The following is a 98203-nucleotide window of genomic DNA, read 5'->3' as shown; positions in this document are numbered from 1 at the left end:
GGAAAAGAGTCGTCGTCCCCGCGCAGGCGGGGAAAAGAGTCGTCGTCCCCGCGCAGGCGGGGACCCAATTTTGTATCCGCAGTCCGCAAAATCGGGTTCCCGCCTGCGCGGAAACGACGGGCATTACGTAATATGGGTCGCCATTTAGCGCACGTGCGACCTGCCGTAATCGGTTTCAGCGAATAAAAAGTTGTTCCAAATTCAGCACTTCAGGTAGACTCATGCGGCGTACCGAAAAAATGGAAGCTGAGATGAGTAAACCCATCGAACACGTCGTGGTGGTCGGCGGCGGCTCCGCCGGCTGGCTGACGGCGGCCATCCTGGCCGTCGAACACCCGCGCCTGACCGTCACGCTCGTCGAATCGCCGGGCGTGCCGCCCATCGGCGTCGGCGAAGGCACGTGGCCGTCCATGCGCGAGACCCTGCAGCGCATCGGTGTCTCCGAAGCGGCGTTCTTCCGCGAATGCGACGCCGCCTTCAAGCAGGGTTCGCGCTTCGACCGCTGGGTCGACGGCGGCGACGCGGACATCTATTTCCATCCCTTTTCTCTGCCCCAGGGCTATGGCGAAGCCAATCTGGCGGCGGCCTGGCAGCATGGGCACCGCGACGTGCCGTTCGCCGACCTCGTGAGCTACCAGCCGCACCTGTGCCACCAGGGCCGCGCGCCGAAACAGCCGCAGACGCCGGAATACGCGGGCGTCGCCAACTACGGCTACCATCTGGACGCCGGCAAGTTCGGCGCCTTCCTGCAGAAGCATTGCACGGAAAAGCTGCGCGTGCGCCACGTGCTGGCCCACGTCGTCGACATCATTTCCACGGACGCCGGCGACGCGGCGGGCGACATCCAGGCATTGCGCACGCGCGAGGCCGGCGTCGTGGAAGGCGACCTGTTCGTCGATTGCACGGGCATGGCGTCGCTGCTGCTGGGCCGCCACTACGGCGTCCCGTTCGTGTCGCAGCGCGACGTGCTGTTCAACGACCGCGCGCTCGCCGTGCAGGTGCCCTACCCCGCGCCCGACGCACCGATCGCGTCGCAGACCACCTCCACGGCGCAGTCCTGCGGCTGGATCTGGGACATCGGCCTGCCCGCCCGGCGCGGCATCGGCTACGTGTATTCCAGCGCCCACTGCGCCGACGACGCGGCCGAGCAGACCTTGCGCGCCTACCTGTCCGCCACCGGCATCGAGGGCGACATTCCCGCGCCGCGCAAGATCGCGTTCGACCCCGGCTACCGCGCCCGCTTCTGGGAGCGCAACGTCGTCGCGATCGGCCTGTCCGCCGGGTTCATCGAGCCGCTGGAAGCGTCCGCGCTCGCGCTCGTGGAACTGTCCGCCGCCTGGCTGGCGGACGACCTGCCGGCCACGCGCGCCCAGATGGACACGATCGCCGCCCGCTTCAACGAGGCGTTCACGTACCGGTGGGAGCGCATCATCGACTTCCTCAAGCTTCACTACGTGCTGTCCAGGCGCACGGATTCCGCCTACTGGCTGGATCACCGCACCGCGCGCACGCAGTCGCAGCGCCTGCGCGAACTGCTCGCGCTGTGGCGCACGCGCGCACCGTCGCGGCGCGACTTCCCGCGCATCGAGGAGATATTCCCGTCCGCCAGCTGGCAGTACATCCTGTACGGGATGGGCTTCCGGCCCGAGTTTTCCGGGCGCGCGTCGGACCTGCCGGAGGCCGCCGCCCAGTATTTCCGCGAGGCCGCGCGGCTCACCGCCCGCATGCTGCCGCTGCTGCCCGCGAACCGCGCGATGCTCGACCACATCCGCCAATACGGCATGCCGGCCCCTTAGCCGGCATGCCCCCACAATAACGACAAACGAGAGACTACGAGACCGATGGCCAACCATGCACCCCTGAACAACGTCGACCACAAGAACCTGCGCATCGTCACCACCCGCGGCGCGGCCTATGGCGACGCCGTGATGTCCGCGCTGACCTTCCCGGCCGAATTCCGCGACCTGCAGGCCTGCTACCCGATCGTCTTCGCGCAGGACGGCAACGGCGGCTACGACGCCGTCGCCCTGCTCGGCTTCGAACAGGGCGAGAACCTGTTCCTGGGCCCGGACGGCTGGGACGCGCCGGCGCTCCCGCTCACCGTCGAACGCCAGCCGTTCATGATCGGCCGCGGCGGCGACGACCTCGCCGTCCACATCGACCTGGACAGCCCGCGCGTGCGCGACGGCGGCATCGAGGGCGAGGCGCTGTTCCTCACCTACGGCGGCACGAGCGAATACCTGGAGCGCATCAGCTCCGTGCTGCGCACGATCCACGAAGGCATGGTCGCGTCGCGCGCGTTCGTGGGCGCGCTCGTCGAACTGGAACTGCTCGAATCGTTCGTGCTCGACGTGGAACTGGACGACGGCTCGCAGAACCGCCTGGCCGGCTTCTACACGATCAACGAAGACCGCCTGGCGCAGCTGACGGCCGAGCAGCTCGCGCGCCTGCACCGCGACGGCTACCTGCAGGCGATCTACATGGCGGTGGCGTCGCTGGCCCAGTTCCGCGCCCTGATCCAACGGAAGAACCGCGCCAATGACGGCCGCCGTTAACCACGTGCGCGAAGTGGCGGCGGTCGACGGCAGGCTGCCGGACGAGATGCTGCGCGCCACGCGGCCGTACGTCGTGCGCGGCCTCGCCGCCGGCTGGCCGCTCGTGCGTGCCGGGCGCGAATCGGCGGCCGGCGCGGAGGCGTACGTGCGCGGCTTTTATCGCGACGCGACCGTGAACGCGATGCTCGGCCCGCCGCAGATCGGCGGCCGCTTCTTCTACAACGACGCCATCACCGGCTTCAACTTCCACAACGTGCGCGCGCGGCTCGACCAGGTGCTCGACGAACTGGCGACCCACCGCGCGCGTCCCGATCCGGGCGCGATCTACGTCGGCTCGACGTCGATCGACGGCGCCCTGCCCGGCCTGCGCGCGGAGAACGACGTCGACCTCGGCGGCCGCGACGCGCTGGCCAGCATCTGGATCGGCAACCGCACCGTCGTCGCCACGCATTACGACCTGCCGGACAACCTGGCCGTCGTCGCGGTCGGCGAGCGTCGCTTCACGCTGTTCCCGCCCGACCAGCTGAAAAACCTGTACGTCGGTCCGCTCGACTTCAATCCGGCCGGGCAGGCCATCAGCCTCGTCGACGTGCGCAATCCGGACCTCGAACGCTTTCCGCGCTACGCCGAAGCCATGGCACATGCGGAAGTGGCCGAGATGGGGCCGGGCGACGCGCTGTTCATCCCGTCGATGTGGTGGCACCACGTGGAGGCACTGTCGGCCTTCAACGTGCTCGTGAACTACTGGTGGCGCCAGTCGCCGGACTACATGGACACGCCGACCAATGCGCTGATGCTCGCGATCCTGACGATGCGCGAACTGCCGCCCGAACAGCGCCGCGCGTGGCAGGAGATCTTCCGCCACTACATCTTCGAGCCGGATGCCGAGCACCTCGCGCACCTGCCGGAGAACGCGCGCTATGCGTTGGCGCCGCTCGACGACGACGGCGCACGTGTGCTGCGCGGGCAGCTGCTGCGCCGCATCAACAGGTAAATCAAGCCAGGAGGAGACATGGACAACAACAACCAGCAGGGCCGCGGCCGCCCGATCCGCCGCGTCGTGATCGCGGGCGGCGGCACCGCCGGGTGGATGGCCGCGGCGGCGCTGTCGCGCACCCTCGGCAAGGTCATCGACATCAAGCTCGTCGAGTCGGACGAAATCGGCACCGTGGGCGTGGGCGAGGCGACGATCCCGAGCCTCGTGCACTTCCACCGCCTGCTCGACATCGGCGAACAGGAATTCATGGCCGCCACCCAGGCCACGTTCAAGCTGGGCATCAGCTTCGAAGGCTGGCGCGCGCGCGGCGAAGACTACATCCACTCGTTCGGCATGACCGGCACGGACCACTGGACGGCCGGCTTCCAGCACTTCTGGCTCAAGGGCCGCGAACGCGGCCTGGCGGGCGACTACGGCGACTACTGCCTGGAACTGGTCGCCGCGCAGGAAAAACGCTTCGGCCACCTGCCGAACCAGGGCATCAACTACGCCTACCACCTGGACGCCACACGCTACGCGCGCTACCTGCGGCGCTTTTCCGAACACTTCGGCGCCGAGCGCATCGAGGCCAAGATCACCGGCGTCGACACCGACCCGGCCACGGGCCACATCACGGCACTGGTGCTGGACTCGGGCACGCGCGTCGAGGGCGACCTGTTCATCGACTGCACGGGCTTTCGCGCGCTGCTGCTGGGCCAGACGATGGGCGAAGCCTACGAGGACTGGTCGCAATGGCTGTTCAACGACAGCGCGATCGCCGTGCAGACGGAATCCACCGGTCCGGCCGTCCCGCTGACGCGCTCGATGGCGCACGACTGGGGCTGGCAGTGGCGCATCCCGCTGCAGCACCGCACGGGCAACGGCATCGTGTTCTCGAGCCGCTACATCGACGAGGACACCGCGCGCGCCACGCTGCTCGGCAATATCGAAGGCAAGGCGCTGACCGAGCCGCGCGTGATCCGCTTCAAGCCCGGCCAGCGCAAGCGGGTCTGGATCGGCAACTGCATCGGGCTCGGGCTCGCGGCGGGCTTCCTGGAACCGATCGAGTCGACCAGCATCCACCTGATCCAGCGCGGCATCGTGCGCCTGCTGCAGACGTTCCCGTCGCACGGCATCCAGCAATCCGACATCGACGAGTTCAACGCCCAGAGCGAGGACGACATCCGCACGATCCGCGACTTCATCATCCTGCACTACAAGGTCACGAACCGCCACGACTCGCCGTACTGGCACGACGCGGCGACGATGGCCGTGCCGGACAGCCTGCAGCACCGCATCGACCTGTTCCGCGACGGCGGGCGCGTATTCCGCTACGCGAACGAGCTGTTCGCCGAGAACTCGTGGGTGCAGGTGATGCTGGGCCAGGGCTTGAGCCCGCAGCGCTGGCATCCGAGCGCGGACCTGATGGGCGACGACGAATTGCGCGGCTTCCTGGACGGCATCCGCAGCAACGTGCGCCGCACGGCGTCGCAACTGCCGCCGCACCAGCACTACGTGGAGCGTTACTGCCCGGCGGGCAAGCCGTGAGCGGAGCGGCCGCCTTCGCCGACACCAAGCGGCACTACCCGGTCCTCGACGGCCTGCGCGGCGTCGCGGCGCTGACCGTCGTCGCGTTCCACCTGTGCGAGGCGCATGCGGTCAGCCGCTTCGCCCAGGTCATCAACCACGGCTACCTGGCCGTGGACTTCTTCTTCCTGTTGTCCGGCTTCGTCATCGGCTACGCGTACGACGACCGCTGGCCGGGGATGTCGACGGGCGAATTCTTCAGGCGCCGCCTGATCCGCCTGCATCCGATGATCGTCGTCGCGATGGCCGTCGGCGCGCTCGCGTTCTACTTCCAGGGCGGGCCGTTCTTCCCGATGATCGCGGACACGCCGTTGTGGCGCGTGCTGCTCGTCATGGTGATCGGCATGACCCTGCTGCCCGTGCCGCCGTCGATGGACCTGCGCGGCTGGGGCGAGATGCACCCGCTGAACGGGCCCGCGTGGTCGCTGTTCTTCGAATACGTGGCGAACGTGCTGTACGCGTTCGTGCTGCGGCGCCTGCCGAACCGGATGCTGGCCGTGCTCGCGCTGCTGGCCGGAGCGGTCCTCGTGCACTACCTGCTGGCCGGACCGAACGGCGATGTGATCGGCGGCTGGTCGCTGGAACCGGTGCAGTTCCAGTTGGGGCTCACGCGCCTGATGTATCCATTCTGCGCAGGCCTGCTGTTGTCGCGCGTCGTGCGCCCCGGCCGCGTCGCCCATGGCTTTGCGTGGAGCGCGGCGATCCTGTTCGCCGCATTGGCCCTGCCGCGCGTCGGCGGCCCGGCGACCCTGTGGATGAACGGCCTGTACGAAGCCGCGTGCATCATCGTCGTGTTCCCGGCGGTCGTCTGGCTTGGAGCCAGCACCCGCGCCGGCGCTCGCACGGGCCGCGCGTGCGCCGCGCTGGGCGGGCTGTCGTATCCGCTGTACATCATCCACTACCCGTTCGTGTACACCTACACGGCGTGGGTCAACGAACACCATCTGTCGCTGCGGGACGGCTTGCCCGTCGCGGCGGCGACGTTCTGCGTGTGCGTGGCGCTGGCCTGGTTGCTGCTCAAGTATTACGACGAGCCGGTGCGCGCGTGGCTCACACGGCGCTGGATGGAGCGCAAGCCGGCGCTCGCCGCGCCGGCCGCGAACGGCTGAACGCATGAGCGCCTGCCGTCGGTGGTGCGATGACACGCCGTTCGTCATCGTCCACGCCGGCGGCAGTTGTTTATTCGATCCGGCCTCCGCATTCGCACGGCGGAACAGTGGTTATCTCTTTAACGATCCCATTTGACGAAAGCCTTTCTGATGTCCTTCACCCGACGTTCGATGCTCAAAGCCACGCTCGTGGCGCTGCCGGCGCATTGTGGCGCCCGCGGCCTTGGCCAACTTGCGCCTCCTGTGCTGGGCACTGTTCCAGTTGACGTGGCGAGTGCCTTCCTGGCAAACCAGGTGCGCCTGCTGCCGGGAAGTCCGTTTTACGTTCGGCAGGAGCTGCATCGTAAAGGGGTGCTCGCGTCCTATGATCCCGACAAGTTGCTGTACCCCTACCGCGTGTTGGCCAAGCTTCCCCAAAAAGAAGGCATCGAGAGCGGCTACGACGGCTGGGATAGCGGATTTCTCCGGGGTCACATGACAGGGCATTATTTGTCCGCCGCCTCGCGCATGGCGGCGGCGACGGGAAGCCTCCTGTTTCGCGACCGGGTCAACTACCTCGTGGGAGAACTCGCCAAATGCCAGGAGAGCCTGAATCTGGATGGTTACCTGGCCGGCTTTTCCACGGCCGCGTTTGACCAACTCGAAGGCAAGCCGGGGGTCGATGCCGGAGGCATCGTCGTGCCCTATTACACGGTCCAGAAGGTCATGTCGGGCCTCCTCGACGCCCATGCCTATGTCGGCAACAAGCAGGCACTCGACGTGGCCACCAGGATGGCCAACTACTTCGAGAAACGGCTCGCGGCGCTGGATGCCGCGCAGATCGACAGGATGTTCCGCACGGACGGCGACCGCAATCCAAAGACCGAATTCGGTGCGATGAGTGACGTCCTGACGGAGCTTTTCAAAATCGGCAAAGATCCCCGGCACCTCGAAGCCGCCCGCATGTTCAATCGCGCCTGGTTTGTCGGCCCACTTGCCGAGGGCGAGGACCGGCTGGGCGGCTTGCATGCCAATACGCACATCGCGCAGGCGGTGGGCCTGGCAAACTCCGCGAACGTCGATGGCGACCCGGTGGAACTGAAGGCGTCCGAGAACTTCTGGCGGCTGGTCGTGCACCGGCATTCGTTCGCCAACGGCGGCAACTCATTCAACGAATGGTTCGATAAACCCGGCGTGGAAGTCGGCCCGTCAATTGATGATCAGAAGGTATTGCCCCCGACCACCGCCGAAACGTGTAGCACCCACAACATGCTCAAGCTTACCGCCAGGCTTTTCGAGCGCAACCGGCGTGCGGAGCTTGCTGACTACTACGAGCGCGCGTTGTACAACCACGTGCTGGCGTCGATCGCGCCCGATTCGGGCGCCATGACCTACTTCACGCCGTTCCATGGGGACTTTCGCACCTATCTTGATGGCAGCTTTTGCTGTATGGGCACCGGTATTGAAAACACCGCGCGCTACAACGAAGGCATTTACTTTCACAAGGATGATTCGCTCTGGGTGAACCTGTATATCCCATCCGAGCTCAATTGGCGGGAAAGCGGGATGTTTTTGCGGCAGCAAGGGGATATCACGCGGGGTGACCCGGTGCGCTTGACGGTGGTCAAACCTGGAGCCCACGCCGTCACTCTCAATTTGCGAATCCCCGCGTGGGTCGCCAAACCGGTGACAGTAAGGATCAACGGGAAGCCGCAAGGTGTGGACGCAAAGCCCGCAAGCTATCTCTCGTTAAGGCGGAAATGGAAAGCCGGTGACGTGATCGACCTTGCACTTCCAGCGGGGCTGCGACTGGAGCAAGCCAGAGACGTCTCCTCGATGGTCTCCATATTCCATGGTCCCGTCTTGCTGGCCGGAGAACTTGGCAAGGACAATATGCCTGGTAGCGACGTGGGCGATAAGGATGCCTTCCTGAAGATCGCGGCGGCGCCGGTTCCCGATATCGTCAGCACGTCCAGTAATCCCGCCGATTGGCTCGCTCCACTCCCCGGCGATCCGTCCGCGTTCAAGATCAAGAACGCCGGTCCGGCAAACGGCATTGTCGTTCGGCCGTTATTTGACCTGCATCATCAACGCTATTCCGTTTATTGGAACCTTCGCGAAGACACATTCCGTGACGGCCGATAGTTGGCACATGGGAGAAATGCGAAGACGACCATACCATCGATACCGCCAGTGCGAGCCGCCCCGGGTCTGAACTGCCCCCCAAGAGTTGTGGCCATTGTCAGATTGGCGTGGTGCCATGAGGGGAGCTTGGACAGGTAAGGCACAATCAACGCTCAAACAGCGTTAACGCGAGGTGTGGAAACGGCGCCAGGACGTTTGCAAGCGGGTGCCAAAGTCGTCGCGCCGCTACACACGCGGCGTCTACTGCGGCGCCAGCACGAAGGCCCGGGCCGCGCTGCGATCGTAGACGCTCAGCCGCGACCAGCCGTCGGTGCCCGTGTGGGCCACATACAGCTGCTCGGTGAAACCCGCCAGCGTGCAGGCGTCGAGCAGGCTGTCCACCGTCGGCAACGGATCGGCCGGGGGCGACGGCGGGATTGCCCCGGGCATGGTGGCGATGGAAGCCGCCGCCGTCCCGGCGATGCTGTATTCCGGCGGCGACACCGCGCCACGCTGCACGTAGAACGAGTAGCTGGCAAATCGATTGATCTGCAGCGCCTCGAACGGTACGCCCACCGGCAGGGCCCGCGACGTATAGCGCATCACGCCGCATTCGTCCGCAGCAAGGCTGCCGCCCACGGTGGGCGCGTCGATCCGGGCAAACGCCGGATTGTTATCCACCCGGACGGTCAGCACCATGCGGTTGAGCGCGGCATCGACCAGGCCCAGCGCCGCCGCGTCGAGCGTGGTGATGGTGCCCGTCAGGTCGTAGCTTTCCGGGACGCGCCACTTGATGCCGAGCGCCTCGGGATCGACCATGGCGCCTGCCGCGTCGAACAACTCGACCTTGATTTGCCATAGCCCGCCCTGGTCCGGCCCCGTCGGCACGCCGAACTCGTCGAACAGCACGCCGGGCGCCACCGCCGTGGTCGGGATCACCGCACTTTGCGTGTCGAGCACGGCGTTCGGAATCGACCACTGGCCAACCGGGGGCAGGGCCGGCGGGATTTCGTACAAGTACGGCGTGGTGCCCACCGCCTTGGGTCCGAGCGCGTACTGCTCGAGGATCAGGTCGCCCCCCACCTCGTGCGTATAGTGGCGGTTGATGGCCTCGAGGCTCGGCCTCCATGCCGACTCCGGCTCGCTGACGCGCTTGTAGGACACGCGATAGTAATAGACGCCCAGATCGCTCCGCAGCGAATTGTCGAACTCCAGACGCGGCCGCAGCGTGCCGCCCCAGGGCGAGGTACCGTCCAGCAGCCCGACCTTGGCCGGGTCGTGGCCGGGCGCGCCGGTCATGGTGTCCAGGTTGGCGCCGTGGATGCGCCATACCGACGTATTGCCGATGGCCATGAACAGCACCCAGTTGTTGGGCGCCACGATGGGCGGGCACGGCGGACAGGCGTGCGCCAGCGGATGCGTGGTGGTCAGGATCACTTCGGTGCCGCAGACGTAGTTCCACCAGGTGTTGCAAATGACCGGCGTCGGCGCGTAGATCTCCACCCAGAAGCCGGGCCAGATGCGTTGCCGCGCGGTGAAATAGAGATCGGGCTGGTCGAAGTTGAACACCGAGCGCCAGATCAGCGCGTGGAAGCGGCCGCATTCGTCCGTGGTGACGGTGGCGATCTTCGTTTTGCGCACGGGGAAGCGGAACAGCCAGCACAGGATGGGACGCAGCAGATCGAGATGGGCCAGCACCGCCCGCTCGAACAGCGGACGGTCGGCCCGCGCCGCCAGCACCAGGTCGGCCGGCAGCGCCAGCGTGCCCGCCGGCCGGGTCTCGGCGCTCGCGAGTAACGCCCGCGGCGGCAGCGGTTGCGGATTCAGCGCGACGTCGGTCAGGGCATCGAACGCCTGCGTCCCGAACGGCTCCGGCGGCCTGGGCGGGATGGGCCAATGGATGGGCGGCCAGGGCCCGTCGACGATATCACGCAGGCGGTCGAGGTCGATCTCGGACAGGCCGGCGATGATCAGGGGCCAGGGATCGATCTCGTAGATATCGACCGTGGCGTTGCAGACCGGCAGGTCGAGGACGACGCCGCCCGACACGGTGCGCTTCAATAACGTGCCGTTGACCCTGCAAAATCGGCCCAGCCAGATGCGCCAGATGTCCGGCGTCACCTCGAACAGCACCGGCGGTAGGCGCTGCATGTCCGGGCGCACGGGCACGTGCCGGTCGATGGCGCCGCGGCGCAGCAGCTCGCCGGCTGATATGGATTCCTTGTCCAGCTCCGGGCCGACCATGACGCGCACGAGCTGGCCCTCCTTGCCGATCTTGATGCTCAGTCCGGCATAGCCCTCCTGGTCGAGCGCCTGCATGTCGAGCAGCGCGCCACCCTGGCTGAAGGCGTACGCGACGATGGTGCCCAGCTCGGCGGGACGTTCGGTGACGCGCGCCCGGACTTCCAGTGTCACGCTATGCGGTTGGGTGTTGGATGTGGCCATTGCGGCTCCTCGGTTGCGATGGGAGCTTGAAAGTAGCCCAGCCCGTACACCCCCGGGGCCGATCCGGTCAAACCGCGGCGGAATTGTCCGCAGGAAATTGGTCGCGCGCAAGCCGAGAATAAAACAATCGCAATCTTGCCTGTTCGCGAACGACTTTTTCAAAAGTATAGAAACACTGATACGCGCGTTCCATCAATCGTTGCGACACAGCATCATTTTGAACGTTGCCGCCGGATTCACCGTGACAAGCCCGGGCGCTCGTCGCTAAGATTCAAAACATTTCCAGCGGGCAAATCGGCAAAACCCGATGCCCGCTGCGCGTTCCCGGCCGCACCGCCCGTGCGGGCCGGCGTCTTCGACAATCCAAGGACCGCCCAGCCTCTCATGGCCACTTCCCAGTTTCCGACGCGGCTCGCCTGCGCCCTCGCCGCCGCATTTGCCGTCGCCCCCGACCTGCACGCCCAGACCGGCTTCGACCCCGCCGCCGCCGCCCAGCGCGCCGACGTGCTGCAACGCCAGCAGGACGAACGCATCAAGCGCGACATCGACGCCGCGAAGCCGCGCGAGCGCGTCGAACCCGGCATCGACACGAGCCGCCTGCGCCCGCCGGTCGACGCGTCCGGCGCCGGCCCGCGCTGCCACGACATCGACGTCATCGCCATCCAGGGCGCGCCGGGCCTGTCGGCCGCGGTGCGCGCGGAGATCGGCACGAAGTTCAGCCACCGCTGCCTCGGGGTGTCCGAGGTCGAGGCCATCCTGGGGCTCATCACCAAGGACTACATCGACCGCGGCTACGTCACCACGCGCGCCTACCTGCCGGCCCAGGACCTCGGCAAGAAGCGCCTGGAGATCCTCGTGATCGAAGGCCGCCTCGGCGCCGTCCGGGTCGACGACGGTGCCCGCATCAATCCGTGGAACGTCTTCCCGCCGGCCGGCGGCCTCTTGAACCTGCGCGACATCGAGCAAGGCATCGACCAGGTCAACCGGCTGTCGTCGAACAACGCCACGCTCGACATCCAGCCGGGCCGCGCGCCGGGCGAGAGCACGGTGGTCATCCACAACAAGCCGGCCTTCCCCGTCCACGCCAGCCTGTCCGGCGACAACACCGGCTCCGAAAGCACGGGCCGCAACCAGGCCGGCTTTGCGCTCAGCACCGACGGCATCCTCGGCCTGAACGAACTGCTGCTGGCCACGTACCGCCGCTCGCAGCCGAACGACATGGAACACAAGGGCTCGGAAAGCAAGAGCGTGACCGCGATCGTGCCGTTCCGCTGGACCACGTTCACCGCGACCGGCAGCGATGCCGAATTCGTCAGCACCGTGCAGCTGCCCAGCGGCGACGCATTGAAATTCCAGGGCAAGTCGCGCAACGCATCGCTGCGCGTCGACCAGCTCCTGTACCGCAACCAGGTCGCCCGCGCCGGCGTGTACGGCAACCTGACCGTCAAGGACAGCAAGAACTACCTCGGCGGCGAACTGCTCGGCGTGAGCAGCCGCCGGCTGTCGGTGTTCGACCTGGGCGGCACGGCCAGCACCGCGCTGCTGGGCGGCGCGCTGTCCGTCGATCTCGGCTACTCGCGCGGCCTCGGCCTCGCCGGCGCCCTGCACGACGCGGATGGCCTGGATGCCGCCGCGCCGCGCGCGCAATTCGGCAAGGTCACGCTGAACGCCAACTGGATGCGCCCCTTCAGGATCGGCGGCCTGGATGCGGGCGTCTCGTCCAGCCTGACGGGCCAGTACGCGCGCGACACGCTGTTCGGCACGGAGCAGATGCTGATCGGCGGCCCGTACACGGTGCGCGGCTTCTACAACAACACGCTGTCCGGCGATCACGGCGCGTACCTGCGCAACGAGTTCTTCGTGCGTCCGGTCCTGCCCCTGTTCGGCCAGATGTTCCCGCTGCGCGCCTACGCGGGCCTGGACGTCGGCCATGTCAAGAACCGCGTCGCCGGCAACCCTGACGGCACGCTGTCCGGCGCCGCGCTGGGCCTGAACATCGCGTGGAAGCGGACCTCGCTGGACGTCTCCGCTACGCGCGCCCTGCACGAACCGCACGCATTCCAGCGCGAAGGCACCCAGACCTGGGTGCGCCTGAACATCGAGATCTGAGAGAAGACCATGAACCGCTCGTATCGCCACGTCTGGAGCGCCGCCCGCGGCGCCTACATCGTCGCCGCCGAAACCGCCCGCGGACGCGGCAAGTCCGGCCGCGCCGTCAAGGCCGCCGCCGCCGCCGCCGTGCTGGCCGGCGCCGTTGCCGCGCCGGATGCCGCCTGGGCCCAGGTCAGGACACCCACGTCGGTCGTCCCCGCCGGCGGCAAGACCAATACCTATATCGCGCCGAACGGCGTGCCCGTCGTGAACATCGACACCCCGAACGGGGCCGGCATCTCGCACAACACGTTCAACACCTACAACGTGGACGCGAACGGCCTGGTGCTGAACAACACGCCGTTCAAGCAGAGCGCGGTGGGCCAGTCGCAACTGGCCGGGGGCCTGGTCGGCAACACGAACCTGAAGGACGCGGCCAAGGTCATCCTGAACGAGGTCGTCTCCACCGACCGCTCCACCCTGGCCGGCTACACCGAGGTGTACGGCAACCGCGCCGACGTCATCGTCGTCAACCCGAACGGCCTGACGTGCACGGGCTGCGGCTTCATCAACACCGACCGCGTCACGCTGACGACCGGCGCGCCCGTGTGGGCGGCCGACGGCAACCTGGTCGGCTTTAACGTCAGCCGCGGCGACATCGAGATCAAGGGCGCGGGCCTGAACGCCAGCGCCCAGCAGATCCTCGACCTGGTGACCCGCTCGGTCAAGCTCGACGGCCAGGTCAACGTGGCCGGCAGCGGCGAACTCGGTGTGTTCACCGGCCCGATCCAGTGGCATTACGACGGCCGCAATATCGCCGGCACGGTCGGCGCCAGCGCCGACAAGCCGCAGTACGCGATCGACTCCAGCGCGCTCGGCGGCATGTACGCGGGCCGCATCCGCCTGATCGCCACGGAGGCCGGCGTGGGCGTGCGCATGCTGGGCGACGCCGCCGCCAGCGCCGACGACTTCCGCGTCGACGCGGCGGGCAAGGTCCTCATGCAGGGCCGCGTGTCCGCCGCGCGCGACGTGACGATCGTGCAGACCGGCGCCACGGACGCCGGCCAGGTCGAGATCGGCGGCGCCAACGCCGCCGTGAGCGCCCGGCACGACGTGAACGTGACGGCGGCCGGCGGCGTGCTGCTGAACGAGGCGGCGCTCAAGGCCGGCAACGACCTCGCCATCCAGGCCGCCAGCCTCGCCGACACGTCGACCGCCGGCGCGACGCGCAGCGCCAACGCCGCGCTCGAAGTCAAACTGGCGGGCGCCGCCACGATCGACGGCAGCACCTGGGGCGCGGGCAGCACGTTCGGCCTCGACGCCGACACCATCGCCGCGACCCACGCCACGCTGTACAGCGGCGCGGTCGCCACGGCCGGCGACCGCGCGCTCACGCTCGGCGCCAACGGCGACGTCGCCCTCGACACCTCGACACTGACCGGCACCGACAAGGTGAACGTGCAGTCGCGCGCAAACGCCCTGACCCTCGGCGCCGGCGCGCAGCTGACGGCGGGCGGCGACGCCACGCTGAACGCGGCAACGCGCATCGACAACGCCGGCAGCGTACTGGCCGGGGCCACGCTCGCCATCGACGGCGGCACCGCGTCCGCCCCGCTGCAACTGACCAACAGCGGCCTGCTGCAAGCCCAGGGCGCGCTGAACGTCGGCGCCGCCCAGGCCGCGGCCGTGACCAACACGGCACCGGGCCGCGTGCTCGCCGACCGCGTCGCCGTGCAGGCCACGCTGCTGTCCAACGCCGGCACCGTGCAGGGCACGAATGGCTTGACCATCGACGCCGGCGGCGCCGTCACGAACGCGGCCACCGGCGCCCTGCTCGGCACCGGCGCCGGCAAGGACGTCGCCGTGCAGGCCGCGAGCCTGGACAACGCGGGCACCGTGCAATCGGCCGGCGGCCTGACCGCCACCGTCACCGGCGCCGCGACCAACAGCGGCAAGCTGCTGACGACGGCGACCAGGGACGGCGGCGCGGACGGCACGCTCGCCCTCGCGGCCGGCAGCATCGCCAACACGGGCACGGTCGCCGCCGGCGGCGCCGCCAACCTGACGAGCGCCGGCGCCGTCGTGAACCATGCGCTGGTCCAGGGCGCGTCGCTGACCGTCACGGCCGCCACGACCGTGAACAACGACAGCGCCGACAGCACCCTGCTGGGGCGCGACAGCGCCGTCGTCGACGCGTCCGACGTCGCCAATGCCGGCACCATCCAGGCCGGCACGAACCTGGCCGTGACGGTCGCGGGCGGCATCGCCAACACGAACGCGATCCAGACGCTGGCGTCCGGCGGCAACCTGGCCCTGACCGGCGGCACCGTCACGAACGGCGGCACCGTGCAGGCCGCCGGCACGGCCAGCCTGAAGTCGACGGCCGACACGCTGACCAACAACGGCCAGATCATCGCGGCGGGCGACCTGGGGCTGAACGCCGCGACCGTGCTGCGCAACGCCGACGGCAACAGCATCATGCAGACGCTCGGCGACTTCGGCGCCAAGGCCGGCCAGTTCGTCAACGGCGGCGCCATCAGCGCGGGCAAGAACCTGTCCGTCAACAGCGCCGGCGCGCTCGACACGGGCGGCCTGCTCGAAACGACGGCCGCCGGCGGCAGCCTGGGCCTGCGCGGCGCGTCGATCAGCAACGACGGCACGATCCGCGCGGCCGACGCCGCGGGCCTCGTCGCGACGTCGGCCTCGATCGAGAACGGCAACCAGATCAAGGCCGCCACCGCACTCGACCTGCATGCCGTGCAATCGGTCCGCAACATGGGCGCCAACGCCGTGCTGTCCGGCCGCACGCTGAATGCGACGGCCGCCGGCTTCGACAACAGCGGCACGGCCCAGGGCGATACGAGCGTGACGGTCGACGCCAGCGGTTCCCTCGTGAACAGCCTGGCGCTGCAGACGACGGGTGCCGGCTCGGCCCTGACCCTGCGCGGCGGCACGATCGGCAACAGCGGCACCGTCGCGTCCAGCGGCAGCGCGAGCCTGACCTCCCGCACCGGCGCCATCGTCAACGGCAGCCAGGTCCAGGCCGCGGATACCCTCACGGTCAACACGTCGACGACGCTCGACAACAGCGGCAAGATCATCGGCCAGGCCGGCGTGACGGTCACCGGCGCCGCCGGCTTCGGCATCACCAACAGCGGCCGCATCCAGGCCGGCGCCGCGCTGAACGTGGGCGCGGCATCCGCCGCCGCGACGTGGGCGACCAACAGCGGCACACTGTTCGGCGACACCATCGGCGTGTATGCCGCGAACCTGACGAACCAGGGCCGCATCCAGTCGAACGCCGCCGCCACGCTGAGCGGCGCGAGCATCGTCAACCAGGGCAGCGGCGCCGTCATCCTGCTGGGCATGGACGGCAGCGCCAGCACGATCGCGGGCACGGCGAGCGTGCGCAACGAAGGCGCCATCCACACGGCCGGCGACCTGACCCTGAGCGCGCCGCGGCTCGACAACACGGGCACGGGCGGCATCTCGTCGGAAGCGAACCTGACGACCACGGCCGCCGGCGCGGGCTTCGACAACAGCGGCGCCCTGTACGCGGGTGCAAAGCTGACCGTCAACGCGACGGGCCAGGTCTACAACAACACCATGACCGGCACGATGGACGCCAACGACATCGAGGTCAATGCCGGCACCTTCAACAACTACAATACCGTGATCGCGCTGCGCGACACCACGATCAACACGAGCGACGCCTTCAACAACCTGCCCACGGGCCGGGTGCCGAACGTGATCATCGCCCAGGTCATCGACGGCACGGTCACGACGCCGTACGACTGGGAAGGCAATTGCGCCTTCCTCGACATGGGTTGCGACCACAACGTCACCTGGGCGCAGAACGTCACGTGGATCCAGGGCCTCGACGGCCCGATGCCCACGCAGTTCGGCCAGGTCATCGCGGCACGCACGATCAACCTGAACTACGGCCATGCGGGCCTCAACCAGGCGTCGCTGATCTCGGCGCCGAACGTCAACATCAGCGGCAGCGGCGCGTTCACCAACACCGACCTGCACCTGGAGCAGATCGACTACGACCGCCGCTGGCACATGAGCAAGGTCGGCCACCTGATCGACCCGGACGAGTACTACTACAGCTACCCGACCACGGATTCGCAATACGGCTGCAACGACGGCGGCTGCTTCGGCGGCTCGGCCGGCAGCGCCGACGCGGCGGCCGCCGCCGCGCACCTGATGGAGACGGGCCGCCACGTGATCCAGAAATGGAAGGCCGGCATCTACGCGACCAATCTGACGTTCACCGGCGGCAGCCTGATGAACCTCGGTTCGCCGTACCAGCAGGGCACGCAGGCGCAGTCCGTGGGCGCCGACAGCGCCGTCGCGACGAATCCGCTGGCGGGTACGCCGCTGGGCAGCGCGCTCTCGGCGTTCGTCAAGAAGCTGCCGGCATCGACCAAGGCGCAGAACGTCGCGGCCGCGCCGACGATCCAGTTCCAGGGCCTGAACCTGAACCTGCCGACGAACCCGAACGGCTACTTCGTCACGGCCAGGGACCCGAACTCGCAATACCTCGTCGAGACGAACCCGCTGTTCGGCGCGGGCAGCAATTCGGTCGGCTCGGACTATCTGACGAAACTCCTGAACATCAACCCCGACAAGGAAGTGAAACGCCTGGGCGACGCCAACTACGAGGCCAAGCTCGTGCGCGACCAGCTGATCGCCCAGACCGGCGCCAACGTCCTGAAAGGCATGGACAGCGAAGCGGCGCAGATGCAGGCGCTGATGGACAACGCGTCCGCCGAGGCGGGCAAGCTGGGGCTCGTGTACGGCCAGGCGCTGAGTCCGGACCAGGTCGCGAACCTGACCGAGGACATGGTGTGGATGGTGGAAACCGTCGTGGGCGGCCAGAAGGTCGTCGCGCCGGTCGTCTACCTCGCCAAGTCGACCAAGGACGCCATCGAAGGCGGCGGCCCCGTGATCTCGGCCACCAATATGAAGATCGACGCCGGCACCGTCACGAACACGGGCGGCACCATCGCGGGCGACAAGCTGGACATCACGGCCAAGGGCGACATCACCAACACGGGCGGCAAGATCAAGGGCGGCGACCTGGCGCTCAAGTCGACCGGCGGCAGCATCGTCAACCAGACCGTGGCCGAGACCCACGGCGGCAAGGACTTCGCCCGCACGACCATCGGCACGGCCGCGGGCATCGAAGCGACCGGCAAGCTGAGTCTCGACGCGGCCAAGGACATCACGGTCAAGGGCGCCGACGTCAAGGCCGGCGGCGACGCCAGCCTGGCGGCGGGCGGCAACGTCACGTTCGACACGATCCAGAACACGACCGCCGACAGCCAGATGCACCGCAGCGCCGGCCTGCTGGGCGGCTCGGGCAGCGGCAGCAGCCTCGCCACCACGACCAATATCGGGTCGAACCTGACGAGCGGCGGCAACCTCAAGATCAAGAGCGGCGGCGACACCACCATCGCCGGCTCGCAGGTGAAGGTCGGCGGCGACCTGGCGCTGGACGCCAAGGGCGACGTCAACGTCATCTCGCGCCAGGACACGCGCGAAGCGACGAGCTACTCGGAACACTCGGGGCTCGGCGTCGGCGGCGGCCTGCTCGGCAACACGTCGACGACCACCGACACCTTCCAGGGCCGCAACGTGGCCGCCGGCATCGACGTCAAGGGCAATGCCGACATCAAGAGCGGGGACACGCTCACGCTGCAGGGCTCGAAGCTGAACGTGGGCGGCGGCGCCGACATCCAGGCAGGCCAGGTGCAGGTGCTGGCCGGCCAGGACGTCGACCGCACGACGACCGAGACCAAGACCACGTCGTTCCTGAAACTCGACGGCGCCGGCGGCAATGCGTCGGCGGATGCGGGCGCGTCGGCCGGCAAGGGCGTGGGCAGCAAGGCCGGCGTGGGCATGGGCATGGGCGCGGAAGCGCACGCGGGCGCCAGCGCGTCCGGCAGCGCCGGCGTCACGCTCGCCGAGACCAAGACGACGAATACCTACGACCTCAATGCGCGTGCCGTGGGTTCGGAGATCTCGGTCGGCAAGGACCTCAACGTGAAGGCCGACAAGGACATCACGCTGCAGGGCGCCAAGGTCAACACGGGCGGCAACGCCAGCCTCGACGCGCAGAACGTCAACGTGCTGGCGTCGCAGGACGTGCACGTCTCGAGCAGCAAGACGACGACGACGCAGGTCGGCCTGTACGCGGACTCGAACAACGACGCGTCGGCCAGCGCCGGCGCGCGCACCGGCATGGTCAGCGGCGCGGGCGCGGAAGCGGGTGCCAATTCGGACACCACGATCGACGTGATGCGCACGACGACGACGCAGACCGACAGCCTGGGCATCCACAACAACGGCACGACCATCAACGCGGGCGGCAAGTTGAACGTGAACGCGGCAGACAAATTGTCCGTGCAGGGTTCGGAGCTCGGCGGCGACAAGGGCGTGAACGTGAAGGCCAAGGACATGGCGTTCACCGCCGCGACCGACGTCAACACGACGACCACCACGACGACCAAGACCTCGGCCGGCCTGTACATCAGCGGCGGCGCGAAGGCCGAGGCCAGCGCGTCCACCGGGGTGCTGGGCGGCGGCGGCGCGGCATCCGCGGACGCCAAGGCCGGCATCGGCCTGCAGGCGCGCCATTCCGACTCGACCGACGCGTCGGGCACGACGACGGCGCAGGTGTCGACGATCCGCTCCGGCAACGGCGACATCACCCGCACCGCGACCGGCAACATCACGGACGTCGGCACCAACATCGACGCCGCCGGCAATTTCACCCAGTCGGCCACGACGATCGACAGCAAGGCGGCGGCGAACACCAGCTGGACGTCGAGCAACGCATCGTCGCACGAGGCCCGCATCGGCGTGTACGCGGACGCGGGCGCGAACGCCGGCGCCTCGGGCGCACCGCAAGCCTCGGGTGCCGGCGCCAGCGTCGGCATCGAGGCGCAGTACACCGGCACCCAGTCGTCGTCCAGCTCGAACAGCAGCACGGCCGTGGTATCGAACATCCACGCGGGCGGCAAGGCCACCAGCACCTCGACCGGCGCCACGACGATGGAAGGCACGAACATCAAGGGCGACAACGGCGTCGAGATCGGCGCCGGGTCGCTGGATTACAAGGCGGCGCACAACACGTCCAGCAGCAGCTCGAGCTCGCAGACCATCAACGCCGCGGCAAACATCGGCGTCGGCGTCGGGTCCAAGACCGTCGAGGGCGGCGCCAGCGGCGGCTTCGACAAGGCCAGCGACAGCGCGCACTCGTCGACCGCAGTCACCGGCGGCATCCAGTCCGGCGCGGGCCTCGTCATCAAGACGCAGGGCGACGCGCACTTCGAGGGCACCGACATCGCGGCCAAGGGCGACGCCACGATAGGCGCGGGCGGCAAGCTGACGATGGACGCGGCGCGCAACGAGAGCAGCTCGACCAGCAACTCCAGCTCGTTCCAGGCCGGCATCCAGGTATCGGGCGGCGGCGGTGGCGGCAAGGGCGGCGAATCGGGTGCGGGCCTGACGGCGGGCGGCGGCTTCCAGAACGACACGAGCCAGTCGAGCCAGGCCGTCACCGGCGGCGTCAAATCAGGCGGCAACCTCACGCTGAGCGCGGGCGGCCAGGCCGGCTTCGAAGGCACGCAGTTGAAGGCGGACGGCGCGGCGACGGTGGCCGCGGGCAGCGTCGACTTCAAGGACGCGAAGAGCACGAGCAGCAGCACCAGCTCGGGCTTCGCTGCCAGCATCGGCGTGTCGGGCGGCAGCAAGGAAGGCAAGTCGAGCGGCGCGGGCATGGCCAGCGTCGAAGGCGGCTATTCGAGCGCCAGCACGGCCACGTCCACCCAGGCGACGCTCCAGGCGGGCAACGGCGTCCAGGTGAAGACCGGCGCGGCTGCCGCGGCGGCCGTGGGGAACGCGCCGGTGACCGGCACCGCCGTCAACGTCGCGCCGGACGTGAACGTTGCGGCACCGGCCATCAGGATGGCGGCGCCGGTGTTGCGGGCGGCGCCCAAGGCCAGGCCGCAGGCCGACGCCGGGCCGGCGCCGGTGTCCGCGCCCGGTCCACAAGGCTGATCGTCGACGCCTGACGTGACGACGGCGGCCGGGAAACCGGCCGCCGTTTTTTTATCGGCGCGGCGTCAAGCGTGGCCGATGTGCTCATACAGGATCAGCGCCCCGATCGCGATCAGTACGACGCCGCCCACCACCTCCGCGCGCTTGCCCACCAGTTTGCCGAGACCGCGGCCCACCATCACGCCCAGCGTCACCATGATGAACGTCGAGAGGCCGATGGCGCCGGCCGTCGTGACGATGTTCGCGTCGATGAACGCGAGGCCCACGCCGACGGCCAGCGCATCGATGCTGGTGGCGAATCCGGTCACGGCCAGCAGCCAGAAGGAGTGCGAGGACGGCTTGTCCTCTTCCTCCACGTCCGCGCCCCACAAGCCTTCGCGCATCATGCGCAGGCCGAGGAGGCCGAGCAGGGTGAACGCGATCCAGTGGTCCCACGCTTCGACATACGGCGCGGCGACATGGCCCAGCGCCCAGCCGATGACGGGCGTCGCGCCTTCGATGACGCCGAAGATGGCGCCCGTGCGCAGGGCTTCGCGGAAATGCGGACGTTGCAGCGCGGCCCCCTTGCCGACGGCGACGGCGAATGCGTCGGTGGACATGGCGAGGGCGAGTGCGGCGGTAGCGAGGAAATTCATTACGGTTCCGGTCGGGCAAATGACGATGGCATGCCGGCGCGGCCCGATGAACGCGCAGGCATACCAAAGGTCTTGCCAACCGAAACGGCTGCCCGTACCACGGCGGCCGTGGGCCGTCGAGTATGTTGATACGGGAACTTCCGCGTGGACGGAAGCAGGCTACTCCCCAATGGGATGCCGGCATTCTACTGCAAAACCCCGCCGGATGGCCAGCGTCAGGCCGCCAGGGCCTGGCGGCGATGCAGGTTGGCGTATTTCAGGCCGAAGAACAGGATGAAGCCGTAGCACGCGGCCGGCACGAAGAACGACGGCTGGACGCCGACGCGGTCCGCCAGCATGCCCTGCGCGAACGGCACGATCGCGCCGCCCACGATGGCCATGCACAGGATGCCGGAGCCCTGCCCCGTATGGCGTCCCAGGCCGTGCAGCGCCATGCTGAAGATCGTGGGGAACATGATCGAGTTGCACAGCCCGACGGCGAGGATCGCCCACATCGCGGCACGGCCCTCGCCGAAGATGGCCGCCAGCACGAGCACGATGGCGGCGCACGCATTGAACGCGAGCGCCTTGCCCGGACTGACGACGCGCATGACGCCGAAGCCGATGAAGCGCCCGACCAGCGCGCCGCCCCAGTACACGCTGACCCAGCCGGCCGCCTGCGCCGCCGGCAGCGCGGCGACGCGCTGCTCGCCGAGGAAGCTGACGAGGAAGCTGCCGATGCTGACTTCACCACCCACGTACAGGAAGATGGCCACGGCCCCCAGCACGAGGTGGCGGTAGGCCAGCACCGAGCCGGAAGCGGCCGCCTCCCCTTCCGCGTGGTCGATGCGCGGCAGGCGTGCCAGCGCAAACAGCACGGCCAGGAGCGCGAGCGCCGCCGCCAGCGCGAGATAGGGTCCCTGCACCGTGGCCGCTTCGTGGGCGCGGTGCGCCGCCTGCCCGGCCGCGTCCAGCGCCGCGACCTGGTCCGCCGTGAGGCTGCCGGCGCCGGCCAGGATCAGGGCGCCGCCGACCAGCGGGCCGACCGTGGTGCCGAGCGAGTTGAGGGCCTGCGTGAACGTCAGCCGGCTCGACGCCGTGGCCGCCGGACCGAGGACGGTGACGTACGGGTTCGCGGCGACCTGCAGGATCGTGATGCCGCCCGCCAGCACGAAGAAGGCGAACAGGAACAGGCCGTAGCCGCCGCGCGCGGCCGGATAGAACAGGGCGCAGCCGGCGGCCGCGATCAACAGGCCGGTGACCGCGCCCTTCTGGTAGCCGAGGCGCCGGATCAGCGCGCCGGCCGGCAGCGACACGATGAAATAGGCGCCGAAGAAGCAGAATTGCACGAGCATCGCTTGCAGGTAGTTCAGCGTGTAGATCGCCTTGAGGTGCGGTATCAGCACGTCGTTCAGCGATGTGAGGAGGCCCCACATGAAGAACAGGATCGTGACGATGACGAGCGGGCCCGTGTTCGTCGCGGCGGTGCCGGGTGCGGCCGCCAGCGGCGCCGTGCCGGAGGTGTTCGGTGATACTGCCATGAGGTCTCCTCGTGATGATTATGATTGTCGCGATGCGGCGTCGAGCATGGCGGCCACGCCGCGCAGCGCGGGATACGGCGCCGTGACGAGCCACGTCGGGATGCGCGCCAGCCAGGGCTGCAGGCGGCCCTTGCCTTCGAAACGGGAGCGGAATGCGGACGCATGGAACAGCGGCCCGAGGCGCGGCACGATGCCCCCGCCGATATACATGCCGCCCGTCGCGCCCAAGGTCAGCGCGACGTTGCCCGCCACGCTGCCCAGCACCGCGCAGAACACGTCGACCGTGTCGCGGCAGGCGGCGCTCGTGCCGTCCAGCGCCCGCGCCGTGATGGTGGCGGCGGCCAGCCGTTCGCCCGCCAGCACCCGGTGGATCGCTTCCAGGCCGGGGCCGGACAGCAGCCGTTCGGCCGACACGTGGCCAAATTCTTCCCGCAGCGCCTCGAGGAGCGCCGTCTCCTGGCGCGTCACGGGTGCGAAACTGGCGTGGCCGCCCTCGCCCGCCAGCGCGATCCATTGCGTGCCGCCCGGTCCCGGCGCGGGGACGACGGCCGACACGCCGAGGCCCGTGCCCGGTCCGATCAGGCCGATCGGCCGGCCGGACTGCGCGGCACCGTCCGCGCCGCCGATGCGTTCGCGGCCCGTCTCGTCGAGGTACGGCAAGGCCATCGCCAGCGCCGCGAAATCGTTGACGACGAGGAGCGTGTCCAGTCCCCGCGCCGCGCGCAGCTCGGCGATCGAAAAACGCCAGTGGTGGTTTGTCATGCGCACGAAGTCGCCTTCGACGGGATTGGCGATGGCGATGGCGGCGTGGCGCAGGCCGTCCGTCGCGTGGCCCCGCGCGGCGGCGCCGGCCAGGTAGGCATCCATCGCGGCGCCGATGTGGTCATGGTCGCGGCACGCGAGAACGTCGATGTCGGCGAGGCCGGCGCCAGGGGCCTGCAGCGCGAAACGGGCATTGGTGCCGCCGATATCGGCGAGCAGCCGGTAAGCGCTCATTGCAGTTCCTCGCAGCCGATGGCGTCCCCGGTGGCCGTCACGTCGACGTTGCCGAAAGCGGCCGTGAACGCGCCGCTGCTCGTCACGCTGAACGGCGTGTCCACGCGCGCCGGGTCGGCGCCGTGCGCGCGGAAGCACGCGAGCGGAATCGCGACCGACTGCCGCCCTTTTCCAGCCAGGCGCGTGAACAGCTTCGTCGCGTCGAGCGGCGTGCCGCATGCATTGGGCCCGCACGCCATCGCGATCGTCACCTTGCCCGCGGGCGCGGCCTGCACGACCGTGTCGAAGCGCAGCAGCCCCTTGTCCGCCAGCGCGGCCGGCAACGCGAGCGGCTTGTCGCCATGCGCCTCGAACGTGGCCGGCGCCGTCCACGTGACGAGCTTCGCGTCCTGCTGCGCCCTGATCTGGGCGACGGCGGCAGTGATGCCGGGCAGGCGCGTCGTCGCGTTCAAGTCCGCGCCGAGCGGCTGCACCCTGGTGTCGCTGCGGATACGCAGGGGGAAGCTGGCGCGGTCGGCGTGGCCGTAGACGGGATACGTGTCCGCCGCGCTGCAGCCGCCGGGCGGGTAAGCGGCATCGAGCAGGCCCACGCGCGAACGCTCGCCGCGCTTGAGCCCATAGCCGTAGGCGAACAGCGGCGCGTAGCCGGCGTCGCCGACGTTCAGCGGCGTCTGGCACACGGTCTTCGGCCACGAGAACGACAGCCTGCCCGTGAATTCGTATGGCTTCGCCCCCTTGGCGGCGACGAGCAGGTCGGACACGCCCCTGCCTTCCGTGCCCGGCAGCCAGGCGGCGACGAACGTGTCGGACAGGTTCAGCAGGTCGTTGACCCACAGCGGGCGGCCGGACAGGAACACGGTGACGACGGGCTTGCCCTTGCCATGCACTTTCCGCAGCACCGCGAGATCTTCCGGATAGCGGCTCGAATGGCGCAGCGTCCCCGATGGCACGATGTCGCCGTCGCCTTCCGCGTACGGCCCTTCGCCGATCACCGCGACCACGGCGTCGAACTTGCCCGGGTCGACGTCCGCCGCATCCGCGCTGTACGTGACGTCGGCGCCGGCGGCCTTGAGGCCCGCGAGGATCGTGTCGGCCTTCGGGAAATCCGCGTTCGTGTTCGCCGTGCCCTGCCACGTCAGCGCCCAGCCGCCGGTCTGGTTGGCCATGCTGTCGGCCGCCTTGCCGACGACGAGGATGCGTTGATTGGCGGCCAGCGGCAGCGCCGGGCCCTCGTTCTTGAGCAGCACGAGCGATTCGCGCACGGCGCGGCGGCCCAGGTCTTTCGCCAGCAGCGCGTCGTCCCTGCCGGCCCACGCCGATTGCGACGGCCGCTTGCCGAACACGCCCGCCCGCAGTTTCACCCGCACGATGCGGCTGACGGCGTCGTCGATGCGGGCCAGCGGGATCCGCCCTGCCTCGACGTCCTTGACCGTATTGGCGATGAACGCTTTCCAGTCGTTCGGCACCATCACCATGTCGACGCCGGCGTTGATGGCCTGGGCGCAGGCATCGTTGCGGCAGCCCGGCACTTCGCCGATGCCGTTCCAGTCGGTGACGACGAAGCCGTCGAAGCCCATCTTGTCCTTGAGGATGTCGGTCAGCATCGCGTGGCTGCCGTGCACCTTGCCGTAATCGTGGCCCGCCGCGACGTCATTCCAGCTGTTGAACGAGGCCATGACGGTCTGCGCGCCGGCCTCGATGCCGGCGTAGTAGCCCTGCGCGTGGATGTTCATCATGTCGCGCTCGCTGACCTTCGCGACGCCGGTGTTGACGCCGAATTCCGTGCCGCCGTCCGCCATGTAGTGCTTGATGCTGGCGATGACGTTGGCGTCGCCCTTGAGCGCCCCCTGCAGCCCCGTCACGTATGGCCCGGCGAGGCGGTGCACGAGTTGCGGGTCTTCCGAAAAGCTCTCGTAGGTGCGCCCCCAGCGGTCGTCGCGCACGACGGCGACCGTCGGCCCGAACACCCACGCGATGCCGGTCGCGCGCACCGCCTTGCCCGTCGCCGCGCCGATTTCACGCACGAGTTCCGGATCGCGCGCGGCGCCGAGGCCGATATTGTGCGGGAACATCGTGGCGCCGTAGACGTTGTTGTGGCCATGGACGGCGTCGGTGCCCCAGATCATCGGGACCTTGACCGCCATGTCGGTCGCCATCGACGCATCGTAAAACGCGTCGGCGAGTTTCAGCCAGTCGGCCGCGTGCGCGTGCTTGTCGTTGTGCGGCCAGCTGCCGCCGCCGTTCAGCACGGAGCCGAGGTAGTACGTGCGCACGTCGTCCGGCGTCACGCTCTTGATTTCCGCCTGCGTCATCTGGCCGATCTTCTGTGCGAGCGTCATCTTGCCGACGATTTCGCGCACGCGCGCCTCGAGCGCGGCGTCCGGGGCGATGGCGCTCGTCAGGCGCGGCCAGGCATCCAGCTGCGGTGCCGCGGGCGCGGCGGCGGCGCAGGCGGCGGCCAGCGCCAGCGCGGACGCCACGGCCAGGCGCATGGTGCGGTTGATGTTCATGCGGGTGTCTCCAGGGGTTATGTCGTTATGGGTGGCAAGCGGTTTGGAAAGGTTTCCAATCGCATGCGTGGATATTGAATGGAAACGTCCGCGCTGTCAATCGCACGCTGACGCTTTTCGCTCGGCCAGTGACGAGTGAACGAAGTGAGACATGGGATTTTTGCGCTACGAAGCCCCGCGAGGGGGCTTGTCAGGTCAACAGCTTGCCCCAGCGTGGGGTTCGCCAGTCTTCAAGTTGAAACCGAGAGAACAGATGTAACCTTCTTTCGGCGTGTAGGAACACCAAACCTCGCCTCTGCTCCGCAATCGCTCGCCATCCTGCAGGCTGCAGCTGACATCGGCATCCGGGCCGCCAAGTCCGTCGAATATCTCTTTGGCGGCCTCCCCTTTGATCGCAATCGCAAGCTTCTTGTCGGACTTCGTAGGGGGGCCACGGTCGCCGGGCTCACCCGAGTAGACGAGATAGGTGGCATCCTTCAACGCCTTGTTCTTACCAGTCCACTTGCTTCTATTTTCTGCATGCGCGGTAGAGAACGAAATCAGGACAACAACGAGAACACAAAGTTTCATTTCTGCCCCGGCTTTATACCGACATGAAAGTGGTCGTCATGACGTGGCCAGTGTCTGACACCGGGAATACGATTGTCGTTGAATAGCACTTGCTTCACTAAGGGGTAAGAGAAGAAGATTGCTATGAGTTTTGCCGTCGCTTCGCCATCATACTCACTTTGCAGCCAAGTCACCGGACGATGAGCGCCATCTGTCCTCAGCGGTCTTACGTCGACCTGTAAGCCGTCTTTATGCGAATGGTGCTCGTCTGTGGATTGGCCATCAGCCATACAGATATTCCCGATGCCAAACTGACGTTTTTCGATAGCTGCCCACTCCCGCTCTACCCAAAGCAACAGGCTGATCATGGCCGGGTGAGCATACTGATAGACACCGCCTGCAGGGGTGCCATAAATGTAGTAGCCGGAGTCTTCGGGATGTTGGGGCAACATGAAATAGCCCCTTGAGTCTTTGGGTTGAACTTCAATCATGTTCGCCCCTTACACGCATTTATTGCAGGCCAAGTCCCAGCCACCGGCAGTGTTGCCGCTGGCGCCGCCGCCGATCTTTTGTTGAGTGTATTTCCACTTCACTTTCGAAAAGCGAAGACCAAAGGAATCCTGCAGGATGGTCCCTTCGTGGACCACCTGGTCCATGTTCGCGATGATGATATTCTCGAGTTCGACCTCGTAGTACTTGATGGGCTTACCGTCCCCGTCTGCTCGCATGAATTCGAGCTTGGCCTTGGGGAGCGTCTTCCCCATGGAGCACGTCTGCATGAGCATGGGAGAAGCCAGGTCTGCAAGCTTCGTGAGAGCGATCGTCTTGTGTTCGCACCGTTCCGCAGTATGGCCACCAGCAGTCGACGCCGTCGCGCTCTTCGGCTGATTGACGCCCCACTGAGCCGATATGACCTCGATCCAACCTTGGTGGCCGGCGTCCATCGATTCGCCTTTGATGCCATCGATTTGCAGATATACGTCAATGGACATGGCAATTCTCCATTCAGTGGAAAATGCCCAGTCTGACACTATAGGCAAACTCCCTGGTTAGGCAGAATCAAGACTCCAGATGCACGACGACAGCGTGAGCCGATCCCTAATCAATGGCAGCTCGCAGGAACGCGCGATACCACTTCGCACTGTCCTTCAAGGTGCGCCGCTGCGTGGCGTAATCCACGTGCACGAGGCCGAAACGGCGCAGATAGCCTTCCGCCCACTCGAAGTTATCCAGCAGGCTCCAGGCGAAATAACCTTTCACCGGCACGCCGTCGGCGACGGCCTGGCGCAGCGCGGCCAGGTGGCGCATCAGGTAGCGGCGCCGTTCCACGTCGCGGACCTCGCCGTCGCCCGCGACCACGTCGTCGTAGCACGACCCGTTCTCCGTCACGTACAGCGGGCCGGGACGGTATTCGCGGTCGATGCGCGCGAGGAGTTCCGACAAGCCCTGCGGCGCCACCGGCCAGCCCATCGCCGTGGTCTCCCCCTGCGCGGGCAGGATGCGCACACCGAGCGGGCCGTGGTCCGGGTCGTCCGCGACCGTCTCCGGGAAGTAGTAATTCACGCCGAGGAAATTGGTCGGCACGGCGATCGCCTCCAGGTCGCCCGGCAGCACGACGGGCGCCGCCGCTCCCACTTGCGCCAGGGTCGCCTCGGGATAACCGCGGCCGTACAGCGGGTCGAGGAACCAGCGGTAGCGCAGCCCGTCGTGCCGTTCCATCGCGGCGACGTCGCGCGGCGTGGCGCTGGCGGGACGCAGCGGGTGCAGGCTCAGTGAAATGCCGACCTGCGCATCCGGCACGTTGGCGCGGATGACGGGCACCGCCTTCCCGTGCGACAGCAGCACGTGATGCGCCACCTGCAGTGCCGTGCCGAGATCCTTGAGGCCCGGCGCATGCCAGCCTTCGTAGTTGCCGATGATGGCCGTGCACCACGGTTCGTTATGCGTGATCCAGTGCCGCACGCGGTCGCCGAGGCGGCGCGTCATCGCGTCGGCCAGTTCGAGGAAGGCGTCGACCGTCCCGCGGTCCGCCCAGCCGCCGCGGTCCTGCAGCCATTGCGGCAGGTCCCAGTGGTACAGCGTGGCCCACGGCTGCAGGCCCCGTTCCAGCATGCCGTCGACGAGGCGCGAATAAAAGTCCAGCCCCTTCTCGTTCGGCTTGCCGCCCGTCCCGTCGAAGATGCGCGGCCACGCGATCGAGAAGCGGTAGGCGTTCAGGCCCAGGTCGCGGCCGATGTCCAGGTCTTCCGGCCAGCGATGGTAGTGGTCGCAGGCGACGGCGCCGGACGAGCCGTCGCGGATCTTGCCGGGCGCGGCGGCGAAGCGGTCCCAGATCGATTCGACCCTGCCGTCGACGGCACCCGCGCCCTCGATCTGGTAGGACGAGGTGGCGCAGCCCCACAGGAAATCGCTGCCGAAATCGGCGCGCTGCGGCGCGTGCGGCTCGGGGCCGGCGGCGCCCGGGAAATGATCGTTGGTGGTCATGGTAGTCGGTCTGTCATGGTTGTGATTGGAAAGCTTTCCAGATGCGCCGCAAAAAAAAGCGCGCATGCGGCCGCGCGCCCGGGTCGCGGCGGCGCCGTCAGGCGGCCTTGCGTCTCCCGCCCGGCGCGGTCGCGAGCGACGCGCGCAACGTGACGCTGACGGGGAACTCGCGCGTGACGGGCCGGCGCATGTCGTAGCACAGGTTGAGCAAGGCGTTGATGCCGTTCTGCGTCATCTCGCGCCACGGCATGTGCACCGACGTCAGGCGCGGCGCGGAGAACGCGGCGCTGGGCGTGTCGTCGTAACCCAGCACGGACAGGTCGTGTGGCACGCGGATGCCCGCCTCCTGGAAGTACGACAGCGCGCCCACGGCCATCTCGTCGTTGGCGCAGAACAGCGCCGTGCAGCCGTAGCCGGAATCGAGCAGCTGTTTGGCCGCGGCCCAGCCGCCGGCCGGCGAAAAGTCGCTCTCGAGGCGCCAGATCTTCGCGGGGTCGATGCCGTGCTCGCGCAGCTCGCTCATGAAACCGTCGATGCGGGCGCGGTTGTCCTCCAGCTGGCGCGGGCCTTCGACGACGGCGATCTTGCGGTGTTTCTGGTCCAGCAGCGCGCGCGCGGCGAGGCGCCCGCCCAGCGCGTGGTCGACGGTGAAGCACTGGTCCGGCATAGATTCGAAGCTGTGGTTCAGCGCGACGAGCTGGCCGGACTTGGCGCCCAGCGCGGCCACGTCCTCTTCCTGCAGGGCGCTCGTCATCACGACGAGGCCGTCGCAGCCGCGCTCGACGAGGAATTCGATGCCCTCGACGGCCTGGCGCCGTTCGTCGCCGAGGCCCACGCCGAACGCCAGCACCATGTGCACGCCGGCCGCGCGCAGTTCCGTGTCGATGATCTGCAGGATGGGCGTGTAGAACGTCCCGCTGAGCACGGGGATATACACGCCGACCATGCGGCTCGTCCCGGACAGCAGCGCGCGCGCCGCGTGCGACGGCCGGAAGCCCAGCTCGTCGATCGCCTGCTTCACGCGTGCCAGCGTCGCCGGCGATACCGATCCCTTCCCGCTCACCACGCGCGACGCGGTGCCGAGGCCAACGCCGGCCAGCTTCGCTACGTCCTTGATAGTCGCCACAAACTCTTCCTCAATGCTTACGTTTCGCCAGGGCCGCCGGGGCGGCGCGGCGTAAGGATACTGTATTTGCGCCGTTCACAGGCGATTTCCCGTCCGCGCATCGAACAGCGACACCCGCGCCGCGTCGATGTCGAACGCGACCCGTTCGCCCGGCGCGAAGCGGCGCGCGTCATGCACGATGCTGGCCAGCAGCGCCTTCCCGCAGCGCAGCCACACGACCTGGTGATTGCCCATCGGTTCGACGAGCGTCACGTCGCCCCGCAGTGCGCCGTCCGCGCGGATCTCGACGTGTTCCGGGCGTACGCCCAGGACGGCCGGCTGCGCGGCCGGACACCCCGCGTCGTGCGCCGGCACGAGGTCGAAACCGTCGGCGCCGAAGCGTCCGGCGGCGTCCAGCGCGCCGTCCACGAACGCCATCGCCGGCGCGCCCAGGAAGCCCGCCACGAAGCGGTTCGCGGGCCGCTCGTACACGTCCAGCGGCGTGCCGACCTGCTGGATCGCCCCCTTCTCCATCACGACGATGCGGCTGGCGAGCGTCATCGCCTCCACCTGGTCGTGCGTCACGTAGATCATCGTCGAGCCCAGGGTCTGGTGCAGCAGTTTCAACTCGCGGCGCAACTCCGCGCGCAGCTTGGCGTCCAGGTTCGACAGCGGCTCGTCGAACAGGAACACCTGGGCCTCGCGTACGAGCGCGCGCCCGATCGCCACGCGCTGGCGCTGGCCGCCCGACAGCTGCGCGGGCTTGCGGCCGAGCAGCGCGTCCAGCTGCAGCATGGCGGCGGCGCGGTCCACGCGGCGCCGGATCTCGGCCTTGGGCGTGCCGGCGATGCGCAGGCCGAACGACATATTATCCTCGACCGTCATCGTCGGGTACAGCGCGTACGACTGGAACACCATGCCGATCCCGCGCTCGCTCGGATCGCAGTCCGTCATGTCGCGCCCGCCGATCTCGATGGCCCCCGATTCGCTGTCGACCAGGCCCGCGATGCTGTGCAGCAGCGTGGACTTGCCGCAGCCGGAAGGGCCGAGCAGGACGAGGAATTCGCCCGGTTCGACATGCAGGTCGAGGTCGCGGATGATGGGCTTGCCGCCCAGGACGATGTTCAGTTTGCGCAGCGAGACGTTGGCCATCCCTTATCCTTTCACGCTACCTTCGGCGATGCCGCGCACGAACCAGCGGCCCGAGAAAAAGTACAGCGCGAGCGGCACGAGCGCCGTCAGGATCGTCGCCGCCATGTTCACGTTGTACTGCCGGGTGCCGGTCGTGGTGTTGATCACGTTGTTCAGCTGGACCATCATCGGCATGTTGTCGCGTCCCGCGAACACGAGGCCGAGGATGTAGTCGTTCCACACGCCCGTCACCTGCATGATCGCGGCGACGACGATGACGGGCAGCGACATCGGCAGCATCACCTGCGCGAAGATGCGCCAGAAACCGCCGCCGTCGATGCGCGCCGCCTGGAACAGCTCGTGCGGCACGTTGCAGTAGTAATTCCGGAACAGCAGCGTCAGGACGGGCATGCCGAACACGAGGTGCACGAGCACGATCGCGGGCAGCGAGCCGAAGATGCCGGCCAGCGCCATCACACGCACGAGCGGATAGATCATCACCTGCACCGGGACGAAGGCGCCGGCCATCAGGATGCCGAACAGGACGTTGGCCCCGCGCGGACGCCAGAACGACAGCGCGTAGCCGTTGACGGCGCCGAGCAGGATCGGAAGGACGGTACTCGGCACGGTGATCGCGACCGAATTCCAGAAGCCGGCGCGCACGCCCGCGCACGCCGCGCCCGTGCACACGCCGCCCCAGGCGAGGCGCCACGGCTCGAACGTGAACGCGTGCGGCAGCGCGAAGATGCCGCCCTGGCGGATCTCGTCCATCGTCTTCAGCGACGTCACGATCATCACGTACAGCGGCAGCAGGAAGAACAGCGCGGCGCCCAGCAGGAACACGTACAGGCCGATGCGCGCGGGCGTGAGGCGGCGCCGCGCGCGCCGCAGCGGCTTGCGGTGCGCGGCGGCGGCCGGCGTGGTGGCCAGCGGCGGGACGATCGTCTGGGGATTCATGCGGTCTCCTTGCGGCTGCGGGCATAGGCATACGGCGCGAGCAGCGCCAGCACCGGAACGAGCAGCACGATCGCGCCGGCCGAAGCCAGGCCCACGTTCGAGCGCAGGAACAGGTGGTCCATGATGAATTTGGCCGGGACCTCGCTGGCGATGCCGGGACCGCCCTGCGTCATCGCGACGACGGCGTCGTACAGCTTCGCGACGGCCGTCGCGAGCAGCAGCAGGACGGTGGCGACGGTCGGCCACAGCATCGGCAGGATGATCTGGGCATACACGCGCCAGGCGGGGATGCCGTCCAGCCGCGCCGCCTTCCGGATCTCGGGGTCGATGCCGCGCAGCCCGGCCAGCATCAGCGCCATCACGAGGCCGGACGCCTGCCACACGGTGGCGATGACGACCGTGTAGATCGCATAGTCCTGCGACACGATCCAGTCGAACCGGACGTGCCCGAACCCGAGCGCGCGGATCGCGCCGTCGATGCCGTCGCCCGGGCTCAGGAGCCATTGCCACACGAGGCCAGTCGCCACGAACGACATCGCGTACGGGTACAGGAACACGGTGCGGAACACGCCCTCGCCTTTGACGTTCTGGTCGATGAACACGGCCAGCAGGAAGCCGATGACGAGGCTCGCCAGCACGAACAGCGCGCCGTACGCGGCCAGGTTGTGCAGCGACAGCATCCAGCGCTCGTTGTCGAACAGGCGGTGGTATTGCGCGAGGCCGATGAAGTGCCCGGACGGGAAGGTGCGCGAGCCGGTCAGCGACAGATAGAACGTCCACAGGCCGGCGCCCAGGTAGCCGAGTGCGGCCACGACGGCCATCGGCAGCAGCGCCGCGTACGGTGTGGCCCGGGTGAGGGAACGTCGCGCCATGTCAGTAGCGCAGCGCCGAAGCGATGCTGTTCTGGGCCCGGTCGACGGGCATGTTCGTGTTCCAGTAGGCGGTCAGCACGTCCTGCAGCGCGCCGTTCTGGTCGGGCGTCAGGTACACCTCGGCGACGCCGACCGGCCGGCGCGGATCGCGCAGGATCGCCATGCCCTTGCGCGCGCACTCGTCGAACTGGCTGTCGTCGGCGTCCAGCCGCACCGGGATCGACCCTTTCAGCCTGTTGAACGCGAGCTGCACGGCGGGCTTCTCGACGACGCTCGCCAGCAGCTTCTGGGCGCGCAGCGTGGCCGCATCGTCCGTTTTCGGGAACACGAAGACGTCACCCTGGATCAGGTAGGGACTGTCGCGGCCCAATCCCGGCACGCACCCGAACTCGCGACCCGGCGCCTGCCCGGCCGCGATGAATTCGCCCTTGGCCCAGTCGCCCATGATCTGCATGCCGGCCTTCCCGCCGATCACGAGCGCCGTCGCGTCGTTCCAGTTGCGGCCCGGCGACGCCGGATCGACATAGCCCTGCAGGCGCTTGAATGCGACCAGCACCTGGCGGAACGCGGACGAATGGATGGCGGCCTGGTCGCGGTCGCGGATCACTTTCAGGTACAGGTCGCGGCCGCCCAGGTTCGACAGCACCATCGAAAACAGCAGGATCTCCTGCCACGCCTGGCCGCCGTGCGCGAGCGGAATCAAGCCGGCCGCCTTGAGTTTGTCGAGGTCCGCGAACAGCTCGTCCATGCTGGCCGGCTCGCGCCCGATGCCGGCCTTCGCGAACGCGGCTTTCGAATACCAGATCCACGTCTGCATGTGGATGTTGATCGGCACGGCGTACCAGTGGCCGCGCACCTTGATCACGTCGACGATGGGTGCCGGCAGGACCTGGTCCCAATGGTCGCGGCGCGCGATGTCGTCGACGGGATTGAGCATGTCTTCCTCGATGATGTCGAGGAACTGCTTGGAGGTGTTGAACTGGGCCGCGGTGGGCGGATTGCCGCCGATGATGCGGTTGATGGTGACGGCGCGCGCCTGGTCGCCGCCGGCGATCGCGGTGTCGACCCAGGTGCCGCCGGCCGCGCGATAGGCCTGCTCGACCTGCTTCACGGCGGCCGATTCGCCGCCGGACGTCCACCAGTGGATCACGTCCGCCCTGGGACCGGCGTGTGCCGCCGCCGCGAATGCGCACAACGACGCGCCGAGCAGCCACCTGCGGGTTCCGTACATGCTGTCTCCGTTATGGCGTCCTGGCGGGGCCGGCGCCTGTTTTATGCGATCATGGCGTTCGCGTGGAAACGTTCCCATGACCGTTGCCCGACTATAGCACCGGGCGAAAATCGCTGTCAAACACAAGATGCCGGCATTGTCCTACAGGCGGCGCGGGCCGGCGAGCGGATTCTCGATAAAACAACGCGGGGCGCGGTCAGGCCGGGCCTTTCCGCGGCCGCAGCGCTTCCGCCAGCATCCCGAACAAGGTCCGCGCCGCGGGCGCCATGCTGTGATCGCGCTTGGTGATCAGGCCCAGCGTCCGGTGAATGGCCGGGTTCACGAGCGGCACGCCGACGATCGTGTCCGGCCGTCCCGGCAGCACGGACAGCCCGGGCACCGCGGCCACGCCCATGCCCGCTTCGACGAGGGCCAGCACGCCGGAGACGTGGTTCACTTCGCACAGGATGACCGGATGCTTCTCGACGCCGGCCAGCGCGGCATCGATGACGCTGCGGTTGCCGCTCGACTTGGCGACCGAGATATAGCGCTCGCCGACCGTGTCCTTCCAGCTCAGCGTCTTGCGGCGCGCCAGCGGGTGGTCGCGGCGCATGGCCAGCACATAGCTTTCCACATAAATTGGTTCGAACACGATCTCCGGGTTTTCCGCGCCGGTGAAGTTGATGCCGAAGTCGGCTTCGCCGTTCAGCACGAGATTCAGCACGTCCTGCGCGCTCTCGTCGTGGACGCGCACGCGGATGCGCGGAAAGCGCTCGCTGAAATCCTTCAGCACCTCCGGCAGGAAGTGCCAGACGGCGGACGGCACGCAGGCGAGCGTCACCGATCCCGTCCGGTGCGCCGCGAGGTCGGCGACGCCCAGCACCGCGTCTTCCAGGCCGTCCAGCGCCGTGCGCACGTTGACGAGGAAGGCTTGCCCCACATTGGTCAGCCGGACTCGCCGGGTCGTGCGCTCGAACAGGACGACGCCCAGCGCCTCCTCCAGCTTGTCGATGCGGCGGCTCAGCGCCGATTGCGACAGGAACAGGTCGGCGGCGGCCTGGCGGAAGCTGGCGCGCTCCGCCACGGCGACGAACGCCTGCAAGTCGTGCAAGTCGTAATTGATGCGCATGGTGCATGAATACGCTGGAAAATTGCAATTATCAAATTATGCCATTTGGTGGATGATTCATCCACTCAGCCATCCCAGCCTCGCCAAGAAGGCAACCACCAAGGAGACACCGTGCGCCATCCCTGCGCCTTTACCATCCTGCTCGCGTCGAGCGGAACCTGCCTTGCCCAGTCGGGCGTCGACCTGTACGGCATCGTCGACGTCGGCGTGCGCAGCGCGTCCGGCCTCGCCGCCAGCAACGCACCCGCCCCGTCGGGCCATGCGGCCTTCGTGAACAGCGGCATCGACAACACCAGCCGCTGGGGCATCAAGGGCCAGGAATCGTTGGGGGGCGGCGTGAAGGCATTGTTCCGCCTCGAAGGCGGCATCAATGCCGACACGGGCGCCCAGGCCAAGGGCGACCGCCTGTTCGACCGCCTGGCCTGGGCCGGCCTCGCCACCCCGTACGGCACGGTGGCCGCGGGCCGCCAGCCGAACCTCCTGTCCGACGCCCTCGTCCCCGTCGATCCGCTCGGCAAACGCTATGCAGGCATCAACCCGAACATCAACGTCGCGGGCTTGAGCAATACCGCGTTCGGCACGCACGCATTCGGGCGCCAGTACGGTCCGAGCGGCTACGCGGACAACTTCTACCGGCTGGACAACACGGTCAAGTACACCGCCGACGTCGGCCCCTGGCAGGCGCGCGCCGCGTATTCGGCCGGCGAAGTGCCGGGCGACGCGGCCGCGGCCTCGAGCCACGGCGTCGCGCTGGCTTACCAGCGTCCGGCCTGGGTCGTCTCCGGCGCGACGATGCAGTTCCGCAGCCGCGACGGCCTGCCGCTCGATGCCTGGACGGCCGGCGCGGCGGTGCGGGCCGCTGCCTGGCAGTTCAAGGCCAACATCGCGCGCAACGACGCCGCGACGGGCCCGGGCAAGACGGTCGTCCAGCGCGTGCGGTCCGCGGGCGTGAGCCGCCAGGCGGCGCGCGACGTCCTCGTCACCACGGCCTGGTACAGCGTGCGGCGCGCCGCCACGGGCCTGCGCGACGACGGCTTCGACCGCGCCTTCCTGTTCATCGAAAAGATGCTGGCGCCGCGCACCACCGCCTATGCCGAAGCGGACTACACGGTCTGGCGCGGCGACGCCGCGGGGCTCACCGCAGCGCGGCCCAACGACCGCCACGGCACCGGCCTCACGCTGGGCCTCATGCAAAAATTTTAACGGAGACGAGAGAACGCCATGCGACCACATCACCTGAAACACAAGACCCTGGCGGCGCTCGCCGCCCTCGCGCTGGGCGCGTCGGCCCACGCCGCGGACGTGCACGTCGTCAGCTCGGGCGGCTTCGCCCAGGCCTACAAGGACCTGGCTGGCCCATACGAACGCGCCAGCGGCGACCATCTGGTGGCCGCCTGGGGTCCGTCGATGGGCACCACGAAGAACGCGATCCCCGCGCGCCTCGCGCGGGGCGAACCGATCGACGTCGTCATCATGGTGGGCGACGCGCTCGACAAGCTGATGGCCGAAGGGCGCCTCGAACCGGGCAGCAAGGTCGTCCTCGCCAACTCGCCGATCGCGTGCGCCGTCCGCCACGGCGCCGCGCAGCCGGACATCGGCACCGTCGACGGCCTGCGCCAGGCCTTCCTGCACGCGTCCCGCGTCGCCTATTCCGACAGCGCGAGCGGCGAATACATCAAGCGGCAACTGCTGGACAAGCTCGGCATCCGGCAGCAGATGGAGGGCAAGGCAGCGCAGATTCCCGCCACGCCTGTGGGCGAGATCATCGCCCGCGGCGAGGCCGATTTCGGATGCCAGCAGAAGAGCGAACTGAAACCCGTGCAGGGCATCGACATCGTCGGCCTGATGCCGCAGGAAATGCAGCTCAACACGCAGTTCGCCGGCGCCGTCGTGCGCGGCGCCGGCCATCCGGAGGCCGCGCGCGCGCTGCTGCGCTTCCTCGCCGCGCCTGCCAACGCGCGCGCCATCGAGGCGACCGGGCTGGAACCGGTCGCCGCCCCGCACTGAACCTATTTCGCCAGAGGTCACCATGTCCACTCACTCCACCGCCACGGCCGCCCACGTCACAGCCGCCGCGGCCGCGCCGGCGCGCGCGCCGTCCCGGCTCGGCACCGTCATCAAGGTCACGAGCGGGAATTTCATCGAGATGTATGATTTTTTCCTGTTCGGCTTCTACGCGCACCAGATCGCCCGGGCGTTCTTCCCGGCGACGAGCGAGTACGCGGCGCTGATGATGACCTTCGCCACCTTCGGCGCGGGGTTCTTCATGCGTCCCCTGGGCGCCATCTTCCTGGGCAGCTACGTCGACCGCATCGGCCGGCGCAAGGGCCTCGTGCTGACGCTCGCGATCATGGCGTCGGGGACGGCGCTGATCGCGTTCGTACCGGGCTATGCCACCATCGGCATGCTGGCGCCGGTGCTCGTGCTGGTCGGCCGCCTGCTGCAGGGCTTCTCGGCGGGCGTGGAACTGGGCGGCGTCTCCGTCTACCTGTCCGAGATGGCGACGCCCGGCAACAAGGGCTTCTACGTCAGCTGGCAATCGGCCAGCCAGCAGGTCGCCGTCATCTGCTCCGCCGCGCTGGGCTACGCCCTCAACCAGGCCATGGCGAAGGAGGTCATCGCCGACTGGGGCTGGCGCATCCCGTTCTTCATCGGCTGTTCGATCATCCCCGTGGTGTTCTACATCCGCCGCTCGCTGCAGGAGACCGAGGCCTACCTGGCGCAGAAGACGCATCCGACGTTCCGCCAGATGATGCGCACGATGGCCCTGAACTGGCCGCTCGTCACGGTCGGCGCCATGCTCGTCGTGATGACGACGGTCGCGTTCTACCTGATCACCGTGTACACGCCCACGTTCGGCAAGAGCGTGCTCAAACTGAGCACCGCGGACAGCCTGCTCGTGACGCTGTGCGTCGGGGTGTCGAATTTCATCTGGCTGCCCGTCATGGGCGCCCTCTCGGACCGCATCGGCCGCTGGCCCGTGATGGCCGTGTGCTCGGCGCTGGCGGCGGTGACGGCCTATCCCGCGCTGGCGTGGCTGATCGCCAACCCGAGCTTCGGCCACATGGTGCTGGTCGAGCTGTGGTTGTCGTTCCTGTACGGCAGCTACAACGGCGCGACCATCGTCGCGCTGACGGAAATCATTCCGGTCCAGGTGCGCACGACCGGGTTCTCGCTGGCGTACAGCCTCGCGACGGCGCTGTTCGGCGGCATGACGCCGCTGGTCTCCACGTGGCTGATCGAAGCCACCGGCGACAAGGCGGCCCCCGGCTACTGGATGGCCTGCGCGGGCGCGATCAGCCTCGTGGCCACGTTCCTCGTGTACCGCGGCATCGTCAAGGAGCGCGTCGCCGTCCGCGCCTGACGGCTTGCCGCGGCGGCCCGCTTTCCGTATGATGCGGGCCCGACCTCGCCACGACGACGCCCGGTGACCACCACCTCACACCCCTCTCCCGCGCCGGCGGAACAGCCGGACGCACGCGCACGCAAAGCCGCCGACGTACGCGGCGTCACATCGATCGCCGCCATGCGCGACGCCATCCGTGACGCGTCACGCACACTGGCGCCGCCCGCCGCCGTCGCGCGCTTCAAGACCCTGGACCGCGCCGCATTCCAGGCGCAGGCGGCACGCGGCCTGCCGTTCATGATCACGGGCGTGGTGGGCCGCTGGCCCCTGTGCGCCGTCACGCCGGACATGCTGCGCGACCGTTTCGGCGACGTCCCCGTGCGGGCCCGCACGGGCGACTACATCAACACGGCGTTCGCGCCCGACCGCGCGATGCGGGACATGTCGATGCGCGCCTACCTGGATCTCGTGGCGGCCGGCACGGACGCGCTGCCGCCGTACGTCGGCAACCTGGAAATCAATGAATTGAACGGGATGTGCCACTGGCCCGGCTATTTCGGCAAGATGGGACCACCGCGCTTCTGGCTCGGCCCCGCCGGCACGGTCACGCCCCTGCATTGCGATTACGACGACAACATCTTCGCGCAGGTGTGGGGCACCAAGCGGATCTTCCTCGCGCCGCCGCACCACGACGAATTCCTGTACCCGCGCGAGGCGAACCCGGTGCTGGTCGGCTCGCCCTTCGACCCGGAGCATCCGGATTTCGAACGCTTTCCGCTCGCCCGCCAGGCGACGCTCATCGAGTGCATCGTCACTCCCGGCGACATGCTGTACGTGCCGGCCGGGTGGTATCACCAGGTGCGCGCGCTGACGTTTTCGCTGTCCGCCAACCGCTGGGCCAGGGCAATGCCGCTCGCATTGCAGGGCGATCCCGCGCTGCGGCGGGCGGCGCCCTGACCAGCCGTCAAGCCTTCTTGTTGCGGCGGCGCGTCGCGCCCAGCAGGCCCAGGCCGCCGAACACCAGTGCCAGGCTGGCCGGCTCGGGAACGGCCACCGTCGGCGTGTACGTATAGGTGACTTTCGCCACGCCCGATGCCGCCGTGTTGAATTGCGTGATCAGGTTACCCGAGCCCGTGCCGCTGGAATTGCCGACGGCGTTCAGGCCCAGATCGATCATGCCGCCGCCCAGTGCCGAGAACAGCGCGAAATCGCTGGCGCTGCTGGAAACGAAGAAGTCCGAGCCAGTCGCCGACACGCTGCCGGTGGTGCCGCCCGAGGTGCCGTCGAAGTTGACCGCGTTATCGAAGGCGCTGAAATCGAAGGTCTGGCTGAACACCGGGTTCGTCACCACCAGCGTGCTGTTGTCGGGACGGGTCAGGCCCAGCAGGGAGCCCAGCGTCAGTTTCACGGTGGACGCCGACGAATCCAGGCTTTCGGCGTTGCCGATGCCCTGCACGACGCCGCTCAGGTCGAAACGGATCGACGTCAGCGTGCCCAGGCTCGTGTCGAATTTGGAAAACGACAGGGCATCGGTCCAGTTGGTCGTGGTCAGCGCCTTGCTGTCGGTATAGCTGACCGTGGCCGCCTGCGCGGCGGCGAGCGGGAGAAAAGCGGCGGCGATCGCCAGCGCTGCAAATGTCTTTTTCATCATTCCTGGTCGTCTTTCTTGTCAAGTTGAAAACAGTTGGTACAACTTAATATTATAACCAGAATATTGAAATAATTTCATATATGCATGTTTTATTTAACACAATAACGCTATCATGGCTGTAACCTGTAACCAACTGCCGTCTCCGTCAGCAGGTGCCGCGGCTGCGCCGGATCGTCCTCGAGTTTCTGGCGCAGGTGCCCCATGTAGATGCGCACGTAATGGCCGTTGTCCGCGTTCGACGGCCCCCACACCTCGCGCAGCAGCTGCGGCGCGGTGACGACGCGGCCCAGGTTGGCGAGCAGCACCGACAGCAGCTTGTATTCCGTCGGCGTCAGGTGGACCGGCTGGCCGTCGCGCTGGACCGTGCGCTTGTGCAGGTCGACCTCCACCCGGCCGAACGCGATCCGCGCCGACGTCTCGCCGCCGGCCTTGTGCTGCCGGCGCAGCGCCGCGCGCACACGCGCGAGCAGTTCGCCGATGCCGAACGGCTTCGTCAGATAGTCGTCCGCGCCGGCGTCCAGCGCGGTGATCTTGTCCGCTTCGTCGATGCGCGCGGACAGGACGATGATCGGCACGGGACTCCAGCCGCGCACGTCGCGGATCAGTTGCAGGCCGTCGCCGTCGGGCAGGCCGAGGTCGAGGATGATGAGGTCCGGCGTGCGCGTGCCGGCGTCGATCAGGCCCCGCTTGAGGGTCTCGGACTGGTGCACGATCCAGCCCTCGCCTTCCAGGGCCATGCGCACGAAACGGCGGATCTGCGGCTCGTCCTCGACGATGAGGGCGACGGGTGCGGCGGGTTCAATGCTCATGCTTGTCGGTGTCGGTGTCGGTGTCGTGGGGTTCGAGGTCGGCCTCCGGGAGCGGCGGCGGCTCGCCCAGGGCCAACGAGAATTCGAAGCAGGCGCCGGCATCCGGCTGGTTCCAGGCCTGCATGGCGCCGCCGTGGGCTTCGACGATCGCGCGGCAGATCGCCAGCCCGAGGCCGACCCCGGCGATCGGGGATTCCTGCCGGCCGCGCACGAATTTTTCGAACAGCGCGTCCTCGCGTCCGGCCGGCAGGCCCGGGCCGTCGTCGCACACGGCGACCAGCAGCCGGCCGTCCTCCGCGCGCGCGGCGATCGTCACGCGGGCGCCGGGCGGCGTGTACTTGCCCGCGTTTTCCAGCAGGTTGCACAGCACGCGTTCGAGCAGGGTGGCGTCGAAACGCACGAGCGGCAGGCCGCGCGGGATGCGCGTCTCGACCGTGCGTCCGTCCAGCTGCCAGCGGCAGGCGCGCAGGGCGCTGCCGATCGTCTCCTCGACCACCTGCCACTGCAGGTTGAGTGTCACGCCGCCGCTCTGGATGCGCGCCATGTCGAGCAGGTTGGCGACGAGGGTGCTCATGCGCCGCGCCTCGTCGCGCAGGGCATGCGCCAGTTCCATCTGCGCGGCGGCGAGCGGTGGACGGGACAAGGTCAGCGATTCGGACAGGCCGACGAGCCCCGTCAGCGGCGTGCGCAGGTCGTGCGACAGCGCCGCCAGCAGCGAATTGCGCAGGCGCTCGCCCTCCATGCGCACGACGGCGTCCTGCGCCACGTCGACGTAGTGCACCCGTTCCAGCGCGATGGCGGCCAGCGCCGCGAATGCATCGAGCAGTTCGCGCCGCTCCGGCACGAGCAGCGCCGCGACGTCGGGCACGCGCACGGCCAGCACGCCGCGCGAACGCATCGGCGCCAGCAGCGGCAGGTACAGGAATGGATTGCTGGGCAGCGTGGCCGTCCCCGCGCCGGCCGGCGCCGCGTGGTCGAACGCCCACTGCGCGGCCGCCATGTCCAGTACGCTCAGCACCGGCGCCTTCGCTTCCGCGTCGGCACCCGGTTCGGGCCAGAGCAGGCGGCCGGCATCGTCCGGCAGCAGGATCGCGGCGCCGGCGTCGAAGCTGCGCGCGAGGAAGCGGCGGGTGATCTCGAACACCTGCTCCGTCTGCAGCGCGACGGACAGCGCGCGCGCGAATTCGTACAGCGCGCGGGTGCGGGCCTCGCGTCCGATGGCGGCCTGCGCCTGTTCGCGCAGGTCCGACGTCAGGCGCGCCGTGATCCAGCCGACGGCCAGCATCACGCCCAGCGCGACGGTGTATTTGAATTCGCTGACGTCGTAGCGGTGGCGCGGCGCCGCGAGCACCAGCGCGCAAAAGCCGACCAGCGTCGCCGCGATCGCGGGACCGCGCCCGAGCCTGATCGCGACGAGCACCACCGTCAGCAGGAACAGCATGCCGACGTTGGCGACGTCCAGCAGCGGCAGCAGCGGCAGCGCCACGAGCGCCGTGCCCAGGCTGGCGCCGACGGCGGCCAGGTAGCGGCGCGGCGCGGGCGGCGTGTCCGCGGGCGCATCCGGCGCGTGGCCGGCGGCTGGGGCGGCGCGATCCGATGGCGGCGCCGCGACCTCGACCAGATCCAGCCCCGGCGCCGCCCGTGCCAGCCGGCGCGCGAACGGCGTGTGCCACCACGCGGACGCGCGCTCGCGCGCCAGCACGACCGTGGCGCAGCCGTGGCGGCGCGCATAGCCGGCGACGACCGCCGCCGCATCGTGCCCTTCCAGCACGGCCGTGACCGCGCCCCGGGCCTGCGCGGCGCGCAGTAGTTCGAGCGTGCGCAGGCGCGCCGCTTCGCCGCGGCGGCGCGTCTGCGCGTTCTCGACGAGCACGGCGTGCCACGGCGCCTGGGCGAGCGCCGCCAGGCGGGCGGCAAAGGCGACGGTGCGCTCGTCGCAGGCATCCGCGCGCAGCACGGCGACCGCCGCGCCGCAGCCTGAAGATGACGTCGATTCGTAACTCTGCATGCGTGGATGGTAAGCGATCGCCCGTAAAAGCGGCATAAAAATCGGCCGCGTTTACGCGATGTTTACACGTGCCCGCCCACCCTTTACGACAATTTTCGGCGCGCCGGCCTATCGTGACAGCCTTGTTCCATCAACCGCACCCACCCATGGCATCCACTCTCTCGAACCTGCGCACCGCCCTGCTCGGCCGGCCCCTCGACCCGCTGCGCCAGGACACCCGCCATTCCCTCACCCTCGCCGCCTTTCTCGCCTGGGTCGGCCTCGGCGCCGACGGCCTGTCGTCGTCGGCCTACGGTCCGGAAGAAGCCTTCAAGGCGCTGGGCGGGCACGCCCATTTCGGCCTGTATCTCGCCCTCGCGACGGCGGCCACCGTCTTCGTCATCGCGTTCGCCTACAACCAGGTGATCGAACTGTTCCCGACCGGCGGCGGCGGCTACCGCATCGCCTCCGTCCTGCTCGGACCGCACGCCGGCCTCGTCTCCGGGGCCGCGCTCGTCGTCGACTACGTGCTCACGGTCGCGATCTCGATCGCGAGCGGCGTCGACGCCCTGTTCTCGCTGCTGCCCCTCGCGTTCCAGGGCTGGAAGCTGGGCACGGAGCTCGGCCTCGTCGTGCTGCTGCTGTGGCTGAACCTGCGCGGCGTGAAGGAATCGATCCGGGTGCTGCTGCCGATCTTCCTCGGCTTCGTCGCCACGCATGCGCTCCTGATCGTGTACGGCATCGGCGTGCAGGCCGCCCACATCCCCGCCCTGCTGCCCGACACGCTGCACGAGACGACGGCCCTCGCCGGCCAGACCTCGTGGATCTTCACGCTCGCCCTGCTGCTGAAAGCGTATTCGCTGGGCGGCGGCACCTACACCGGCATCGAGGCCGTGTCGAACAACGTGAACGCGCTGGCCGAGCCGCGCGTGCGCACGGGCCGCATGACGATGCTGTACATGGCGTGCAGCCTGGCCTTCACGGCGGGCGGCATCATCTTCCTGTACCTGCTGTGGAATGCGGCGCCGCGGGCCGGCCAGACGCTGAACGCGGTCGCCTTCCGCGCCATCCTGCAGCATGCCGGGCTCGATGGCCCGGTGCTCGGCGTGATGCTGGCCGCGACGCTCGCCTGCGAAGCGGGCCTGCTGCTGGTCGCCGCGAACACCGGTTTCCTGGGCGGTCCCGCGGTGCTGGCGAACATGGCGCAGGATTCGTGGGTGCCGCACCAGTTCCGCTATCTCTCCAGCCGCCTCGTCACGCAGAACGGCGTGCTGCTGCTCGGCCTTGCCGCCGCCCTCGTGCTGCTGGCCAGCGGCGGCCGCGTGGACCTGCTCGTCGTCCTGTACAGCATCAACGTGTTCCTCACGTTCAGCATGTCGCTGCTGGGCCTGTGCCGCTACTGGCTGCGCCACCGCGGCGACGCCGGCTGGCTGCGCCGCCTGCTGCTGTCGCTGTGCGGCCTTGCCGTCACCGCGAGCATCCTCGTCGTGACCATCGTCGAAAAATTCATGGAAGGCGGCTGGGTCACGATCCTGCTGACCGGTCTCGTCGTCGCCCTGTGCCTCGCGGTGCGCGCCCACTATGCGGACACGCGCAAGCGCCTCGACGACGTCGACCGCGTGTTCGCCGCCCAGCCGCCGGGCCAGTGCACGGACACGCCGGCGCCGCAACCGGACGCGCCGACGGCCGTGTTCATCGTCGGCAGCTCGCGCGGCGGCGGCCTGCATGCGCTGTTGTGGGTGCAGCGCATGTTTCCCGGCCATTTCAAGAACGTCGTGTTCGTGTCCGCCCGCACCGTCGACGCGCATGCCTACGGGGGCGACGGCGCGATCGACATCCTCAAGACGAAGGCGCACGCCACGCTGGACGATTTCGTGGGCTTCTGCCGCAGCCACGGCATTCCCGCCACGTCGCGCCTCGGGTTCGGCACGGATGCCGTCGCGACCCTGACGGACATGTGCCGCGACCTCGCCGGCGAATTCCCGCACGCCGTGTTCTTCACGAGCCGCCTGGTGTTCCAGCGCGATAACCTGTTCACGCGGCTGCTGCACAACCAGGCGGCCCTCACCATCCAGCGCCGCCTGCATTTCGACGGCCTGCAGATGATCATCCTGCCGATGAAGGTCTAGCACCCGCGTGCCGCAACGATCAATATCCGTAAACACGTCGGCTAACTGGGCAGGACGCGCGGAACTACAATTAGCGGCGCAAATCCAACTAAATTTTCAATTGTAGCTCGCTGTTGTACTGCTCATTGACCGCGATATAGCCACAACGCTGGGTAACGCTGACCCGGCATTTCGCACCGAAGACCTGGGCGAATACGAGAGCAGTCGCGCTGACACCACGTGACAGCGATGCCCAGAGGCAAAAATTGATGTTGCGCGAATGATAAATTCTCTATAATAAACGAACATTCATCAGGGAATTGCCATTATGCTATACAAATCCGCCGCGGCAGCAGCTCGCCGGGCAGATGCTACGTCGGCCACGTCGACCTTGTTTGTCGGTGACTGCGTGGATCTCATCAAAAAGATTCCGTCCTCTTCTGTCGCATTGACGATTACGTCCCCTCCATACGCTATGGATAAAGAGTACGAATCGGGAAACACACTTGACGATTTTGTGGCCGCGCACGAGGCTCTCGTGCCAGAACTCGTTCGCATCACAAAAGACGGCGGCAGCATCTGTTGGCAGGTTGGATACCACGTTAAAGACGGAATAGTTACTCCGCTGGACTTTTTAGTCTATGAAGCGTTTAGAAAATTCCCTGAATTAGTTTTGCGCAACCGAATAATCTGGACATTTGGTCATGGGCTTCACTGCGCCAATAGATTTAGTGGTAGACATGAAACAATTCTTTGGTTCTCAAAGGGCGACAAGTTTTCGTTTAATCTTGACGATGTGAGGATTCCACAAAAATACCCTGGAAAACGAGCGAACCGCGGCCCTAGAAAAGGTGAATATAGCGGAAATCCAAAGGGTAAAAATCCGTCGGACGTTTGGGATATTCCAAATGTTAAATCTAATCATGTCGAGAAACTCGATCACCCGTGCCAGTTCCCGGTGGGACTTGCACAACGAATGATAAAAGCACTAACGACCCCCGGAGATCTTATTTTTGACCCATTTTCGGGCGTAGCATCTTCAGGGGTTGCTGCGCTCGTAGAAAATCGCCGCTACATTGGTGCTGAGCTAAATCCGAAATATGCCGAGATAGCCGAGACAAGACTAAAAGAAGCTGTTGCAGGAAGCGTTAAACTTCGTCCAGATGTTCCGGTGTACGTACCCACCGCGGGCGAAGCGGTGGCCAAGCGCCCCGCACATTTCGCTGCTCCTTTGACTGAATAATATTAACGGAACAAGCTTAAATGGAATCGAAGCCAATTAAAAAGAAACGTATTATTCGGAAAATCGCGACAAAGCAGAAGGCACCCCTGACAGCCGAGCAAATTCACGCAAAAGAGAAACGTTTTCACGCTCGATCCTATACAAGCTTGTTTAAAGGCTTGGGCTTTAGTTCGATACATTGCGATGGAAAAGAGTTCAATTTCAAGGGAAGAACCGGAGAAATTGATGGCCTATTCATTTACGAAAACGTCATTCTAATTGTCGAATTTACTGTCGGAAAATCCAGCTCCGCACATCTTCTTAAGAAAAAACCTCTTTACGATTTAATCAACGACGATTTGCCGGCATTTCTCGATTTCGCGAAACAAAAATTCAACGGATTTGCGGCCGCGTTAAATCCCATTTATCCAGATGCCGCGTACGTTTCGCGCATAATTTATGCTAGCAAATCTGATCCTTCCGATGAACTCATTCAGTTACTTCCCGAGGTCACATTTAGCTACGGCGCTGTCGCCAAGTATTTCCAGGCACTCGTTCGGACTGTCGAGCGTTCCGCGCGTATCGAATTTTTTAAATATTTGAAATTGGATTTCAATCAGGTTGGCGAAGCCTCGATAACGAACAGCACATCCCCACTGACATATGAGGGATTTTTGCTACCAGACGGAAACAGCAGTTATCCAAAAAATTTTAAAATCGTCTCATTTTACGCAGATCCAGAGAGATTGATCAACCGCGCATATGTACTTAGACGAGATGGATGGCGAGACGGCGCGCATCTATATCAACGGATTCTGTTGGCTAAAAAAATTCGTCAAATGCGCCGATATTTGGTGGAAGAAAAACGGGTTTTTGTTAACAACATTATCGTAACATTGCCCTCAGACACTGTGCTTAATGAAGTCGGCACTAACGGAACCAATATAAAGCCTCAAGAACTCACACGAGTCAAAGAAGTTAAAGTTCAAATACCCGACGGATTCGATACAATTGGACTCGTGGATGGGCAACATCGCGTTTTTTGCTACCATGAGGGTAGCGACAAATACGAGGATCAAATTAAAGTTTTGCGTAAGAAGCAAAATCTCATGGTAACGGGAATTGTTTATCCGTCGGGTTATACCGAAGCGAACCGACGGAGCTTCGAAGCGAAATTATTCTTAGAGATCAATGACAACCAAGCCCGCGCGCGCTCGTCCCTAAAACACGATATTGAGGTCATTATACGTCCTGCATCAGGCATTGCGATATCCAAACGTGTGATTCAAGAGCTATCAAAACATGGTCCTTTGCGAGGGATGTTGCAGACAAATTATTTTGATTCGCCGAACAAAATCAAGACCTCATCAATTGTAGCGTACGGCCTGCGTCCGATTGTGAAACTCGACGGCAACGACAGTTTTTTTTCGCGCTGGAACAACGCAGAAAAACTTAAGCTGAAAGATAAGCAAGCACATTCGCGGCAGGATCTTATTGAGGAGTATGTTCAGTTTTGCACGTCGGCGCTGAACGATTTTATTCTTGCCGTTAAATTGAAGTATGGCTCAGCCGGCTGGGATTTGGATGAAAAGACCCGCTCGCCTTTACTATCACCCACTGCTCTAAACGGCTTAATAGTGTGCCTTAGAAAAATTATCGAGAACGGGCACGAATTGTCACGTGCCGCGCACGATAAGAAACTCCAATCAGTTACCTCATTCGATTTTGCGCAATTCAAGTCCAGTCAATGGCAAAGACTAGGGACTGCCTTCTATGAGAACCACTATTGAGAGTTGCGAACTTAATTCTTTAACTACATCTACACATATTTGCCTAAGCCGCCGGCGCAGGAATGTGTCGCATCAAAGCGGACTGATACGTTATCGCGTACACTATTGCCGCTCGGCGTAGCTACTTAGCCATACAAAGTTGTCCTCGTATAAAAGGTGGTTTGCTTAACATGCCGTAACAGCGCTTTTCGGAAACGTCGTCAATTAATTTCGTTAGCAGTTTGCGCTCGTTTTAAAGGCAAATGTATATTAGGCGTAGAGCGGTACCTTTTCTACTAGATCCAGCTTGAGGTCTAGCCGAACAGCTTGATCGCCGTCTTCGCAACGAGGTCGCCCTGGAAGCGCGCGCCGTCCAGTTCATTCTTGCTGGGCTGGCGCTGGCCCTGGCCGCCCGCGATCGTGCTGGCGCCGTAGGGGCTGCAGCCCGTGACCTCGTCCAGCGTCATCTGGCCCGCGAAGCTGTACGGCAGGCCCACGACCACCATCCCGAAGTGCAGCAGGTTGGTCACGATCGAGAACAGGGTCGTCTCCTGGCCGCCGTGCTGGGTCGCCGTCGACGTGAACGCGGCGCCGACCTTGCCGTTCAACGCGCCCTTCGCCCACAGCCCGCCCGTCTGGTCGAGGAACGCCGCCATCTGCGACGGCATGCGGCCGTAGCGCGTGGGCGCGCCGATCACGATGGCGTCGTAGCCGGGCAGCTCGTCCACCGTCGCGACGGGCGCGGGTTGATCCAGCTTGAAGTGGCCGTTGCGGGCGACGTCGTCGGGCACCGTCTCCGCCACCCGTTTGACGTCGACGGCCGCCCCCGCCGCGCGGGCGCCTTCCGCCAGCGCGTGCGCCATCTGTTCGATGTGTCCATACGTCGAGTAATACAGCACCAGTACCTTGGCCATGCTCTCTCCTTGTCGTCCGCCACCGCGCCGCCAGCCGGCGCCCCGCCGTCGCTTGCCCATCCGGCAACGACCGGGACATGCTACCCCATCGGAGCCCGTCGTGGCGGGCGCGAACCTAGAGGTGCAGACGCCAGTCCGGCCGGGATCGATCGCCTGAGCGCACAGCATGAGACCAGAAACATGTGTATTTCATATCGTTTATTCAAATGGTCGGCCAAAATAGGTTAGTGCCCATAGCGCCAATAAATAAACGCTAATTAACGATTGTATGCCTGATAACGTTCTCACCCAGTCGGACGCCTTTAGAGTGAATTCGCTGGGTTGAATTCGAACTATCCAGCTTCCGACATTGATATCGCGCCAACCGAAGTGAAATGCGGACAAAATGCTGAAATAAAAACCGTAGCGGAGCGCCTTGAATCCGGTCAGGAACAAGCGGGACTTTTCGTCGAGCGGTTTTGGTGCCATACCGGATTTCGCGGGACGTCGCGCGCGACGTTGTACGCGCGCCGCAGTCCCTGAGCCAGGCTGAGCGCGGTCCAATAGCCGATCGGCGTCCCAGATCTTCCATATTCCTCCGCGTCTTCGCCGTCTGGTCAGGTATATCAGCAATCTCCTGAAACAGCGCCCCATTTTTTTTCGTCCGATTCTGGAGCGCCTGTATTTTCTTATTCTTAGTGCTGCCGCATAAGGAAGCGTGAACAATGCAATTCCGACGAACAGTAACGTGACGGGCCGCCCCGGATACATGCCGTATTTTGATGTCGCGTCGAAAAGAATGATATTGAATAACCTCTCGATTATGTTTGCCCGCTCTGTCTCGCCCCTTCGAATGGCATAAGTCAATTCGCGTTCAGCGTCCCGGTTGCCCGCTTTCTTGAAGCCATCCCGCAAGTCGACCAACGAGTGCGGAGATTCTCTGAACTTCAATCCGGCCAATCCGCTGGCAGTCGCGATTTGAGGAATATTGGGAACAGAACCGGGGGCGAAATCAAAATATGCCCCGTCCAGATTGGCGCCCTGAAAATTTGCATCCGTCACGTCCGAATTCATGATAGCCGCACCGATCAGATCCGCCGATACAAATTGTGTCATCGCCAGCTTCGCCCGAAATAAAAAAGCGCCATTTAAAATGGCTCCATTTAAAATCGACCCGGTCAAATCCGTGCCTCGAAGTTTTGCCCGGGTCAAATTGGCGCCATCAAGTCGAACCCCGCCGAGATCCAGGTCCGACAGATCCGCTTCACAAAGATTCATGTCCTCGATGATATTTATGTTTTTGGGACTGAATATTTGAGTCATGTACTTGTCGGTCAGCGCCTGTGCTGGATCGTTGATCCAAGTCAGATGTTTGGCCAGTATCCGCGACATCTCTTGCGCCGTTGGGCGCTTCCCACCTTTGTATCTTCCTGAACATTCGGCTGAGGTCGGATCGAAGGCGAGCCCGTATAATGGAAACCAGCACAAAATAATCGCGGCGAAAAATCGGGATGTATTCATGACGGGTGAAAACGGCTGCATCAAGCTTAGTGGCGGCAATCGCTGATCGGATCGCCGGATGGCGGGTTCGGCGAATCCGTTGCCTGATCAGGTGTTCGCCAGCCGGCCGGACACGCGCTCACGCGCACGCGTGTTCGCCCTGCAGGCGGTAAGGCGACGCGCGCGCCCAGTCGAGCAGCTCGCCGGCCGGCATCGGCGCGGCCACGTAGAAGCCCTGCGCCTCGTCGCAGCCCAGCGTAAGCAGCGCATCCCAGATGCGCGCGTTGCTGACGCCCTCGGCCACGACGCCCATCCCGAGGTCGTGCGCCAGGTGCACGGTCGACTTGACGATGGACGCGGCGCGCCCGTCCTCGATCATCTGCATCGTGAAGCCGTGGTCGATCTTGATGACGTCCACGGGCAGGCGGCTCAGGTAGCTCAGCGACGAGTAGCCCGTGCCGAAGTCGTCGACGTACAGGCGGAAGCCCATGCCGGACAGGCGTTCCAGTTCGGCGATGCTCTCGGCCGGATTCTGCATCAGGCTGCTCTCCGTCATCTCCAGCCCGATCAGGCCCGCGCACGAGCCGTGCCGCTCGAGCAGCTCGCGCAGGTGTTCGGACAGCGACAGCGCCGCGATGTCGCGCGCGGACAGGTTGACGGCGATCGGCAGGCGCACGCCCTGCGCGCGCCATGCCTCGCACTGGGCGATGCTGGACTCCAGCATGTGCCGGGTGAGCACGTGGATCAGGTCCGTCGCCTCGATCAGCGGCATGAAGGTCTCCGGCCCGATGCAGCCCTTGTCCGGATGGACCCAGCGCACGAGGGCTTCGGCGCCGACGATGTCGCGCGATGCCATCGTCACCTTGGGCTGGCAGAACAGCTGGATCTGGCCGGACTCGATGGCGGCGCGGAAGTCGCCGATCAGGGACAGGCGGTCGGGCGTGTGCGGGTCGTCCTCGGCCACGTACACGGCCACGTTGCGCGCCATGCCGGCGGCCTGGTACAGCGCGATGTCCGCCTTGCGCAGCAGCGTGTGGTAGTCCAGCCCCTGCAGCGGCGCGAGCGCGATGCCGATGCGCGCGCCGATCTCGTACGAGATGCCGGCGACGGCGAACGGCGCCTCGAGCGCGCGCAGCAGGTGCTGCGCCCAGCGCCGCGCCTCGTCCTCGTCGGCGCCGTCGAGCACGATCGGGAAGCGCGAATCGCAGCGCGCCACGACGCCGGCCTGGCCGACGACGGCAGCCAGCCGGTCCGCCACGAGCGCCAGCAGCACGTCGCCGTACATGTGCGTGAGCGCGTAGTTGACGTCGCGGAAGCGCACGAGGTCGACGATCAGGCAGGCCAGCCGCGCCGGGCTCCGCCCCCGTCCGGCGCCGCGGCGCAACTGGGCCAGCCGGTCCTCGACCTCGCGCTCGAACAGGTTCATGTTGGGCAGGGCCGTCACCGTGTCGTAATAGGCCAGGCGCCGCACGTTGTCCTCGGCGCGGCGGCGCTCCGTGACGTCCTGCACGAGGCCCAGCATCTTGACGGCGCGCCCCACCGCGTCGTACTTCACCTCGGCGACCGAATGCAGCCAGCGGACCTCGCCGTCCGGCCGGACGAGGCGGAATTCGATGTCGTACTTGTAGTCCGGATCGTGCAGCGCCCGTTCGCGCGCCCGCTCGGCCAGCGCGCGGTCGTCCGGGTGGATGCGCGCATAGATCTCCGCCGTCGACACGGGCGCGTCCTCCGGCCTGAAGCCGAGGATGCGGTAGCCTTCCGGCGACGACGTCACGTGCGAATCGCTGGCCGCGTCCCAGATCCAGTTGCCGATCATGGCGAGCGCCTGGGCGCGGTGCAGCTCCTTCTGGGTCGCGCGCAGTTCGCCCTCCGCCTCGACGTGGCGCGTGACGTCCTGCAGCACGACCAGCACGGCGTCGCGCCCGCCGTATTCGATGGCGCAGCGCTGCAGGATCGCATGATGGTTTTCGCCATCGGCGCCGGCGATGCGACGCGCGTGCGAATGCAGATGGCACGTCGAGGGACCGAGGTCGTCGGGTTCCTGTCCGCCGCGCGCGTACAGGTCGGGCAGGCGCAGGGCCAGCAGCTGGCCGCGCGTGTAGCCGAGCAGGTCGAGGATGGCGTCGTTGACGTCGAGGATTTCCTGCGACACCGGGTCGCAGACCAGCATCGACAACTGGGTCCCTTCGAACAGGGGCCGGCACCATGCGCTCGCATCCGCGCGCGGGGACTCTGCAGCCATGGCTTTCCCTTTCCGTGCAATGAAGGACCACCTTCGAGTATAGCGCAAACATTGATAACAAAATGTTATCAATAACCTGTCAATATAGACAGGTATCCCGCTTTTCGGCCATCCTCCAGAATGGCCGACCCCGGCTTTTCCCTTCCTTCCCATGGAGACCAGAGACCACATGACCAACACCGTACGCTGGGGCATCCTCGGCACCGGCAGGATCGCCCGCGATTTCGCGACGGCCCTGCGCGACACGCCCGGCGCGACCATCGCCGCCGTCGCCTCGCGCGAACGCGCGACGGCCGTCGAATTCGCCGACGAATTCCACATTCCGCTGCGCCTGGCCGGCTACGACGGCCTGGCCGCATGCGCCGACGTCGATCTCGTCTACATCGGCACCCCGCACGCGATGCATGCCGAGAACGCACTCGCCATGCTGGCCGGCGGCAAGGGGGTGCTGTGCGAAAAACCGTTCGCGCTGAACCGCGCCCAGGCCGAACAGGTCGTGGCCCTGGCGCGCAGCCGCCGCGTCTTCCTCATGGAGGCGATGTGGACGCGCTTCATGCCCGCCCTCGACGAGGTCAAACGCATCCTGGCGTCCGGCGTGCTGGGCGAGGTATCGCAGGCCAGCGCCGATTTCGGCTTCGCGGCCACGGGCGGCCCGGACGCGCGCCTGTTCAACCCGGCCCTCGGCGGCGGCGCCCTGCTCGACGTGGGCATCTATCCGCTCTCGATCACGGCCTGCCTGCTGGGCGCCGTGGAAGCCGTGCGCGCCCAGGCCGAGCTGGGGCCCACCGGCGTCGACCTGCAGACCGTGTTCACGCTGCGCCACGCGGGCGGCGCGCTGTCCACGTGCGCGTGTTCGCTGAAGGCGCGCACGCCGGGCCTGCTCACCTTGTCCGGCCGCCACGGCCAGCTGCGCCTCGACGCGCCGTTCCACCGGCCGCCGACGATCACCCTGATGCTGGCCGACGAGGCGCCGCGCGTGATTCCCACACCCTACCTGGGCAACGGCTACGTGCACGAAGCGATCGAGGCGCAGCGCTGCTGGAACGCGGGCCTGATCGAAAGTCCCGCCATCACGCACGAGCAGACCCTGCACCTGATGGGCGTGCTGGACGAGATCCGCAGGCAGACCGGCGTGACGTATCCGGGCGACTGACCTTGTGGACAGGTCGCGCATCCGGCGGTTGACATGCGTTCGCGGCGGCGGCATACTCGCCGCTGTTAGCGCTATCACCCGAGCGGACGAAGAGCCGCCATTCACCTGACCGGAGACGCAGATGGCCTGTCCGACCGCTTTCCCTGATCCCGCCGCAACCACCGGAGCGGCCCGATGACGGCCGCCCTCCCGCGCACCGCCGCCGGACCCGACGCCGGCACGGCGCACGCCCCGCTGCCCTGGCGCGAAAAACTGGCCTACGGCGTGGCCGACATGGGGTTCAATTTTTACTGGACCAACGTCGCCACCTTCCTGCTGATCTACTACACGGACACGTTCGGGATCTCGGCCGCCGCCGCGGCCACCATGATGTCTGCCATTAAAATCGTCAACGCGTTCACCGACCCGCTGATCGGCGCCGCGGCCGACCGCACGGACACCCGCTTCGGCAAGTTCCGCCCCTGGCTCGTGTGGATGTGCGTGCCGCTGGCCGGCGCCGCCGTCCTCACCTACACGACGCCCGGCCTCGCGGGCGACGCGAAACTCGCATGGGCGTACGGTACGTATCTGTTGATGATGGTGTGCTACACGTGCGTGAACATCCCGTACAACGCGCTGTCCGGCGTGATGTCGGCCGACCCGCAGCAGCGCTCCACGATCAACGGCCTGCGCTTCATCTTCGCCTTCGCCGGCAGCACGCTCGTGACGGCCGCCACGCCGGACATGGTGCGCTGGCTCGGCGCCGGCGACGACCGGCGCGGCTGGCAGCTGACGATGCTGGTGTGGGCCGTCGCCGCGTCGCTGCTGTTCGTATTCACCTTCTTCAACACGCGCGAACGCATCGCACCGCCGCCCGGGCAAAGGAACGCCGTGTGGCGCGACGTGCGCGACCTGGCGGGCAACCGCCCGTGGATGGTGCTGTTCTTCCTGGCGCTGATCATCATGGTCACGATCACGCTGCGCACCGCCAGCGCCGCCTATTACTTCAAATACGTCGTCGGCCGCCCGGAACTGATGCGCACCTTCGTCCCCACGTACATGGTGGCGGCCGCGGTCGGCGCCGCGCTCACGCCGCTGCTCACGCGCCTGGTCGACAAGAAGACGCTCATGATCGTGCTGATGAGCGCGACCGCCGCGCTGTCCGCCGCGTTCTATGTCGTTCCGCCGGACCAGGTGGGGCTGATGTTCGTGCTGCAGGGCGCGCTCGGCCTCGTGCTCGGGCCGAAATCGCCGCTCGCGTTCTCGATGTATGCCGACACGGCCGACTACAACGAATGGCGCACGGGCCGCCGCGCGACGGCCATGACCTTTGCCGCCGCCACGTTTTCGCAAAAGCTCGGCACCGCGGTCGCCGTCGGCGTCATCGGGTCCGTGTTCACGGCGCTGGGCTACGTCCCGAACGCGGTGCAGGCCAGCGGCTCGCGCGAAGGCATCGTCTGGCTCATGTCCTTCATCCCGGCCGCGTTTGCCGTCGCCGCCGTGGCCGTCATGTGCTTCTATAACCTGAACGGCAGGCAGCTGGCGCGCATCCAGGCCGAACTCGACGCGCGCAAGACCGCCTCCTGAAAATCACGACAAGGAAACACCATGCTGCAACCGACCGAGAACGGCGCGCGCTACGAGCTCGCCAGCCCGACCGCCATGCCGAACGCCGGCGGCTTCCTGTGGAACCGGCGGATGATGATCCAGATAACCTGCCGCGGCTACGCCACCGCCCAGTTCATGCAGCCGGAACCGGCCAAGTATTCGCATGCGCCGAATCTCGAAGCGAAGACCTTCATGCAGCCGGAGCAGGCGTATTACGCGCACCATCCGGGCCGCTTCTTCTACGTGAAGGACGAGGACACGGGTGAGATCTTCTCGGCGCCGCACGAACCCGTGCGCGCGGCGCCCGACCGCTTCGCATTCTCCGTCGGCCGCGACGACCTCGCGTGGACCGTGGAAAAGCTGGGCATCCGCGTCGACCTGCGCCTCGGCCTGCCGGTCGACGACGTGGCCGAGCTGTGGACCCTGAGCGTCACCAACGTGAGCGGCCGTCCGCGCAAGGTCAGCGTGTATCCCTACTTCACGATCGGCTACATGTCGTGGATGAACCAGTCGGCCGAGTACCGCCCGGACCTGCAGGCCATCGTGGCCAGCAGCGTCACGCCGTACCAGAAGCTGCAGGACTATTTCAAGAACAAGGATTTCAAGGACAAGACGTATTTGCTGTGCGAGACGGCGCCGGACGCGTGGGAAGCGAACCAGGGCCGGTTCGAGGGCGAAGGCGGCCTGCACGCACCGGACGCGCTCTCCGCCGAGCGCCTGCCGGGCGGCGATGCGCGCTACGAAACGCCGGTGGCCGCCGTGCAGTACCGCCTCGCGCTGGGCGCCGGCGAGAGCGCCACGCGCCGCTTCGTGTTCGGCCCCGCGCGCGACGACGCCGAGATCGCCGCCATGCGCGCGCGCTACCTGAGCGCGCAGGGGTTCGCCGCCGCCGCGCGCGCGTACGCCGCGTACGCGGACCAGGGCGCGGGCTGTGTCACCGTCGAGACGCCCGATGCGGCGTTCGACAACTTCGTGAACCACTGGCTCGCGCGCCAGGTGTTCTATCACGGCGACGTGAACCGCCTGAGCACGGACCCGCAGACCCGCAACTACCTGCAGGACAACATGGGGATGGCGTTCATCAAGCCGGCCGTCGCCCGCGCCGCGTTCCTGCACGCGCTGTCGCAGCAGGCGCCGAACGGCGCGATGCCGGACGGGATCCTGCTGTTCGAAGGCGCCGAGCTCAAATACATCAACCAGGTGCCGCACACGGACCATTGCGTGTGGCTGCCCGTCTGCCTGCAGGCCTATCTCGACGAGACGGGCGACTACGCAGTCCTCGACGAACCCGTCGCAGGCGCCGACGGCGTGACGCTCACCGCCGCCGAGCGCATCTCGCTGGCGATGGACTGGCTGCTGCACAAGCGCGACCACCGCGGCCTGTCGTACATCGAACAGGGCGACTGGTGCGATCCGATGAACATGGTGGGCTACAAGGGACGCGGCGTGTCCGGCTGGCTGACGGTGGCCGCGGCATACGCGCTGAACCTGTGGGCCGACGTGTGCGCGGCGCGCGGCGACGACTGGCGCACGGAGCACTTCCGCGCCGGCGCCCGCGACATGAACACGGCCGCCAACCTGCACCTGTGGGACGGCGCCTGGTACGCGCGCGGCATCACGGACGATGACGTCGTCTTCGGCACGCGCCTTGACGCCGAAGGCCGCATCTACCTGAATCCGCAGAGCTGGGCCTTCCTCAGCGGCGCCCCGGACGCGCGCCAGCGCGGCGCGATGCTCGCCGAAATCGACGGCCAGCTCGACACCCCGTACGGCGTCCAGATGTTCGCGCCGCCGTACAGCGCGATGCGCGAAGACGTCGGACGCGTCACGCAGAAACATCCGGGATCGGCCGAGAACGGCGCGGTCTACAACCACGCGTCCGTGTTCTACATCTACAGCCTGTACACGATCGCCGAACCGGACCGCGCCTGGGACGCACTGCGCAAGATGATCCCGGGCCCGGGCGCGGACGACTATCTGCAGCGCGGCCAACTGCCCGTGTTCATCCCGAATTATTATCGCGGCGCGTGGCAGGAATACCCGCGTACGGCCGGCCGTTCCAGCCAGCTGTTCAACACGGGCACCGTCTCGTGGGTCTACCGTTGCATCGTGGAAGGGCTGTGCGGCCTGAAGGGCGATGCGGCGGGCCTGGTCGTGAATCCGCAATTGCCGTCGCACTGGCCGTCCATGCGCGTGCGCCGGGTGTTCCGCGGCGCCACGTTCGACGTCAGCGTGACGCGCGGGCCGGTCGAGCGCACGACTGTCGTGTGCGACGGGGTGGTGCTGGCGGAGGCGCGCGTCGCGGGTATCGAGGCTGGGCGGGTTTATCGGCTCGACGTTACGGTGCCTTGAGGTCGCGGTGCGCGGGCGAATACTGTCGGATGACTTGGTTCATGAAAACTGCGACTACTTAGTGAAAAACCAGTGTCACAGTGAGTGAAAAATTGCTGACCTCGGGCCATTCGTTGCAGCCTAAGCAGCACTACCGTACACTGGTCGGACTTCCGTTATCGGCCAAGAGCGGACATGCCACCATGGGCTTGATTGGCAACTTAGTAGCAACGCCAGGAGGTTTTCAGACTTGTCAGGCAATCGGAGAACAATTATGGATGACTTACCTGAACCGATTAGGTCGGTCTTACGAGATTATTGTCATGTTGAGTGGTTCGAAATTGCTGAGCTCGCCGACGAGGTGCTCAATCAACGACAGCAGTTCGATACAGCACTACTGAAAAGCCAGCTCGAGTCTTTCATCAAGTCGCCAAATGGATTGCGTGATGCTGTGAACAAGCTCACTCTAAACGAGTTAACGTCGGACGAGGAAGTGCAGCTGTGGGGCAAAGAAATTTACGAACTCGTATTTCCGTCAGACTACCAGCAAACGGAACCCTACGATCAATCCATCGGTAGGTTGCAACGTACGCTACGGGTCGGTCCCTGCCGGTCGTGACAGGACGTGACTTTTCCACTTTGGCAACGTGCTATGCTGGTTCCAACGGCCGAGATCGGCCAAAGACGGACGTATTCACGAGACAACGGATTTGAATGAAGGGTTATGTGCTCGCTGTATCCAATGGACCGGTTATGGTCGCGTCTGCTTCAATTGAGGCGATGATTGAGAACTGCGAAGAATACTTTGCGGTCGTTCTTGACGGCGACGACGAACTCACGACATTGATGGGCGTGCCGGGATTGACGTTGCCGGCTGAGACTTCGTTATCGCCAAACTAGGACTTTTCTTCCATGATCGATTATTGCAAGCAACGGCTACCACAACGGACCCAAGATGACTTCTACGACTTCTATAACGAATGGCTGCGTAGGTCAGGACCTGAACCAAGTATGGATAAATATGGGCGACTCCTTTTTCTTCAAGGCCGTGCAGATGCCATGGCTGGTTTAGTTCTTTTGATGAGGCTTCGGTCGCGACAAACTGAGATAATGCAGTAAAACGCGATATCCTTCATATATACGACTAAACCCATAATTAATTCTTCTAGGACATGGCTAATCTTTGGCGCCTCAAACAGAATCTGGTTGTTGACAATGACGTCAAATGGCCTGCCGTTCTCAATGCTCGATTCGAGCTTACTCCGTTAGATTTCTACAGAAGAGATGCCGATACGCCAATCAAGACTTCTATATTTGGACCAACAAAAATGGAATACGATGGAAGACTTGGTCGGGTAGTTGCGAAAGAGACAGGGCTAGCGCCGCCGCTTGAGCACGAAGTCAACTTGTCAAACGGCTTCTTGAAAATTCACGGAAATAATGTTGAAGTTGAAATTACGGTCGACAACCTCGATCATGCTGCTGCCTCAATTGATTGGTTAATTCGAGTCTTCTCCGAGTTTCTTTCGGTTGAATTGAAAACATATTGCGATCTTCATGATATTAACGGAACGATTGATCAGAAGCCATTTTCTCTCATCTATACGCCCGACGGCATGAGCGTCTCGTTGTTTAACACCGATCCTTTCGAGCGATTTAAAAATATTGATAGGGCATTTTCTTTGGTTGATCCAAACAGCCCATCGTATATGCGGTTCGTTACCTGCAGCTCATACTTTCATCAGGCGTTAAGGCTAATGTCACCATATCAGGTGAACTTTGCCCCGGACATCACACTGCCAGAGGTCTTGTTGAATTTGGCAAAATGTATTGAATTATTGTTTCCATCATCTAACCGTGACGATTTGCGGAAAAAGCTGTTAATGTTGGGATATAGCAAAGAGCAGATCGAGTCACAACTTATTTCTATAATAGTTGTAAGAAACGAGATAGATGTTGGGCATCCTCTAAGTGGCTTGGTTAATCAAGAAGAGATTACTGCTCTTCGAGTGTTCACGCAGAGAGCTATTGAAAACGTTCAGGCGATGCTAAAAAAAACTGCAGCAAATATTAGGAATAATACACAGTTTCTTGCTCCGCTAACCAACTCAGGGGCGAGTAGCCGAAGCAAACTCATCGAAAAACTAACAAGGCATCTTGAGACCCCTTCTTTAAGCGAAGGTTGATAAAGTCGAGCTCTAGTTATGCATGAGGCTAAGATTTGTTCTGAATGCCGCCATCCCGATACTCGTCGAGTATTGTCACTGAATAAGTTCGTGTGTCTTATAATCGAAGGTCCACTCTGGGTCGGCAGCGGCCTGTCGTGACAGTCGAAGATTTTTTTCAGCTCGGCAACCTGCTATGCTGGCTCTACCGGCCGAGATCGGCCAGAAGCGGCCGTTCTAATCCCTGAGCCAACGATGACTATCAGCCTGCCAGACGATCTGAAATACTTCATTGCCGAGCACGGATTGTTCGAAGGGTTAACCCGTAACGACAGTCCTGGCTATGTTGAACTTTGGCCCATTGAGGGCATCCCTCAAGAAAACAAAGCAATTGAGATGGACGTATGCGCGCCCGGTTTCCTCGCCTTTGCAGGAAATGGTAGTGGCGAAGTCCTCGCGTTTGATGCAGTCGGTGCCGTCTACATGATCCCGTTGATAGGCATGGAAGCCGAGTCGGCCATCAAGATTGCTGACTCATTCACCGAGTTTGCCGAAACGTTCGAACTGAACGCCGAATGACTGCAATGGGTCGACAGTTGCCTGTCGTGACGGTCCGAGTGTTTGTCGGCTTGGCAACATGATATGCTGGCTTTATCGGCTGATTCGGGCAACACCGGACCTAAGATGAATACAAATAGATCTGCATGGTTCGACGAAATTGGCTGCGAAGGCGGCCCCGTCATCGTTGCAAACCTCGAGGATTTCTTGCAGTGGCGTGGTAGCGAACCGTTCAATCCATTGAGCGCAACAGAACTGCACTATTGGTGGCCATTCACCGCCGAGTTGCCACAAGAATGGCAGCCCAACGGACCATCTGGACACCAGTCCCTTTCTTGTCCCACCCCGGTCCAGACCCGTGAATCGCTGATGACCCTTCTAACTGAGCGCTGGCCGGGAACAAAGGTGGACCGTAGCTATGGCACTTGGCGTGCGATCCGTCCACGGGAGAAGTGGCCGACCTCGGTGCGACACCGACTCGCGTCGAGAAAGTCACTATCCGCGTCAACGGCGGCTTGAAGGCATCGTCGAGCGCAAGAAGGCGTTCGAAGTCGCCTATCCCGCTTTTAAATGAAAGAGAGATGAACACGACTACAAGGTTGATTGCATCACTCGTCCTCGCCGGGGCCGCCCTCGCCATCCCGTCCGCCTTTGCGGGCACGCCCCCGACGAAAGCGCAAAGTGTCACGCTGACGCCGATCGCCAAGAGCGCGGCACGATACGAAGGCACGCTGTCGAACAAGCACATCCTGATGGTGCTGTCACAGGAGGGAGCGAATTTCGAAGGCGCCTATGCGTACGTGAAGCAGGGTTCGCAAGAACGGCCGCGCTGGATCGACCTGTTCGGAAGCGCCAAGAAAGACGGCGTCGTGTCGCTGGTCGAAAAAGTCAACGGCAAGGTGACAGGCTCATTCAGCGGCAAGATCGCCGGCAATGGCTTCTCCGGCACGTGGCAATCGCCTGCCGGCCGGCGCCTCGACTTCTCTGCGTCCGCCGTCCCGGCGACGGGCGATCTGGCCATCGTCGCCCATATCGAGACAAGCGGACTCGACGCGAAACTGAAACGGATCGATATCTACAGGGACAAGAAACTGGCGCAATCGTTTCCGGCCGACGCCGATATCTTCACCTCACTTGAGGGCCTTCACTACGATGACCGCGACGTAAATTTCGACGGTTATCCCGACCTGGCCGTTCCGATCGAGAATGGCGAGCAACTTCACTGGCTGTTCGACCCGGCGCGCAACCGCTATCTGAAGGCGCCAGCGTCATTACAAGGGATTAACGTGACGAGTACGCAGTACAGCACTGACGAGGTGTACGAAGAGTGGAGCTCGGGCATGAACATCTACAAATATGTGGGCGGAAAATATTGTCTGACGCAGGAGAATATCGTGTCGGGCGAGGCCGGGGACGACAAGATCAGCGAGAAGACCTACCCGGTGTCCCACTGCAAAGGCAAGAGATAGTGATGGCGCGCCGGGACACCGTGCGGGGCCGCTCGGTCGGCTTGAAGTGTTTTTGGTCCGTACGGTCGAATCGTTGCGGACACGGTCGTCCGGCGCAGGCGGGAACGGACTGCGGCGATCGTGCAGGTGTTACCCCGCGTGCGCCTGCGAGGCGGGCGCACAATGCCTGGCACGAAACCGCGGCGGCCGTGTCATCGGCGCCATGCTCACCGGTGCGACGATGGCGCGTCGCCTGACGTACGCATTGCGCGCGGTCGGGATTGAGGTTCCGATATCCACGGGTGCGACCATGAAGAACCTCGGCTTCATACGCGTCGGCGATAAGACCGAGTGCGGCGCCACCGTGGTCGAAGGCGAGAGACGGCCCTCAGCCACGGGCGCGCCTACACGTTCAAGGGTGCCCGCGTCGACTGCCGCAAACATTTCGTGATCGCCGACGGTGTCGTATGCGCGGTCCTCACAGGTGGGCGGCCACGCGTCGTGCACGGCATGAAGACGAGTGGCGGATGCGTCTGCGAGTCCACCTTGACCGATGTCGACGGCATCGGGAGCGACGTCGTCTAATACGGCCGCGTGTGCGGTCCGGCTGCCGCGCAAGTCGCGCGTCAATACTCCCCCGCACGTGGTCCTGGTGTGTCGCTGCCGGGTGCGTGCCTCGGCGAACCCGAGGCGGCGCAGCGCCGGCGACGGAATGGCAGCCGTGCGTGCCCGGGCGACGGCCGGGCTGGAGGACTAGCCTCGGCCGCACGGCGTCGCTGCAGGACGTGAGGCGCCGGCCTGGCGCTGCGCGACATGCACGGCCACGGCGCGCGCACTCTCCTCTGCTTGGATGAATGGCGTTGCGTGCCACGCGCGTTGCGTAGGCCTTGCCGTCGACGGTTTTCGCCGATTGCAAGCGCGGGTGGCAGTGGTCGCCGAGTTCGTCGTCACTCGCACGGCATGGCGCCGGGTATCGCGCCCAGATTGCCGATCGCGACGATCGTCTCGGCTGGCGGGATCGTTATGCCGGACAGGTCGACGAGCGGCAAGATCATCTTGTACGTCATCGGCGTGCGGTTGCCTGCCCCGTCCATTGATGCACAGCCCAGTGCGCACGAAGCGTATCCAGTTGTCGGCCTGTGGATAGGTGTACGGTCCCGCGCGACGAACAGGCAGTCGTGCTCGTGATCGATCGCGCGTCGCGTGGCCACACCGCCGCGTTTTCTCGGCGTTCGTGTCTGGTTGAGCGAACCCTTCTGCGATTCCAGGCGATAGGTCTCGTCCGCTTCGACGATGGCCGCCAACATTGCCGGCCGGTCGCGCATCGCGCCGGGCACGAATCGATGGCGCCATCTGAAGCTGGTCGTCCGGTGCACGCCGATGACGCGTGCAGCGTCGCGCACCGTCTGCGATCCGAGAATGGATTGCAGGTATGGTAGTCAGCACTCTTTCTTTCGAAGACGGGCGAGCGGCGTGCCAGTCAACGCGTTATAGCTGCGTCCGCAAGCGAGGCAACGAAAACGCTGCAGGCCGCTCGCCTGGCCGCAGCGGTGGACGCGGCCACAACCGCAGCGCGGACATGGGCGGCCTCCGGCGGCCTGTTCGATCAGGGCGATACATTCGGCCGGATGCGCGAGGCCGGCGATCCATTCGCGCAGCCGGACCAAGTCGGCAGCGGAGAGCGGCACTGCCGACAACAGAGCGAACACTTCGTCGAAAGGTAGGCCGCGCAGCGTCACTCCTCATGAGCTAACTCGACGATGTGTGTGAAATCTGCAACCAGATTCAGTTCACGCATTTAACGCGAACACAGCCCCAAAAAAAAGAGCCGGGAGCACATCTGCGCCCGGCCCTAAGAGGAGATTTTTAGAAGAGTGCGCAGCCCCCCGCGCACCCCGCACCGCTTATCCGCACCTTCAGGCCGATCGGCTGATAGCGCTAACAAGCAATACCGTCAGTGTAACGTTTCCACAGAAAATGTAAAGCGCAACCAGATGATTATTTGTTCGCCGACGGGGGCGGATCAGGTACTCTCGCGCTCGCGCAACGTAAAGCCCAGGTCGATGCGGCGTTCGCGCGGTTCGCGCCCGCCGATCACGTCCAGCAGCAGCGACGCGGCCTCGTAGCCGATGCGGTAACGCGGGGTGTCGATGGTCGTCAGCGACGGCACCATCCACGCGGACGCCGGCAGGTCGTTGAAGCCGGCGATGGCCACGTCCTGCGGCACGCGGATGTCGTGGCGCTGGCAGTAATAGATGGCGCCGTGCGCGAGGTCGTCGTTGCAGAAGAACACGGCGTCGCAATCGGGCAACGTGTCCAGCGCCTGGCGCATCAGTTCGGCGCCCAGCGCGATCGTGGACGGGTCCGGCACCATGATTTCCAGCCGCGGGTCCGCGAGCCCGGCCGCCTGCATCGCCTGCCGGTAGCCGTCGGCGCGGCGCAGCGTCCGCTCGTCCAGCTGGGCGCCCACGAACGCGATGCGCTTGTAGCCGCGTTCGAGCAGGTGGCGCGTGATGGCATTGCCGGCGTCGTGCTGCGAAAAACCCACCGACAACTCGCCCGGCCCTTCGGCCAGGTCCATCATCGACACGACCGGCATCCGCGATCCGGCCAGCATGCGCTCGACCTGCGGGCTGTGCGTGAGGCCGGACAGCAGGATGCCGTCCGGGTCCGATTGCAGATAGGTGCGCAGCAGCTTTTCTTCCTCGGCATCGGAATAGCGGGTGTTGCCGATCAGGAGCTGGTATTGCCCATGCTCGATGGCGTCGTGAATGCCGTCCAGCACGGCCGTGAACACGACGTTCGACAGCGACGGCACGAGCGCCACGATCACGCGCGACTGCGACGACGCGAGCGCGCGCGCGGCCCGGTTGGGCACATAACCCAGTTCGGCCACGGCCTGCTCGACCTTGGTCCGCGTCGCCTCGGACACCAGTTGCGGCTGGCTCAGCGCGCGCGATGCCGTCATCGTCGATACACCCGCGTGCGCCGCCACCTCTTCCAGCGTCGTCCGCCCCGTTCCCCTGACCTTACCTGTACTGCTTCTGCTCATTGTCTTTTTTGTATTTACTGGCCGCGACGCGTGCCGACCATGGATTCCGCCATGGATTGGACATTTTGTCAATGTTTGACACGCAATCGTTCCCCATTTGGCGACGTATCGTGGCTTTAAACACCATGATCCCGACCAGTTCTGTCCGACAGGTCCTACAGCCTCCTGACGCATATTCCGATTGCCGGCTCCGTCAGTCGGCCTACCATGGGGGTTCACATACCGATCAAGGAGGCGATTATGCCGAGCAACCAGGACGACAAAAGCAAGGGTATGAAAGGCACGGGCGAGGCGGGCAACCAGCAGTCGGCCGGCCAGAGCAAGTCCCGGCGCAGCCAGGGCAACCAGCAGAATTCCGACCTGGCCAGCGGACCGGGCGACAACGCGCAACGCGGCGACTGGGGCACCCAGCAGAGCGCCAAGCCCGACCAGGGCAATCAATCGCAGTCCGACCTGGGCAGCGGGCCAGGAGACAATTCCCGCAACCAGGGCCGGCAAAGCGGGAACCTGAACCAGAACCAGCAAAGCGATAACCAGCGCGGCAACCTGCAGAGCGGCGGCCAGGGCAGCCGGTCGGGCAGGAACCAGCTGGACCGCGACGATCTCGATTCCGACGACTCGCTGCAGCGCTGACGCGCCTTCCTCTTCCACTTCATCCGGCCCGCCCCGCGGTGGGCCGACCGTGGCGAACGTAATGTAACATCGCGGCCGAACGGCCGGGACGGTGCAACGCCGTCCCCGCGGCCCGCATCCGTCATTGTCAACAATATTGCGACGCGCAACCCCGCTCCCAGGCGCTATACTCGCAGGCACAATCATAATCCTCCGTACGGGAACGCGACGATCCCGCCTGCGCGCGCCTCGCACCACAAGCACAGCATGAGAATCAGCAAAGAGAAAGCCGCCGACAACCGCACCGCGCTGATCCGCGCGGCGAGCAAGCTGTTCCGCGAACGCGGCATCGACGGCGTCGGCGTGGCGGAGATCAGCAAGGAGGCGGGTCTCACGCACGGCGCCCTGTATGCGCATTTCCGCTCGAAGGAAGAGCTGGCGCTGGAAGCGCTGTCGTATGGCCTCGACCAGGCCAATTCGCGCATGTATTCGGCGACGTCGGACGGCATGCCCGACCTGTCGCGCTTCCTCGACCGCTACCTGGCGCTGGAGTCGCGCGACGACTACGGCAACCGCTGCGCGATGGCGGCGTCGGCCAGCGAGATCGGGCGCCAGGACAAGGCGATCAGCGCCCGTTTCGCGGAAGGCTATATGGTGATGGTGCGCGCGTTCGAGCGCCAGATCGCGGAGAACGAGCCGGGCAGCGATGCGCTCGGGCGCGCCATGGTCGTCGTGGCCACCATGATCGGCAGCCTGGCCGTGGCGCGCGGCGCCGCCAGGGGCAATCCGGCCGTGTCCGAACAGGTGCTGCAGGCGGCCCGCCGCCAGCTCGACGAGCTGATGCTCGCGCCCGCCCCCGCGCGCGCGGACGACCGGCCCGCGGCCTGATCGTCCGGCGCCGGCAACGGCGCGCCTCTACTTCGTGACGCCGATGGGCGTGCGGTGGCCGCCCTTGAACGTGTACAGCGTGAGCACGCCGTCGCGGATGTCGCCGTGCGCGTCGAACGCGATGGTGCCGGTGACGCCGGGGTAGCGCACCTTCGCCAGCTCGGGCAGGTACTTCGCGGGCGCGCTCGAACCCGCCTTGTCCATCGCGGCCGCGACCGCCATCACGGCATCGTACGAATACGGCGCGATGATCTGGACGTCGATGCCGTAGCGCTTCCGGTAATCGGCGCGGAACTTGTCCATGCCGGCCTTGCCCTTGTCTTCGACGCCGCCCGCTTCCGCGCACACGACCTGGCCGTCGGTCATCGTATTCCCCGACAGCGGCTGCATCGCATCCGAACAGATGCCGTCGCCGCCCATCATGCGCGCGTGGATGCCCAGTTGCTTCATCTGGCGCAGCATCGGACCGGCCACCGCGTTCATGCCGCCGAAGAACACGAGGTCCGGATTGCTGGCCCGGATGCGCGTCAGGATGGCGGCGAAGTCCGTCGCCTTGTCGTTGGTGAACTCGCGCGCGACGGGCGTGACGCCCTGCCGGCGCAGGCTGTTGGTGAATTCCGAGACGAGACCCTGGCCATACGCGGTGCGGTCGTCGATGACGGCGATGCGTTTCGCCGCCATCGTCCCGACGGCGTAGCGGCCCAGCGCGCGGCCCAGCTGGACGTCGTTGGCGACGACGCGGAACGCCGTGTTGTACCCCAGCTGCGTGTACTTCGGATTCGTGGCGGAGGGCGAGATCTGCGGGATGCCCGCGTCGTTGTAGATCTTCGCGGCGGGGATCGTCGTGCCCGACGTCTCGTGGCCGATCACGGCATTCACTTTCGCGTCCGCCAGCTTCTGCGCGGCGGCCGTCGCCGCCTTCGGGTCGCCGCCGTCGTCTTCCGGCACGAGCACCCATCTGACCTTCCTGCCGGCGATCGTCGCGCCGCGCGCGTTCAGTGCGTCGATCGCCATGCGCGCGCCGTTCTCGCTGTCCTTGCCGAAATGGGCGACCGGACCCGTGATCGCGGCCGCATGGCCGATCTTCACGGTTTCCTGGGCCGTGGCCAGGCCGGCCGCGGACAACGCCAACATCAACAACGCTTGCTTCTTCATTCCATCCTCATCTAAAACAGTGATTCTTTATATCAAATCGCTAGGGTAGCGTGGATGAGCCGAATTCACAAGTCTTGCGATGAAACGCAAAGTTTCAGGCACAATGGGGTTTTGGTTCCAGAAGTCCACGATGACCGCCGACTCCCCGTCACCGCTGCCCAGACTGGGCGCCGCCGTCCTGCTGCGCGCCCTGTTCAAGCACCCGCGCCGCTTCCACGGCGTGCCGACGCCCCGCACGACCTACGTCCTCGACCGCATCGACCCGCACCAGTTGCGGCGCTACCGCCAGGCCCTCGGCTTTCGCGACGAAGGCATTCCCCTCACCTATTACTACCTGCTGGCCCAGCGCGCCCACGTGGCGACGATGCTCGACGACGCGTTCCCGTTCCGCCTGCCCGGCACGGTGCACACGGAAAACACGCTGCGGGCGCTGGCCGAGCCGCGCCACGACGTGCCGCTGGTGCTGTCGACCACCGTGACCATCCGCCCGCCGACCGAGAACGGCGCCGTCGTCGCCGAGCTGGACACCGTGGCCCGCCAGCTCGACACGGCCATTTTCAGCTGCCGCAGCACCTACCTCGTCGTGCGCGGCCAGCAGGCGCAGCGGCGCGGCCGCCAGGAGGCGAAGGACCTGCCCATACTGACCGGCTGGCGCCTGCCGCGCAGTACGGGCCGTGCCTACGCGCGCATCTCGGGCGACTGGAATCCGATCCATCTGTGGACGTGGTCGGCGCGCCTGATGGGCATGAAGCGGCCGATTATCCACGGCATGCACACCCTGGCGCGCGCCTGCGCCGAGCTCGAGCAGGCATGCGGGCGGCGCGTCCTGGCGCTGGAGGGACGCTTCCGCGCGCCGGCGCCGCTCGGCAGCGAACTGGTGCTGGGCGCCGACCTGGCGGCCGGCAGCTTTGCCGTGGGCGGCGGCGGCCGCGTCGTGGCCGAGGGCAGCTTCCGCACCGTTTGAATTTGATCCAGATCAAAGAATTTACAGCGTATATTCGCCATCCTGAGCCGACCACCAGACGCTCGGGAGAACGCCATGTATGACCGCATCCTCGTGCCCACCGACGGCTCCGACGTCTCCGCCGCCGCCGAACAGGCCGCCATTGCCTTCGCGCGCGCCAACGGCAGCGAGATCGTCGCCCTCGCCGTCGGCCAGCCGCAACCACCCATCGCCAGCGCGGAAGCGGCGATGGCCATCGATCCCGGCCTCGACGACGAGGTGCTGCTGACCCGCGCCACCGGGCACGCGCGCCGGGTGGCGGCCGCCGCGGCCGCCGCGGGCGTGCGCTGCAGCGAGGTGGCCATGCTCGACTACGCGCCGGCCGACGCGATCCTCGCCACCGCCGAGAGCCGCAACTGCGACCTCATCTTCATGGGTTCGCACGGCCGGCGCGGATTGTCGCGCCTGCTGGCCGGGAGCGTGACGCAAAAGGTCTTGGCCGACGCCACCGTGCCCGTGCTCGTGATGCGCCCCCGGCCCGCGCACAAGGCGTAAGCCATGTACCGGCGCATCCTCGTCCCCGTCGACGGCACCGAGCGGGCCGCGGCGGCCCTCGGCGCGGCGCTCGGCCTGGCGCACCTGGCCGGCGGCACCATCATCGGCGTGCACGTGGCGGGCGAAACGCCGCTGCTCGCGACGGGCGACGTGGGCGGGCCGTTCTACGACGCATGGCGCAACGAGGCCGACCGCCTCGGGCGCGACGCCCTCGCCTACGTCGTCCGGCGCGCCACCGAAGCGGGCATACCGTGCGAGACCGTGCTGGCCCCGCCCGGCCCCGCGTGGGACGGCATCATCGCGACGGCGCGCGAGCGCGCATGCGACCTGATCGTGATGGCCTCGCACGGCCGCCACGGCCTGGCCGCGCAACTGCTGGGCAGCGAGACGCAACGGGTGCTGACCCATTGCGACATTCCGGTCCTCGTGGTGCGCTGAATCGGGCCGCCGCAGCCGGTTTTTCCGCCGAACCTGCCGCGGTACGTGTTCAGGCGGCCGATCCGCCGAGGCGGCGCAGGTGGTCGCGCCACATCGCGACCCGCTCCGCAGACAGCGTGTGGGCCCGTCCGATCAGCGTCGTGCGCACGGGCCGGATGCCCGCCCGGCCGAGGATCTGGCGCCGCATCATCCGGACCCCGTAGCCGCCGTACCGCCACCGGTACACGACCGCGGGCATGCCCATGCTGACGACGAGCCGCGCGCTGCGTCCGCCCAGCAGGCCGGCGCCGAACGGCTGCTGCGGATCGTCCATGAAGACGCCCGGCCGCGTGACGTGTTCCATGAAGCCGCGCATCAGCGCCGGCATGTCGCCCATCCACAGCGGATAGACGAACACGAGGTGGTCCGCGTGCTGGATCGCATCCTGGACGGCGGCCAGCTGCGGCGGCGGCGAGCCATGCCACCATTCGGACGGGCTGGTGAGCAGCGGAAAACTCATCCGCGCCGGTTCGACGACGTCGACCTCATGGCCGGCGGCCAGCGCGCCCTCCACGTACGACTGGGCCAGCGCGTGGCACAGGTGGGGACGGTGGCAATCCGGATGACCCTGGATCAATAGGATGCGCGCCCCCATCAGTGACCGCCGTACTCTCGTTCGGGTTGTACCACGCTCATTTCTCGCTTTCGCTATGTATTCTGTCAACTAGGCTAACTGAACACAACGATGCTACGTTGCGAGATATCAAACGTCAGGGATTTTTTCGTGCTACCGGAAGTCTAAGAATATTTCGACTTTCGGGCGCCCGACGGCGCGGGGAGAACAGGATGGCCACGACAAGCGTCACGCCGGCCCGCCCGCGCGCGCTCTGCGCCGCCCTGCGGCACGGACGCAAGATGCTGTGCCGGCGCATCGCGGACATGGCGGCGGGTCCCGACGACATGCTCGGCCGCGGCTTCGCGGCCCTCGTCGCGGCCGTCGAAGCGGCCTTCCGTCACGAAGAACTGATCATGGAAACGCTGGGCTACGTCCACCTGCACGAGCACCGCGAGGAGAACGCCGTCGTCCTGTCGGCCCTGCACCGCGTGCTGCCGGATGTCGAACGGGGCGACCACATGCTGGGCCGCCAGGTGCTGGCCGCGCTGGACGAGGTCCTCGCGCTGCACCGGCTCAGCGGCGACCTGGCGCTGACGGTAGCCACCCGGGCGCCGGCCGCGCGGGCCCGGGGCCGGGCGGCGCAGGCCACGTCGCACGTCGCGGCGCACCGCCCGCACACCCGCTGAACGGCGCGCCCGCCGGCTGGGCGGGAACGGCCGCACACGCTACACTGGCAGGATGAAGATTGCCGTCCTGTCCCGGCACCGGCGCCTGCTGGTCCTGTGCGCCTGCTCGACCGCCGTTCACCTCGCGCTGCTGGCGTTCGTCGCCGCGCACGGCGCGGGGCCGTCCGACGCCGCGCCCGCCGACGCCGGCCTGAGCGTGCGGCTGATGCCGCCCGGCGCGGCCGTGCCGGCGCGGCCGGCGGCACCGGTTCCCGTCGCGCGGGCGTCCGCGCCCAGGCACGCGCCCAGGCACGCGCCCGCGGCGCCGCCGGTCCGGCATCCGGCGCCGGGCACCGTGCCCGCCGTGGCGGCGGTGCCATCGCCGCCGGCCGTCGCCGCCCCCGCCCCCGTTGCCGCCGGCACGCCACTGATGCAGATGCCGGGCCGCTACCACGTCCGCCTGCCCGGGCCCGCCCTGCTCACCTACGACGTCGTACGCCAGCCCGCGGGCGCCGCCGCGGCACCGGCCGGCACCGCGCACCTGTCGTGGCGCACGGACGGCGACCGCTATCTGCTCGATCTGGACGGCCCGCTCGGTCGCCTGCACAGCGAAGGCGCGAGCGGCGACGCGGGCATCGCGCCGCGCCGCGCCCGCGAGGACACGGACGCCGGTCCGCTCGTCACGGACTTCGATGGGGACGGCCACCGCGTGCTGTTCCGTGCGGCCGGCACGGAAAGCCCGGACAACGTCGGCATCCAGGATCGCGCATCGCTGCTGATGCAACTGGCCGGCATCGGCCTGGCCGCGCCGGACCAGCTGACGGAATCGGTCGACATCGTCGTGGCGGGCGCGCGCGACCTGCGCATCGCGCGCTTTCGGGTACTCGGCCAGGAAGACGTCGCCACGGCCACGGGGACGCTCAACGCCTGGCACCTGGCCGAGCTGGCGGCACCCGGCGTGGCGCGGCTGGACGTCTGGCTGGCGCCGGAACGGGGCTGGCTGCCCGTGCGTCTGCGCATCGACGACGGCAGCGCCAGCGTCACGCAGACGCTGCGCGCCGTCGGGCCGGCGCCGGCCGCGCCCTGACTACTCGCGCACGCGGCGCCAGCCGGCCTTGCGCGCATCCTGCGCGGCGGCGGCCGGCAGGTCGAACGGCGTGTTCTTGCCGTCCGCCGTCGTCGCGATCAGCTTCAGCGCGCCGCTCGGCAGGCGCACGATGATGAAGCCCACGGCGGCCGAACTGTTCGACAGCGTGCGGCCGACGATGGCGTTGTTGTCGCTGTCGACGAGCAGCGGCTGCGCCGTGCACACGTCGAGCTGGTACAGGTTGCTCGTGCCGCCGACGGAGCAGGCCGAGGACGACGTCGGCAGGTTGGACACGACGTTCAGCGTGCCGGAGACGACCTTGGGATCGAGGTTCACGCGCTCGCCGCGGTTCTGGTCGAGATCCATGTACCAGCCGGCCTGCGTGCCCCAGCTGACGGCCGTGCCGCCGATCGCATACGTCTCGGTACCGCCGGCCGTGCTCTTGGTCAGGCGCATCTGCGCCATCTTCGCGGCCGTGCGCCAGTCGGTGGCGGCGATGCCCGTGCCGGAATCCTTCAGCACGTAGACGCTCTGCGTGTCCGTGGTCGCGATGTCGGACAGGTCGAGCAGGCGCCCCGTGCCGTACACCACCATCGTGCGCGCGGCCGTGCCGCCGACCTGGCACAGCGTGATCTCGGGGCGCGTCGTCACCGGCTGGGCCGCACCGGCATCGGCCATCTGCACGACGACCGGCGCGCCGCCCGCCGCGTAATCGAAGCGGAACATCCGGCCCTGGTTGTCGCCGCCGTAGACGTAGGTCACGAGCGGATCGGTCAGCGGATTGGCCGTGATCGCCGTGATGCGTGCGAAGCCGGAAGGCGTTGTCGTGTCGCCGTCGCCGGTGCTCGTCTTGTCCAGCACCTGGCCGGTCGCGACGTCGACGACGTACAGATAACCGGCCCCGCTGCCGCCGCTCACGCCGTCCGTGCCGGGCACGTTGTTGTAGCCGGACGTGAGGAACACGACCCAGTGCTCGGCGCCGCCGCCGTCCTTCCACGTGCCGAACTGCGGGTTGCCGAACGTGAGGCCGATGTCGGCGTCGAAGGCGGTGCCGCTGCACACGGCCGCGTCGGCGCACAGTTCCCACAATGCGTGCGGGTGCGCGGGGTCCGTCACATCCAGCGCATAGTAGCCGCGCCCGCCCGCGTTGAGGCCCGCCACGAGCACGGCGCGCCACGTGCCGCCGATCTTGACGTCGGCCACCTCGGGCGCGCCGTCGGTCGTGAACTGGTGGTTCGTGCCATACGTCGTGCTGGCCTGCAGGTACAGCTTCTTCATCGTGATGCGCGGCGCGTAAGCCCACAATTCCGTGCCGGCCGCCGCGTCGAACGCGTGCAGCATGCCGTCGTTGGCCGCCACGAACACGGTCGGACGGCGCGCGGCGTTCGCCGCCTTGTAATCGGCGTACCCGGCGATCGAATAGCCCTTGCGCGGATCGCGCAGGTAGGCCGGTTTCGACGACGCGATATCGCCCAGCACGATCGGGATCGTCGTCGTGAGGCCGGGCGGATTGTGGTCGGTGCGCGTGTAGGCGCGCAGGATCGTGCCGTCGGCGTACTGCTGCTGGCCGCGCAGCCAGTCGACGATGGTGGCGCCCGCATTGACGCTGGCGCGGTCCGTGGACGACAGGCTGGCGCACTGGGCGAGCGCCGCGCATTTGTTGTCGAACCAGGCCTTCTCGGTCGCCGTCAGGTTCGCGTAGGTGAACGCCTTGAGGCCCCCGTTCGCCACGTCGGCCATCCAGATCGTACGCGTGTCGCTGCTGTCGCCGACGAGGCGGCCGACCGTGTCGGACGACGTCCACGCCGCCGTGGTCGAGACGGCGCCCGTGACGGGATCGATCTTGCGGTCCGCCAGTTCGCCGTACCAGCGCACCGTCGTGAACGTGGACGAGAAGATGTCGTTGTCCTGCTGCGAGATGTTCGGCGTGGACGTCGCCGCCGCGGACGCCGCGCCGATGCGCACCTGGATCGACGACAGCGCCGAGCCGAGGCCCTGCACGACCTGGGTCGGGTCGGACGCGCTGAAGTAGTGGCCGTGGCCATTGACGGCGGCGTGCCACAGGTCGTCCACGCGCGACTGGTATGCGGCGGAGCCGCTGGAGTCGCCCGTCTTCGGGTCCGGCCACACGTAGGCGCCGTTGCCGTTCCACGGGCAGCCGCTGGTCGCGCCGGAGATCAGCTTGTAGAAGTCGCCGCCCGGCACGGGGGCCGAATCGTATTTCTCTTCGTAGTTCATGACGCCGTCCACGCCCAGGCCGAGCGCGTACGTGTTCATGTGCAGGCGCGTGTTCTCGCCCGTCTGCGCCGGCACGAGGCCGGGCTTCGTCCAGTCCTCGATCGACGAACGCAGCGACGACGTCGCCGTGTTCGAGCCGCCGTTGTACCAGTACAGCGCGACGTCGGCCAGCGAGTTGTAGGTCTGCGCGCTCGGGTCGTAGCACCCGCTGCCGCGCGTGCAGAACCGCGCCGCGCTCTCGACGTTGTCGTTGTTGACGACGGTGGACGCGGCGCCGCCGTTCCAGTAGCCGTCCGTCGTGATGAACGTGAAGTTCTGCTGGCACGGGTACTGCACCACTTCCGAACCGGCGTCCGCCACGTACGGGCTCTGGTTCGCGTACATCTTGCCGATCGCGTACAGGGCCTGGCGCAGCGGCGTCGAGTTGCTGCCGTCCATAGCGTAGAGCGTCGTGTACCAGTTGGTGCGCGCCGTGCCCGTGAATTGCTGGGGCGGCGTCATCGCGCCTTCCGCCGCCGCCGTCGACAGCGAGACGATCCCCACGTTGTAGTTCGACGTGAGCGACTGGAACGCCAGGCCGACGGCCGTCTTCATCATCTGGTTGCGCGTCTTGTAGTACGCATACCAGTTGGCGAAATTCGTCATCTCCTCGTCGTACGTGCACGTGCTGCCCGCGCAATCGGTGCGGCCGGCAGCCTTGGGATAGCTCGTCACGGCCGGGACGATGTCCGTGCGCACGAACACGGCGGCGCCGCTGCCCAGCGGCGTGGTCGTCACCGGAATCGCGTCGTACACGGCCGGCACCGGCGCCGACGCGGCCGTGGTCGCGAAGCCGATGCTGCCGCCGTTGTTGGTGAGCGTGCCCATCGTGATCGCGGCACCGCCCGCGGCGGCACCGCTGTCGACGACGCAGATCGTGTTGACGCTCTTCGCCGCGCACACCTGCGAGACCGCGTTGCCGCCGAGGTAGGCGGCGATGTTGCCCTGGCTGCCGATGTCGCTGGCGATGCTGGACGCGACCGACGTGTTGCTCGCGCCCTTGCCGAAGGTCCGATCGGACGAGATCAAGGTCGTGCCGCCCAGCTTCGTGCCGGCGGCGAGCACCGTGCGGCTGCTCGAGAACTTGCTGTTGCTGGCCGTGCCCGACACCGTGATCAGCGCGGTGGCCGGTTGCGCGGCGATCGCGACGGCCGCCGGCGCGTCCACGGTGATCGCCCAGCCGGAGCGGCTGCTGTCCGTCAGGACCGAGCAGACGCCGATCGATTTGCTGCTCGTGCCGGCGGCACAGTCGATCGGGACGACGGCCACCACGTTGTCGGTGCCGAGCGTGATGCCATAGGTCGAGCAGGCCGGCACGCCGTAGCCGGAAGCGGGCGTGCGCACGCAGGCCAGGTACTGGTTCGTCAGGCCGGTCTTCGCGATGATCGAGGCCGCGAGCGCGGTCGCCACCGTCGCCTGCTTGCCGACCGTGTTGGTGCCGGTCGTCGCCGTCACCGCGTTGTTCGTGATGACGACTGCGCCGCCCGATTCGGCGACGGACACGCCGTTGAGCGTGATCGCGCCGGCGGACGCCGACGTGCCGATCGTGATGGTGCCGTACGCCGCGACCACGCCGCCGTTCGGATTCGAGAAGCGCGGGTACTTGAAACTGCCGACGTATTTCGACTGGCAGTTCGTCAGTGCCGTGCTGTCGCACCAGCGCACCCGGGCCGGGAACGGATAGCCGGCCGGCGCCGGCGCGCCCACGGCGGTCGTCACGCACGTCGTCAGCGCGGCCGTGGTGCAGTACTCGGCGACGTTGATCGTGTAGTAGTACGGGTTCGTCGTGTACGCCTGCGGCGTGTAGCGCACGTCGTTCGGATAGGTGTAGGTCGCCGAGTTGTACACGCAGTTGGCATAGCTCGTGTCGCACCAGCGCAGGTCCGGAAAACCGGTGGCCAGGTTCGTGCTGGTGGCGCTGCTGCCCAGCATGTCGCGCTTGTTCACGTTGAAGCCATCCGTCGCCACCACCGTCCAGCCGGTCGTCGCGCTGCGCGTCATCGACGTGTACGACGTGCCGTCCGCGCGCACGGGAGGCGTGTAGCGCACGCCCGGATTGTAGTACTGGCGGTTGAAATCCGCGCTGCTGAACGGCGGATGCCCGACCGTGCAACCGCGCGTCCCGCTCGACATCGCTGCCCGCGAGCGGCACGTCGAGCTGTCGTCGATGTAGTCCGGCGTGAACGTGCTGGCCATCGAGCCCGAGTTATCGTACAGGAGCATCAGGTTCGGCTTCACGTTGCCCGTGCCGTCGACGTTGAGCAGCGGGAGCTGGGCGATGCTGGTCACGGCCGCGCCGGCGGCGCCGGCCAGCATCAGGGCGGCGAGGCCCAATAGAGCGAGGAGTTTTTTCATGGTGGACAGGTCATGCGCCGATCAGGACGATCATCTGGTTGGTCACGTTGGCACCCCGGCCGCCCGTGATGCGCGCCGTGATCACGTAGTGCAGCTGCGGCGTCCCGGCGTACGACGGCGCATCGGACGCGAGGCTGTCGCCCGCCGCCACCGTGGTGCCCAGCGTGGCCGCGTTGGCGGCCGTCTGCATGCAGCGGTTCGCGCCGCCGTACGTGCCCGCCGACGCGCACAGGCGGTGGATGACGTATTCGATCTGCGTGCCGTCGTCGCCGTCGATCGTCCGGCTGCCCGTCCAGAACCCGGCGTCGCGCGGCTGGCTGGCCGCGTCCCATGTGGCGACGTAGCCGTTCGCCGTATCGTCCTGGTTCAGCGCCGCCTTGTTGGTCTGTGCCGTCTGGCTCAACCAGGCGAAGGCCGTGTGCAAACCGAGGTCGGCTTCGCCGCTCAAGGTCGTGTCGTACGCCAGATTGGCGGTCGTGAGCGCCGTCGAATGCACGGACTTGAGCAGGTAGACGCTCCCCAGCAGCATCACGGCCAGGATGATCAGGATGACGGGCAGCGCCATGCCGCCCGTCCGCGCACGTTGTCGGCTCATCATGGATTCGGCCTCCAGCCCGCGTTGCGCAAGGTGACCACCGTCTCGAACGCGCGGTAGCGGTAGCAGCGCCAGTCGACCGGATCGCCGGTCACCGCCACGTTCACGGTCGTCGGCACGGCGGCGACGCCGACCGGCGCGGCGTCCGCGAACACCACCGGTTGCGCCGTCGTCGTGGTGCACGCCGCGCCGGCCGCCGGGCGTTCCACGGCCTTGCTGCGGGCGACGACGGCCAGGCGCACGGCCGCGATGTGCTGCCAGTCGGCGGCGTCACCCGCCGTGCCCGAGCCGTCCGCGTCGATCATCGCGGCCGACCACTGGTTCACCTGCAGACCGTTCTGCGGCTGGAACGCGCTGCCGGTGCGGGTGTCGAAGCCGTACTGCGCCTTGATGGAGACGATATCCTCGGCCACGGTCGATGGCTGCGCCGACGCGTCGTCCGGGCCGGTCGCCTGCAGCTGCAGATAGCCGTCCGCCACCGACCACGAACGGAACGCGAGGCTGCCGACGGGGCCGAGGTCGAACACGCGCGCCGCGTAGCCCTTGAAGGTTGCGGTCGGCGTGCCGCCGTTGAAGCGCATGCCGGCATCCGCCGCCACCGTCACGCGGGTGGCGGTGGGGTCGCTGTCCGAACGCTGCACCAGCAGGCAGTCGCCGCCCGGCTGTTCCGGCGCGACGACGAGCACGTCGCCCTGGTTGAAGCCGTAGACGATGCGGTCGACGTCGAACTGCGTGGCGCCCGCGGCGGCATCGCTCGTCAGGCGCAGCGTGGGCGTGCCGCCGATCGAGGTGCCGGCATAAAACGTGACGCGGTCCGGGTTCGCGCCGTGCGCTTCGATCACGACGGGCGCCAGCGGCGTCACGTCCGTGGTGCCGCGCGTGGCGGGTGCGAGCTGATAGCCCTTGGTGTCGCTGAACTGGGTATTGCAGCCGGCGATGATCGGGTCGTTCAGGCCATAGCCGGCGCTGCGCGCATCGTTACCGAGCGAGAACAGCGCGACCATCCCGTTCTGCATTTCGTCCGACCCGCCCAGCGCGGAGCGGCGCGTCTGCTCGGCGCCGCCGACCATGCGCAGCGCGAACAGCAGCGCGAGCAGGCCGATGACGACGCTGACCATCAGCTCGACGAGCGAGAAGCCGTGCCGGCGGCTGGCGGGCGTGCGGATCATGTCGCCGCCGCCAGGTACGCCACGACCCGGTGCGCGTTCTGCGCGGCGCCGGCCTTGCGGGTCCAGGAAATCGCGATCTCCACGCGGGTGCGCGCCGTCGCCGGCGTGACGGTCACGAGGATCTGCGCGTTCGGGATGCGTCCACGGGTCTCGTCGTACCACGGTTGCAGCCGCGCGGCCGGCGACCCATCCGCCGCCAGCGCGTACGCGCTCGCGTTCGGGAGGTCGACGGCCATCATGCCCAGCAGCTTGTCGGCCGCGATGGTGGCCTCGGCGCGCATGCCGGCGTCGGCCAGCGCACTCGTCGACCGCGCCTGCAGGCCGATCGCGCCCAGCAGGCCGATGGCCAGCAGCAGCGCGGCCACGATGGCTTCGATCAGGGCCATGCCCCGCTGGCGGCGCGCGATCACGGCGGACACCCGCGCACGTCGTGCGCCGCCGCGGACGGATCGCAGATGGTGGCGATGCCCGCCAGCGTCAACACGACGGCCAGCGGCGCGAAGGCGTTCGCGCGCGTGAGCGCGGGCGCGAGGCCGATCCGCGCGAGGCGCGGCGCGACGCTCGTGTCGACCCAGCCCAGCGGCGTGAAATACACCTCGGTGGCGCCGGACGGGTTCACGGCCAGCGCCAGGTCGCCCTCGCCCGGCATCGCTTCGGCGCTGCGGCCGATGGAGCGGAACACCTGGTCGGGATCGGGATCGCCGTCGGCGGCCGTCGTCGCGGTGGACCAGGTGCCGGTGTCGCCGTTGCAGGGGATGCCGGACGTCGGAAAACAGATGTCGACGCGCCAGTCCATCTTGCCGTTGACGGCGTTCTCGGTCAGCACCAGGCGGCTGTGGCTGTTGTGCGCGATCGCGGTGTTGCGCGCGAGCGTGAAGGCGTCCTGGTAGAACACGGCGGCCGCCAGCGCCTTGCGGCCCAGCAGCCAGTTCGACATCGACGGCAGGCCGACGGAGAGGACAATGCACATGATCGCGACGACGACGACGGCCTCGATCAAGGTGAAGCCGCGCGCCTGGCGCGGCCGCGTCATTGCACGCACTGCGCGCCCTTGCGGTCGATCCAGCACGACGTGCTCGTGCCCCACCCGGTCGGCGCCGCAGTGGTGGCGCGGTTGCCGTTCTGGTCGATCGTGTAGACGAAGCCCGCCACCGGACCGGCTCCCGTCGCCGTCACCTTGTACGCGGACGCCGTGGCGCCGCTCAGCGCGAACGTGAAATTGGCGCTGTTCGCCGGCAGCCGGTCGAAGCCGTCGTACGTGTGCGGGCTGCTGGTGTTCCAGTAATCCTCGGCGGCCGTGGACACGCTGCCCAGTCCCGAAAAGGCTTCGGTCAGGCGCGCGCGCGTCACGTAGTCGCGGTAGACCGGCACCGCGATGGCGCTGAGGATGCCGACGATCGCCACGACGACGAGGATCTCGATCAACGTGAAGCCGCGTTCGAGCCGGGTAGACAGGAAGCGAGTTTCCATATACTTTGGGTTAAAAGTTTCCGCTCGACAATATTAGCGCAACCGTGCGTCTTGTGGCCGGAAAAATGTGCCAAACCAGGCTTTTTTACACAAAAACGTGGCGACGGGCACCACGCACCGCGCCAAAATTGCCAAACTTTTACAAGGATTTGTCGGTTTTACAAGCGCTCGATGGCGCGCATTCCTGTTGCCGATTGCGAAACTTTCGCGTTATGTTTCTGGTTTGACCGCGCACCGCCGACGATCCGGCGCGCCATCGCATGCACGGGGCGATCCCCCGGCACCACACTGGAGACACCATGCGTTCCCTTGCCATCGCCGCGCTGTGCGCGTGCACCTTCGCCCACGCGGCCAGCCGCACGGACAATGTCGACGTCTTCATCGGCACCGGCGGCGACGGCCACACGTTCCCGGGCGCGACGCGGCCGTTCGGCATGGTGCAACTGAGCCCGGACACCCAGGTGCGCCACTTCCGCCAGAGCTATCCGTGGGCGGCCGGCTACCGCTACGAGGACGATTCCATTCTCGGCTTCTCGCACACGCATTTCTCCGGCGCGGGCCATTCGGACCTGGGCGACGTCCTCCTGATGCCGACGAGCGGCGACGTCAAGCTGGAGCCGGGTTATCCCGAGCGCCCGTTCAGCGGCTACCGCTCGCGCTTCTCGCACAAGGACGAACATGCGGAGCCGGGCTATTACGCCGTCCGGCTGCTCGACAACGACGTCGACGTGGAACTGACGGCCAGCGAGCGCGTGGGCCTGCACCGCTACCGCTTCAGGCCGGGCGCGGACGCGCACGTGATCCTCGACCTGCGCTCGAGCATCTACGACTGGTCCGGCAAGAACCTGTGGTCGCGCCTGCGCCTGCGCGGCAACGACACCGTCACCGGCATGCGCGAAACGCGCGGCTGGGCGCCGGGCCGGCAGCTGTACTTCGCCATCCGGTTCTCGCGGCCCATCGTCGGCCACCAGTTGCTGAACCGCGAGGAAGGCGTCGAATACAAGGGCTTCGCAGCGCCGGGCAAGACGCCGGCCGACAAGGTCCTCGTGGAAGGCAAGGCGCTGGAGGGCACGTTCGACTTCGGGCAGCCCGCCGACGCCACGGTGCTCGTCAAGGTGGCCGTGTCCGCCGTCAGCGAAGACGGGGCGCTGGCGAATCTCGCCGAGATGCCGGGCTGGGACTTCGACGCCGAGCGCCGGCACGCGCACGACGCGTGGGAACAGGCGCTGGCCGCCGTCGACGTCGATGCGCCGCCCGCCATGAAGCGGATGGTGTACACCGGCCTGTATCACGCCATGCTGGCCCCGAGCCTGTTCATGGACACGGACGGCAAGTACCGCGGGCCCGACAACCAGGTGCACGAAGCGCAGGGCTTCCGTTTCCACTCCACGTTCTCCTTGTGGGACACCTACCGCGCGCTGCATCCGCTGCTGACGCTGATCCAGCCGGAGCGGCGCAACGTGGACTTCGTGCGCTCGCTGATCGAATCGCAGAAGGCCAGCCCGTACGGTATCCTGCCCGTGTGGCAGTTCGCCGGCCAGGAGACGTGGTGCATGATCGGCTACCACGCGGTGCCCGTGATCGCGGACGCGTACATGAAGGGCTTGAAGGGATTCGACGCCGACGAAGCGCTGCGCGCGATGACGTCCAGCGCGGAGTACGGCCCGTACGGCGGCCTGCGGTACTACATGAAGCTGGGCTACGTGCCGATCGACCTGGAACCGGAAGCGGCGTCGAAGACCGTCGAATATGCGTTCGACGACTGGACCATCGCGCGCATGGCGGAAAAGATGGGCCGCCGCGACGTCGCCGACCGCTACTACAAGCGCGCGCAGAACTGGCGCAACGTGTTCGATCCGGTGACCGGCTTCGTGCGCGCGAAAAAATCGGACGGCCAGTTCCGCACGCCGTTCGATCCGGTGCGCTCCAACTTCGGCAGCGACTATACCGAGGGCAGCGCGTGGCAGTATTCCTGGTATATGCCGCACGATAACGCGGGCCTCGTGCAGATGCTCGGCGGGGACGCGGGCCTGATCGGCAAGATCGACCAGGTGTTCGACGCGAAGATCGATCCGGCCGTGTACGCGCACATGGAAGACATCTCCGGCCTGATCGGCCACTACGCCCACGGCAACGAGCCGTCGCACCACGTGGCCTATCTGTACAACTATGCGGGCGCGCCGTGGAAGACGCAGGCGCGCCTCGCGCAGATCGTCGCCAGCCAGTACCATGACACGCCGGACGGCCTCGCGGGCAACGACGACCTGGGCCAGATGTCGGCCTGGCTCGCGTTCACGGCGCTTGGCTTTTATCCGGTGGCGCCCGGCAGCAACGAGTACGTGATCGGGCGGCCGTTCGTCGACCGCGCGGTCCTGAATCTGCCGAACGGCAAGCGGTTCACCGTGCGGACCGAGGGGCTGGCGGACGCGAATCCGTATGTGGGCAGCGTGACCCTGAACGGCAGGCCGCTTGCGCGCAGCGTGCTGCGGCACGCGGACATCATGGCGGGCGGGGAACTCGTGTTCCGCATGCAGGCCACGCCGAACAAGGCATGGGGCAAGGCGCCGTCGGCGCGGCCCTACACCCAAACCCCGTATTGATTCCATCGCATACGTTCGGTGGGCACGGGGTGCCCACCCTACGGCCGGCTTACGTAGGGTGGGCACCCCGGGCCCGCCGATTGCCCGCGTTATCGGCGGCGCACGCTGGCGACGACGACGCCCGCCAGGATGACCGCGAACCCGGCCGCGTGATACAGGTGCGGCGGCTCCTTCAGCAACGGCCACGCGGCCAGCGTGGCGAACAGCGGAATCAGGTACACGGTCAGGCTCGCGCGCGCCGGGCCGGCGGCGGCCACGAGGCGGTCGAAGAAAAAGTAGGCGCCCAGGCTCGGCACGACGGCGAGGAAGGCCAGCGCGGCGTACAGGCGGCCGTCGCCGAAATCGGGCACGGTGCCAGTCGCCGCCTCGAATGCCGCGAACGGCGCCAGCACGAGCGCGCCGCCGCCGATCAGCGCGGCCAGCTTCACGGCGGCGGGCAGCGGCGGCAGCGGCAGGCGCTTGTTGAAGACGGTGTAGAACGACCAGCCGCAGGCGGCCAGCACGACCCACAGGTCGCCGCGGCCGAATTCCAGCTGGCCCAGCGCCGTCACGTCGCCCTTCGCCAGCACGACCAGCACGCCGAGGATCGCGAGGAACAGGCCGCCGGCCTGGCGGCGCGACAGCGGCGCCTTCCACACGAGCGTCTCGATCATCGTCACGAGCGCCGGGCAGGCGGCAAAGATGATGCCGACGTTCGCGGCGCTCGTGTGGCGCGCGCCCACGTATTGCGGGGCGGTCGCGAGGCCCATGCCCAGGCCGGCCAGCAGCAGGATGCGCCGCCAGTTCGCACGCAGCGTGTGACGCAGCGCCCAGAGGCGCGGACCGCACGACGGCATCAGGATCACGAAGGCCAGCATCCAGCGCCCGAAAGCGAGGAAGACGGGCGGGATGCCCGCGCCCTGGGCCCAGCGGGCGACGACGAGGTTGGCCGCGAACAGCGCGGGGGTGATCAACATGAGCGGCAGTTCGGCTGCGAAGGGATCTCCCCGGTAGCCGGCGCCCGCCCGTGACACTGCATTCGACACGTGGACTCCTGAACGAAAAGCGGCTGGCGCAGCCACGCCCGGGTCGGGAATGCTGCACCGCAAGAAAAGCTGGTAAGCGAGCAGCAATGGTAAGGGAGCACGCGCAGAATGTGCTTCTATTCGATAGCGATAACACCGCCATATTCAGAAGGATCGTCTAGGATTCCATTAAAATGGCGATAAAATCTCCATGTCTATACAGAAACCACGAAGGAAGCACTGCAATGAAAGACGGCCAGCTGGACGAAACCGACCGCCAGATCCTGCGCACGCTCAGCCGCGACGGGCGCATCAGCAACCAGAAACTGGCGGAGACGGTGCATTTGACGCCGACGCCGTGCTGGCACCGCGTCAAGACGCTGGAGGATGCGGGCTATATCACGGGCTATGTCGCGATGCTGGACCAGCGCGCGCTGGGCATGCCGGACACGGTGATCATCGAAGTGACGGTCGACCGCCACGACGACGAGATCTTCACGGCATTCCAGGACGCGCTGGCCGACCTGCCGGAAGTGATGGAGGCGTATCTGCTGTCGGGGGAATACGACTACCTGATCAAGGTGGCCGTATCGGGGACGGAAGGCTATGAGCGCTTCCTGCGCCAGAAACTCTATAAGCTGCCCGGGGTGACGCGCACGCGCTCGACGTTCACGCTGCGCTGCCTGAAACGCGCGCCGTCCGTCACCCCGTGACGTAGGGACGCGCGCCCGCCGTACGTTATTTCTTGCCCTTCAACTCGGTCAGTTCGGCCCGCAGCTTGCTGCGCTCCGCCGTCGATTTGTCGAGCTTCGCGCGCATGTCGTCCAGTTCGGCCGACAGGCTGTCGCGTGCGGTCGTGGCGCCGACCAGTTCCATCTCGGCGCGCAGGCGCGCGTCCGATTCGGCCGCCATGTCGGCCACCTTGCGCTCCAGTTCCTGGCGCAGCTGGGTCAACTGCTGTTCCTTGCCGTCGATCGCCAGCTGGTCCTTCGCCTTGCTGACGAGGGCGTCCATCGCGACCTGGCGCGCGTTCTTCAGTTCCGCGTTCAGGCGTTCGATGGTTTCGTCGCGCTCGGCGATGGCTTCTTCCGACGCGGCCGTGGCGCTGGCCATGTCCTCGCGCAGCGCATCGCGTTCGCCTTCGAGCGACTCGCCGGCCCGGCGCAGGGCTTCGATATCGGCCTCGTTGCGCGCCAGCGCTTCGCGGTCGCCGGCGCCGCTCTGTTCCGCGAATTTCAGCGCCCAGTCGGCGAGGCCGGCCAGCAGTTCCGGCGGCAGCTCGGCCTTCGGCGGCGCGGCCGGCTTGACGTTGGCCGCACGCCACGCGGCCAGGTGCTTGAAGATGGCGTTCGGCGACCCTTCGCCGAGGAAGTCCTGCACCGCTTCGATGGTGACCGCCTCGCCATCTTCCTGCAAACTCTCGGCTGCGCGCGCAACGTCGTCGAATGTGACTTCTTGGCCTGCCATAAGGTCTTGACTCCTGCTTCGTTGGATTTCGGAGTGCGTATGATACTTCCCGTAGAGAAATTCCGCAGGCTTCCCCGGCGCAAGTGTTGCGCCCGCGACGCGTCGCCGGCGATTTTATTTCACAAATGCTTACTTCACTGCCCGGACATTGCCGAGGCGGCAAGGGATCAGCCCGTCTGCGCGACCGGCTGCGGCACCGGCCGGATCTGATTGCGCCCGCCTTCCTTCGCCTCGTACAGCATGGCATCGGCGCGCAGGAACAGTTCGTTCTCGCTGCGGTATGCCGGAAACGCGGCCAGGCCGCCGCTGAACGAAAAGTGGCGCACGTCGCCCGGCTTGACTTCGAACGCGGCGGCGCCGAACGCCTGGCGCATCGCATCCAGCCGGCGCCAGCCCTGCTCCAGCGTGCAATCCCAGAACACGACGACGAATTCCTCGCCGCCGAACCGGCTCAGCAAATCGGCCTCGTCCATGCGCGCCGCCAGCGTCAGCGACAGGCGCTTGATGACGATGTCGCCGAAATAATGGCCCCAGGTATCGTTGATCGTCTTGAACTTGTCGATGTCGATCACGCCCAGGCACAGCGGCTTGCCTTCCAGCAGGGCGCGGCAGATGAGGGACTGGGTCTTCTGCTGCAGGCCGATCTTGTTCAGCAGGCCGGTCGCGCGGTCCTTGCCGATCAGGTCGCGGCTGATGCGGATCTTGTCGGCGCGGTTGAGCAACTGGCGGGCCAGCAGGTCGGGATCGTCCATCGCGAGCAGCGCGTCGAATCCGCTGTCGAGCGCGCGCCGGGCCTGGACCGGATCGGCCCGGCGTTGCAGCAGCGTGATCTCGCGCACGGGGTCGGCTTCGATATTGCGCTTGAGCACCCGCACGACGGCTTCCGTCCGTTCGTATTCCTCGTCCGTGATGAGGACGATGTCGGGCCGCAGGTCCTTCACGCGCAGGTGCAGCGTCTGGGGATCGGCGTGGTAGACGACGTCGAGGCGCTGCGCGCGCAGCGCGGCCTCGTCCCACCCCGGCGGCGCGCCCAGCATGGTCACGCGCACGACGTCGGCGCGCTTCTGCTGCACGAACAGGTTGAACAGCTTGTCGACGAGGACGTCGTTGGCGATCGGTTTTTCCGCATACGCGAGGCAGTTGCTGTCGACGAGGCGCTGCTGCAACGCGAACCGGCCGCCCTGGCGCTCGCTCTGCAGGTACACGTAGCGGCGGTCGCCCGGCAGGCGCTGCAACAGCTCGCCCAACAGCAGGGTCTTGCGTGCCGCCAGCATGTCGGACTGCATGTTGTACAGCGCATCGAGGTCGATCAGGTACAGGCTGTCGCCGGCGTCGCGCTCGACGGCCGCCACGAAATCGCTGAGTTCGTGGAAAAAGCAGATGTCGAAGTCGTATTTATGGGCGTGCAGGCGCAGTTCGTCACAATTGTCCTTGATGAAAAAGCGGTGTGACAAGAACAACACATGATTCTTGTATAACGAAATGTCCCCTGCCATGTGTTACACGCCTTCAAGATGGTTGAAGCGGAATGCGTAGCGCCAACCTCCAGTATGCCTTCGTTTACGCCATGCATAAGTACAAACACCGGTTTTTTTGGCGCTGCAGGCCCGATTTTGCGTGTTATCAGGAAAATACGTTGTGTAGCAACAAAATCAAGCCCGGCGACCGGCCAGGCTGCCGAGCTTGTCCGGATTGCGGACCACATAGATCGCGGCGATACGCCCGTCCTCGACCTGGATCGACGTGACCGCATCGGGCACACCATTGCGCCAGGTCAACACGCCCGGCATGCCGTTGACCGTGACGATGTCGTGCCGGGTGTCGATGTCCGACCATTTGCGCTCGATGCCGGCGACGAGGCGGCCGACCCGGTCCGCGCCGAACACCTGCTTGACCGCCGTCTTGGCCTTGCCGCCGCCGTCGCCCGTGTACGTGGCGTCCGCCGCCAGCAGCGCCTGGACCCGGGCCGGATCGGCCGAGCGCGACGCCTGCACGAAGCGGCCCAGCAATTCAAGGTGCAACTCGCGGTTGACGGCGAACCGCGGACGCTCCGCGCGCACGCGCTCGCGCGCCCGCTGCAGCACCTTGCGGCAGGCTGCTTCGGTCTTGCCGACCATCGCCGCGACTTCGGCATAATCGAAGTCGAACACCTGGTGCAGCAGGAACACGGCGCGCTCCTCCGGCGCCAGCCGTTCGAGCATCAGCATGAAGGCCGTCGACAGGTCGCCGGCCGCTTCCAGCGCGCTTTCGGGCGACTCGACCGTCTGTTCCAGCAGCGGCTCCGGCAGCCATGGCCCGACATAATGTTCGCGCTCCGTGATCGCGCCGCGCAGGCGGTCGATCGACAGCCGTGTGACGACGGTGACGAGCCAGGCCTCCGGCGTGTGCGCGGCGACGCCGCCGCCGTTCTGCCAGCGCAGCCAGGCTTCCTGGACGATGTCCTCGGCGTCGGCGCGGATGCCGAGCATGCGGTAGGCGATCCCGAACAGGCGCGGGCGCAGGCGGACGAAGGTGGCGGTCGCCGGGGCGGCGACGGCGGGGGCAGGTGCGGTCGAGGTATCCATATCCATTAGACGGACGGGTGGCCCGTCTTGTGACAGGCCGTCCATGGATTGTAAGCCCGGGCGGCGCCTGCGCTACCTGGCAGGATGAACGTCTTGCGGGGGTGCCGTCAGGTCGACCCGCACGCGGCATCCGACGGCGTGCGGGCATGCGACTTTCCCGGCCGCACCCGCATCGGTGCGCGCGGCGCGTCGAGGCGCACCGGGGTCAGCGTGCCGGCATAGGGCGCCATGTCGGGGTCGATCTCGACCGGCCCGCCCGCGCGCGCCGCGCCCGCGAGGAACGCGCCGATGGCGATGCGGACGATCATCCGGTTGCCCGGCTCCGCCTTCAGGCTCATCTTCTTATTGAAGTAGAGAAATGTACACGACACCCCTGCAGCCGTGGTGATGTCGACTTTCTTCGGCAGGGAAAACCCGTAACGGCCCGTCGCCCACAGCTTGACGACACAGGTTCCGTGCTCCGATGACGAAAAAGTAAAGTTCATGCGGCAATGCTAAACGCCGCAAGACATCTGTACGTTTCAAATTTGTGCCAAACCGTAACGGCTGGAACATCTCTTTCCGCATCACATCTTCATTTCGACATTCAGGCCGACGCGCGTGGCGCCCCGCTGCCAGCTGGCCTGGCGCGACAATCCGCCCGCATCCTCGTACGCACTTTCGGACGTGCCGTCCATGCCGAGGATGTTGTTGAGCGTCAGCCGCAGTTGCACATGGGGGTCGAGCTTCCACGCGGCATACGCGTCGACGTCGCGCCGCGTCTGCTGGCGGCGGCTCTGCGCCTCCGACACGCGCACCCAGCCGCCCTGCTGGTACGCCATGCTGGCGCCGAAGCTGAGCCGGTCGCGCCGGTAGTCGAGGCCGACGTTCGCCGACATCGGCGTCTGCGCATCGAGGCGGTTGGCGGGGCCGGGCACGACCGCGACCTCCGACCAGTTGCGGGTCACGGCGGCGCGCATGTCGAAGCCGGCCGCCGCCGGGCTCACCATGCGCAGCGGCAGCTTGACCTCCGCCTCCAGCGAATGCACGCGCGCGTCGCCGTCGTTCAGCGGGCGGTAGATCCAGCGGCCGTCGGGATCGAGGTCCAGGCGCGTGCGGATATAGTCGCTGATGAGGCGCTGGCTGCCGCTCACGGACACCATCGCGCCCTCGGGCCAGTACTGCTCGAATGCGACGTCGACGCCGTTCGCCAGCTCCGGCCTCAAGTCCGGATTGCCGCTGGAATCGGGGCTGAAGCGCGTGTTCAGCGCCGCCAGGTAGCGGCGCGCGGTCAGCTGGTCGACGGTGGGCGCCTTGTACGTGCGCGTGAGCGCGAGGCGCACCTGGCGCCCGCTCTTGTCGGGGAATTTGTACAGCGTCTGGGCAACGGGGCTCAGCACGTGGCTGCGCGACGCCGCCGCCGCCATGCCGGTCGCCGCGCTGTCCGTGCGCACGCCTTCCCAGCGGCCGCCCAGGTACATCGACAACTGCTTCGTGACGCTCCACTCGTCCTGCACGAACGCGGCCAGCCGCGTGACTTCCGGCTGGTAGCCTTCGACGACGTGCGTCGCGGGCGCATCGTCCTGGCGGTCGCGCCGGTCGCGCGTGTCGTCGTTGCGCTGGCGGCTCGCGTCGACGCCGGTCGCCAGCGCGTGGCCGTCGAACAGCGACCGGGTGAACTTGCCGCGCAACGACGTGCGGCGCGGACGGACGACGGTGTCCCAGTCGCGCGCCAGGTGGTGGGCCCGGCCGGCGGAAAAATAATCGGTGACGTTGTCGTTGTCGTCGCGGCTGCGCTCGCCCGCCAGGGTCAGCTCGAGCTTGCCGCCGCCGACCTTCGCGATCCAGCCGATTTCCCCGCGCATCATCCACTGGTCGCCCGACGTCTGGCCCGGCATGTCGATCCAGTCCGGGTCGCCGAACGCGCCCACGAGGACATCGTTGTGCGACACGCCCGACCACGCGTGGCTGCTGGCCTGCAGGCCGGCCGACAGATTCAGTTCGTTCGTGTCGTCGATCTTCCAGTTCAGGCGCGGGAACAGCACGATGCCGCGGTAGGCGCCGCCGCCGCGGTAGTTCGACAGGCGCGCCTGCGCGAGCTGGCCGTCCGGCTGCGTCATGCGGTCCGAGCCGCGCGAATAAAAATCGTTGTGGCCGCCGAACGCCGTCCCGTTCACGAAGTACGACAGGTTGCCCACCTTCTCGCCCCAGGTGCCGCCGACCGTGCCGCTGCGCTGCAGTGTCGACCGCGTCGCGTTCAGGCGCAGGTCGCGCTGCGGCTTGCTGACGACCTTGCGCAGCACGATGTTGATGGTGCCGGCGATCGCCTGCATCGAATACTCGGCGCTCGCCGCGCGGATCACTTCGATGCGCTCGATCTGGTCCGGCGTGAGCGCATCCAGCGAAAAGCCAGGCGGCGGGCGGTCGCCGTTCACCAGGATCTGCGTATAGCCCGCGCCCAGGCCGCGCATGCGGATCGTCTTGCCGGTGACCGTGACGCCCGGCGCGCGTTTCAGCACGTCGAAGATGTTGTCGTCGCCGTATTTGCGGATCTCTTCGGCGGACAGCACCGTCTTGCTGGCCGTGTCGTCGCGGCGCGGATCGTAGTCGGCGGCAGCGCCCTTCACTTCCACGCGCTGGAGGGTCTTGTCCCCGACCTTGTCCTTGCCCTTGTCCGGACGCGCGGCCCTGGCGTCGCCCTGCGGCGTCATTTGTGCGAACCCGGCGGCGGGGCCGAGCAACACGGCGGCGAGGGCGAGGCGGAGGGCTGTCGGATGCATGTCGAAGTGGTGGATGATTGCGTCAATACGCAGGGCGGTGGCAGCGGATGCGCAGGTTGGTTCGATAAACTTATCAATTATGCGGAACCATGGCGGTGCTCGTCAAACATGGGAGTGAGGCGCACGACGCGCGCGCACTCTTGATTTAGCGAAATATCCGTTCCGCCAAGATATAATCGGGCAGCCATGCTCCTGCGCCGCCTCTATCCGTTGCTGCTCGCCCTGATGCTGTTCGCGGCAGGCGGTCCCGCGTCCGCCGGCACCACGTACACGTTCGGCGGCGGCACCGTCCCCGGCTGCCCCCTGTCGGGCGCGATCTATACCTGCGCCAGCCTGCCGCTGACGGCCTGGGACGACGACATGGTGATCGCCAGCGGCTATACCGTGAAGATCACGTCGGACGTCAATTTCGGCTACAACCACAGCCTCAAGATGAGCGGCAGCGCGGTACTGTCCAGCACGGGCGACCTGAACATCGGCGGTATCGCACCCAACAACCTGAACATCACGGGCGGCACGCTCATCGCGGGCGGCACGTTCAGCGTCGGTGCCCAGAACCAGACGCTGACGGCCGACATCCGGGCCGTCAGCGCGGACCTCGGCACGGGTTCCACGCTCAACCTCACCGGCAGCGTCACGGCGACGGGCACCGTCAACGTCGCCTCCCACGCCACGATCAACGGCGCCATCAGCGGCGCGACGATCACCACCAACTCGCCCGTCACGCTGAAGGGCGACGTCGTCGCCACCCGGTCGTTCACGCTCGCGTCGGGCAGCACGGTCAAGGGCAACGTGACGGCGCCCATCGTCAGCCTGTTCGCGTCGAGTTCCACGGTCACCGGCAACATCACGGCCACGACGTCGTTGCAGCTAGGCTCTTCGGTTGCCGTGACGGGCGACGTCGACGCCGGCACGCTGACGCTCGATTCGTCCGACGCCATCATCAACGGCAACGCGACCATCGACAGCGGCGTATTCAACTGGCACGGCCGGGTCACGCAGACCGTCTACTGCCGGGGTGGCACCGCCAACGGCAAGTGCGACTGCATCACGAACAACAGCGGCTACAACGTGAACACGGCAAACGGCCCGCACTGCCAGGGCAACGCGGTCGCGCTGGACCACTATCTGATCGCGTACGAACCGACGGGCAGCGTGTGCGCGCCGTCGACCGTGACGATCACCGCATGCGCCAACGCCGCCTGCTCCGCGACGTACGGCGGCGGCGCCAACGTCACCCTCGCGCCGACGGGCCAGGCTGTGTCGATTCCCGCGTCCGGCGTCGCCTCGGCGGCCGTGACGTGGACGCAGGCCGGCACCAACACGCTCGGGGTGACCGGCGCGCCGACGGCGTGCATCCGCAACGGCGACACCGCGCCGGGCGCCGATTGCAAGGTCACCGTGGCCAGTTCGGCGTACACGATGACGACGAACGGCGCGGCGTTCTATGCGGAAGCGACGGCGCCGCACACGACGCCGACGCTCACCCTCGCGGCCGTGCGCTACGACGCCAGATCGAACGCCTGCGTGCCGCTGTTTAACAACACGACGCGCAACGTCAACTTCAAGTGCTACTACGCCAACCCCACGGGCGGCACGGTGCCCGTGCGCCTGAACGGCAAGGCGCTCAACGACGGCACGGTCGCCACCTGCGACAACGCCGGACTGACGCTGGCGCTGTCCTTCGATGCGAACGGCAAGGCGGCGCTGCCCATGCAGTACGCGGACGCCGGCGCCGTGACGGTGGAGGCGACCGACACCGGCAGCGGCAGTCCGGGCAAGGCGAGCGTCACGGCGACGTTCGTCCCCGCGAAGTTCAAGATCGCGCTGCCGGGTGCGCCCTACGTGGCGGCCCAGTCATTCGCCACGACGGTCACGGCCCAGAACGACGCCAACGGCACGACGGGCAATTTCGGCAAGGAGTCGCCGGCCCAGACGGTCAAACTGTCCGCCGCGGCCTGCCGGCCGAACAATAACAACGGCCTGCTCGCCACCACGCCGGCACTCAAGAACGGCGTGGTGACCTTCCAGACGCAGTGGAGCGAGGTGGGCAACATCGATCTCGTGGCGAGCCTCGACGGCGGCAATTATCTCGGCAGCGGCATGGCGCCGGGCGCCTCGTCGACCAATGTGGCGACGAGCGGCTGCACCGGCGCCGCCGGCCCGTTCAACCCCGCCTACTTCACGTTCGGCATCGATCCGGCCTGGAAGCGCACCGCGACCATCGCCGGCGGCACGACGCCACAGTACTATTCGGGCGAACCCGCGATCAAGCTGACGGTCACGGCACGCAACCTGCAGAACGGCGTCACCCAGAACTACGCCGGCACCGTCGCGCACGACCTCGTCTTCACCGCGATCGACCCCGCGGGCGGCGCGCTCACGGGCGCCGCCGGCAAATTCAGCCGCTCGACGGGTTATCCGGCCAGCGACCTGACCGGCACCGCGCAGGTCCGCCCCCAGGACTTCGGCGCCAACGGCGACGCGCCCGGCACGGCCACGTGGACCGGCAGCTTCACGTTCGCGACTTCGCCGAGCGCGCAGACGCGCCTGCGCGTGCGCGCGACCGAAGTCTCGTCGCTGCCGTACCCGGCCAGTTCGGCGACGATTCCGGCCACGGTCACGACCGGCGTCGAGCCCACGCTGGTGATCCGCAGCGGCCGCGTGCGCATGCCGAACCGCTTCGGCGGTACCGCCATGCCGCTCAAGATTCCCGTCTCGCTCGAATACTACACGGGCCAGACCTGGGTGCTGAACGCCGAAGACTCGACCACTATCATCCCACCCGGCGCGGTGTCGGTGGGTATGGGCGTGGGCACGATCGCGACCGGGCTCACGGGATTCGCGAACGGCAGCGCCACACTCACCCTGACGCCGTCCGCGGGGTCCAACCGCGGCAGCATCCCGTTCGCGCTGAACCTGGGCAAGGACAGCGCCAACACGTCGTGCTACGCCGACAAGCCGGCGATGACGGCCAGCACGGGCGCGGTCGTACCCTTCCTGCGCAGCGTCGATTCGTCGTGCGCCGCATTGGGCGCAGTCGACCCCTCCGCGATAGCCACCTTCGGCGTCTACGCGCCCGAGACCAAGCGCATCATCCACATGCGCGAGGTGTTCCGGTGAACGGCCGCGCGCGCGCATCCGGCTTCACGATGGTCGAACTGGTCGTCGTGATGATCCTCATCGGCGTGCTGGCCGCCATCGGCATCCCGCGCCTGCTGGCCGACAAGAACATGGAGGCCGCCGTGTTCGGCGACCAGGTCGTCAGCGGGCTGCGGCGCGCGCAAAAGATCGCGACCGGGCACCGCCGCGTCGTGTGCGCGAGCGTCGGGCCCAAGGCCGTGATCCTGCGCCTGAACGCGTGCGGCAGCGCCGGCCTCGCGCTGGCCGGCCTGGACGACGGCGACTTCGCGACGACCGACAGCGTCCTGACCGTCACGACGGCGACCCTGTTCTTCCAGCCGGACGGGCGCATCACGACCGACGCCGCGGGCACGACGGCCGTCGCCGCCGGCACCATCGCCGTCACCGGCAACATGAACGGCCAACCCACCGCTTTCCGCACCATCCACGTGGAAGGAACGACCGGCTATGTCGAATAGATTCACGCGCCGCGCCGGCGTCACGCTGATCGAACTGATCGTCGCCCTCGTCATCGTGGGCGTGGCGCTGGCGGGCATGGTCGCCGTGTACACGGCCACGACGCGCTCCAGCGTCGACCCCGTGATCGTCCAGCAGATGCAGGCGATCGCCGACAACATGATGGAAGAGATCCTGATGAAACCATTCGCGCCACCGGAAGGGTCCACGGTGACGGCGGCGTCGGGCCGGGTCAATTACGACCAGGTGAGCAACTACGACGGCTACGGCCAGGGCCTCACCGGAATCCGCGACGTCGAAGGCAACGTCATCCCCGGCCTGGAGCGCTACACGGTCCTCGTCAGCGTCAAGCAAGCCGCGCTGGGCAACATCCCGAGCAAGGACGCGCTGCGCGTCATCGTGACCGTGACCGCTCCCGGGGCCGACCCGAACCTGCCGCAACCCATCGTGCTGACCGGCTGGAGGACCAACCCATCATGACCCGCCAGCGCGGCTTCACCCTCGTCGAACTGATCGTCGTGATGGTCGTCGTCGGCGTCATCGCCGGCGTCATGGTCCTGCAGATCCGGCCGGCGATGCAGTCCTATCTCGCCATCCGCCAGCGCGCCAACCTCACGAGCCAGGCCGACGCGGCGCTGCGGCGCATCGTCGCGGAAGTGCATGCGGCCGTGCCGAATTCGCTGCGCTACACGTGGGCGTCGCAGCAGGCCCAGTGCATCGAATTCGTGCCGACCGAGGACGGCGGGCGGTTCAGGACGGCGGCGGATTACAGCGATCCCGACAAGTTCCCGGCGGGCGCCGGCAACACGATGGTGTCCGACACCGCCACGACCAAGTTCGACGTGCTGACGTCCCTCGGCCCGTCCGTTGCGCAGGGCGACCTGATCGTGGTGGGCAACATCAACCGCGACGACGCCTACGACGCCGCGAAAGTCGGGATCGTCGATTCGGTCGCCGGCCAGACGATGGCCGGCACGCACATGCTGGCCAGGCATACGATCACGCTCAAGGCGGCAATGACCGTTCCGGCCGGCTACGATGGCGGCCGCGTCGTCGTCGTGCCGCACAGCGAACCGGCCGTGACGTACACGTGCATGAATCCCGGCACCGACGCCAACGGGACGGGCACCGGCACGATCTACCGCGTCACCGGCTACACGCCCAGCACCACGCCGTGGAAGATCTGCCCGACGGGGCCCGCGATCCTCGTCACCAAGGTCAGCGACTGCAATATCCTGTATCACGAAAGCGAAGGCGCCACGCAGCAGAGCGGCTACCTGCAGCTGCGCCTCGGGCTCGCGGACGGCGGCGAAGCGGCGCGCCTGACGATGGGCGCCCACGTGGAGAACGCGCCATGACGGCCCGGCGCGCCGGCGGCTTCGCCTACATCGCGGCCATCGTGTTCCTCGTCGTCCTGGCCGGTTTCGCGCTCGCCGCGCTGCGCCTGTCCGAGTCGGCGCAGGTCACCGTCAACCAGGCGCTCCTGGGCGCGCGCGCGAACCAGGCGGCCCGCGCCGGACTTGAATGGGCGTTCTACCAACTGAAGACACCGAACGCCGCCTGCACGGCAGTCACCGCCGCGCCGCCGGACTTCATCGCCGAAACCGGCTACCGGGTCACCCTGGGGTGCGACATGCAGACCTATTTCGAGGGCCAGACACCGGCCGGCACCCCGCTGGAGAAACACATCTTCCAGCTCGACGCCACGGCCTGCAACATCGGCAGCGCGTGCACCCCCACGAATCCCGGCGTCACGAGCCCGGACTTCATCGAGCGCAAGCGCAGTGCCTCGATCTGCGTGACCGTGGACGGCGCCGACTGTTACTGACGAGGACCCCATGTCGCTCACCGCACTCGACGCACTGCTGACGGACGCGCGCTCGCGCCGCATCGAGGGGTGGCGCCGCGGCGCCGTCGAATTCCTGGTGTTCGGGATCAAGGAAGCGCGGGCGTGCCTGTTCGCCGGGCTGTTTTTCGCGAGCGTGCTGCTGGTGCCGCGCGCCGGCCTGTTCGGCGTGCCGCGCTACGACGTGCTGCTCGTGGCGGCGCTGGCGATCCAGGCATGGATGCTCACGAGCGGCCTGGAGACCCGCGACGAACTCAAGGCGATCTGCCTGTTCCACGCGCTCGGCTTCGCGCTGGAGGCGTTCAAGACGTCCGGCGGCGTGCATTCATGGAGTTATCCCGACTTCGCGTACACCAAGGTCATGGGCGTGCCGCTGTTTTCCGGCTTCATGTACGCGGCCGTGGGCAGCTACATCATCCAGGCGTGGCGCCTGCTCGACCTGCGCGTGCGGCATCATCCGCCGTACTGGATGGCCGCGCTGGTGGCGGTGCTGATCTACGTGAATTTTTTCACGCACCACGTGCTCGGCGATGCGCGCTGGTACCTGGCGGCCGTCGCGCTCGGGCTGTACGCGCGCACGACGGTCAGCTTCCGCCCGCTCGACCGCGAGCGCCGCATGCCGTTGCTGCTGGGTTTCGTGCTGACCGGGTTCTTCATCTGGCTGGCGGAGAACCTCGGCACGTTCTGGGGATTGTGGCGCTATCCGAACCAGCTGGGCGCCTGGTCGGCGGTCCACGTCAGCAAGTGGAGTTCGTGGTCGCTACTGGTCATCATGACGTTCACGATCGTGGCCAACCTCAAGCACGTCAAAGCGCGGATACATGTGCCAGAGTCGTGACGCCCTTGGCGAAGGCCATGGCGACGGGCAAGGCGCACAGCACGAGCATCACGCCGATGCGCACGCGGCGCGCACGCTGTTTTTGTTCCGCCAGACGCGAAACGCGGAATCCTGCATCTTTGCTCATGGAAGTCCTTTCATGCGATATGAATTAACCAATCATAATATGGAGTCGGAGAAACCCGCGACACGAATGGATTTCTCGTCGTATCCGATGCTAGCCACGCAACCTAAATTGCGCGTGGGTAAAAGATCAGATTACACCTCCGCGCTATACAAATCCATGAGGTAAGTTCACACAAACGCGAATTCCGCAAAATCGTCTGTTTTTTCCCACGCTCGTACGCGTCAGCGCGCCCCGCCGCAGGCGACGGCGGCACCGTTGGCGGCGTGCTCGCAGATCGTCGCCTGGCCGCCGCACGCGACGGCCAGGCCATCCGCCGACTTGTCGCAATAGCTCGCCTGCCCGCCGCAGGCCACGTCGTTGCCGGTCGCCGATTTGAGGCAGTAGTTGGCCATGCCGCCGCAGGCGACGCGCCGGCCGTCGGCCGACTGTTCGCAGGCCGTGGCCCGGCCGCCGCACGCGACCTGGCGACCGTCGGCGGATTTTTCGCACACACTCGCGCCGCCGCGGGCGTCCGCCGTGCGCGGATGGCTTTCCGTGGCGATCACGCAACCGCCCAGCAGCGCGGCCAGCACGCCGGCGGACAGCGCGGCACGGCAAGCGGTTTTCCAGTATCTCGACATCATCGAACATTCCTCCGGGTAAAACGTGCATCGTAACCCGGCGGCACGTCCTCATTTCTCGCGGATTGTCACAACGCTCAGCTGCGGTCGACGACGAGGGCCAGCTGGCCGTCGCGCAC

At 66.7% G+C, this 98203-nt stretch carries 77 protein-coding genes; 37 read left to right on the top strand and 40 right to left on the bottom strand.

Features of this window, described 5'->3' with window-relative positions; all coding sequences use genetic code 11:
* The first annotated feature begins 251 nt into the window (after nt 1–251).
* From ASC93_RS16845 to ASC93_RS16820, 6 genes are all read left to right on the top strand, one after another.
* The gene (locus ASC93_RS16845) at nt 252–1796 is read left to right on the top strand and encodes a tryptophan halogenase family protein (RefSeq protein WP_056444554.1); all 1545 of its coding nucleotides are present in this window, start codon (nt 252–254) and stop codon (nt 1794–1796) included.
* Between the two features lie 45 nt (nt 1797–1841).
* Nucleotides 1842–2555, top strand: coding sequence for a SapC family protein (locus ASC93_RS16840; RefSeq protein WP_056444551.1), 714 nt, complete (start codon nt 1842–1844; stop codon nt 2553–2555).
* On the top strand, nt 2539–3549 hold the full coding sequence (locus ASC93_RS16835; protein WP_056444548.1) for a cupin-like domain-containing protein: 1011 nt from the start codon (nt 2539–2541) through the stop codon (nt 3547–3549). The genes ASC93_RS16840 and ASC93_RS16835 overlap by 17 nt, the downstream gene beginning before the upstream one ends.
* Nucleotides 3550–3567: 18 nt before the next feature.
* Nucleotides 3568–5079: a tryptophan halogenase family protein gene (locus tag ASC93_RS16830; RefSeq protein WP_056444545.1), complete on the top strand. Its 1512-nt coding sequence runs from the start codon at nt 3568–3570 to the stop codon at nt 5077–5079.
* Nucleotides 5076–6227, top strand: a complete 1152-nt coding sequence (locus tag ASC93_RS16825) for an acyltransferase (protein ID WP_056444542.1) — start codon at nt 5076–5078, stop codon at nt 6225–6227. The genes ASC93_RS16830 and ASC93_RS16825 overlap by 4 nt, the downstream gene beginning before the upstream one ends.
* 150 nt (nt 6228–6377) lie before the next feature.
* Entirely contained in the window at nt 6378–8351 is a 1974-nt protein-coding gene (locus tag ASC93_RS16820) for a beta-L-arabinofuranosidase domain-containing protein (protein ID WP_157201972.1), read from the top strand.
* 240 nt (nt 8352–8591) lie between these two features.
* Here the strand turns inward: ASC93_RS16820 and ASC93_RS16815 are convergent, their stop codons facing one another.
* A complete protein-coding gene (locus ASC93_RS16815; protein WP_056444536.1) occupies nt 8592–10775 on the bottom strand; it encodes a hypothetical protein in 2184 nt (727 codons plus the stop codon).
* A gap of 384 nt (nt 10776–11159) precedes the next feature.
* Here ASC93_RS16815 and ASC93_RS16810 point away from each other — a divergent pair, with 384 nt between their 5' ends.
* Together ASC93_RS16810 and ASC93_RS16805 are read left to right on the top strand one after the other, a co-directional pair.
* Complete coding sequence (locus ASC93_RS16810; protein ID WP_056444533.1) at nt 11160–12884, top strand: ShlB/FhaC/HecB family hemolysin secretion/activation protein; 1725 nt, start codon at nt 11160–11162, stop codon at nt 12882–12884.
* Nucleotides 12885–12893: 9 nt separating this feature from the next.
* Complete coding sequence (locus ASC93_RS16805) at nt 12894–20936, top strand: hemagglutinin repeat-containing protein (protein WP_056444530.1); 8043 nt, start codon at nt 12894–12896, stop codon at nt 20934–20936.
* 65 nt (nt 20937–21001) lie between these two features.
* On the opposite strand, the gene mntP is transcribed toward ASC93_RS16805, so the two are convergent.
* From mntP to ASC93_RS16740, 14 genes are all read right to left on the bottom strand, one after another.
* Nucleotides 21002–21571, bottom strand: a complete 570-nt coding sequence (gene mntP / locus ASC93_RS16800; protein WP_056444527.1) for a manganese efflux pump MntP — start codon at nt 21569–21571, stop codon at nt 21002–21004.
* A gap of 215 nt (nt 21572–21786) precedes the next feature.
* Nucleotides 21787–23091: a sugar MFS transporter gene (locus ASC93_RS16795; protein ID WP_082548108.1), complete on the bottom strand. Its 1305-nt coding sequence runs from the start codon at nt 23089–23091 to the stop codon at nt 21787–21789.
* An 18-nt stretch (nt 23092–23109) separates the two neighbouring features.
* Nucleotides 23110–24087 (bottom strand): glucokinase, encoded by a 978-nt coding sequence (locus tag ASC93_RS16790; RefSeq protein ID WP_056444524.1) that lies wholly within the window; start codon nt 24085–24087, stop codon nt 23110–23112.
* Nucleotides 24084–26597: a glycoside hydrolase family 3 N-terminal domain-containing protein gene (locus ASC93_RS16785; RefSeq protein ID WP_056444521.1), complete on the bottom strand. Its 2514-nt coding sequence runs from the start codon at nt 26595–26597 to the stop codon at nt 24084–24086. The genes ASC93_RS16790 and ASC93_RS16785 overlap by 4 nt, the downstream gene beginning before the upstream one ends.
* Nucleotides 26598–26792: 195 nt before the next feature.
* Nucleotides 26793–27167 (bottom strand): hypothetical protein, encoded by a 375-nt coding sequence (locus tag ASC93_RS16780; RefSeq protein ID WP_157201971.1) that lies wholly within the window; start codon nt 27165–27167, stop codon nt 26793–26795.
* Entirely contained in the window at nt 27164–27637 is a 474-nt protein-coding gene (locus ASC93_RS30885; protein WP_157201970.1) for a penicillin-insensitive murein endopeptidase, read from the bottom strand. The genes ASC93_RS16780 and ASC93_RS30885 overlap by 4 nt, the downstream gene beginning before the upstream one ends.
* 9 nt (nt 27638–27646) lie before the next feature.
* Nucleotides 27647–28138, bottom strand: coding sequence for a type VI secretion system tube protein Hcp (locus tag ASC93_RS16775; protein WP_056444515.1), 492 nt, complete (start codon nt 28136–28138; stop codon nt 27647–27649).
* Nucleotides 28139–28244: 106 nt separating this feature from the next.
* Nucleotides 28245–29630 carry a GH1 family beta-glucosidase gene (locus ASC93_RS16770; RefSeq protein WP_056444512.1) on the bottom strand — a complete coding sequence of 462 codons (1386 nt, stop codon included), beginning with the start codon at nt 29628–29630 and terminating at the stop codon, nt 28245–28247.
* Between the two features lie 97 nt (nt 29631–29727).
* Complete coding sequence (locus ASC93_RS16765) at nt 29728–30756, bottom strand: LacI family DNA-binding transcriptional regulator (protein ID WP_056444509.1); 1029 nt, start codon at nt 30754–30756, stop codon at nt 29728–29730.
* A 75-nt stretch (nt 30757–30831) separates the two neighbouring features.
* Complete coding sequence (locus ASC93_RS16760) at nt 30832–31887, bottom strand: ABC transporter ATP-binding protein (protein ID WP_056444506.1); 1056 nt, start codon at nt 31885–31887, stop codon at nt 30832–30834.
* A gap of 3 nt (nt 31888–31890) precedes the next feature.
* Nucleotides 31891–32823, bottom strand: a complete 933-nt coding sequence (locus ASC93_RS16755; protein ID WP_056444503.1) for a carbohydrate ABC transporter permease — start codon at nt 32821–32823, stop codon at nt 31891–31893.
* A complete protein-coding gene (locus ASC93_RS16750; protein ID WP_056444500.1) occupies nt 32820–33695 on the bottom strand; it encodes a carbohydrate ABC transporter permease in 876 nt (291 codons plus the stop codon). Before ASC93_RS16750 ends, ASC93_RS16755 begins: the two co-directional genes overlap by 4 nt.
* 1 nt (nt 33696) lies before the next feature.
* The gene (locus tag ASC93_RS16745) at nt 33697–34926 is read right to left on the bottom strand and encodes an ABC transporter substrate-binding protein (protein ID WP_056444497.1); all 1230 of its coding nucleotides are present in this window, start codon (nt 34924–34926) and stop codon (nt 33697–33699) included.
* A gap of 196 nt (nt 34927–35122) precedes the next feature.
* Nucleotides 35123–36034 (bottom strand): LysR family transcriptional regulator, encoded by a 912-nt coding sequence (locus ASC93_RS16740; RefSeq protein ID WP_056444494.1) that lies wholly within the window; start codon nt 36032–36034, stop codon nt 35123–35125.
* 111 nt (nt 36035–36145) lie between these two features.
* Between ASC93_RS16740 and ASC93_RS16735 the strand changes: the two genes are divergently transcribed.
* From ASC93_RS16735 to ASC93_RS16720, 4 genes are all read left to right on the top strand, one after another.
* Complete coding sequence (locus ASC93_RS16735) at nt 36146–37237, top strand: porin (RefSeq protein WP_056444491.1); 1092 nt, start codon at nt 36146–36148, stop codon at nt 37235–37237.
* 18 nt (nt 37238–37255) lie between these two features.
* Nucleotides 37256–38041 (top strand): substrate-binding domain-containing protein, encoded by a 786-nt coding sequence (locus tag ASC93_RS16730; RefSeq protein ID WP_056444489.1) that lies wholly within the window; start codon nt 37256–37258, stop codon nt 38039–38041.
* Nucleotides 38042–38063: 22 nt separating this feature from the next.
* Entirely contained in the window at nt 38064–39398 is a 1335-nt protein-coding gene (locus ASC93_RS16725; RefSeq protein ID WP_056444487.1) for an MFS transporter, read from the top strand.
* Between the two features lie 63 nt (nt 39399–39461).
* Nucleotides 39462–40337: a cupin-like domain-containing protein gene (locus tag ASC93_RS16720; RefSeq protein ID WP_056444484.1), complete on the top strand. Its 876-nt coding sequence runs from the start codon at nt 39462–39464 to the stop codon at nt 40335–40337.
* A 7-nt stretch (nt 40338–40344) separates the two neighbouring features.
* Here ASC93_RS16720 and ASC93_RS32190 read toward each other — a convergent pair whose 3' ends face one another.
* The 3 genes from ASC93_RS32190 to ASC93_RS16705 form a co-directional block, all read right to left on the bottom strand.
* Nucleotides 40345–41028 carry a choice-of-anchor E domain-containing protein gene (locus tag ASC93_RS32190; protein WP_229412758.1) on the bottom strand — a complete coding sequence of 228 codons (684 nt, stop codon included), beginning with the start codon at nt 41026–41028 and terminating at the stop codon, nt 40345–40347.
* Between the two features lie 113 nt (nt 41029–41141).
* Entirely contained in the window at nt 41142–41840 is a 699-nt protein-coding gene (gene kdpE / locus ASC93_RS16710; protein WP_056444478.1) for a two-component system response regulator KdpE, read from the bottom strand.
* The gene (locus ASC93_RS16705; protein WP_056444474.1) at nt 41830–43848 is read right to left on the bottom strand and encodes an ATP-binding protein; all 2019 of its coding nucleotides are present in this window, start codon (nt 43846–43848) and stop codon (nt 41830–41832) included. The genes kdpE and ASC93_RS16705 overlap by 11 nt, the downstream gene beginning before the upstream one ends.
* Nucleotides 43849–43994: 146 nt before the next feature.
* On the opposite strand from ASC93_RS16705, the gene ASC93_RS16700 reads away from it, so the two are divergent.
* The 3 genes from ASC93_RS16700 (at nt 43995) to ASC93_RS29995 (ending at nt 48947) form a co-directional block, all read left to right on the top strand.
* Nucleotides 43995–45956 carry an APC family permease gene (locus ASC93_RS16700; protein ID WP_056444471.1) on the top strand — a complete coding sequence of 654 codons (1962 nt, stop codon included), beginning with the start codon at nt 43995–43997 and terminating at the stop codon, nt 45954–45956.
* A 388-nt stretch (nt 45957–46344) separates the two neighbouring features.
* Nucleotides 46345–47178 (top strand): site-specific DNA-methyltransferase, encoded by an 834-nt coding sequence (locus ASC93_RS30000; protein WP_200958350.1) that lies wholly within the window; start codon nt 46345–46347, stop codon nt 47176–47178.
* A gap of 20 nt (nt 47179–47198) precedes the next feature.
* Nucleotides 47199–48947, top strand: coding sequence for a DGQHR domain-containing protein (locus ASC93_RS29995; RefSeq protein WP_082548102.1), 1749 nt, complete (start codon nt 47199–47201; stop codon nt 48945–48947).
* 293 nt (nt 48948–49240) lie between these two features.
* On the opposite strand, the gene wrbA is transcribed toward ASC93_RS29995, so the two are convergent.
* The 3 genes from wrbA to ASC93_RS16685 form a co-directional block, all read right to left on the bottom strand.
* Nucleotides 49241–49840: an NAD(P)H:quinone oxidoreductase gene (gene wrbA / locus ASC93_RS16690; protein ID WP_056444465.1), complete on the bottom strand. Its 600-nt coding sequence runs from the start codon at nt 49838–49840 to the stop codon at nt 49241–49243.
* Between the two features lie 198 nt (nt 49841–50038).
* Nucleotides 50039–51340: a pentapeptide repeat-containing protein gene (locus tag ASC93_RS29990; RefSeq protein WP_162251909.1), complete on the bottom strand. Its 1302-nt coding sequence runs from the start codon at nt 51338–51340 to the stop codon at nt 50039–50041.
* 118 nt (nt 51341–51458) lie between these two features.
* Nucleotides 51459–53561: a bifunctional diguanylate cyclase/phosphodiesterase gene (locus ASC93_RS16685; RefSeq protein WP_162251907.1), complete on the bottom strand. Its 2103-nt coding sequence runs from the start codon at nt 53559–53561 to the stop codon at nt 51459–51461.
* 169 nt (nt 53562–53730) lie between these two features.
* Here ASC93_RS16685 and ASC93_RS16680 point away from each other — a divergent pair, with 169 nt between their 5' ends.
* From ASC93_RS16680 to ASC93_RS16655, 7 genes are all read left to right on the top strand, one after another.
* Nucleotides 53731–54714: a Gfo/Idh/MocA family protein gene (locus ASC93_RS16680; protein ID WP_056444459.1), complete on the top strand. Its 984-nt coding sequence runs from the start codon at nt 53731–53733 to the stop codon at nt 54712–54714.
* A 174-nt stretch (nt 54715–54888) separates the two neighbouring features.
* The gene (locus ASC93_RS16675) at nt 54889–56280 is read left to right on the top strand and encodes an MFS transporter (RefSeq protein WP_056444456.1); all 1392 of its coding nucleotides are present in this window, start codon (nt 54889–54891) and stop codon (nt 56278–56280) included.
* A 21-nt stretch (nt 56281–56301) separates the two neighbouring features.
* Nucleotides 56302–58653, top strand: coding sequence for a glycosyl hydrolase family 65 protein (locus ASC93_RS16670; protein WP_056444453.1), 2352 nt, complete (start codon nt 56302–56304; stop codon nt 58651–58653).
* A 253-nt stretch (nt 58654–58906) separates the two neighbouring features.
* Nucleotides 58907–59251: a hypothetical protein gene (locus tag ASC93_RS16665; RefSeq protein WP_056444449.1), complete on the top strand. Its 345-nt coding sequence runs from the start codon at nt 58907–58909 to the stop codon at nt 59249–59251.
* Between the two features lie 553 nt (nt 59252–59804).
* The gene (locus ASC93_RS30880; RefSeq protein ID WP_157201969.1) at nt 59805–60818 is read left to right on the top strand and encodes a hypothetical protein; all 1014 of its coding nucleotides are present in this window, start codon (nt 59805–59807) and stop codon (nt 60816–60818) included.
* A gap of 234 nt (nt 60819–61052) precedes the next feature.
* Nucleotides 61053–61376 (top strand): SMI1/KNR4 family protein, encoded by a 324-nt coding sequence (locus ASC93_RS16660; protein ID WP_056444446.1) that lies wholly within the window; start codon nt 61053–61055, stop codon nt 61374–61376.
* A 560-nt stretch (nt 61377–61936) separates the two neighbouring features.
* On the top strand, nt 61937–62824 hold the full coding sequence (locus tag ASC93_RS16655) for a hypothetical protein (RefSeq protein ID WP_157201968.1): 888 nt from the start codon (nt 61937–61939) through the stop codon (nt 62822–62824).
* A 926-nt stretch (nt 62825–63750) separates the two neighbouring features.
* Here the strand turns inward: ASC93_RS16655 and ASC93_RS30875 are convergent.
* From ASC93_RS30875 to ASC93_RS16645, 3 genes are all read right to left on the bottom strand, one after another.
* On the bottom strand, nt 63751–64206 hold the full coding sequence (locus tag ASC93_RS30875) for a hypothetical protein (RefSeq protein WP_157201967.1): 456 nt from the start codon (nt 64204–64206) through the stop codon (nt 63751–63753).
* 36 nt (nt 64207–64242) lie between these two features.
* Nucleotides 64243–64542, bottom strand: a complete 300-nt coding sequence (locus ASC93_RS30870; protein WP_157201966.1) for a hypothetical protein — start codon at nt 64540–64542, stop codon at nt 64243–64245.
* A gap of 284 nt (nt 64543–64826) precedes the next feature.
* On the bottom strand, nt 64827–65855 hold the full coding sequence (locus ASC93_RS16645) for a LacI family DNA-binding transcriptional regulator (protein ID WP_056444436.1): 1029 nt from the start codon (nt 65853–65855) through the stop codon (nt 64827–64829).
* A gap of 240 nt (nt 65856–66095) precedes the next feature.
* Here ASC93_RS16645 and ASC93_RS30865 point away from each other — a divergent pair, with 240 nt between their 5' ends.
* Together ASC93_RS30865 and ASC93_RS16635 are read left to right on the top strand one after the other, a co-directional pair.
* Nucleotides 66096–66488 carry a hypothetical protein gene (locus tag ASC93_RS30865; RefSeq protein WP_056444432.1) on the top strand — a complete coding sequence of 131 codons (393 nt, stop codon included), beginning with the start codon at nt 66096–66098 and terminating at the stop codon, nt 66486–66488.
* Nucleotides 66489–66734: 246 nt separating this feature from the next.
* Nucleotides 66735–67355 carry a TetR/AcrR family transcriptional regulator gene (locus tag ASC93_RS16635; protein WP_056444428.1) on the top strand — a complete coding sequence of 207 codons (621 nt, stop codon included), beginning with the start codon at nt 66735–66737 and terminating at the stop codon, nt 67353–67355.
* A 27-nt stretch (nt 67356–67382) separates the two neighbouring features.
* Here ASC93_RS16635 and ASC93_RS16630 read toward each other — a convergent pair whose 3' ends face one another.
* On the bottom strand, nt 67383–68510 hold the full coding sequence (locus tag ASC93_RS16630; RefSeq protein ID WP_056444425.1) for a branched-chain amino acid ABC transporter substrate-binding protein: 1128 nt from the start codon (nt 68508–68510) through the stop codon (nt 67383–67385).
* Nucleotides 68511–68640: 130 nt separating this feature from the next.
* Here ASC93_RS16630 and ASC93_RS16625 point away from each other — a divergent pair, with 130 nt between their 5' ends.
* The 3 genes from ASC93_RS16625 (at nt 68641) to ASC93_RS16615 (ending at nt 70446) form a co-directional block, all read left to right on the top strand.
* Nucleotides 68641–69474 (top strand): MaoC family dehydratase, encoded by an 834-nt coding sequence (locus ASC93_RS16625; protein WP_229412757.1) that lies wholly within the window; start codon nt 68641–68643, stop codon nt 69472–69474.
* Nucleotides 69475–69549: 75 nt separating this feature from the next.
* Entirely contained in the window at nt 69550–70008 is a 459-nt protein-coding gene (locus ASC93_RS16620) for a universal stress protein (protein WP_056444419.1), read from the top strand.
* A gap of 3 nt (nt 70009–70011) precedes the next feature.
* Entirely contained in the window at nt 70012–70446 is a 435-nt protein-coding gene (locus ASC93_RS16615) for a universal stress protein (protein ID WP_056444415.1), read from the top strand.
* A 49-nt stretch (nt 70447–70495) separates the two neighbouring features.
* Here ASC93_RS16615 and ASC93_RS16610 read toward each other — a convergent pair whose 3' ends face one another.
* On the bottom strand, nt 70496–71080 hold the full coding sequence (locus ASC93_RS16610) for an NAD(P)H-dependent oxidoreductase (protein ID WP_056444412.1): 585 nt from the start codon (nt 71078–71080) through the stop codon (nt 70496–70498).
* 191 nt (nt 71081–71271) lie between these two features.
* Here ASC93_RS16610 and ASC93_RS16605 point away from each other — a divergent pair, with 191 nt between their 5' ends.
* Together ASC93_RS16605 and ASC93_RS32535 are read left to right on the top strand one after the other, a co-directional pair.
* Nucleotides 71272–71727, top strand: coding sequence for a hypothetical protein (locus ASC93_RS16605; RefSeq protein WP_056444409.1), 456 nt, complete (start codon nt 71272–71274; stop codon nt 71725–71727).
* Between the two features lie 52 nt (nt 71728–71779).
* Nucleotides 71780–72793: a DUF3108 domain-containing protein gene (locus ASC93_RS32535; protein ID WP_056444406.1), complete on the top strand. Its 1014-nt coding sequence runs from the start codon at nt 71780–71782 to the stop codon at nt 72791–72793.
* On the opposite strand, the gene ASC93_RS16595 is transcribed toward ASC93_RS32535, so the two are convergent.
* The 6 genes from ASC93_RS16595 to ASC93_RS16570 are packed head-to-tail and all read right to left on the bottom strand — an operon-like array spanning nt 72794 to nt 80659.
* A complete protein-coding gene (locus ASC93_RS16595) occupies nt 72794–77425 on the bottom strand; it encodes a pilus assembly protein (protein ID WP_056444403.1) in 4632 nt (1543 codons plus the stop codon).
* Nucleotides 77426–77435: 10 nt separating this feature from the next.
* Nucleotides 77436–78023: a hypothetical protein gene (locus ASC93_RS16590; RefSeq protein WP_056444400.1), complete on the bottom strand. Its 588-nt coding sequence runs from the start codon at nt 78021–78023 to the stop codon at nt 77436–77438.
* Nucleotides 78020–79189, bottom strand: a complete 1170-nt coding sequence (locus tag ASC93_RS16585) for a PilW family protein (RefSeq protein ID WP_056444398.1) — start codon at nt 79187–79189, stop codon at nt 78020–78022. Before ASC93_RS16585 ends, ASC93_RS16590 begins: the two co-directional genes overlap by 4 nt.
* The gene (locus tag ASC93_RS16580; RefSeq protein ID WP_229412756.1) at nt 79186–79608 is read right to left on the bottom strand and encodes a prepilin-type N-terminal cleavage/methylation domain-containing protein; all 423 of its coding nucleotides are present in this window, start codon (nt 79606–79608) and stop codon (nt 79186–79188) included. The genes ASC93_RS16585 and ASC93_RS16580 overlap by 4 nt, the downstream gene beginning before the upstream one ends.
* A complete protein-coding gene (locus ASC93_RS16575) occupies nt 79596–80222 on the bottom strand; it encodes a Tfp pilus assembly protein FimT/FimU (RefSeq protein ID WP_056444395.1) in 627 nt (208 codons plus the stop codon). The genes ASC93_RS16580 and ASC93_RS16575 overlap by 13 nt, the downstream gene beginning before the upstream one ends.
* Nucleotides 80219–80659, bottom strand: coding sequence for a type IV pilin protein (locus tag ASC93_RS16570; RefSeq protein WP_056444392.1), 441 nt, complete (start codon nt 80657–80659; stop codon nt 80219–80221). The genes ASC93_RS16575 and ASC93_RS16570 overlap by 4 nt, the downstream gene beginning before the upstream one ends.
* 299 nt (nt 80660–80958) lie before the next feature.
* Between ASC93_RS16570 and ASC93_RS16565 the strand changes: the two genes are divergently transcribed.
* The gene (locus tag ASC93_RS16565) at nt 80959–83259 is read left to right on the top strand and encodes a GH92 family glycosyl hydrolase (RefSeq protein ID WP_056444389.1); all 2301 of its coding nucleotides are present in this window, start codon (nt 80959–80961) and stop codon (nt 83257–83259) included.
* A gap of 89 nt (nt 83260–83348) precedes the next feature.
* Here ASC93_RS16565 and ASC93_RS16560 read toward each other — a convergent pair whose 3' ends face one another.
* On the bottom strand, nt 83349–84215 hold the full coding sequence (locus tag ASC93_RS16560; protein ID WP_056444386.1) for a DMT family transporter: 867 nt from the start codon (nt 84213–84215) through the stop codon (nt 83349–83351).
* 293 nt (nt 84216–84508) lie between these two features.
* Here ASC93_RS16560 and ASC93_RS16555 point away from each other — a divergent pair, with 293 nt between their 5' ends.
* Nucleotides 84509–84976, top strand: a complete 468-nt coding sequence (locus ASC93_RS16555; protein ID WP_056444383.1) for an Lrp/AsnC family transcriptional regulator — start codon at nt 84509–84511, stop codon at nt 84974–84976.
* A gap of 25 nt (nt 84977–85001) precedes the next feature.
* On the opposite strand, the gene ASC93_RS16550 is transcribed toward ASC93_RS16555, so the two are convergent.
* The 5 genes from ASC93_RS16550 to ASC93_RS16530 all read right to left on the bottom strand — a co-directional run bounded on the left by ASC93_RS16550 (nt 85002) and on the right by ASC93_RS16530 (nt 91053).
* Nucleotides 85002–85730, bottom strand: a complete 729-nt coding sequence (locus ASC93_RS16550; RefSeq protein WP_056444380.1) for a DNA-binding protein — start codon at nt 85728–85730, stop codon at nt 85002–85004.
* A 167-nt stretch (nt 85731–85897) separates the two neighbouring features.
* Complete coding sequence (locus ASC93_RS16545) at nt 85898–87193, bottom strand: diguanylate cyclase (RefSeq protein WP_229412755.1); 1296 nt, start codon at nt 87191–87193, stop codon at nt 85898–85900.
* 189 nt (nt 87194–87382) lie between these two features.
* Complete coding sequence (sigJ, locus tag ASC93_RS16540; protein WP_056444710.1) at nt 87383–88294, bottom strand: RNA polymerase sigma factor SigJ; 912 nt, start codon at nt 88292–88294, stop codon at nt 87383–87385.
* 107 nt (nt 88295–88401) lie between these two features.
* The gene (locus tag ASC93_RS30860) at nt 88402–88779 is read right to left on the bottom strand and encodes a hypothetical protein (protein ID WP_157201964.1); all 378 of its coding nucleotides are present in this window, start codon (nt 88777–88779) and stop codon (nt 88402–88404) included.
* Nucleotides 88780–88860: 81 nt separating this feature from the next.
* Nucleotides 88861–91053 carry a TonB-dependent siderophore receptor gene (locus tag ASC93_RS16530; RefSeq protein ID WP_056444373.1) on the bottom strand — a complete coding sequence of 731 codons (2193 nt, stop codon included), beginning with the start codon at nt 91051–91053 and terminating at the stop codon, nt 88861–88863.
* A gap of 186 nt (nt 91054–91239) precedes the next feature.
* On the opposite strand from ASC93_RS16530, the gene ASC93_RS16525 reads away from it, so the two are divergent.
* The 6 genes from ASC93_RS16525 to ASC93_RS16500 are packed head-to-tail and all read left to right on the top strand — an operon-like array spanning nt 91240 to nt 97337.
* Complete coding sequence (locus tag ASC93_RS16525; RefSeq protein WP_056444370.1) at nt 91240–94176, top strand: polymer-forming cytoskeletal protein; 2937 nt, start codon at nt 91240–91242, stop codon at nt 94174–94176.
* The gene (locus tag ASC93_RS16520; RefSeq protein WP_056444367.1) at nt 94173–94655 is read left to right on the top strand and encodes a Tfp pilus assembly protein FimT/FimU; all 483 of its coding nucleotides are present in this window, start codon (nt 94173–94175) and stop codon (nt 94653–94655) included. Before ASC93_RS16525 ends, ASC93_RS16520 begins: the two co-directional genes overlap by 4 nt.
* Nucleotides 94645–95133, top strand: coding sequence for a prepilin-type N-terminal cleavage/methylation domain-containing protein (locus tag ASC93_RS16515; protein ID WP_056444364.1), 489 nt, complete (start codon nt 94645–94647; stop codon nt 95131–95133). Before ASC93_RS16520 ends, ASC93_RS16515 begins: the two co-directional genes overlap by 11 nt.
* On the top strand, nt 95130–96011 hold the full coding sequence (locus tag ASC93_RS16510; RefSeq protein WP_056444361.1) for a prepilin-type N-terminal cleavage/methylation domain-containing protein: 882 nt from the start codon (nt 95130–95132) through the stop codon (nt 96009–96011). Before ASC93_RS16515 ends, ASC93_RS16510 begins: the two co-directional genes overlap by 4 nt.
* A complete protein-coding gene (locus tag ASC93_RS16505; RefSeq protein WP_056444358.1) occupies nt 96008–96481 on the top strand; it encodes a hypothetical protein in 474 nt (157 codons plus the stop codon). Before ASC93_RS16510 ends, ASC93_RS16505 begins: the two co-directional genes overlap by 4 nt.
* Before the next feature lie 10 nt (nt 96482–96491).
* Nucleotides 96492–97337, top strand: a complete 846-nt coding sequence (locus ASC93_RS16500) for a DUF817 domain-containing protein (RefSeq protein WP_056444355.1) — start codon at nt 96492–96494, stop codon at nt 97335–97337.
* Here ASC93_RS16500 and ASC93_RS30855 read toward each other — a convergent pair.
* Both ASC93_RS30855 and ASC93_RS31450 read right to left on the bottom strand, forming a co-directional pair.
* Nucleotides 97306–97464: a hypothetical protein gene (locus ASC93_RS30855; protein WP_157201963.1), complete on the bottom strand. Its 159-nt coding sequence runs from the start codon at nt 97462–97464 to the stop codon at nt 97306–97308. The genes ASC93_RS16500 and ASC93_RS30855 overlap by 32 nt on opposite strands.
* 221 nt (nt 97465–97685) lie before the next feature.
* Nucleotides 97686–98087, bottom strand: coding sequence for a hypothetical protein (locus ASC93_RS31450; protein ID WP_056444353.1), 402 nt, complete (start codon nt 98085–98087; stop codon nt 97686–97688).
* Nucleotides 98088–98203 lie beyond the last annotated feature (116 nt).

The sequence above is a fragment of the Massilia sp. Root335 genome (assembly GCF_001425685.1).
GTDB classification, from domain to species: Bacteria; Pseudomonadota; Gammaproteobacteria; order Burkholderiales; family Burkholderiaceae_D; genus Telluria; species Telluria luteola.
Note: the sequence above shows the minus strand (reverse complement) of the source record. Positions and strands in the feature narration are given on the sequence as shown.

Excerpts from the sequence above, each read along its gene's own strand:
- ASC93_RS16845 (WP_056444554.1), top strand. The coding sequence starts at position 252 with ATGAGTAAACCCATCGAACACGTCGTGGTGGTCGGCGGCGGCTCCGCC.
- ASC93_RS16840 (WP_056444551.1), top strand. The coding sequence starts at position 1,842 with ATGGCCAACCATGCACCCCTGAACAACGTCGACCACAAGAACCTGCGC.
- ASC93_RS16835 (WP_056444548.1), top strand. The coding sequence starts at position 2,539 with ATGACGGCCGCCGTTAACCACGTGCGCGAAGTGGCGGCGGTCGACGGC.
- ASC93_RS16830 (WP_056444545.1), top strand. The coding sequence starts at position 3,568 with ATGGACAACAACAACCAGCAGGGCCGCGGCCGCCCGATCCGCCGCGTC.
- ASC93_RS16820 (WP_157201972.1), top strand. The coding sequence starts at position 6,378 with ATGTCCTTCACCCGACGTTCGATGCTCAAAGCCACGCTCGTGGCGCTG.
- ASC93_RS16815 (WP_056444536.1), bottom strand. The coding sequence starts at position 10,775 with ATGGCCACATCCAACACCCAACCGCATAGCGTGACACTGGAAGTCCGG.
- ASC93_RS16810 (WP_056444533.1), top strand. The coding sequence starts at position 11,160 with ATGGCCACTTCCCAGTTTCCGACGCGGCTCGCCTGCGCCCTCGCCGCC.
- ASC93_RS16805 (WP_056444530.1), top strand. The coding sequence starts at position 12,894 with ATGAACCGCTCGTATCGCCACGTCTGGAGCGCCGCCCGCGGCGCCTAC.
- mntP (WP_056444527.1), bottom strand. The coding sequence starts at position 21,571 with ATGAATTTCCTCGCTACCGCCGCACTCGCCCTCGCCATGTCCACCGAC.
- ASC93_RS16795 (WP_082548108.1), bottom strand. The coding sequence starts at position 23,091 with ATGGCAGTATCACCGAACACCTCCGGCACGGCGCCGCTGGCGGCCGCA.
- ASC93_RS16790 (WP_056444524.1), bottom strand. The coding sequence starts at position 24,087 with ATGAGCGCTTACCGGCTGCTCGCCGATATCGGCGGCACCAATGCCCGT.
- ASC93_RS16785 (WP_056444521.1), bottom strand. The coding sequence starts at position 26,597 with ATGAACATCAACCGCACCATGCGCCTGGCCGTGGCGTCCGCGCTGGCG.
- ASC93_RS16780 (WP_157201971.1), bottom strand. The coding sequence starts at position 27,167 with ATGAAACTTTGTGTTCTCGTTGTTGTCCTGATTTCGTTCTCTACCGCG.
- ASC93_RS30885 (WP_157201970.1), bottom strand. The coding sequence starts at position 27,637 with ATGATTGAAGTTCAACCCAAAGACTCAAGGGGCTATTTCATGTTGCCC.
- ASC93_RS16775 (WP_056444515.1), bottom strand. The coding sequence starts at position 28,138 with ATGTCCATTGACGTATATCTGCAAATCGATGGCATCAAAGGCGAATCG.
- ASC93_RS16770 (WP_056444512.1), bottom strand. The coding sequence starts at position 29,630 with ATGACCACCAACGATCATTTCCCGGGCGCCGCCGGCCCCGAGCCGCAC.
- ASC93_RS16760 (WP_056444506.1), bottom strand. The coding sequence starts at position 31,887 with ATGGCCAACGTCTCGCTGCGCAAACTGAACATCGTCCTGGGCGGCAAG.
- ASC93_RS16755 (WP_056444503.1), bottom strand. The coding sequence starts at position 32,823 with ATGAATCCCCAGACGATCGTCCCGCCGCTGGCCACCACGCCGGCCGCC.
- ASC93_RS16750 (WP_056444500.1), bottom strand. The coding sequence starts at position 33,695 with ATGGCGCGACGTTCCCTCACCCGGGCCACACCGTACGCGGCGCTGCTG.
- ASC93_RS16745 (WP_056444497.1), bottom strand. The coding sequence starts at position 34,926 with ATGTACGGAACCCGCAGGTGGCTGCTCGGCGCGTCGTTGTGCGCATTC.
- ASC93_RS16740 (WP_056444494.1), bottom strand. The coding sequence starts at position 36,034 with ATGCGCATCAATTACGACTTGCACGACTTGCAGGCGTTCGTCGCCGTG.
- ASC93_RS16730 (WP_056444489.1), top strand. The coding sequence starts at position 37,256 with ATGCGACCACATCACCTGAAACACAAGACCCTGGCGGCGCTCGCCGCC.
- ASC93_RS16725 (WP_056444487.1), top strand. The coding sequence starts at position 38,064 with ATGTCCACTCACTCCACCGCCACGGCCGCCCACGTCACAGCCGCCGCG.
- ASC93_RS32190 (WP_229412758.1), bottom strand. The coding sequence starts at position 41,028 with ATGAAAAAGACATTTGCAGCGCTGGCGATCGCCGCCGCTTTTCTCCCG.
- kdpE (WP_056444478.1), bottom strand. The coding sequence starts at position 41,840 with ATGAGCATTGAACCCGCCGCACCCGTCGCCCTCATCGTCGAGGACGAG.
- ASC93_RS16705 (WP_056444474.1), bottom strand. The coding sequence starts at position 43,848 with ATGCAGAGTTACGAATCGACGTCATCTTCAGGCTGCGGCGCGGCGGTC.
- ASC93_RS16700 (WP_056444471.1), top strand. The coding sequence starts at position 43,995 with ATGGCATCCACTCTCTCGAACCTGCGCACCGCCCTGCTCGGCCGGCCC.
- ASC93_RS29995 (WP_082548102.1), top strand. The coding sequence starts at position 47,199 with ATGGAATCGAAGCCAATTAAAAAGAAACGTATTATTCGGAAAATCGCG.
- wrbA (WP_056444465.1), bottom strand. The coding sequence starts at position 49,840 with ATGGCCAAGGTACTGGTGCTGTATTACTCGACGTATGGACACATCGAA.
- ASC93_RS29990 (WP_162251909.1), bottom strand. The coding sequence starts at position 51,340 with ATGAATACATCCCGATTTTTCGCCGCGATTATTTTGTGCTGGTTTCCA.
- ASC93_RS16685 (WP_162251907.1), bottom strand. The coding sequence starts at position 53,561 with ATGGCTGCAGAGTCCCCGCGCGCGGATGCGAGCGCATGGTGCCGGCCC.
- ASC93_RS16680 (WP_056444459.1), top strand. The coding sequence starts at position 53,731 with ATGACCAACACCGTACGCTGGGGCATCCTCGGCACCGGCAGGATCGCC.
- ASC93_RS16675 (WP_056444456.1), top strand. The coding sequence starts at position 54,889 with ATGACGGCCGCCCTCCCGCGCACCGCCGCCGGACCCGACGCCGGCACG.
- ASC93_RS16670 (WP_056444453.1), top strand. The coding sequence starts at position 56,302 with ATGCTGCAACCGACCGAGAACGGCGCGCGCTACGAGCTCGCCAGCCCG.
- ASC93_RS16665 (WP_056444449.1), top strand. The coding sequence starts at position 58,907 with ATGGATGACTTACCTGAACCGATTAGGTCGGTCTTACGAGATTATTGT.
- ASC93_RS30880 (WP_157201969.1), top strand. The coding sequence starts at position 59,805 with ATGGCTAATCTTTGGCGCCTCAAACAGAATCTGGTTGTTGACAATGAC.
- ASC93_RS16660 (WP_056444446.1), top strand. The coding sequence starts at position 61,053 with ATGACTATCAGCCTGCCAGACGATCTGAAATACTTCATTGCCGAGCAC.
- ASC93_RS16655 (WP_157201968.1), top strand. The coding sequence starts at position 61,937 with ATGAACACGACTACAAGGTTGATTGCATCACTCGTCCTCGCCGGGGCC.
- ASC93_RS16645 (WP_056444436.1), bottom strand. The coding sequence starts at position 65,855 with ATGAGCAGAAGCAGTACAGGTAAGGTCAGGGGAACGGGGCGGACGACG.
- ASC93_RS30865 (WP_056444432.1), top strand. The coding sequence starts at position 66,096 with ATGCCGAGCAACCAGGACGACAAAAGCAAGGGTATGAAAGGCACGGGC.
- ASC93_RS16635 (WP_056444428.1), top strand. The coding sequence starts at position 66,735 with ATGAGAATCAGCAAAGAGAAAGCCGCCGACAACCGCACCGCGCTGATC.
- ASC93_RS16630 (WP_056444425.1), bottom strand. The coding sequence starts at position 68,510 with ATGAAGAAGCAAGCGTTGTTGATGTTGGCGTTGTCCGCGGCCGGCCTG.
- ASC93_RS16625 (WP_229412757.1), top strand. The coding sequence starts at position 68,641 with ATGACCGCCGACTCCCCGTCACCGCTGCCCAGACTGGGCGCCGCCGTC.
- ASC93_RS16620 (WP_056444419.1), top strand. The coding sequence starts at position 69,550 with ATGTATGACCGCATCCTCGTGCCCACCGACGGCTCCGACGTCTCCGCC.
- ASC93_RS16615 (WP_056444415.1), top strand. The coding sequence starts at position 70,012 with ATGTACCGGCGCATCCTCGTCCCCGTCGACGGCACCGAGCGGGCCGCG.
- ASC93_RS16610 (WP_056444412.1), bottom strand. The coding sequence starts at position 71,080 with ATGGGGGCGCGCATCCTATTGATCCAGGGTCATCCGGATTGCCACCGT.
- ASC93_RS16605 (WP_056444409.1), top strand. The coding sequence starts at position 71,272 with ATGGCCACGACAAGCGTCACGCCGGCCCGCCCGCGCGCGCTCTGCGCC.
- ASC93_RS32535 (WP_056444406.1), top strand. The coding sequence starts at position 71,780 with ATGAAGATTGCCGTCCTGTCCCGGCACCGGCGCCTGCTGGTCCTGTGC.
- ASC93_RS16595 (WP_056444403.1), bottom strand. The coding sequence starts at position 77,425 with ATGAAAAAACTCCTCGCTCTATTGGGCCTCGCCGCCCTGATGCTGGCC.
- ASC93_RS16590 (WP_056444400.1), bottom strand. The coding sequence starts at position 78,023 with ATGATGAGCCGACAACGTGCGCGGACGGGCGGCATGGCGCTGCCCGTC.
- ASC93_RS16585 (WP_056444398.1), bottom strand. The coding sequence starts at position 79,189 with ATGATCCGCACGCCCGCCAGCCGCCGGCACGGCTTCTCGCTCGTCGAG.
- ASC93_RS16575 (WP_056444395.1), bottom strand. The coding sequence starts at position 80,222 with ATGACGCGGCCGCGCCAGGCGCGCGGCTTCACCTTGATCGAGGCCGTC.
- ASC93_RS16570 (WP_056444392.1), bottom strand. The coding sequence starts at position 80,659 with ATGGAAACTCGCTTCCTGTCTACCCGGCTCGAACGCGGCTTCACGTTG.
- ASC93_RS16565 (WP_056444389.1), top strand. The coding sequence starts at position 80,959 with ATGCGTTCCCTTGCCATCGCCGCGCTGTGCGCGTGCACCTTCGCCCAC.
- ASC93_RS16560 (WP_056444386.1), bottom strand. The coding sequence starts at position 84,215 with ATGTTGATCACCCCCGCGCTGTTCGCGGCCAACCTCGTCGTCGCCCGC.
- ASC93_RS16555 (WP_056444383.1), top strand. The coding sequence starts at position 84,509 with ATGAAAGACGGCCAGCTGGACGAAACCGACCGCCAGATCCTGCGCACG.
- ASC93_RS16550 (WP_056444380.1), bottom strand. The coding sequence starts at position 85,730 with ATGGCAGGCCAAGAAGTCACATTCGACGACGTTGCGCGCGCAGCCGAG.
- sigJ (WP_056444710.1), bottom strand. The coding sequence starts at position 88,294 with ATGGATACCTCGACCGCACCTGCCCCCGCCGTCGCCGCCCCGGCGACC.
- ASC93_RS30860 (WP_157201964.1), bottom strand. The coding sequence starts at position 88,779 with ATGAACTTTACTTTTTCGTCATCGGAGCACGGAACCTGTGTCGTCAAG.
- ASC93_RS16530 (WP_056444373.1), bottom strand. The coding sequence starts at position 91,053 with ATGCATCCGACAGCCCTCCGCCTCGCCCTCGCCGCCGTGTTGCTCGGC.
- ASC93_RS16525 (WP_056444370.1), top strand. The coding sequence starts at position 91,240 with ATGCTCCTGCGCCGCCTCTATCCGTTGCTGCTCGCCCTGATGCTGTTC.
- ASC93_RS16515 (WP_056444364.1), top strand. The coding sequence starts at position 94,645 with ATGTCGAATAGATTCACGCGCCGCGCCGGCGTCACGCTGATCGAACTG.
- ASC93_RS16510 (WP_056444361.1), top strand. The coding sequence starts at position 95,130 with ATGACCCGCCAGCGCGGCTTCACCCTCGTCGAACTGATCGTCGTGATG.
- ASC93_RS16505 (WP_056444358.1), top strand. The coding sequence starts at position 96,008 with ATGACGGCCCGGCGCGCCGGCGGCTTCGCCTACATCGCGGCCATCGTG.
- ASC93_RS16500 (WP_056444355.1), top strand. The coding sequence starts at position 96,492 with ATGTCGCTCACCGCACTCGACGCACTGCTGACGGACGCGCGCTCGCGC.
- ASC93_RS30855 (WP_157201963.1), bottom strand. The coding sequence starts at position 97,464 with ATGAGCAAAGATGCAGGATTCCGCGTTTCGCGTCTGGCGGAACAAAAA.
- ASC93_RS31450 (WP_056444353.1), bottom strand. The coding sequence starts at position 98,087 with ATGATGTCGAGATACTGGAAAACCGCTTGCCGTGCCGCGCTGTCCGCC.